General features: G+C 60.6%; 108 protein-coding genes and 2 pseudogenes (2 of these 110 only partly in view). 53 read left to right on the forward strand and 57 right to left on the reverse strand.

All coding sequences use genetic code 11. From position 1 onward, the window contains the following. Nucleotides 1-400 carry the 3' end of an NAD(P)/FAD-dependent oxidoreductase gene (locus tag FA94_RS22580; protein WP_035555368.1) on the forward strand. The gene continues 782 nt to the left of window position 1, outside the view, so 400 of the gene's 1,182 nt are visible here — the last part of the coding sequence; its start codon lies off the left edge, out of view; it ends in the stop codon at nt 398-400. Beyond that, complete coding sequence (locus FA94_RS22585) at nt 397-777, forward strand: helix-turn-helix domain-containing protein (RefSeq protein WP_035555372.1); 381 nt, start codon at nt 397-399, stop codon at nt 775-777. The genes FA94_RS22580 and FA94_RS22585 overlap by 4 nt, the downstream gene beginning before the upstream one ends. On the opposite strand, the gene prpR is transcribed toward FA94_RS22585, so the two are convergent. Next, on the reverse strand, nt 734-2,716 hold the full coding sequence (gene prpR / locus FA94_RS22590; RefSeq protein WP_035562711.1) for a propionate catabolism operon regulatory protein PrpR: 1,983 nt from the start codon (nt 2,714-2,716) through the stop codon (nt 734-736). The two genes, FA94_RS22585 and prpR, sit on opposite strands and share 44 nt — an antisense overlap. A 222-nt stretch (nt 2,717-2,938) precedes the next feature. On the opposite strand from prpR, the gene prpC reads away from it, so the two are divergent. The 4 genes from prpC to FA94_RS22610 all read left to right on the forward strand — a co-directional run bounded on the left by prpC (nt 2,939) and on the right by FA94_RS22610 (nt 9,363). Next, a complete protein-coding gene (gene prpC, locus FA94_RS22595) occupies nt 2,939-4,108 on the forward strand; it encodes a bifunctional 2-methylcitrate synthase/citrate synthase (RefSeq protein ID WP_035555375.1) in 1,170 nt (389 codons plus the stop codon). Between the two features lie 271 nt (nt 4,109-4,379). Further along, on the forward strand, nt 4,380-6,977 hold the full coding sequence (acnD, locus tag FA94_RS22600) for a Fe/S-dependent 2-methylisocitrate dehydratase AcnD (RefSeq protein ID WP_035555379.1): 2,598 nt from the start codon (nt 4,380-4,382) through the stop codon (nt 6,975-6,977). Between the two features lie 161 nt (nt 6,978-7,138). Next, nucleotides 7,139-8,329, forward strand: coding sequence for a 2-methylaconitate cis-trans isomerase PrpF (gene prpF, locus FA94_RS22605; RefSeq protein WP_035555382.1), 1,191 nt, complete (start codon nt 7,139-7,141; stop codon nt 8,327-8,329). A 14-nt stretch (nt 8,330-8,343) separates the two neighbouring features. Next, entirely contained in the window at nt 8,344-9,363 is a 1,020-nt protein-coding gene (locus FA94_RS22610) for a questin oxidase family protein (RefSeq protein WP_035562714.1), read from the forward strand. Nucleotides 9,364-9,435: 72 nt separating this feature from the next. On the opposite strand, the gene FA94_RS22615 is transcribed toward FA94_RS22610, so the two are convergent. The 3 genes from FA94_RS22615 to FA94_RS22630 form a co-directional block, all read right to left on the reverse strand. Continuing rightward, a complete protein-coding gene (locus FA94_RS22615) occupies nt 9,436-11,100 on the reverse strand; it encodes an ABC-F family ATP-binding cassette domain-containing protein (protein WP_035555385.1) in 1,665 nt (554 codons plus the stop codon). 292 nt (nt 11,101-11,392) lie between these two features. Continuing rightward, nucleotides 11,393-11,833 (reverse strand): tautomerase family protein, encoded by a 441-nt coding sequence (locus FA94_RS22620; protein WP_035555388.1) that lies wholly within the window; start codon nt 11,831-11,833, stop codon nt 11,393-11,395. A 324-nt stretch (nt 11,834-12,157) separates the two neighbouring features. Beyond that, nucleotides 12,158-12,967 carry an SDR family NAD(P)-dependent oxidoreductase gene (locus FA94_RS22630; protein ID WP_035555394.1) on the reverse strand — a complete coding sequence of 270 codons (810 nt, stop codon included), beginning with the start codon at nt 12,965-12,967 and terminating at the stop codon, nt 12,158-12,160. Between the two features lie 178 nt (nt 12,968-13,145). On the opposite strand from FA94_RS22630, the gene FA94_RS22635 reads away from it, so the two are divergent. Further along, nucleotides 13,146-14,093 (forward strand): GlxA family transcriptional regulator, encoded by a 948-nt coding sequence (locus tag FA94_RS22635; protein ID WP_035555397.1) that lies wholly within the window; start codon nt 13,146-13,148, stop codon nt 14,091-14,093. A gap of 93 nt (nt 14,094-14,186) precedes the next feature. Here FA94_RS22635 and FA94_RS22640 read toward each other — a convergent pair whose 3' ends face one another. Further along, complete coding sequence (locus tag FA94_RS22640; RefSeq protein ID WP_035555400.1) at nt 14,187-14,807, reverse strand: trimeric intracellular cation channel family protein; 621 nt, start codon at nt 14,805-14,807, stop codon at nt 14,187-14,189. 452 nt (nt 14,808-15,259) lie between these two features. Next, on the reverse strand, nt 15,260-15,655 hold the full coding sequence (locus tag FA94_RS38140) for an ArsR/SmtB family transcription factor (RefSeq protein WP_081936040.1): 396 nt from the start codon (nt 15,653-15,655) through the stop codon (nt 15,260-15,262). A 66-nt stretch (nt 15,656-15,721) separates the two neighbouring features. Between FA94_RS38140 and istA the strand changes: the two genes are divergently transcribed. Together istA and istB are read left to right on the forward strand one after the other, a co-directional pair. Then, nucleotides 15,722-17,239 (forward strand): IS21 family transposase, encoded by a 1,518-nt coding sequence (gene istA, locus FA94_RS22645; protein ID WP_156126484.1) that lies wholly within the window; start codon nt 15,722-15,724, stop codon nt 17,237-17,239. Beyond that, nucleotides 17,229-18,005 (forward strand): IS21-like element helper ATPase IstB, encoded by a 777-nt coding sequence (gene istB / locus FA94_RS22650; protein ID WP_035546074.1) that lies wholly within the window; start codon nt 17,229-17,231, stop codon nt 18,003-18,005. Before istA ends, istB begins: the two co-directional genes overlap by 11 nt. A 448-nt stretch (nt 18,006-18,453) precedes the next feature. Here istB and FA94_RS22655 read toward each other — a convergent pair whose 3' ends face one another. The 3 genes from FA94_RS22655 to FA94_RS22670 form a co-directional block, all read right to left on the reverse strand. Further along, the gene (locus tag FA94_RS22655; RefSeq protein WP_231585006.1) at nt 18,454-19,878 is read right to left on the reverse strand and encodes a phospholipase D-like domain-containing protein; all 1,425 of its coding nucleotides are present in this window, start codon (nt 19,876-19,878) and stop codon (nt 18,454-18,456) included. A 359-nt stretch (nt 19,879-20,237) separates the two neighbouring features. Then, nucleotides 20,238-21,212 carry a bifunctional GNAT family N-acetyltransferase/NUDIX hydrolase gene (locus FA94_RS38145; protein ID WP_081936042.1) on the reverse strand — a complete coding sequence of 325 codons (975 nt, stop codon included), beginning with the start codon at nt 21,210-21,212 and terminating at the stop codon, nt 20,238-20,240. A gap of 87 nt (nt 21,213-21,299) precedes the next feature. Then, nucleotides 21,300-21,812: a GNAT family N-acetyltransferase gene (locus FA94_RS22670; protein WP_063771794.1), complete on the reverse strand. Its 513-nt coding sequence runs from the start codon at nt 21,810-21,812 to the stop codon at nt 21,300-21,302. A 538-nt stretch (nt 21,813-22,350) separates the two neighbouring features. Here FA94_RS22670 and FA94_RS22675 point away from each other — a divergent pair. Beyond that, nucleotides 22,351-22,992, forward strand: coding sequence for a dihydrofolate reductase family protein (locus FA94_RS22675; protein ID WP_035555406.1), 642 nt, complete (start codon nt 22,351-22,353; stop codon nt 22,990-22,992). Between the two features lie 95 nt (nt 22,993-23,087). Here the strand turns inward: FA94_RS22675 and FA94_RS22680 are convergent, their stop codons facing one another. From FA94_RS22680 to FA94_RS22710, 7 genes are all read right to left on the reverse strand, one after another. Further along, entirely contained in the window at nt 23,088-24,215 is a 1,128-nt protein-coding gene (locus FA94_RS22680) for an aminotransferase class V-fold PLP-dependent enzyme (protein ID WP_035555408.1), read from the reverse strand. Between the two features lie 126 nt (nt 24,216-24,341). Next, nucleotides 24,342-24,851: a 2-thiouracil desulfurase family protein gene (locus FA94_RS39535; RefSeq protein WP_035555411.1), complete on the reverse strand. Its 510-nt coding sequence runs from the start codon at nt 24,849-24,851 to the stop codon at nt 24,342-24,344. A gap of 9 nt (nt 24,852-24,860) precedes the next feature. Next, nucleotides 24,861-25,934: a MerR family transcriptional regulator gene (locus FA94_RS22690; RefSeq protein WP_051980663.1), complete on the reverse strand. Its 1,074-nt coding sequence runs from the start codon at nt 25,932-25,934 to the stop codon at nt 24,861-24,863. A gap of 119 nt (nt 25,935-26,053) precedes the next feature. After that, nucleotides 26,054-26,794 carry a CPBP family intramembrane glutamic endopeptidase gene (locus tag FA94_RS38150; RefSeq protein ID WP_081936044.1) on the reverse strand — a complete coding sequence of 247 codons (741 nt, stop codon included), beginning with the start codon at nt 26,792-26,794 and terminating at the stop codon, nt 26,054-26,056. Nucleotides 26,795-26,829: 35 nt separating this feature from the next. Then, nucleotides 26,830-27,381, reverse strand: a complete 552-nt coding sequence (locus FA94_RS22700) for a TetR/AcrR family transcriptional regulator (RefSeq protein ID WP_035555415.1) — start codon at nt 27,379-27,381, stop codon at nt 26,830-26,832. A gap of 184 nt (nt 27,382-27,565) precedes the next feature. Continuing rightward, on the reverse strand, nt 27,566-27,985 hold the full coding sequence (locus tag FA94_RS22705; RefSeq protein WP_035555419.1) for a hypothetical protein: 420 nt from the start codon (nt 27,983-27,985) through the stop codon (nt 27,566-27,568). 319 nt (nt 27,986-28,304) lie between these two features. Continuing rightward, nucleotides 28,305-29,189: a LysR family transcriptional regulator gene (locus FA94_RS22710; protein ID WP_035555422.1), complete on the reverse strand. Its 885-nt coding sequence runs from the start codon at nt 29,187-29,189 to the stop codon at nt 28,305-28,307. 79 nt (nt 29,190-29,268) lie between these two features. Between FA94_RS22710 and FA94_RS22715 the strand changes: the two genes are divergently transcribed. After that, nucleotides 29,269-30,570, forward strand: a complete 1,302-nt coding sequence (locus FA94_RS22715) for an aspartate aminotransferase family protein (protein ID WP_035555424.1) — start codon at nt 29,269-29,271, stop codon at nt 30,568-30,570. 23 nt (nt 30,571-30,593) lie between these two features. Here FA94_RS22715 and FA94_RS22720 read toward each other — a convergent pair whose 3' ends face one another. Further along, nucleotides 30,594-31,121 (reverse strand): hypothetical protein, encoded by a 528-nt coding sequence (locus tag FA94_RS22720; protein WP_231585007.1) that lies wholly within the window; start codon nt 31,119-31,121, stop codon nt 30,594-30,596. A 32-nt stretch (nt 31,122-31,153) separates the two neighbouring features. Between FA94_RS22720 and FA94_RS38775 the strand changes: the two genes are divergently transcribed. Beyond that, nucleotides 31,154-31,300: a hypothetical protein gene (locus FA94_RS38775; protein WP_156126692.1), complete on the forward strand. Its 147-nt coding sequence runs from the start codon at nt 31,154-31,156 to the stop codon at nt 31,298-31,300. Here FA94_RS38775 and FA94_RS22725 read toward each other — a convergent pair. Beyond that, nucleotides 31,287-31,901: a TetR/AcrR family transcriptional regulator gene (locus FA94_RS22725; protein WP_035555427.1), complete on the reverse strand. Its 615-nt coding sequence runs from the start codon at nt 31,899-31,901 to the stop codon at nt 31,287-31,289. The two genes, FA94_RS38775 and FA94_RS22725, sit on opposite strands and share 14 nt — an antisense overlap. Nucleotides 31,902-32,026: 125 nt before the next feature. Between FA94_RS22725 and FA94_RS22730 the strand changes: the two genes are divergently transcribed. After that, nucleotides 32,027-32,512, forward strand: a complete 486-nt coding sequence (locus FA94_RS22730) for a DinB family protein (protein ID WP_035555431.1) — start codon at nt 32,027-32,029, stop codon at nt 32,510-32,512. A gap of 53 nt (nt 32,513-32,565) precedes the next feature. Continuing rightward, nucleotides 32,566-33,009 (forward strand): cupin domain-containing protein, encoded by a 444-nt coding sequence (locus FA94_RS22735; RefSeq protein WP_051980665.1) that lies wholly within the window; start codon nt 32,566-32,568, stop codon nt 33,007-33,009. A gap of 17 nt (nt 33,010-33,026) precedes the next feature. Here the strand turns inward: FA94_RS22735 and FA94_RS22740 are convergent, their stop codons facing one another. Then, a complete protein-coding gene (locus FA94_RS22740; protein WP_035555434.1) occupies nt 33,027-33,575 on the reverse strand; it encodes a cytochrome b in 549 nt (182 codons plus the stop codon). A 191-nt stretch (nt 33,576-33,766) separates the two neighbouring features. Next, a complete protein-coding gene (locus FA94_RS22745) occupies nt 33,767-34,744 on the reverse strand; it encodes an SDR family NAD(P)-dependent oxidoreductase (RefSeq protein WP_035555437.1) in 978 nt (325 codons plus the stop codon). 122 nt (nt 34,745-34,866) lie between these two features. Between FA94_RS22745 and FA94_RS22750 the strand changes: the two genes are divergently transcribed. Next, a complete protein-coding gene (locus tag FA94_RS22750) occupies nt 34,867-35,445 on the forward strand; it encodes a TetR/AcrR family transcriptional regulator (RefSeq protein ID WP_035555439.1) in 579 nt (192 codons plus the stop codon). 257 nt (nt 35,446-35,702) lie between these two features. Next, a complete protein-coding gene (locus tag FA94_RS22755) occupies nt 35,703-36,815 on the forward strand; it encodes a helix-turn-helix domain-containing protein (protein ID WP_051980666.1) in 1,113 nt (370 codons plus the stop codon). Nucleotides 36,816-36,846: 31 nt separating this feature from the next. Here FA94_RS22755 and FA94_RS22760 read toward each other — a convergent pair whose 3' ends face one another. After that, on the reverse strand, nt 36,847-37,170 hold the full coding sequence (locus FA94_RS22760; RefSeq protein ID WP_051981283.1) for a hypothetical protein: 324 nt from the start codon (nt 37,168-37,170) through the stop codon (nt 36,847-36,849). 214 nt (nt 37,171-37,384) lie between these two features. Between FA94_RS22760 and FA94_RS38155 the strand changes: the two genes are divergently transcribed. Then, on the forward strand, nt 37,385-37,603 hold the full coding sequence (locus tag FA94_RS38155) for a hypothetical protein (RefSeq protein WP_081936046.1): 219 nt from the start codon (nt 37,385-37,387) through the stop codon (nt 37,601-37,603). A gap of 17 nt (nt 37,604-37,620) precedes the next feature. Here FA94_RS38155 and dld read toward each other — a convergent pair whose 3' ends face one another. Continuing rightward, nucleotides 37,621-39,378 (reverse strand): D-lactate dehydrogenase, encoded by a 1,758-nt coding sequence (gene dld / locus FA94_RS22765; RefSeq protein WP_035555441.1) that lies wholly within the window; start codon nt 39,376-39,378, stop codon nt 37,621-37,623. 154 nt (nt 39,379-39,532) lie between these two features. On the opposite strand from dld, the gene FA94_RS22770 reads away from it, so the two are divergent. Together FA94_RS22770 and FA94_RS38160 are read left to right on the forward strand one after the other, a co-directional pair. After that, on the forward strand, nt 39,533-40,432 hold the full coding sequence (locus FA94_RS22770; protein ID WP_035555443.1) for a LysR family transcriptional regulator: 900 nt from the start codon (nt 39,533-39,535) through the stop codon (nt 40,430-40,432). Nucleotides 40,433-40,690: 258 nt separating this feature from the next. Next, the gene (locus tag FA94_RS38160; protein WP_197070232.1) at nt 40,691-41,551 is read left to right on the forward strand and encodes a hypothetical protein; all 861 of its coding nucleotides are present in this window, start codon (nt 40,691-40,693) and stop codon (nt 41,549-41,551) included. Between the two features lie 82 nt (nt 41,552-41,633). Here the strand turns inward: FA94_RS38160 and gstA are convergent, their stop codons facing one another. After that, nucleotides 41,634-42,269 (reverse strand): glutathione transferase GstA, encoded by a 636-nt coding sequence (gene gstA / locus FA94_RS22780; RefSeq protein WP_035555445.1) that lies wholly within the window; start codon nt 42,267-42,269, stop codon nt 41,634-41,636. A gap of 141 nt (nt 42,270-42,410) precedes the next feature. Between gstA and FA94_RS22785 the strand changes: the two genes are divergently transcribed. The 3 genes from FA94_RS22785 (at nt 42,411) to FA94_RS22795 (ending at nt 44,043) form a co-directional block, all read left to right on the forward strand. Next, a complete protein-coding gene (locus tag FA94_RS22785; protein WP_035555447.1) occupies nt 42,411-42,740 on the forward strand; it encodes a winged helix-turn-helix transcriptional regulator in 330 nt (109 codons plus the stop codon). 235 nt (nt 42,741-42,975) lie between these two features. Beyond that, nucleotides 42,976-43,422: a hypothetical protein gene (locus FA94_RS22790; RefSeq protein ID WP_035555449.1), complete on the forward strand. Its 447-nt coding sequence runs from the start codon at nt 42,976-42,978 to the stop codon at nt 43,420-43,422. A gap of 174 nt (nt 43,423-43,596) precedes the next feature. Continuing rightward, a complete protein-coding gene (locus tag FA94_RS22795) occupies nt 43,597-44,043 on the forward strand; it encodes an NlpC/P60 family protein (RefSeq protein ID WP_231585008.1) in 447 nt (148 codons plus the stop codon). Between the two features lie 75 nt (nt 44,044-44,118). On the opposite strand, the gene FA94_RS22800 is transcribed toward FA94_RS22795, so the two are convergent. The 3 genes from FA94_RS22800 to FA94_RS22810 form a co-directional block, all read right to left on the reverse strand. Next, nucleotides 44,119-45,267 (reverse strand): substrate-binding domain-containing protein, encoded by a 1,149-nt coding sequence (locus FA94_RS22800; RefSeq protein WP_035555451.1) that lies wholly within the window; start codon nt 45,265-45,267, stop codon nt 44,119-44,121. Nucleotides 45,268-45,387: 120 nt separating this feature from the next. Beyond that, on the reverse strand, nt 45,388-46,389 hold the full coding sequence (locus tag FA94_RS22805; RefSeq protein ID WP_035555453.1) for an ABC transporter permease: 1,002 nt from the start codon (nt 46,387-46,389) through the stop codon (nt 45,388-45,390). Beyond that, the gene (locus tag FA94_RS22810) at nt 46,386-48,008 is read right to left on the reverse strand and encodes a sugar ABC transporter ATP-binding protein (RefSeq protein ID WP_035555455.1); all 1,623 of its coding nucleotides are present in this window, start codon (nt 48,006-48,008) and stop codon (nt 46,386-46,388) included. The genes FA94_RS22805 and FA94_RS22810 overlap by 4 nt, the downstream gene beginning before the upstream one ends. Nucleotides 48,009-48,260: 252 nt before the next feature. Here FA94_RS22810 and deoC point away from each other — a divergent pair, with 252 nt between their 5' ends. The 7 genes from deoC to FA94_RS22845 all read left to right on the forward strand — a co-directional run bounded on the left by deoC (nt 48,261) and on the right by FA94_RS22845 (nt 57,797). After that, entirely contained in the window at nt 48,261-49,271 is a 1,011-nt protein-coding gene (gene deoC, locus FA94_RS22815; RefSeq protein WP_035555458.1) for a deoxyribose-phosphate aldolase, read from the forward strand. A gap of 16 nt (nt 49,272-49,287) precedes the next feature. Next, a complete protein-coding gene (locus FA94_RS22820; RefSeq protein WP_035555460.1) occupies nt 49,288-51,675 on the forward strand; it encodes an aldehyde dehydrogenase family protein in 2,388 nt (795 codons plus the stop codon). A gap of 176 nt (nt 51,676-51,851) precedes the next feature. Beyond that, nucleotides 51,852-52,820, forward strand: a complete 969-nt coding sequence (gene rbsK / locus FA94_RS22825; RefSeq protein ID WP_035555463.1) for a ribokinase — start codon at nt 51,852-51,854, stop codon at nt 52,818-52,820. A 64-nt stretch (nt 52,821-52,884) separates the two neighbouring features. Then, nucleotides 52,885-53,952, forward strand: coding sequence for an ABC transporter permease (locus FA94_RS22830; RefSeq protein ID WP_035562745.1), 1,068 nt, complete (start codon nt 52,885-52,887; stop codon nt 53,950-53,952). A gap of 106 nt (nt 53,953-54,058) precedes the next feature. Continuing rightward, nucleotides 54,059-55,063 carry an autoinducer 2 ABC transporter substrate-binding protein gene (locus tag FA94_RS22835; RefSeq protein ID WP_035555464.1) on the forward strand — a complete coding sequence of 335 codons (1,005 nt, stop codon included), beginning with the start codon at nt 54,059-54,061 and terminating at the stop codon, nt 55,061-55,063. A gap of 93 nt (nt 55,064-55,156) precedes the next feature. Next, entirely contained in the window at nt 55,157-56,707 is a 1,551-nt protein-coding gene (locus tag FA94_RS22840) for a sugar ABC transporter ATP-binding protein (protein WP_035555466.1), read from the forward strand. 31 nt (nt 56,708-56,738) lie between these two features. Then, nucleotides 56,739-57,797, forward strand: coding sequence for an ABC transporter permease (locus FA94_RS22845; RefSeq protein ID WP_035555468.1), 1,059 nt, complete (start codon nt 56,739-56,741; stop codon nt 57,795-57,797). Between the two features lie 87 nt (nt 57,798-57,884). On the opposite strand, the gene FA94_RS22850 is transcribed toward FA94_RS22845, so the two are convergent. The 4 genes from FA94_RS22850 to FA94_RS22865 form a co-directional block, all read right to left on the reverse strand. After that, nucleotides 57,885-58,610, reverse strand: a complete 726-nt coding sequence (locus FA94_RS22850; protein ID WP_035555470.1) for a DeoR/GlpR family DNA-binding transcription regulator — start codon at nt 58,608-58,610, stop codon at nt 57,885-57,887. A 205-nt stretch (nt 58,611-58,815) separates the two neighbouring features. Next, the gene (locus FA94_RS22855; RefSeq protein WP_035555472.1) at nt 58,816-59,292 is read right to left on the reverse strand and encodes a VOC family protein; all 477 of its coding nucleotides are present in this window, start codon (nt 59,290-59,292) and stop codon (nt 58,816-58,818) included. A 118-nt stretch (nt 59,293-59,410) separates the two neighbouring features. Further along, nucleotides 59,411-59,827: a RidA family protein gene (locus tag FA94_RS22860; RefSeq protein ID WP_035555475.1), complete on the reverse strand. Its 417-nt coding sequence runs from the start codon at nt 59,825-59,827 to the stop codon at nt 59,411-59,413. A 57-nt stretch (nt 59,828-59,884) separates the two neighbouring features. Continuing rightward, complete coding sequence (locus FA94_RS22865) at nt 59,885-60,397, reverse strand: GNAT family N-acetyltransferase (protein WP_051980667.1); 513 nt, start codon at nt 60,395-60,397, stop codon at nt 59,885-59,887. 221 nt (nt 60,398-60,618) lie between these two features. On the opposite strand from FA94_RS22865, the gene FA94_RS22870 reads away from it, so the two are divergent. Next, nucleotides 60,619-63,036: an arylsulfatase gene (locus FA94_RS22870; protein WP_063771795.1), complete on the forward strand. Its 2,418-nt coding sequence runs from the start codon at nt 60,619-60,621 to the stop codon at nt 63,034-63,036. A gap of 8 nt (nt 63,037-63,044) precedes the next feature. Beyond that, nucleotides 63,045-64,373, forward strand: a complete 1,329-nt coding sequence (locus tag FA94_RS22875) for an anaerobic sulfatase maturase (RefSeq protein WP_051980668.1) — start codon at nt 63,045-63,047, stop codon at nt 64,371-64,373. 43 nt (nt 64,374-64,416) lie between these two features. On the opposite strand, the gene gcvA is transcribed toward FA94_RS22875, so the two are convergent. Next, a complete protein-coding gene (gene gcvA, locus FA94_RS22880; protein WP_035555479.1) occupies nt 64,417-65,319 on the reverse strand; it encodes a transcriptional regulator GcvA in 903 nt (300 codons plus the stop codon). 116 nt (nt 65,320-65,435) lie between these two features. Here gcvA and FA94_RS22885 point away from each other — a divergent pair, with 116 nt between their 5' ends. The 3 genes from FA94_RS22885 (at nt 65,436) to FA94_RS22895 (ending at nt 68,124) form a co-directional block, all read left to right on the forward strand. After that, nucleotides 65,436-66,281 (forward strand): EamA family transporter, encoded by an 846-nt coding sequence (locus FA94_RS22885; RefSeq protein ID WP_035555482.1) that lies wholly within the window; start codon nt 65,436-65,438, stop codon nt 66,279-66,281. Nucleotides 66,282-66,404: 123 nt separating this feature from the next. Next, entirely contained in the window at nt 66,405-67,298 is an 894-nt protein-coding gene (locus tag FA94_RS22890; protein WP_035555484.1) for an alpha/beta fold hydrolase, read from the forward strand. 64 nt (nt 67,299-67,362) lie between these two features. Beyond that, entirely contained in the window at nt 67,363-68,124 is a 762-nt protein-coding gene (locus tag FA94_RS22895; RefSeq protein WP_035555486.1) for an SDR family oxidoreductase, read from the forward strand. 76 nt (nt 68,125-68,200) lie between these two features. Here the strand turns inward: FA94_RS22895 and FA94_RS22900 are convergent, their stop codons facing one another. Both FA94_RS22900 and FA94_RS22905 read right to left on the reverse strand, forming a co-directional pair. Then, on the reverse strand, nt 68,201-69,157 hold the full coding sequence (locus FA94_RS22900; protein WP_035555489.1) for a phosphotransferase family protein: 957 nt from the start codon (nt 69,155-69,157) through the stop codon (nt 68,201-68,203). 345 nt (nt 69,158-69,502) lie between these two features. Next, nucleotides 69,503-70,138 carry a hypothetical protein gene (locus tag FA94_RS22905; protein ID WP_035555493.1) on the reverse strand — a complete coding sequence of 212 codons (636 nt, stop codon included), beginning with the start codon at nt 70,136-70,138 and terminating at the stop codon, nt 69,503-69,505. Between the two features lie 401 nt (nt 70,139-70,539). On the opposite strand from FA94_RS22905, the gene hpnH reads away from it, so the two are divergent. Continuing rightward, on the forward strand, nt 70,540-72,096 hold the full coding sequence (hpnH, locus tag FA94_RS22910) for an adenosyl-hopene transferase HpnH (protein ID WP_197070233.1): 1,557 nt from the start codon (nt 70,540-70,542) through the stop codon (nt 72,094-72,096). A 137-nt stretch (nt 72,097-72,233) separates the two neighbouring features. On the opposite strand, the gene FA94_RS22915 is transcribed toward hpnH, so the two are convergent. Together FA94_RS22915 and FA94_RS22920 are read right to left on the reverse strand one after the other, a co-directional pair. Further along, a complete protein-coding gene (locus tag FA94_RS22915; RefSeq protein WP_035555495.1) occupies nt 72,234-72,578 on the reverse strand; it encodes a DoxX family protein in 345 nt (114 codons plus the stop codon). A 2-nt stretch (nt 72,579-72,580) separates the two neighbouring features. Beyond that, complete coding sequence (locus FA94_RS22920; protein WP_035555497.1) at nt 72,581-73,504, reverse strand: NAD-dependent epimerase/dehydratase family protein; 924 nt, start codon at nt 73,502-73,504, stop codon at nt 72,581-72,583. Between the two features lie 131 nt (nt 73,505-73,635). Between FA94_RS22920 and FA94_RS22925 the strand changes: the two genes are divergently transcribed. Then, a complete protein-coding gene (locus FA94_RS22925) occupies nt 73,636-74,241 on the forward strand; it encodes a TetR/AcrR family transcriptional regulator (RefSeq protein WP_035555499.1) in 606 nt (201 codons plus the stop codon). Between the two features lie 41 nt (nt 74,242-74,282). Here the strand turns inward: FA94_RS22925 and FA94_RS22930 are convergent, their stop codons facing one another. Together FA94_RS22930 and FA94_RS22935 are read right to left on the reverse strand one after the other, a co-directional pair. Then, nucleotides 74,283-74,636: a BON domain-containing protein gene (locus FA94_RS22930; RefSeq protein ID WP_035555501.1), complete on the reverse strand. Its 354-nt coding sequence runs from the start codon at nt 74,634-74,636 to the stop codon at nt 74,283-74,285. 172 nt (nt 74,637-74,808) lie between these two features. Further along, entirely contained in the window at nt 74,809-75,789 is a 981-nt protein-coding gene (locus FA94_RS22935) for a LysR substrate-binding domain-containing protein (RefSeq protein WP_035555503.1), read from the reverse strand. A gap of 66 nt (nt 75,790-75,855) precedes the next feature. On the opposite strand from FA94_RS22935, the gene FA94_RS22940 reads away from it, so the two are divergent. Further along, nucleotides 75,856-76,347, forward strand: coding sequence for a GNAT family N-acetyltransferase (locus tag FA94_RS22940; RefSeq protein WP_035555506.1), 492 nt, complete (start codon nt 75,856-75,858; stop codon nt 76,345-76,347). 138 nt (nt 76,348-76,485) lie between these two features. On the opposite strand, the gene FA94_RS22945 is transcribed toward FA94_RS22940, so the two are convergent. From FA94_RS22945 to FA94_RS38165, 3 genes are all read right to left on the reverse strand, one after another. Then, nucleotides 76,486-76,977 (reverse strand): GNAT family N-acetyltransferase, encoded by a 492-nt coding sequence (locus tag FA94_RS22945; RefSeq protein ID WP_035555512.1) that lies wholly within the window; start codon nt 76,975-76,977, stop codon nt 76,486-76,488. 65 nt (nt 76,978-77,042) lie between these two features. Next, nucleotides 77,043-77,684 (reverse strand): glutathione S-transferase family protein, encoded by a 642-nt coding sequence (locus FA94_RS22950; RefSeq protein WP_035555516.1) that lies wholly within the window; start codon nt 77,682-77,684, stop codon nt 77,043-77,045. Between the two features lie 106 nt (nt 77,685-77,790). Continuing rightward, nucleotides 77,791-78,351: a cupin domain-containing protein gene (locus FA94_RS38165; protein ID WP_197070234.1), complete on the reverse strand. Its 561-nt coding sequence runs from the start codon at nt 78,349-78,351 to the stop codon at nt 77,791-77,793. A 378-nt stretch (nt 78,352-78,729) separates the two neighbouring features. Between FA94_RS38165 and FA94_RS22960 the strand changes: the two genes are divergently transcribed. Then, nucleotides 78,730-79,968 (forward strand): ammonium transporter, encoded by a 1,239-nt coding sequence (locus FA94_RS22960; RefSeq protein ID WP_197070235.1) that lies wholly within the window; start codon nt 78,730-78,732, stop codon nt 79,966-79,968. A gap of 45 nt (nt 79,969-80,013) precedes the next feature. On the opposite strand, the gene FA94_RS22965 is transcribed toward FA94_RS22960, so the two are convergent. Together FA94_RS22965 and FA94_RS22970 are read right to left on the reverse strand one after the other, a co-directional pair. Then, entirely contained in the window at nt 80,014-81,831 is a 1,818-nt protein-coding gene (locus tag FA94_RS22965) for a DUF4153 domain-containing protein (protein WP_051980671.1), read from the reverse strand. 178 nt (nt 81,832-82,009) lie between these two features. Beyond that, a complete protein-coding gene (locus FA94_RS22970) occupies nt 82,010-82,774 on the reverse strand; it encodes an SDR family oxidoreductase (RefSeq protein ID WP_035555522.1) in 765 nt (254 codons plus the stop codon). A gap of 136 nt (nt 82,775-82,910) precedes the next feature. On the opposite strand from FA94_RS22970, the gene FA94_RS22975 reads away from it, so the two are divergent. From FA94_RS22975 to FA94_RS22995, 5 genes are all read left to right on the forward strand, one after another. Beyond that, on the forward strand, nt 82,911-83,822 hold the full coding sequence (locus FA94_RS22975; protein WP_035555525.1) for a LysR family transcriptional regulator: 912 nt from the start codon (nt 82,911-82,913) through the stop codon (nt 83,820-83,822). A 214-nt stretch (nt 83,823-84,036) separates the two neighbouring features. Continuing rightward, entirely contained in the window at nt 84,037-84,969 is a 933-nt protein-coding gene (locus tag FA94_RS22980) for a YncE family protein (protein WP_035555528.1), read from the forward strand. A gap of 98 nt (nt 84,970-85,067) precedes the next feature. After that, complete coding sequence (locus FA94_RS22985; RefSeq protein ID WP_035555531.1) at nt 85,068-86,609, forward strand: FAD-dependent monooxygenase; 1,542 nt, start codon at nt 85,068-85,070, stop codon at nt 86,607-86,609. 137 nt (nt 86,610-86,746) lie between these two features. Further along, nucleotides 86,747-87,463 carry an O-methyltransferase gene (locus FA94_RS22990; RefSeq protein ID WP_035555534.1) on the forward strand — a complete coding sequence of 239 codons (717 nt, stop codon included), beginning with the start codon at nt 86,747-86,749 and terminating at the stop codon, nt 87,461-87,463. 28 nt (nt 87,464-87,491) lie between these two features. Continuing rightward, on the forward strand, nt 87,492-89,168 hold the full coding sequence (locus FA94_RS22995; protein WP_231585009.1) for a class I SAM-dependent methyltransferase: 1,677 nt from the start codon (nt 87,492-87,494) through the stop codon (nt 89,166-89,168). Between the two features lie 22 nt (nt 89,169-89,190). Here FA94_RS22995 and FA94_RS23000 read toward each other — a convergent pair whose 3' ends face one another. Then, nucleotides 89,191-89,964 carry a YkgJ family cysteine cluster protein gene (locus FA94_RS23000; RefSeq protein WP_035555540.1) on the reverse strand — a complete coding sequence of 258 codons (774 nt, stop codon included), beginning with the start codon at nt 89,962-89,964 and terminating at the stop codon, nt 89,191-89,193. Nucleotides 89,965-90,235: 271 nt separating this feature from the next. Between FA94_RS23000 and FA94_RS23005 the strand changes: the two genes are divergently transcribed. Next, the gene (locus tag FA94_RS23005) at nt 90,236-90,910 is read left to right on the forward strand and encodes a peroxiredoxin-like family protein (protein ID WP_035555542.1); all 675 of its coding nucleotides are present in this window, start codon (nt 90,236-90,238) and stop codon (nt 90,908-90,910) included. Nucleotides 90,911-90,950: 40 nt separating this feature from the next. On the opposite strand, the pseudogene FA94_RS23010 reads toward FA94_RS23005, so the two are convergent. After that, nucleotides 90,951-91,850, reverse strand: a pseudogene (locus tag FA94_RS23010) (LysR family transcriptional regulator). A gap of 46 nt (nt 91,851-91,896) precedes the next feature. Between FA94_RS23010 and FA94_RS23015 the strand changes: the two are divergent. Continuing rightward, the gene (locus tag FA94_RS23015; RefSeq protein ID WP_035555545.1) at nt 91,897-92,577 is read left to right on the forward strand and encodes a peroxiredoxin-like family protein; all 681 of its coding nucleotides are present in this window, start codon (nt 91,897-91,899) and stop codon (nt 92,575-92,577) included. Nucleotides 92,578-92,595: 18 nt separating this feature from the next. Here FA94_RS23015 and FA94_RS23020 read toward each other — a convergent pair whose 3' ends face one another. After that, the gene (locus tag FA94_RS23020) at nt 92,596-94,059 is read right to left on the reverse strand and encodes an amidase (RefSeq protein WP_353611443.1); all 1,464 of its coding nucleotides are present in this window, start codon (nt 94,057-94,059) and stop codon (nt 92,596-92,598) included. A 118-nt stretch (nt 94,060-94,177) separates the two neighbouring features. Between FA94_RS23020 and FA94_RS23025 the strand changes: the two genes are divergently transcribed. Continuing rightward, nucleotides 94,178-94,930, forward strand: coding sequence for a TetR/AcrR family transcriptional regulator (locus FA94_RS23025; protein WP_081936053.1), 753 nt, complete (start codon nt 94,178-94,180; stop codon nt 94,928-94,930). A 34-nt stretch (nt 94,931-94,964) separates the two neighbouring features. On the opposite strand, the gene FA94_RS23030 is transcribed toward FA94_RS23025, so the two are convergent. Further along, nucleotides 94,965-95,258 carry a DUF1330 domain-containing protein gene (locus tag FA94_RS23030; RefSeq protein WP_035555548.1) on the reverse strand — a complete coding sequence of 98 codons (294 nt, stop codon included), beginning with the start codon at nt 95,256-95,258 and terminating at the stop codon, nt 94,965-94,967. Nucleotides 95,259-95,321: 63 nt separating this feature from the next. Here FA94_RS23030 and FA94_RS23035 point away from each other — a divergent pair, with 63 nt between their 5' ends. Then, a complete protein-coding gene (locus tag FA94_RS23035) occupies nt 95,322-95,780 on the forward strand; it encodes a MarR family winged helix-turn-helix transcriptional regulator (RefSeq protein ID WP_035555551.1) in 459 nt (152 codons plus the stop codon). An 83-nt stretch (nt 95,781-95,863) separates the two neighbouring features. On the opposite strand, the gene FA94_RS23040 is transcribed toward FA94_RS23035, so the two are convergent. The 6 genes and pseudogenes from FA94_RS23040 to FA94_RS23055 all read right to left on the reverse strand — a co-directional run bounded on the left by FA94_RS23040 (nt 95,864) and on the right by FA94_RS23055 (nt 102,567). Beyond that, entirely contained in the window at nt 95,864-96,289 is a 426-nt protein-coding gene (locus tag FA94_RS23040; RefSeq protein WP_035555552.1) for a GNAT family N-acetyltransferase, read from the reverse strand. Between the two features lie 879 nt (nt 96,290-97,168). Beyond that, a complete protein-coding gene (locus FA94_RS23045) occupies nt 97,169-98,587 on the reverse strand; it encodes an inorganic phosphate transporter (RefSeq protein WP_051980363.1) in 1,419 nt (472 codons plus the stop codon). Between the two features lie 514 nt (nt 98,588-99,101). Continuing rightward, a complete protein-coding gene (locus FA94_RS38170; RefSeq protein WP_156126693.1) occupies nt 99,102-99,626 on the reverse strand; it encodes a DUF4087 domain-containing protein in 525 nt (174 codons plus the stop codon). Nucleotides 99,627-99,707: 81 nt separating this feature from the next. Beyond that, nucleotides 99,708-100,586 carry a PhzF family phenazine biosynthesis protein gene (locus tag FA94_RS23050; protein ID WP_035555555.1) on the reverse strand — a complete coding sequence of 293 codons (879 nt, stop codon included), beginning with the start codon at nt 100,584-100,586 and terminating at the stop codon, nt 99,708-99,710. Between the two features lie 68 nt (nt 100,587-100,654). Beyond that, a pseudogene (locus tag FA94_RS38175) lies at nt 100,655-101,515 on the reverse strand (PhzF family phenazine biosynthesis protein). A gap of 323 nt (nt 101,516-101,838) precedes the next feature. Beyond that, a complete protein-coding gene (locus tag FA94_RS23055) occupies nt 101,839-102,567 on the reverse strand; it encodes a Type 1 glutamine amidotransferase-like domain-containing protein (RefSeq protein WP_035555558.1) in 729 nt (242 codons plus the stop codon). 614 nt (nt 102,568-103,181) lie between these two features. Between FA94_RS23055 and FA94_RS23065 the strand changes: the two genes are divergently transcribed. Then, the gene (locus FA94_RS23065; RefSeq protein WP_156126694.1) at nt 103,182-103,595 is read left to right on the forward strand and encodes a hypothetical protein; all 414 of its coding nucleotides are present in this window, start codon (nt 103,182-103,184) and stop codon (nt 103,593-103,595) included. A gap of 22 nt (nt 103,596-103,617) precedes the next feature. Here FA94_RS23065 and FA94_RS23070 read toward each other — a convergent pair whose 3' ends face one another. Next, nucleotides 103,618-104,064, reverse strand: coding sequence for a hypothetical protein (locus tag FA94_RS23070; RefSeq protein WP_035555566.1), 447 nt, complete (start codon nt 104,062-104,064; stop codon nt 103,618-103,620). A 276-nt stretch (nt 104,065-104,340) separates the two neighbouring features. On the opposite strand from FA94_RS23070, the gene FA94_RS23075 reads away from it, so the two are divergent. Next, a complete protein-coding gene (locus tag FA94_RS23075) occupies nt 104,341-104,910 on the forward strand; it encodes a nucleotidyltransferase family protein (RefSeq protein ID WP_035555569.1) in 570 nt (189 codons plus the stop codon). Between the two features lie 40 nt (nt 104,911-104,950). Here the strand turns inward: FA94_RS23075 and FA94_RS23080 are convergent, their stop codons facing one another. Both FA94_RS23080 and FA94_RS23085 read right to left on the reverse strand, forming a co-directional pair. Continuing rightward, nucleotides 104,951-105,319: a VOC family protein gene (locus tag FA94_RS23080; RefSeq protein WP_035555571.1), complete on the reverse strand. Its 369-nt coding sequence runs from the start codon at nt 105,317-105,319 to the stop codon at nt 104,951-104,953. Nucleotides 105,320-105,351: 32 nt separating this feature from the next. Then, nucleotides 105,352-106,074: a helix-turn-helix transcriptional regulator gene (locus FA94_RS23085; protein ID WP_035555573.1), complete on the reverse strand. Its 723-nt coding sequence runs from the start codon at nt 106,072-106,074 to the stop codon at nt 105,352-105,354. A 307-nt stretch (nt 106,075-106,381) separates the two neighbouring features. Between FA94_RS23085 and FA94_RS23090 the strand changes: the two genes are divergently transcribed. Continuing rightward, on the forward strand, nt 106,382-108,049 hold the full coding sequence (locus FA94_RS23090; RefSeq protein WP_035555576.1) for an ankyrin repeat domain-containing protein: 1,668 nt from the start codon (nt 106,382-106,384) through the stop codon (nt 108,047-108,049). A gap of 138 nt (nt 108,050-108,187) precedes the next feature. On the opposite strand, the gene FA94_RS23095 is transcribed toward FA94_RS23090, so the two are convergent. Continuing rightward, a complete protein-coding gene (locus tag FA94_RS23095; protein WP_035555579.1) occupies nt 108,188-108,532 on the reverse strand; it encodes a fucose-binding lectin II in 345 nt (114 codons plus the stop codon). A gap of 261 nt (nt 108,533-108,793) precedes the next feature. Beyond that, nucleotides 108,794-109,189, reverse strand: coding sequence for a response regulator (locus FA94_RS23100; RefSeq protein ID WP_035555582.1), 396 nt, complete (start codon nt 109,187-109,189; stop codon nt 108,794-108,796). A 261-nt stretch (nt 109,190-109,450) separates the two neighbouring features. Between FA94_RS23100 and FA94_RS23105 the strand changes: the two genes are divergently transcribed. From FA94_RS23105 to FA94_RS23115, 3 genes are all read left to right on the forward strand, one after another. After that, nucleotides 109,451-110,710, forward strand: coding sequence for an MFS transporter (locus FA94_RS23105; protein WP_035555585.1), 1,260 nt, complete (start codon nt 109,451-109,453; stop codon nt 110,708-110,710). A gap of 62 nt (nt 110,711-110,772) precedes the next feature. Next, the gene (locus tag FA94_RS23110; RefSeq protein ID WP_035555588.1) at nt 110,773-111,516 is read left to right on the forward strand and encodes an SDR family NAD(P)-dependent oxidoreductase; all 744 of its coding nucleotides are present in this window, start codon (nt 110,773-110,775) and stop codon (nt 111,514-111,516) included. Between the two features lie 214 nt (nt 111,517-111,730). Then, nucleotides 111,731-113,131, forward strand: partial view of a methyl-accepting chemotaxis protein gene (locus tag FA94_RS23115; protein ID WP_035555592.1) — the 5' portion only. 159 nt of this gene lie beyond the right edge of the window; 1,401 of the gene's 1,560 nt are visible here — the first part of the coding sequence; the start codon lies at nt 111,731-111,733; its stop codon lies beyond the right edge, outside the window.

The raw sequence follows: 113,131 nt of genomic DNA on the forward strand, positions 1-113,131 counted from the left end.
GATTCCGCGCGGCAACATCATCGTGGGCGGCGGGCCGCCTGGGCCTGCGGATGCCGTGACTTGCCGCGCTTCGGTGCTACCGGCCAATACGGTGGGTCAACTGAAGCAGATGCGCCGGATCGTGCCCGCACTCGCGCCGCTGCATATCATCCGCGTGTGGAGCGGCGTGGAAAGTTATCTGCCCGACAGCGAGCCGGTGATCGGTCCGAGCAGCAAGGTCGATGGCCTGTTTTACGCGTTCGGTTTTTGTGGTTCGGGTTTCCAGATTGGCCCGGGCGTGGGCGAGACGATGGCGGAACTCGTCGGCACGGGCAGCACGGCGATTCCGCTCGACACGTTTTCCATTCGGCGATTCGCCACCCGACAGGCGGCGGTCCGTTCGAGCACGGTGATGTCATGACACAGTCGCTTGGGCTTAATGCCGCGCGGGCGTTCATCGAAGCGCACTTCGACGAACCGGTGACGCTCGCGCAACTCGCGGCGCTGTCCGCGTTGAGCGTGTCGCGCTTCGCGACGGTGTTCCGGCAGGAATACGGTTCGTCGCCGTACCGGTATCTGTGCGGGTTGCGGATCCAGCGTGCGCAGACGCTGTTGCTCGAAGGCGTGCCGGGTTCGGTGGTGGCGACCGAGGTCGGCTTCTTCGATCAGAGCCATTTCGGACGGCATTTCAAGCGATGCTGCGGGATGACGCCGAGTATGTTTATCGAGCGTGCTGGCGGCCGTGCTGTGAGCGTTACTGCGCCGCGTTCAGCTTCCGCCATAACGTCGTCTTGCTGATGCCGAGCGCGGCGCACACCGCGTCGCGGTCGCCGCCGTGCGCGACCAGCGCCGCGCGGATTTCGTCGGCTTCCACGTGGCGGCTGCGTTCGCGTAGCGTGAGCGCTGATTTTTTCGCGCGCGGTTGAAGGTCGAGTGTGATTTCAGGCGCGACGGTGCGCAGTATTTCGCGCGTTAGGGCGGCGCCGCTTGTGCCGCCTTGAAGCGCGTCGGTGTCGGTCTCCGTGTCGGCATCGGCGAGTTCCACCGCGAGCCGTTCGATCACGTTCTGCAATTCACGCACATTGCCCGGCCACGGATAGTGCCGCAAGGCGTCGCCGAGACCTTCCAGAACCCGTTCCGCCGCCGCGGCATCCGGCAGACGTGCCGCGAGCCTTGGCTCACGCGCGGCGGCCTGCAATAGCAGTTCGACGGCGAGCGGCAGCAGGTCGGTGGGGCGCTCGCGTAGCGGTGGCAGCGCGATGCTCAAAATGTTCAGCCGGTAGTACAGGTCCGCACGGAACCGCCCCGCTGCGATGCCCTCCGTCAACGCACGATGCGTGGCCGCAACGACGCGGATATCGACCCGCGTCGGCTCCGTCGAACCCAACCGAACCACCTCGCGTTCCTGCAGCACGCGCAACAACCGGCTCTGCAACGACAACGGCATTTCGCCGATCTCGTCGAGAAACAGCGTGCCACGATGCGCCACTTCGATCAGCCCCGCCTTGCCGCCTTTGCGCGCCCCAGTGAACGCGCCTTCCTCATAGCCGAACAATTCGCTTTCCAGCAACGCCTCGGGAAACGCGCCGCAATTGATCGCGACGAACGCGAAATCGCGCCGCGCGCTCAACTGATGCATGCTCTGCGCGACCATTTCCTTACCCGTGCCGCTTTCGCCGAGAATCAGAACGGTGGCGTCGGAGCGCGCGTAACGCCGGACCAGCGTGCGTACCCGTTCGATCGAATCGGACGCGCCGACGATATCGTCGAGCCGGTAACGTGCGCTGAACTGCTGCACGCGCTGCCGCGAGCGCAACGTGCGGTCGAGCCGTTCGACTGCGCGCGATTCCTGAAACGTCAGCACCGTGCCGGCCGCCGCGCCGCTGCTCGCCAGCGGCCCGCGATGCACGACGTAACTCGCGCCGCGCACCGTGCAGAAAGCGTCGCCGTCCGCTTCCGGCAGACTGCCGGCGAGATCCGGCGCGAGTTCGAGCAATACGCGGCCTACCGCGCGCGCGGCGTCGACGCCGAGCAGGCTGGCGAGGCGCTGGTTCATCGCTTCGACTCGTCCTTGCGCGTCGAGCGCCACCACGCCATCGCGCAGATGTTGCAGCAGATTGTCGAGCCGTTGACGACGCACCGTTTCGCGGCGGGTGGCTTGCGCGACTTCGAGCGCGGTGTCGAAGGCGGCGCGTATCGACGCGCGCGAATAGAGAAACACTGCGCCCATGCCGGCGTTTGCCGCGAGGTCGGTGGCGAGGCCGGGACCGACCAGCATGTCGATGCCGCGATCGCGCAGATCGAGCACGACGCTTTCCGCGTCCTGCGCGGATTGATACGACGCTAACGTGACGTCGAGTGCGAAGGCGGCGACGAAGCGCCGTACTTCGTCCGGCGTATTGCCGTGCGTGACGAGGGCGACGTTCGTGCCATCGCGCCGCGCGCGGGCGAGCGCATGCATCACGTCGAAACCGGTCGGGCTGATCTGCACGACCGGAACCGACACGCGGGTTTTCAGATACGCGCCGTTGGAGCCGCCCGCGATCACGACATCGGGACGACCCGCGCCTGCCGCTTCGATCTCGCGCACCGCGTCTTCGAAACCGTGCGACACGATGCGCAAATCCGCGCGCTCCACGTATTCACCGGCGATGTCGAAAAACAGATCGCGCAGGCGACTAATGCTGAGCGCCCAGATACGAGGGCGCTGGCCGGGTTCGAAAAGCGGTGTGCTCAAGATGGCGTGCTCGCGGCGGGCGTAGGAGGTCCGGCTATTATGCGCCTGTCGATTTCCAATTTGAAATTTCAATTTCAATTATGAAATCGTTCGTGGATGATGCCAGACAGAGGTTTTTTGTTAAATCAGTCACTTAGCTCCGTCTGCCGCGCCTGGCCCGTTCTTTGCATTTCAGGCTGCAGTCAAAGTCAAAGCACCCCCAATGCATCTGGAGACATACCCATGAGCGAAGCAGACAACAGCACGCCGGCCGCAGGCGCATTCAAACCGAAGAAATCCGTCGCGCTGTCGGGCGTGACGGCAGGCAACACGGCGCTGTGCACGGTCGGCAAGACCGGCAACGACCTGCATTACCGTGGCTACGACATTCTCGACATTGCCGGCGCGTGCGAATTCGAAGAGATCGCTTATCTGCTGGTCCACGAAAAGCTGCCGACCCAAGCCGAACTAACGGCCTACAAGACCAAACTCAAAGGCATGCGCGGCCTGCCCGCGAACGTGAAAGCCGCGCTCGAATGGATTCCGGCCGCCGCCCACCCGATGGACGTGATGCGCACCGGCGTCTCGGTGCTCGGCACCGTGCTGCCGGAGAAGGACGATCACAGCCTGCCGGGCGCACGCGACATCGCCGATAAGCTGATGGCCTCGCTCGGTTCGATGCTGCTCTACTGGTATCACTACTCGCACAACGGCAAGCGCATCGAAGTGGAAACCGACGACGATTCGATCGGCGGCCATTTCCTGCACCTGCTGCATGGCGTGGAGCCGTCGAAGTCGTGGGTCGACGCGATGCATGTGTCGCTGAACCTGTACGCCGAGCACGAATTCAACGCGTCGACCTTTACCGGCCGCGTGATCGCGGGCACGGGTTCGGACATCTATTCGGCGATCACCGGCGCGATCGGCGCGCTGCGCGGCCCGAAACACGGTGGCGCCAACGAAGTCGCGTTCGAAATCCAGTCGCGCTATCAGACGCCGGACGAAGCCGAAGCGGACATCCGCCGTCGCGTGGAAAACAAGGAAGTGGTGATCGGTTTCGGTCACCCGGTGTACACGATTTCGGACCCGCGCAACAAGGTCATCAAGGAAATCGCGAAAAAGCTCTCGAAAGAAGCGGGCAACAACAAGCTGTTCAGCATCGCCGAGCGGCTCGAATCGGTCATGTGGGAAGCGAAGAAGATGTTCCCGAATCTCGACTGGTTCAGCGCGGTGTCGTATCACATGATGGGCGTGCCGACGGCGATGTTCACGCCGCTGTTCGTGATCGCCCGTACGGCCGGCTGGAGCGCGCACATCATCGAGCAGCGGATCGATAACAAGATCATCCGCCCGAGCGCGAATTACACCGGTCCGGACGATCTGCCGTTCGTGCCGCTCGCGAAGCGCGTGTAACACCGTTTGTGTTTTCTCCTCCATTGCGTCTCTAGAGCGCGATGCAATGAAGTTAGGCCTTGGCTCGCTGAAACCCCGAGCCAAGGTCGTTTTTTGCAGCGGCATGCCACGGCGCGTTTACCCGGCCAGCAGCAAACCAGCGCGCGACAGCGAGCTAAACTACTCACACTGTCCGACTGATCCGCCGGCCGAGCGCCGCTAACAAAGGATCAGCGGATGGCGACCGGCACCAGCCGTCGTCCCCGGATCATTACTGTTCGTCCCCTACGCCATGAATACTGCCAACCGCAAACGCCTTCCCGGCACCCAACTGGACTTCTTCGACACGCGCGCCGCGGTCGACGCGATCCAGCCCGGCGCTTACGACACCTTGCCGTACACCTCGCGCGTGCTGGCCGAAAACCTCGTGCGGCGCTGCGATCCGGTGACGCTGGTCGCGTCGCTGAAACAGATTATCGAACGCAAACGCGAGCTGGATTTCCCGTGGTTTCCGGCGCGCGTGGTGTGTCACGACATTCTCGGCCAGACCGCGCTGGTCGACCTCGCCGGCCTGCGCGATGCGATCGCCGCGCAAGGCGGCGATCCCGCCATGGTCAACCCGGTGGTGCCGACGCAACTCGTGGTGGACCATTCGCTGGCCGTCGAATGCGGCGGCTTCGATCCGGACGCGTTCGCCAAGAACCGCGCGATCGAAGATCGTCGTAATGAAGATCGCTTCGATTTCATCAACTGGACCAAGCGCGCGTTCAAGAACGTCGACGTGATTCCGCCGGGCAACGGCATCCTGCACCAGATCAATCTCGAACGGATGAGCCCGGTGGTGCAGGTGAAAGACGGCGTGGCGTTTCCCGATACGCTGGTCGGCACGGATTCCCATACACCGATGGTGGACGCGCTCGGCGTGATCGCGATCGGCGTGGGCGGACTCGAAGCGGAAAGCGTGATGCTGGGCCGCGCTTCGTATATGCGCTTGCCGGATATGGTCGGTGTGGAACTGACGGGCAAGCCGGCCGAAGGCATCACGGCAACCGATGTAGTGCTCTCGTTGACCGAATTCCTGCGCAAGGAAAAAGTGGTCGGCGCGTACCTCGAATTTTATGGCGCGGGTACGGCGAGTTTGACGCTCGGCGACCGCGCGACGATCGCCAACATGGCGCCGGAATTCGGCGCGACCGCGGCGATGTTTTATATCGATGAGCAGACCATCAAGTATCTGAAGCTCACCGGCCGCGATGACGAACTCGTCAAGCTGGTGGAGACGTATGCGAAGGAAACTGGCTTGTGGGCCGATAGCCTGAAGCACGCCGAGTACGAGCGCGTGCTCACGTTCGATCTGTCGACGGTGGTGCGCACGTTGGCGGGGCCGTCGAATCCGCATCGCCGTTTGCCGGTGTCGGAACTGGCGGCGCGCGGCATTAGCGGCAAGGTGGAGAACGAGCCGGGTTTGATGCCGGACGGTGCGGTGATTATCGCCGCGATCACCAGCTGCACGAACACCAACAATCCGCGCAACATGATCGCCGCCGGTCTGCTCGCGCGTAATGCGAACCGGCGCGGCCTGACCCGCAAGCCGTGGGCGAAGACGTCGCTCGCGCCGGGCTCGAAGGCCGTCACGTTGTATCTGGAAGAGGCCGGCTTGCTGCCGGAACTGGAGCAACTCGGCTTCGGCGTGGTCGCGTATGCGTGTACGTCGTGCAACGGGATGTCCGGTGCACTGGATCCGGTGATTCAGAAGGAAGTGGTCGAGCGCGATCTGTATGCGACCGCTGTGCTGTCGGGTAACCGGAATTTCGATGGCCGGATTCATCCGTACGCGAAGCAGGCGTTTCTCGCTTCGCCGCCGTTGGTGGTGGCGTATGCGATTGCGGGCACGATCCGTTTCGACATCGAGAAAGATGTACTCGGTGTCGACGCCGACGGTCACGCTGTCACGCTGAAGGACATCTGGCCGACCGATGCGGAGATCGATGCGATCGTGGCTTCTAGCGTGAAGCCGGAGCAATTCCGCAAGGTGTACGAGCCGATGTTCGCGGTTTCAGTGGACACGGGCGCGCCGGCGAATCCGTTGTATGACTGGCGTGAGATGAGTACTTACATTCGACGTCCGCCGTATTGGGAAGGCGCGCTTGCAGGTGAGCGCACGCTCGCAGGCATGCGTCCGCTGGCCGTGCTGGGCGACAACATCACGACGGATCACCTGTCGCCTTCCAACGCGATTCTGCTGGATAGTGCGTCGGGCGAATACCTCGCGAAAATGGGCCTGCCGGAAGAGGATTTCAATTCGTATGCGACGCATCGCGGCGATCACCTGACCGCGCAGCGCGCCACCTTTGCGAATCCGACGCTGAAGAACGAGATGGTGGTCGAGGACGGCGAGGTGAAGGCCGGTTCGCTGGCACGTATCGAGCCTGATGGCAAGGTTACCCGCATGTGGGAAGCCATCGAAACGTATATGGAGCGCAAGCAGCCGTTGATCGTGATTGCCGGGGCTGATTATGGCCAGGGCTCGTCGCGCGATTGGGCGGCCAAGGGCGTGCGGCTTGCCGGTGCGGAAGCGATTGTGGCAGAGGGCTTCGAACGGATTCACCGGACGAATCTCGTCGGCATGGGCGTGTTGCCGCTGGAGTTCAAACCTGGGGTGAACCGGCTTACGCTGGCTATCGACGGTACTGAAACGTTCGACGTGATCGGTGAACGCAAACCGCGTGCAGATTTGACGCTGGTGATTCATCGCAGGAACGGGGAGCGTGTCGACGTGCCGGTGACATGCCGGCTCGATACCGCGGAAGAGGTTTCCATTTACGAAGCCGGCGGCGTGTTGCAACGCTTCGCGCAGGATTTTCTGGAATCGTCGAAGGCGGCGGCTTAAGGCTGCTTTTCTAGCCTTTCTGTTGGATTGGTTGGCTTGGTTGCGTCGCTGGGATTGCATTGAAGAGGTTTTATCGCTTCATGCGGCTCCCGGCGGCGAACGTAACGCAGGGTGCGAGCGGCAGAGTTTATTAGAGCCGCTCGCCATATCAGGACACTTTCATGGCCCACTCACCCCAGATCAAGATTCCGGCTACCTATATGCGTGGCGGCACCAGCAAAGGTGTGTTCTTTCGCCTGCAGGATTTGCCCGAGTCGGCGCAAGTACCCGGCGCCGCGCGCGACGCGTTGCTGATGCGCGTGATCGGCAGCCCCGATCCTTATGGCAAGCAGACCGACGGTATGGGCGGCGCGACGTCGAGCACCAGCAAGACGGTGATCATCGCCAAAAGCAGCAAGCCCGATCACGATGTGGATTACCTGTTCGGGCAGGTATCGATCGATCAGGCTTTTGTCGATTGGAGCGGGAATTGCGGCAACCTTTCCGCTGCGGTCGGGCCGTTCGCGATTAGCGCGGGACTCGTCGATCCGAGCCGGATTCCGCGTGACGGCGTCGCTATCGTGCGGATCTGGCAGGCCAATATCGGCAAGACGATCATCGGCCATGTGCCGATGACGGATGGCGCTGTGCAGGAGACCGGCGATTTCGAACTGGACGGCGTGACCTTTCCGGCGGCCGAGGTTCAGCTTGAATTCATGGACCCGGCGGCGGAAGAAGAGGGCGGCGGCGGGTCGATGTTCCCGACCGGCAATCTGGTGGATGAACTTGACGTGCCGGGCGTTGGTACGTTGAAGGCGACCATGATCAACGCGGGTATTCCGACTATTTTTATCGAGGCGGAAGCGATCGGGTACAAGGGCACGGAGTTGCAGGACGCGATCAATAGCGACGAGAAAGCACTCGCGATGTTCGAGACGATCCGTGCGCATGGCGCGTTGCGGATGGGGCTGATCAAGCAGCTCGACGAGATCGCGACGCGGCAGCATACGCCGAAGGTCGCGTTTGTCGCTAAGCCGGCCGAGTATGTGGCTTCTAGTGGCAAGCGCGTTGCGGCGGCGGAGGTTGATGTACTGGTGCGGGCGATGTCGATGGGCAAGCTGCATCACGCAATGATGGGAACGGCTGCGGTGGCGATCGGCACGGCGGCGGCGATCTCGGGGACGTTGGTGAATCTTGCGGCTGGTGGTGGCGAGCGCGAAGCGGTGCGATTCGGGCATCCGTCAGGGACGTTGCGCGTGGGGGCGGAGGCGCGTGAGAGCGGCGGCGAGTGGACCGTGACCAAGGCCATCATGAGTCGTAGTGCGCGCGTGTTGATGGAAGGGTGGGTGCGGGTGCCGCGTGAGGGAGATTGATTGAGGGCGTCGAGATGTCAATAGATCCTGTCAGGCTCAAGCTGGAAGAACTTCTGGATGCAAACGCCCGCTTCGATCTGGCGGCCAGAGGCACAACCAACCATTGTCCGATGGCGCTTGTCGCATTGGCCGAAATGGGGGCGTCCGCAGAGAGACTGCAGGCGTTCTTCGATAGGTGGGAGCGAGAGTACGCGTTGAGCGCGTCTCCGGTCGAAACGCTCATTGCGCGCGGAGAATGGTCCCGGCACCTCGGCAATGCCGCTGCGTTCGGTGCTTTGCGTCTATTGTTTCTGGACTGGATCACGGAAGTCGGATCGGCTCCGGTCATCGTGGCTGTGCTGAACGAAGTGCCGTTTGCACCGGCAAGCGAAGCCTTTCACGCGCTCATCAGGCTGACGTATGGCATTGAGGCGGCGCATTCCGGCGAGATCGCTTCGGGCCTGGCGGCGTTGGTTTCTTCGCATCTGCCTGTCGACGTGCAGTTTGATGAAAGGCGTGCCGCGGAAAGTGTCGAGGCCGCGTTTGAACATGTCGTCGACGCAATGGGCGGTAGCGCTGTCGAAGGGAGTTCGATTACGTCACGCCTGCGCGTTGTTGCAAGCGACGTGCGATTCAGGCAAGCCGTCCTTGCACCTCCAGTCTCGGCATGTTTACTCGATGACGTGGCGCAGGCGACGATTGCCGCTTACTGGCGCTCGCGAAATTTCACGATCCTCCACACGGTGACCGCCTCACACGCGGCGCGAATTCTTTTCGCGCAATTGCCGGAGGCGATGGCGGCGCGATTGTTGCCCGGCTTGTGGGTTGCGTTGTGCGCGGCTTATGTGACGGTGGGCAGGCGGGCGAGCGGGGAAGGGGATGTTCCTGATCTCGCCGTGAGCTGGAGCGACGTGCAGCGATTAGCCGTGGCTTCGAACGACGATCACGTGATCAAGCTGGCGTACACGTGTCTTTGTGAGTACCGTCGGCAGCCATCGGCGGTTTATCTTGCGGCGGCGGCGCGGGTGGTGGGGTTGGATTTGGGGCGGCGGTAGAGGCGTCCCCGCTTCGCCTCCCACGCAACGCCCGTCGCTCTCGCCTGTGAGGGTATCTCCGGCGACGACCCTCTACTCTGCGACAGCCTCTTCGCGCAAACGACGAGCTTCGTCGCGCAGGAACTGCTGGTAATCGTCAAGATCGCCGTCAAAGGGCTCGACGCCGCCCTTCGTGACCAGCCAGAACTCATCGCAGACGGCGCGCAGCAGGGCGCGGTCGTGACTGACCAGCATCACAGTGCCTTCGAATTCGTTGAGCGCCATGGCCAGCGCTTCGCGTGTGGCCAGGTCGAGGTGGTTGGTCGGCTCATCGAGCAGCAGCAGATTCGGGCGCTGCCACACGATCATGCACAACACGAGCCGCGCCTTTTCGCCGCCGCTCATCGTGTGAACCGCCTGATGAACCATGTCGCCACTGAAGTTGAAGGTGCCGAGGAACGTGCGAAGCGATTGTTCGGTGCTGCTCTGGCCAGGGGCGCGCATTTGCGGCGGCGTGTCCTTGGCGAGACGGATCATGTGTTCCATCGGCGTATCGAACGGGCGCAACACGTCGAGTTCCTGCTGGGCGAAGTAGCCGATGTTCAGGCCCTTACCTTCGCTGATTTCGCCGGCGATCGGCGCCAGCGAATGCGCCACCGTCTTCACTAGTGTGGACTTGCCCTGGCCGTTGGCACCGAGAATGCCGATGCGCTGCCCGGCCAGCACGGAACGGTTGATGCCCCGCACGATGACCGTGGGCGGCGTGTCCGGCGGCGCGTCGGCCGGCGCGGGGTAGCCGAAGCTCGCGTCCAGCATCGACAGCAGCGGGTTCGGGACGTTGAGGGGCTCCTTGAACTCGAAGGTGAACTCCGCATCGGCAAGCACCGGTGCGATCTTCTCCATGCGTTCGAGCGCCTTGACCCGGCTCTGCGCCTGTTTCGCCTTCGAGGCCGTGGCCTTGAAACGGTCGATGAATTTCTGCAGGTGGGCGATCTTGTCCGCCTGCTTGGCCACCGAGGCCTGCTGCAACACGAGTTGCTCAGCGCGCATCTCTTCGAACTTGCTGTAGTTGCCGCCATAACGCACGAGTTTGGCGTTGTCGACGTGCACCGTCACCTGCGTCACCCCGTCGAGGAATTCGCGGTCGTGGCTGATCACGACGAGGGTTCCTTGATAGCGTTTGAGCCACGCTTCCAGCCAGACCAGCGCGTCGAGATCCAGGTGATTGGTCGGTTCGTCGAGCAGCAGCAGGTCGGACGGACACATGAGCGCGCGCGCCAGTTGCAGTCGCATGCGCCAGCCGCCGGAGAAACTGTTGACCGGCTGGCTAAGCTGTTCAGCGGTGAAGCCAAGACCCTGGATCAGCGCCTGGGCACGCGCGGGGGCGTCGTGGGCACCGGCGTCGTGCAGTTCCATGTAGGCGTGCGCCATGCGCATGCCGTCGTCGCTGGCCTCGGCGGCGGCGACTTCGGCCTGCGCGGCCAGCAGCACGGTGTCGCCCTCGACGACGAAGTCGGTCGCGTTCTGGTCGGTTTCCGGCATGTCCTGCGCGACCTGGCCCATCCGGTATGCGGCGGGAATCGAGAATTCACCGCTATCTTCGTGCAACGTGCCGTTAAGCAGGCCGAAGAAGGACGACTTGCCGGCGCCATTGCGGCCGACAAGACCGATCTTTTCGCCGGGGGTGAAGGTGGCGGACGCGTTGTCGAGTACGACGTTAACGCCGCGGCGCAGGGTGAGATTACGGACGGAAATCATAAGGAGCTACTTCGGAGAGGAGTCGCATGATAGCCGACTGGACGGGTGGGGCTGGTTATTGTCTGAGTGGGCTGGCGGTTTGGGGCGGTTGTTGGAGGCAAAGCGAGGCGGGGACTGGCGCAGCGGGGGACGGTTGCGGGCCAGTGAATAGGGCGATGAATGATGGCGCCTGGCCGCACTTTTTGCGCGATGACGATCGGCTGGGCGCTCTTCGCCGAACCCCTTCGGAATCTCCGCCTCCTGGGCCCGCTTGCAGCAACCTGCGAGACGGATAGTCCTGAAGTAAAGACAACTATTTCCCAATACCGAGAAGGAATTCGCGATCGGACTCGGGCATTGAATTGAGCCATTCCGATTCGGCTCCAGGTGCGGGCAACACCTTACCGTACTCAACCATCTGGGACGGCGATAACTCCGAGAGATACACCCAAACGGAGCGCTTTTCGGCCCCCGTCGCGTTTGCGACAAGCGTGACGAGAGCTTCGAGCAAACCTTTCTTCTGATCCGCGCTTCTGCCCGCACGGATCTGTCCCTGGACGAATAACAGATCCGACACGAGCGGTGCTCCGCCGAGGAAGTGATCGCCAGCCGGAATGGCCTGAAAAATCACCTGCGCGAAAAAACCTTGCGCGCCGGTCGCCTCACTGTGTACGCGTGTAATGTCTCGCGCGATCTCCCGCTTCTGCGGATCGGTAAGCCGCCCAGCGGCCGCAATGACGGTATAAGTTGGCATGCTGCTCTCCTGTTGCGATTGCACGTTACGATTAATACGCCTTGCTATCGACAGATTGTGACCCATTCAGCGTTACCGATCCATCGATCGAGACGCGTTGATCCCGCTCTCCGTAGAGCGCCGCGTGCATCATCGACCGATTGAGTTCCCCCTCCCACGCCGATACTACGCCAACCGCTACTGCATTACCCATGACGTTCACCAACGGCGTGACTGTGCCGACACGGCCACCGGCAATGCAAAGGCAGTGGCCATCGCGAGCGCAGCGGCGCAGAACTTAAGGAGGTTCATGATTACTCTTTTTCGCAAGATGGGTTGGCGGACTTACTGGGCGGTCGTGGCGCTCGGCGTGTAGCGCGGCGCGGCCTTGGCGTTCGCGAACCGGGGAGCCAGCGCGCGACGGTCGGCTTCCCACTTCGTCCAGTCGTCACCATCGTGCAGCGTCGGGATGGTCACGAGTTCGCCCTGATCGAGGCCCGCGAGCGCGGCATCCACCAGATCGTCGGCTGTCATCGTGCTCGCGGCTTCCTTTTGCTTCGAATAGCCGGCGACGTCCCAGAACTCGGTTGCCGTCGCTGCCGGCAGCACGGTCTGCACACGCACGCCCTTGCCTGCGAGGTCACGCTGAAGCGCATGACCGAAGCTCAGCACGTACGATTTCGAGGCGCTGTACACACCGTTCAACAGCTCGACTGCAATGCCGACCACCGAACTGATGTTGATGATCGTGCCCGAGCCCCTGGCGACGAACGCAGGCGCAACCGCGTAGGTGAGACGCGTCAGCGCCGTGATGTTCAGGTTGATCATCGACTCCATGGCGTCGACGTGGCCGTCGAGAACCGATGCAACCGAGCCGATGCCCGCGTTGTTCACCAGCATCGTGATACGCGGGTCTTCGCGAAGCAGGGTCTCGATTTTCGCGAGCGCAGCCTTGTCGTTGAGATCCGCGGCAATCGTTTCGATCGAGCGACCCGTCTCTTTCGTGAGGCGCTCTGCGAGAGCGTTCAGGCGCCTCTGGTTGCGTGCCACCAGAATAAGGTCGAAGCCGCGCTTGGCGAGTCGGTCGGCGTAGATGGCGCCAATGCCAGCCGACGCACCGGTGATCAGCGCGAAACCGTTTGTAGAGGAAGTCATTTTTAGTCCTTGAGTGAATTGTTGAACCAACAAGGCGTTGGTTCATGGAGCGAATTCTGAACTCGGCCGTCCACGACCTCAATGCCATATATGCAATGATTCCGGACACTCCCTCCTCCACATTGATGTCCGTTATGTGCTACCTTCAACGAATCAAGCCATGACTCGCGAGGCATCAATGCATTCCGTCGGACTTGTCGTCTATCCCAACTTCCAGTCGCTCGCGCTTGCAGTGGCGAGCGTCTTCGAATATGCCAATCTGCTGCGCGGTGAAGCAGCTTACGAATTCAGCATCGTGTCCGAGCACGGTGGACCTATCGCTTCGTCCCAGGGTTTTTCGGTTCATAGCGAACCACTTGCCGAAGAGGGCTACGACACCCTCATCGTGGCAGGCGACAACGAATGCCGCCTTCCTTCGGCTGCGCTCGTGGATTACCTTCGAAAAGCGCCGCGCCAATCGCGACGAATTGCGTCGATCTGTACCGGTGCATTTGTTCTGGCTGCTGCAGGTCTGCTGGAAGGAAAGCGCGCAACGACACACTGGTTCCACGCGCGCGACTTCGAGAAGCAGTATCCGAACGTACAACTCGAAGAAGACCGCATCTTCGTCGTGGATGGACAGGTCTGGACGTCGGCCGGCATGAGCGCCGGCGTGGATCTCGCGCTTGCGATCGTCGAAAACGACTTCGGGCTGGACACCTCGCGCATGGTTGCGCGCAAGCTGGTGCTTTATCAGCGTCGCGGTGGCGGTCAGTCGCAGTTTTCGGCGCTGCTGGAGATGGGCGCGCGCTCAGACCGCGTTCAGATGGCACTCGCTTACGCGAGCGAAAACCTGGCGAGCGATTTGTCGGTCGAGCGGCTGGCCGAAGCGGCACGGCTCAGTCCGCGTCAGTTCAGCCGCGTGTTTCGTGAGGAAACGGGTCAATCGCCCGCGAAGGCAATCGAGCGGCTTCGCGTTGAAGCCGCTCGACTGATGATGGAGACGACTCGTCACCCGATCGAGATCGTTGCGAGAGAGACAGGCTTTGGTGACCGGGAGCGGATGCGTCAAGCGTTCCTGCGTGCATTCGGTCAGCCACCGCAAACCATACAGCGGGCGTCGGGTGTCACACCCCTTGCGCTTTAAGCGTAGTTCGCCTTACTGCCCGCCCGGCGTCCACTCCGGGCTATAACGCGGTTGACGGCGCGCGCGAAATTGGCCGTGCGACGGTTGGTCTGTCTACATCGCAGCCTTCGGCAGTTGCCAGCCGTGTGTGACGGCAAGCATCCGCAGCACGAAGCAGACCGCGCCGCTGAGCAGCGCAGTTGCGACCGGTGGCACCTCGAAGCGTCGCGCGGCGACGAGCGCAACACCGCCGACGAATGCCGCACTCGCATAGATATCGGTGACCAGAACGCTCGGCACGCGCGCGAGCAGCAGGTCGCGGATCACCCCACCGCCCACGCCAGTCACAGTGCCCATGAGCGTCGCGATGAACGGTCCGATTCCGAAGTTGAGCGCCTTCTGGGCGCCCGCCACCGCGAACAGCGCGAGCCCTGCCGCATCGAGCGTTGTGACGAGCAGCGGAGGAAGTTCGCGCGCGGCGCCGTGAAAGACGAAGGTCAGCAGTCCCGTCGCGAACGCGAGCACGGGATAACGCCAGTCGCGTACCGCATTCGGCGGCGTCGCGCCAATCAGCAGATCGCGTATCACGCCGCCACCCAGCGCGACTACGAACGACAGCACCATCACGCCGAGCAGATCGAGGCCGCCGTGCATCGCGGCTAACGCACCTTCGAACGCGAATACAGCGGTGCCGGCAAGGTCGGCAGCAAGCACGACCGATTCGATTCTTTTCATAGAAGTCGGGAGCGGATTAAAGAGGAGGACTGGCGGAATGCCGCCCGGTAACTGACCGCGATGATAACCGCGACTGGGCCTTTCATTACCTGCACCCGTTAGCGAACCCGGGCCAAATGAGCAAGCAATGCCATGATGTTCGCATTCGGGGAGCGCACCCACAAAGGCACATACTCAGAAGAAGTGGCGCCCGAAAGCGCCTCGTCGCGGTCATGCCGTCGATTTGGCAGGCCGACGGCTGTGGGTCGAACTCGGTCCGTCGCCGAGCTCAACGTTCCCACCGACGAGAGACGACATTTCATCTTATTAAATTCGATCCTCCTTCGCGCGCAATAGTTCACCCGACCGATACACCGAAACGTTAGCGTCACGCATCGACGCACTGTCGAACGTCCGAAAGTGGCCGAACCAAGACCGCTGGTGAGTGCCTCAATTCGACCCGTTGCCGCCGTCTAACGGGACGCCGCTTTTGTGACCGCTCCCGCAGGAGAAACGGTTGTCCGCATCGCGGAACTCGTCTCTTCGCAATCTGGGGGAGGAATTCTGGTCGGGCACGTAAGGCAATTCTCAGTTAAAAAGTCGATGACTCCGTGGATGGTATCCAGGGCCGCGGCATAGTAAATGAAGGTCCCCTCTCGGCGGCCCGATACAAGATTCGCTCGCGACATGTCCTTGAGATGGAAAGACAGGCTGGACCGAACGATTCCCAGTCGCACGGAAATTTCGCCTGCGGGCAAACCGCGCGGCCCCACGCCAACGAGGATCCGGAAGATGGCCAATCGCGACCGGTGTGCTATTGCGTGTTGATTTGCACTGAATTCTGACCCACCTGACACGGTGATTTGCATCGAATATTGACCCACGTGGAACACACTGGCCCGCTGTGCAGCTAGCGGGAGAACGGAGTGATCGACATGGCAATATTGAGCATCATCCGACGCTGGCATTATCGCGATCATGTCTCGCTACGCGAGATCGCCAAACGGCTTGGCGTTTCAAGAAACACCGTCAGGCGCTATATACGTGCCGGCACCGTAGTGCCCACCTATCCGGAACGGCAGAGCCCGAGCAAGCTCGACGGATTTGCGGCCAAGCTCGCCGGCTGGTTAAAGACGGAAGCAAACCGGCCGCGCAAACAGCGCAGAACCCTCAAGCAGATTTACGCTGACCTCACCGTGTTGGGATTCACAGGGTCCTACGACCGGGTCGCCGCCTTTGCGCGCCGCTGGCGACAGGAGCAGCAGGAGCAGGCAAGGAGCGCAGCACGTGGCACCTTTGTGCCGCTGACCTTTGCACCCGGAGAAGCATTCCAGTTCGACTGGAGCGAGGACTGGGCCGTGATCAACGGCGAGCGCACCAAGTTGCAGGTTGCGCAGTTCAAGCTCAGTCACAGCCGGGCGTTCTTCCTGAGGGCCTATCTGCTGCAAACCCACGAGATGCTGTTCGACGCTCACTACCACGCGTTCGTGGCGTGGGGCGGCATTCCGCGCCGTGGCATATATGACAACATGAAGACCGCTGTCGACAAGGTTCGTCGTGGCAAGCTGCGGGACGTCAACGCGCGCTTCAGCGCCATGGTCAGTCACTATCTGTTTGACGCCGAATTCTGCAATCCGGCCTCAGGCTGGGAGAAGGGGCAGATCGAGAAGAACGTTCAGGACAGCCGTCACCGGCTGTGGCAACGCGTGCCGGCGTTCGGTTCGCTCTCTGCATTAAACGACTGGCTGGCCGACCAGTGTGTCCTGCTCTGGCAGCAGACGCAGCACCCTGAGCAGGACACAACGATCTGGGACGCGTGGTCGGTCGAGCGACCCCATCTGATGCCGGTCGGCCAGGCATTCGACGGCTTTGTCGAGCACACCAAACTCGTCTCGCCCACGTGTCTGGTGAGTTTCGACCGCAACCGGTATAGCGTGCCGGCGGCATTTGCGAACCGGCCCATCAGCCTGCACGTCTACGCGGCCCAGCTCGTCTTCGTCGCCGAAGGGCAGGTCATCGCGGAGCACGTCCGGCGTATCAACCGCAGCCATGATCGCGGAGAAACCATCTACGACTGGCGTCATTACCTCGCAGTCCTGCAGCGCAAGCCTGGAGCATTGCGCAACGGCGCGCCGTTCGCAGAGTTTCCTGCCGCCTTCAAGCGGCTGCAGACAATCCTGCTGAAGCACGCCGGTGGCGACCGGGAGATGGTCGAGATACTGGCGCTGGTGCTGCTGCACGACGAACAGGCCGTACTCACCGCCGTCGAGCTGGCACTTGAGGCCGGTGCGCCCTCAAAGCAAACGGTGATGAACGTCCTGAGCCGGCTGCTTGACGGGGCTCCCGTGCCTCCGCTGCAGACGCCCCAGGCCTTCGCCCTGCGCGTCGAGCCGCAAGCCAACGTCGGCCGTTATGACGACCTGAGAGGCCGGGAGGATCATCATGCAGCCTGACGCCATGATGGAAATGCTCAAGTCACTGAAGCTGCACGGCATGGCCCAGGCGCTTGGCGAGCTGGCCGCGCAGGATTCCCCCGCGTACAAGTCGGCATCGCTAGTTCTGGCAGGTCTGCTCAAGGCGGAGATGGCGGCCCGTGAGGTACGTTCACTGGCCTATCAGATGAAGGTCGCCCGCTTCCCGGCGTATCGGGATCTCAACGGCTTTGACTTCGGTTGCAGCGATGTCAACGAAGCAACCGTGCGTCAGTTGCATCGGTGTGAGTTCATGACATCGGCACACAACGTCGTGCTGGTCGGCGGACCGGGCACGGGCAAAACGCATCTGGCGACGGCGATTGGCGTGCAGGCGATCGAACATGATCGAAGCCGCGTGCGTTTCTTCTCCACCATTGAACTCGTCAATGCGCTTGAGCAGGAGAAGCTGACTGGAAAGCCTGGGCAACTGGCTGTGCGTCTAATGTACGCCGACCTCGTCATCCTCGACGAACTGGGTTATCTGCCGTTCAGCCAGACCGGGGGCGCCTTGCTCTTCCATCTACTGAGCAAACTCTACGAGCGCACGAGCGTCGTCATCACAACCAATCTGAGCTTCTCTGAGTGGGCCAACGTCTTCGGCGACGCGAAGATGACCACGGCGCTGCTCGACCGGCTCACACACCACTGCCACATTGTAGAAACCGGCAACGATAGCTATCGTTTCAGGAACAGCACGACACAGCCTGAAAAGGAGAGAAAACGAACCCCGAAACACCCAACCTGAACCCCAAAACTGGATCAAAGGGTGGGTCAGTATTCGATGCAAATCCTGGGTCCGGATTCAGTGCAAATCAACACAGTTTCCACACAGCCTCGATCGCTAAGATAAAACAAAGGCCAATGTTGGGGCTGTGCATACCAATGTTGAGGCCGCGCAATCCAAGGATGCGACTGCGCAAACGATAGCGTTGCCGCGAAAATGTATGCAGCGAAGGCACATGTTTTGTTCATCAAGGCATTTCCAGAGTGTTGATATAAGCCAGCCACCGTGTTTGCAAACTCATATTCGTCCCGTCATCCGTTGCAATTCTTTTACTGTCGCCTTGAACCCACACATTGTCGACGATCTCCGCAGCGATATCGAATGACCGAACATGGCCGACTACTGCGCGACACGGCGCGGAACGGCGACCCGAATTGGCCACGTAGCTTAGCGATAGGCCACGCCGCGCTCAGAGGAAGTTCCTGATCAGCATCGTCACCCACCGCCAGGCACCGCCGCAGCCGGCGGCCCGGCAGCGCGCATTGGGATCCGCCAGAAGGCGGCCATTGACGTCGCTCACCGAACTTGAGTTGCGCAGGAAGTACGCCACGCTGTCGTGCAAAGGATCGAGCCCGTCCTCAGGGATATCTATCCACAGACCGTTTTCGGTATTCAAGTGGGCCGACAGCGAATCAAAATTGAAACTGCCGAGATAATATCGATGGCCGTCGATGAGGACCAGCTTGGCGTGCATCATGCGGTTCTCCCGGTCGGAATATTCACGCACCTCGATCCCGGCATTCACCAAACCGGGCAGATCGTCGGCATAGGCGCGTCCGACTGCGGGGAATTCCTGCGTGATGCTCGCCAGCGAGGCGCTCACCAGGATCACGTGGACACCTTCGCGCCGCTTGCGCTCAAGAACCTCGCGCAGTTCCGGCACCAGGATCAGGTAGGGGTTGATGATCAGGATCTCGTGCTGCGCCGTATCGAACGCTTGCAGCATGTCCTGCAACGTGCCTGGCGAGCGCTTGTCGGGCCAGTCGTAGGCATAGCGCAGGCGATCGCAGGCGATCGGCATCCAGGCAGGATCAAAATCCGCCCCGGAAGCGGGCGGAGCGGCGGGATCATTGGGCGTATCGGAGGCCGTTGGTGTATCGGTAACGGCCAGGTCCGTCGCCCGGGTTGCAGCGTCGATCGGAGCCAGCAGCCATTCGCGCCAATAATGGATACGCGCCGGGTCCAGCGTCGCATAACCCTGCGAGATGCGATAAGGCGTTGCGACTTGAAGGAATTTTTCCGGCTCGGGGCGAACCACTTCCGGGCTATCCCAGAACAAGGCGAAATGCTGGTACATGGCGTGCAGGGAGGACGCATCCTGGCCGGGGTCGCCCGACACCATCAGATCGCGCTCGCTGAGCCAGTTGAGGAAGCTCGCATCCCAGATCGAGGTACTGCCAATCACGGCCGTGTCGCCAACCAGGAACAGCTTGTCGTGCATGCGATGCGAAATCTCGATGAGATCTGATCGTGGATGGAAGATTCGCAGTTCGATGCCGGGAGCCACCTCGTGCAGGGCGACGATGAACTCGTCCTCGAACGGGAAGTGCGGCTCGGGGCCGATGCCGTCGATCAACAGCTTGACCGGCACACCTCGGCTTGCGGCCTCGACCAGATGACGCAACAGCAGGCCGCCGGTCTGATCGATTTCGAAGATGTAGGCGAGGATGCGGATCTGCTCGCCAGGCGTGGCACGGTCGACCAGCGCAATCCGCGACTGCATCAACTGACCATCGTCAAGACTGGCGACCAGGTCGACACATTGCGCGTGGGCGTGCTGAGAAGAGGCAAACACGCATGCCAGAATGAGCGCCAGGCTTCTCGTTGTGGTCATGATGTGGCGTTCGATGTGTCTCGGGCCCTACGTCCTTGAAGGCCTGGAAGGTTTCGACGCGGTAGCACGGTCAATTAGCTCGCTGTTACTTCGAGAAGGTGAACAGAACGGCGAGCGCGAGATAGTTACCGTGGACAAGAGCGGCGCAAATCCGGCTGCACTTTAAGCACTCAGTGGACAGGACATCAGCGCAGTTGAAAGAATGGCTTTCCAGAATGTCCGATTGTCGCCGATTTATGAGCACTGTTCCAGCAACCGTTCCTGGCCGAGCCGTGCCCGATGCAGACCGCGATTCGCCGCTGCTTGTCGTCGGTATGCGAACGGCATAGAGCGGACCCATTCCGGCCGTCTGGTTTGCCTCATAGCGGACGTTCAGCGCCGAAAACTCCGGCGTTATCGAGCATCTGAATTAGCTCTTCAGGGTAGACAGTCTCGGTGGTGCTGGACAGTTCGTCCCGGCTCCACCATTGATGATCCACCATCACTTCCTTCTCTTCGGCGGTCCAACTGTCGCGTGAAATGGATTCCGTGTCGGTATCGACGGCGAAATACTGCTCGACGGCGAACACGTGCTCGCCGTCCGGCAACTGCAAGAGCAGTTCGCGTCGTCCCACTGGCTGTGATATCCGCGCCTTGTGAATGCCTGTTTCTTCGCGGAGCTCGCGTATCGCCGCGTCTGCAAACGTCTCGCCATGCTCGACACCGCCGCCCGGCGTTGCCCAATAGGCCGTCCCAGCGAGGGCGCCAGATTTGTGGGCGAAACGGAATAACAACACGCGCCGCTTTGGAGTGGTTATTAAAAGCCTGGCCGATGGCCGCTTGCGCAACGGATTCGCCGCTTTCTCGTAGAGTGACCATACATAGCCACCGGTCTCTGGCTCGACGTATTGCCCTACGCGGATGAATCCAAACGACTCGTAATAGGCACACAGCTTTGCGTTGTGGACGGCGCAGTCGAGTCGAATAAAACACCGATCCAAGGCGCTAATCTTGTCACCGCACCAATCAAGCACAAAGCTGCCAAGTCCACGTCCGTTAAAGTCCTTCCGCACAGAAAGACCATGGACATAACCGGCGATCGGTTCTTGAGGCCCCCAATGCTTGTCCTCATCCAGAACGAGCGAAAACGTTGCGACGGGGGTGCCTTCCAGTTCAACTACATACACTTCCTTTTGAGAGACATTGTTTCGTACCCAGTTTTCCGAAAACCCGTCCCCGTCCTTCCCCCATGCATAGTCGCGGTAGGCGACCTTCTTCGCATGCGCATCGTTTCGAATCTGTGTAAGTATGGGTACATCATCTGCCGTTGCCCGGCGGATGCTTTTCAAGGCCATCGCTCATATCTCCGTTGAGGAGTCTCCGTAATGAAAAAACACTAAGGTGAACTGCACTCGAACCTACGACGCGAGATTTTCAACGATTTACATGCTGTCGTCGACCATCCGTTTCTGGCCGGCGAGCGACAGGAGATCGCAAGCCGTTTCAGCAAACTGGCTGCGGTACTTGACGAAACCTCGCTTTCGGTCACCAAGGAAGCCAAACTGCTCGAAGAATCGGTGCGCGTCGATGCGAGCCGCCGAACTAAGAAGCATTATCTTCGAACAGTCTCGCGATCGACAGAATTGCTCGACCTCACGTAGCAGTGCCCGCCCGATTCCATTCCCACGGCATTCCTGATCAACGACGAGATTTTCAACTACGGCGAAAGGCTGTCCGGCGTACATGGCATCCGCACAGAGGCAAACCAATACGGTACCTCGAATACGACCATCAATCTCGCAGACTAGCAAGCGAGTGCGAGCGTCGTCCTCAAGAATCTGGATTTGGCGCGCCGTTGCCTTGACGTTCTCGTCGTCGATCAACTGACGATACAGCGACTGAAGGATGTCAGCATCAGCGCCTCGCGCGGTTCGAATAGTCAGATGGAAATTCACTGCGTTCAGTGGTAGTTGGAGTCGAGCTTGATTTTAGACGAGCCGCGGCATCGTCTGTCGGCGCGTTAGCGCCTCAGAGTGCCCGTTCGTTGACGATCTGAATGCCTATGTTGACCGACCGGTTTTGGCCGAGGCTGTGTGAAGACGCAAAACTACTCGGTTTTCGGGTCCCGAGGTGTCCGCAAACCGATATGGCGCGATCTGAAGGGTCAATTTTTTAGAACACCGCGTTCAGCATGCGTTTTCACACAGCCTCGGCCGCAAACGCTCATTCGCTCGCCGAGCGCCGCTATCATTTCATCGTCGTTTTGTTGACGTTGGAGTGAGGCGAGTACGGGCATACGCCTTTTTTCTGGCACAAAAAAAACAGTGAACACGATCCAGTTTGGCCGGAACACGACAGCGCAGATTCCACATCCGGGTTTTCACCAGGTCGAATCATTGTCGATTTGCCATCACATCGCGCGTCGTGTGAATGAAAGCCAAACTATCATCTGGCTTCGAAGCTCCATCACTTAGCGTGCCAACGGAGAAGTGAATGACTAAAGTAAAAGTTGCCGGGTTCAGTGTCTCGCTTGATGGCTTTGGTGCGGGAACCGCTCAAAGCCTAGATCAACCGCTTGGCGTGCGAGGCGAGGAAATCTTTCAATGGTTTTTCCCGACGCGGACTTTTCTGCAGATGCTGGGCAAAGAAGGTGGTGACACCGGCCTCGATGACAAATTCGCGCAACGGGCCATGGAAGGTTTCGGTGCCTTCATCCTCGGTCGAAACATGTTCGGCCCGATTCGTGGGGATTGGCCGGACGATCAATGGAAGGGCTGGTGGGGTGACAATCCGCCGTACCATTCGCCAACCTTCGTACTCACGCATCATCCGCGACCGTCCATTGAGATGCTAGGCGGAACGACATTTCATTTTGTTTCGGGCGGCATTGAAGACGCGCTAGAAAAAGCGCGCGAAGCGGCGGGCGGAAAGGACATCAAGATTGGCGGCGGAGTCGAGACCGTGAGGCAATACGTTCAGGCTGGCTACGTGGATGAGATTCATCTCGCCTTTGTTCCAGTTGCGCTCGGTCAGGGCGAATCGCTCTTTAGCGGCCTGGATCTCCGCGCCTTGGGATATCGCACAGTCGAGCATGTAGCGACGGAGCGAGCCACGCACATTGTTCTCGCGAAGTAGGAAAGTGCGCATAGCCTGTCCGCAAGGTTTCGGGCTCCTCCTGCCCAGCCGCTTGCGATGACAGGCAATACGCACATCCTCAGCAAAAAACCGCTCTAAACAAAACTGTGCAGCGCCTTCGCAAACCTGGCCACCGCACCTTCAACGTCATGCAGTTTGTCCAACCCAAATAACCCGATGCGGAAGGTTTTAAAATCCTCAGGCTCGTCGCATTGAAGCGGAACGCCTGGCGCGATCTGCAAGCCGGCATCGGCGAACTTCTTGCCGGATCGTATTCCGTCATCGTCCGTGTAGCTGACGACCACGCCCGGCGCCTCGAAACTTTCGGCCGCCACGCTTTTGAAACCGTTTTCCGCGAGGAGTGAGCGAACGCGTTTGCCGAGTTCAAGCTGCTCCGCTCGCACTTTTTCGAAGCCGTATGCCTCGGTCTCCTTCATGACGTCACGCAACGTCGCGAGTCCGTCGGTGGGCATCGTGGCGTGGTACGCGAACCCGCCGTTCTCGTAGGCTTCCATGATCTGCAGCCATTTGCGAAGGTCGCAAGCAAAACTGGTGCTGGTTGTTGCGTCGATTCTTTCGCGGGCAAGCGGGCTGAGCATGACCAGCCCGCAGCACGGCGACGCGCTCCATCCCTTTTGCGGGGCGCTGATCAGAACGTCGACGCCGCTCGCTTGCATGTCGACCCAGACCGTGCCGGAAGCAATGCAATCCAGTACAAACATGCCGCCGACGTCATGCACAGCATCGGCCACCGCACGCAAATAGGCGTCCGGCAGCATGATCCCGGATGCGGTTTCGACATGCGGCGCAAACACCAGATCCGGCTTGTTTTCGCGGATCGCAGCGACCACGTCTTCGATCGGGGGCGGCGCGTAAGCAGCCTGTCTCCCTTGTTCGACCGGACGCGCCTTCACCACGATCGACTCAGACGGAATGCTGCCCATGTCGAAAATCTGCGACCAGCGAAAACTGAACCAGCCATTGCGGATGACCAGGCACTTTCTGTTCGTCGCGAATTGCCGGGCAACAGCTTCCATGCCGAAAGTCCCGCTACCCGGGACAACAATGGCCGACTTCGCGTTGTAGACCTTTTTTAGCGAAGCGGAAATGTCGCGCATGACTCCCTGGAAGAGTTGCGACATGTGATTGATTGATCGGTCGGTGTAAACGACTGAATATTCGAGGAGCCCCTCGCGGTCGACATCGGGAAGTAAGCCTGGCACGTTTGTCTCCGTTTATAGACGAATAGTTGGATCGAAAACTGATTCTAGCTAAACCACCTGTGGCTGAGGCAAAAAGCATTCTCGCAGGGTTGGAGCCGTCCTCGCACTATGCTCCGAACGCGCCTTTCACAAGACCCCCTGTTCCCCATCGTTTCCGGCGATCTCCGCCGCCAACTCATCGATTTGCGACTCCGCGAACACGCGGATGCCGTGCTCTCGCAGCAACGCGACAGTCACTCCGACGCCAGGATGCGTTTCCCCACTGAATGCGCCGTCGTAAATGAAGCTGCTACCACAAGAGGGACTGCCGTCCGCTAGCAGCGCATAGCGGCAGTTTTCAGCCTTGGCGCGGTTGAGCGCATGACGGGCGCCTGCGATGAAGAGCGCGGTCACGTCCGCGCCGGTGTTGTCCTCAATCGTCGCATTGCTCGCCAGAACATCCACGCCTGTGCGGCGCAGTTGTATTTCCGCCGGTGGGCGCGGAGTCGGGAAGCCGGCTGCCACTTCGGGGCAGACGGTGACGAGGCGACCTTCGTCGCGCCAGCGGGACAACCACGCGTCGTGCGTAAGTTTGGCTTTGCCGTTGTAGCGAACGGGGTGGCCGACGAGGCAGGCGCTGACCAGGATCTTCAACATGAGCGGTGACTATGGGTCCCGTGGGGCGTGGGTTTGAGGTTTGTAGATTGTAGCCTCGCCAGCAGAGGTTTCAGGCCGACGCGCGATCCGCGCCCGCACCTCAGGCGTCGCCAGACAGGTAGCAACCGCTTCATAACCCGGCGCGCCGGGGTACGGTGCCACACGAACCGGCGCACTATGATTCGCGGGACAAAGAATAATCGCCTCATAGGGTCCGACCGCCGCCAAATCCAGAATCGCCGAAGAGCGAGTCATCAGGAAAAGAGATCGCATACTGGCACTCGCACGAAGGCGAAGAAACGTGATCAACGCTTCCTGAGTGAGCCCATCGAGATCCTGTTCGACCATATCGACAACCAGTGCGGCGGGGCCATCTGTTTCCAACCCCACCAGCAGGATTGTCAATGCTTCAGATTCAGTTGCGCCCTCATCGATAAGCCACTCGACGGCCCGACCGACGCGCGACTTTAAAGCCGTATCGGCCTTCAGCAGATCGAGCGCCGCCGCGCCTTTATCCTGCAACCGGTCCAATCCGAGGAATACCGCGTCAGGCAAAGTCTCCGCGAGACGAAGCGCCAGCCTGGTCTTACCGCTGCCCAGAGAACCGATGATGTAGTTAAGCGGACGAATGTCGCGAAGTTCGAAACGTTCTCCGCCCCAAGGCCAAGGCAGCGCAAATGCCACGCTAATCCCCGGTCGGTCGATAAGCTGGGTCAGCTCTCCATCAACCGGCATCTGGCCACGCGCGAGATCAGAGCGAACGCGCCGGATTCTGTCCAGCTTCTGAACAAGATCCTGCAGTTCCTCATTCAATGCGGTTGCATGCGTCGCCAAAGCAATGGCCAGGCTTTGTGGATCGCCATCCAGCACGCGCGCGACCTGGGCAAGACTGAGGCCGAGAGCACGCAGAGCCACAATCTCGCCGGCGCGATCCATCTCCTTCGGACCATACACGCGATATCCGGCCGCCGTTCGGCCCGGAGTGACCAGTCCCTGCTGCTCATATAACCGCAATGCCTTGATCGACACGCCGAGCTGACTGGCCGCTTCTGATGCGTTCAAACACGGGGCGGAAGAGCTCATTCAGTCACCTCTTTCTGTTGACCAGTTGCGGTAAGCATGAGGGCGGCCCCTGGGGCCGGGTCAACGAAATTTTAGAGTATCGACGTGGCTTACGCGGACAGCGAGTTCGCACTCTGTCGTTATGACACGATCCCAAACCCCGCCAGAACATCCCACGCCACGTGCATCAGAATCCCCGCGCGAATATTGCCGCGCCAGGCCGCAAGTGCTCCCAACACAAGCCCATTGAGCACGATGCTGAGAACCGAAACGATGCCTTCATAGCCGTGTCCGATCCCGAACAGAATCGCCTGGGCCAGGATTGCGATGCCTACTCTACCGGTGATGACGGTAAGTTGGCGTTGCAGATATCCGCGAAACACGATTTCCTCGCACACACCGGCGCTTAGCGAGAGGCATACCCACAACGTGACGGCGAGCAGGCCAACCGGCAATGCGGGCAGTACCGGGTTGGCCGGTTGCGCGCCATGTTGCAGCAGGCCGACCAGGCCCGCGTTACAAAAATAGTCGACGCCGAAAGCCAGTGTCGCGTAGACGATGTCTTTTCCGAATTCTTTGAGCGTCAACCGATGGCGACCGAAGAACTCGACAATAGACCGTTGGTACTCGCGCATGCCTTTGTAAACGAAGCGGACCCACATCCATTCCATGCCAATCACGAACGCATAAAACAGGTTCAACTGCTTCGGCGTAGCGGGCGAGTCCGCTGTTGAGTTGTGCATGCCGTTAATGGCGCTGACTACGGTCAGGGCCAGGCAGACAGCCATGAAATGAAGCGTGTGTCTTGGTGATGCCAATAGAGCGCGTGGTGCGCCCGCCTGATTCGAAGCTGCCAGATCCGGACTCGCAAGATTCTTCATGGGTCACTCTCTTCGTAGCGTTAAGGTCGGGCAAGTCAGGTTCGCGATTTGCCAGGAGCATTACCGGACATCGAAATGAACACCTCCAGCGCCGCACTGGTTCGGGCCAGGTCGCCGGTGCTCAGAAATTCCAGCATCAAGCCGTCGATCACGGCGACATACAGCGTGGCCGTGGCGCGGCGCTGCGGCGAAGGCGGAAGCGTGCTTTCGACAAAGCTCAACCAGTTCGAACTGTTGTCGTCCATGAAAGGCGCGTAGACGGCGGGGTTCTGCATGGCCAGAACCTGCACTTCGTACAGCAGGCGCACGTAAGGAACGTTGTTCGCATGCGTGGACCACTGCCAGAAAATCATCATGCCGCCTTGCCCGCCTGATTCGCGCATCAAGGCGGTGAAGGACTGTTGCGCGCGCTGCCGCACCTCGCCCATGACTTCGGCGATGAGCCCGTCTTTGGAACCAAAGTGAAAGATCAACAACCGTGCGCTGGTTCCGATCTGCTCGGCCAGCGGCCGTAACGAAAGATCGGCGATGCCGTGTTCAAGGAAGTAGGCCAGCGCCTGGTCGCGAAGCGTGTCTTTTCTGTTCATGAAGCGAACGTTACATGAAACACTCGTTACACTCAAGGGGGGAATTCACGAAGTTCACCGGCATCGCTTCGGCGGGCTGGGTGCTGACGCTGAGTTTGTCCGGCACACGTTCGCGCAGCGCACGGTGACCTTTAACGGCAGTGGGACGTGGGTAGCGGCACACTTACCGCGGATGGAATGCTTTTTATTGCGGCGCTTTTCCATCTGGGCTCAACGGCTCGACGTTAGTGGTGCCGTCCGCTGCCACCGTCGCATTGAGCCGGCGCTTGCCCGCGTTGTCCACCAATACGACGCCGGACCCGCCCGCGTTATTGAGGAACAGATAATTCGACGCGCCACCTGGCCGGTCGAACTTCACATGCGCGCCCTTGTCGTCGACTGCAAGCGCGGCCGTCGGCCACGCCGGATTCGGATTGGCAAGCGTGACGGACGGCCTGCCCGCGGCATCGAGTGCGACAGTCGCACCGACCGTGCCGGATTCGCTGAGTAGCACCAAGGTCGGTACACCGTTGCTCGCCGACAGCACGATGCGGGGACGGCCTTGTTGATCGACGATGCGTACTTCCTGAGTGACGACGGGTTCGGGTGGCAACGAAACAGGCATGGTCTCTTCCCTTGATTGATGGTTTGCAGCGGCAGTAACGGTAATGATCAGGCCATCGTCCGCAGCAGGTATTTATGCTGCCCGGACAACACCAGTTCGCCCCGCTGATTGTGAACGGTGCGCGCGGGGACGATCTGCCAGTCGGTCGGGTCAAAGCTGAAAGCCATACGTTTTCTCCTTAAGTATTACGATCAGTGGAGTGAGCGTATCGGCCTGAAGCTTGAAAATCTTTGTAGTTTTCTTAATTGACCTTAACCGGCCAAGGTGCCGGCAAAGCTTTGACGATCAAGGTACTCCGTTGTCTCACGCGATTGCCGGATCAAAGCAACGGCAACGTCACGCGAATATGCTCCGCAAACGCGGTGGTCAAATGCGAAGGCCGATCCCGTTCGAACTTCAGCGTGATGCCGATAGCCGGCAAAGCAGGCAACTGCGGATCGTCGCTGATGACGCAGAGATCCGAAGCAACCGCCGTTTGCGTGATCACCGCGAAAGCCTGCCCTGAGCGCACCAATGCCGTGAGCCCGGCAAGACTGCTACTCGCATAGGCAATACGATAACGCCGCCCCACACGCTGCAGCGCCTCGCATGCCGCCACGTGATCGAGCGTATCCGGATCCGAAAGCGCCAGCGGCAGCGGATCGAAGTGCGCGGAATCCATTCCCGCACAGCCCACCCAAACCAGCGGCTCGCGGCGAATGATGTGCGCATCGGCCGCGTCTTCCGGCAGTGAGATCATCGCCAGATCCAGCGCATGCATGTCCAGTTGTTCGCGCAAGCGCGGGGTAGGGGCGCACATAACCTCCACCAAAGCCTGCGGATGCTGACTGGAAAATTGCCGCAATAAATGCGGCAGAAAGACGGCTGCGTAGTCGTCCGGACACCCGAAGCGGATCGTCCCCGACAAACCTTTTCCAGAAAGATCCGCCATCGCTTCATCGTGCAGCCGCAGAATGCGCTGGGCGTGGACCAGCAACCGTTCACCGGGATTCGTCAGCACCACCCCGCGACCCGTGCGCTGGAACAGCGGCTGATCGACGATTTCTTCAAGGCGTTTCATTTGCTGACTCAGCGCCGACTGGGTTCGCCCGATCCGATTGGCCGCACGACTCAGCGCCCGGACTTCGGCAATCACGACAAACGAACGCAGCAGATCGATTTCGAGTGAGAGGCTCAAGATATTAGACTCGCTTCTAGCTTCCATTAGAACTATTCGTTTCTATGAAACCAGAGAGCCATCTAGACTGCAAGCTATTCCCGCTACCCGGTCAAGGAGAAGCACAGTGTCCCGCAACGACGACGCAACGTTCTGGCGCAACGCCAGGCAGCACCTGATCCGCTACGGCGGCACCTTCGAGCCGTTGATTATCGAGCGCGCTCAGGGCAGCTTTGTTTATGACGCGGACGGCCGTGCGATTCTCGACTTCACCTCGGGGCAAATGAGCGCGGTGCTGGGGCACAGTCATCCGGACATCGTGTCGGTCATCAACGAATACGCCGGCAAGCTCGACCATCTGTTCAGCGGCATGCTGTCGCGACCGGTGGTCGACCTCGCAACACGCCTCGCCGACATCACGCCCGACGGACTCGACCGTGCGCTGTTGCTCAGCACCGGCGCGGAGTCGAACGAGGCCGCTATTCGCATGGCGAAGCTGGTCACCGGCAAATATGAAATTGTCGGTTTTGCGCAGTCGTGGCATGGCATGACGGGGAACGCCGCGTCTGCAACCTATAGCGCGGGTCGTAAGGGCGTCGGTCCCGCGGCGGTCGGCTCTTACGCGATTCCCGCGCCGTTTCCGTACCGGCCGCGTTTCGAGCGTCACGGTGAATACGATTACCTGGCGGAACTGGACTACGCGTTCGATCTAATCGACCGTCAATCCAGCGGCAATCTGGCTGCCTTTATTGCAGAGCCGATTCTTAGCTCCGGCGGGATCATCGAATTGCCGGAAGGTTACATGGCCGCGTTGAAGCGCAAATGCGAGGAACGCGGCATGCTGCTGATCCTCGACGAAGCGCAAACCGGAGTGGGGCGTACGGGCACGATGTTCGCCTGTCAGCGCGACGGCGTCACGCCCGACATTCTCACGCTATCGAAAACACTGGGCGCCGGTCTGCCGCTCGCGGCGGTCGTGACCTCCGCGCAGATCGAAGAGCGGGCCCACGAATTGGGTTACCTGTTCTATACGACTCACGTGTCCGATCCACTGCCCGCCGCCGTCGGTTTGCGCGTATTGGATGTGGTCGAGCGCGACGGGCTGGTCGAGCGTGCGAACGTGATGGGGGCGCGACTCAAACGCGGTTTGCTGGATCTGATGGAAAGCTTCGAATGCATCGGCGACATTCGCGGACGCGGCCTGCTGCTGGGCATGGAGATCGTCAAAGACCGTCGCACGAAAGAACCGGCGGATGGACTCGGTGCAAAGATTACCCGCGAGTGCATGAACCTGGGGCTCAGCATGAACATCGTGCAGTTGCCGGGTATGGGCGGTGTGTTCCGAATCGCGCCGCCGTTGACCGTCCGCGAAGAAGAGATCGATCTGGGTCTGGCACTGCTGCGGCAGGCGATTGAGCGCTCTCTCTGACCTGCCGCTTATTTGGCCTGGTTCTAGTTATGCGGCCACAGGTAACAGTATTGCTGACTGTCTTCGAAACTGGGGCCGACGGTGCCGTCGGTCGCGATCTCTTTCAGCCATCCATTCGGATCTTGCGAGGTGGGTGCGTCGCCGCAATTGGTGTGAACCCAATGAATGCCGCCTTGAAAAGGAAGGCCGCATAGTTCGAGTCGGTCGCCAACCGCAATGCTGTTCAACGGCGGCGGCACAACGGCTGCATCCTGCTGATAACCCGATGCGAAGACGTTGTCGATGGCGACGTCGTAATCGGCACCGTCCGCGTCGCCCTTCAGCGTTAAATGCGTATGCGACAGCTCGACGCCTTTGCGGAACATGCCGTGTTTGAAGGTGGGTGCAGACACAACCTGACCGACGAGCAGCGTTCCAGCATTCGCGGCGCATTGCTGTGCGTCGTCGGCAAATGCACTAGTGGATAGCAAAGCAAGCACGAAACATAAACTGGCCGACGACCGGACGCGTTGCCGGATGCTGCGGCCTTCGTGAAAGTTTAAAGACGACATGGCAGAAGCTTCCTCAGTGTTTGGATTTGATCATGCAGCCCGCGCAGCAGAACAATCCATGCGAATGGAATTGCCTTCACGCCGACTCGCTTAATACGCCTATCTTCGTCACCGAAACGCTGCGGCAGTTTATCAGCCTGGTGCGTGCAAATTATGCGCAAGCGTTCATTTTCCGGTGAACAGATAAAGCGTGATCAGTCGGGTCGCTTCTTTCGCTAACGAGTCATTCTGAGTTTGCGCCGGATCGGTCATTACCGCGCGATGAGCGAGTGCTTCCATGGTGGTTTCGATCATCGTCGCGGCCACGGTCAAATCGATTTCCGGCGCGATTTCATCGGCATGTCTTCTGAGTGTGGATTCGAGTACTTTTACCGCTGTTTTTCTGACGACTTCTGTACGGTCCGCCACGCCGAGTCGTGGCGCCAGCTCGAGTACACATCGATGACGTTCGGGCGTCACGTGATGTGAGACGAACGCGAAGTCGACGAGCGCGCGAATGCAATCGTCCAGCGTCGTGCAGCGACGTTCGTCGAGCGCGTTTTCGAAAGCGATCAGAAATTCTTCGCAGCAGCGGTCGACCACGGCCACGGCCAGCGCCGCCTTGTTCGGGTAGTACTGATACAAGGTGCCGACGCTAACGCCGGCGCGTTCGGCCACGCGTGCTGTCGTAAAGCTTTCGTAGCCTTCGTCCAGCAAAACCTGAATAGTGCCTTCGATAATTGCGTCGACGGTCGCTTTGGCGCGCGCCTGACGCGGCGATTTCCTTGGTTTTACGTCCATTGGGCGGCCCTATAAGCGTGCTCGGGAAATGCGAATAGTCAATTCCAGTGATTTGTCCGATATTCGATGGACGCAATCACGGGGCGCTGCAGCGGCGCCATTCACTCCCATCACGCTAACACGTCATGAACACCAATTCCTATTCGCAGCTCGTGCGCTATCAGCAATGGGCGAGTCGTGGCCTCTATGAGGTGCTTGGTCATCACATCGATCGACTGAACGCCGAGGATGCCGCGAACCTCATGCGTATTCTCGATCATATCTTTGTGGTCGAGCGGATCTTCCAGCATCATCTTCAGGGGCGGCCGCACGGGTTCCGTGCGGCGCGTTCGGATGCCATGCCCGACATGGATCGACTCGCTAAAGACGCGATGGAGGTCGACGACTGGTACGTTTCCTACGTCGAGAATCTATCCACGCAGGCAGTGGAGCAAGCCGTGGATTTTGCTTATATCAACGGCACGCCGGCTCGCATGACGCGCGGCGAGATCCTTCTGCATGTCTGCCTGCACGGTACCTATCATCGCGGCAACGCCGGGGTGATTCTGTTGAAGAACAACGTCATGCCGAATCAGGACCGCATGACAGACTTCCTTGAAACCGTCGCCTGAATGCCGTTGAGTCGATTGTCAAAACGGCTCATCCAATACGAGGAACGAGAAGAATGAATCCGCAACCACTTCATGATGGTCCGACGGCGCTTCACCTGAACGACACCTGTATCTTTCTGGCGCGAGACGGAACCGTGCGCTCCTATGCGAAAACCGCCGAGACCCTGAGGAAATCGGGCAGCGATCCCGAGTTGACAGACGGCCGCATGCTCGCGATGTTTCACGTGAGCAGCCCGCGTGACGTGCACTATCCGACCTGGGAAATGCACCCTGACGGAGATGAACTCCTCATTCTTGCTTCAGGTTCGCTCTCAGTGGAAGTGCGCGATGGAAAGACGATATGCTCGGCGCGCTTGCCTTCGCAAGCGGCCTTCGTTGTGCCGGCTGCGCAATGGCATCGGCTGATCGTGCATGAACCGTCGGTCTTGATCGCCATCACGCCACGCCGCAATACCGTTCATCAGAACTGGGAGGACGATGTGCGGGCGGCGGATTGAAGCAAGGCCGTGCGGACTCACCTGTGGCGGGAAAGCCGGGTCATACGCGTGAGCGTCGCGTCCTGAAACACGAAGTGATGGGCGAGCGCCGCGAACGTGTGTAATCCGATCAGCCAATAGGCGGCGTTACCGATCTGAAAGTGCGCGTTGTGAAGGAATTGATGGGCAACGGGATCGGCTCCAAACAGGCGGATGTGCCATTCGATGCCGGCGAGCGTCACGGCGTTCCCACCGGTATTGACCATCGCTATGCCGAGCAGAGGCTGCACGAAGATCAGCAGATAGAGCGCGAGATGCGTGAGCCGCGCCATGAAGAGCTGAACCGGCGAGTGCGTGAGTTCCGCGGGCGAACCGTGCCAGAGCCGCCACAGTAAGCGCAAAATCGACAGGCTGAGAATCAGCGATCCGGCCCAGATATGAACGGCGTTCCAGACGATGCGGCTATCCGATCCTTTCGGACCGCGTATTTCAATGGCAAAGAGCGCAACGACGATCAGTACCGCCGTCGCCCAATGGAAAAACATGGCGGGCTTCGAATAGGAAGGGGCGCGCTCGGACGACTGCATGGATTCACTCCTGGTGTTGAATGGCTGAAAGACCACGTGAGTGAAGCGCAGCAAGCGTAACAAGCGCCCAAAGCACTACCTTCGACACGATCACACCCGTCGTAAACGCCCATGTCGTTCGACTTATTCCAGCGGGATCGCAATCAGAAGGTGGCTTTTTTGTAATGGATTGTGTTGCGCAGGGAAACGCGTCAGAACGACTCGCCGACCATCGCTTCGCTTTTGCGCCAGAGCGCGGCAGCATGATCCGTGTCGAGCGCATAACGCCGAACGCCTTCGCTGATGGGCGTAATGACCACATCGTCCGCAACGATTTCGCTGACGTGGCAGTTTTCGCAGTATTTGCCGCCCACCTCGTCGGCTGCCGCTACCACTGCGGTCCATACCGAGGTTGCCGCGCCTTGCGGAACTGTCTTGAACTGGAACGGCTCCTTGCCCTCCGACGCAAGCTGACTGTTGATGTTTTCCAGCATCGCGGTCAACTGGCCTTCGTCCATGTGGCGCGCCAGTTCCGTCATGATTCCGCCCGGATGAACGGCCGCTGCCCGCACACCGCGCGCCTTGTGACGTTGATCGAAGGCCACCGCAAAGAGGATATTCGCGGTCTTCGCGCGACCGTATGCGACGAACGGATCGTAGGGCGTGTGCTCGAAGCTGGGATCGTCGAGATCCACGTCCGCGAAACGATGCCCTGACGACGCCAGCATGACCACACGACCACCCGGGCGGATCAGCGACGCCACGCGATTCACGAACACGAAATGCCCCAGATGATTCGTGCCGAACTGCGTCTCGAAGCCGTCCGCTGTTTTGCCGAACGGCGTGGCCATCACGCCCGCATTGGCGATGATCACGTCGAGCGGTTGGCCTTGTACGAGTAGCTTGTCGGCGCAAGCGCGAACGCTAGCGAGGCTCGCGAGATCGAGTTCGATCAGCTCGATATTGCCGCCTGCGGCTGTGGCCTCGCGTTGTGCTTCGGCGGTCGCCTGCTGCGCCTTTTTCAGGTCCCGGGCCGCGCCGATCACGTTCGCCCCACGCGCGGCGAGTGCCCGTGCCGTCTCCACGCCCAGCCCCGCGGAGACGCCCGTTACGAGAATTCGCTTGCCGTGAAGGTCGACGCCCGCGAGTACCTCGTCGGTCGTTGTGGTTGCACCCAATTTCTCAGTCATCTTTGCCGCTCCATCACAATAGAGTTGACGTCATTCCCTGCCCGGGATAAAACGGAGTGAGCCTCCGCTTTTAACTATACTAAACGGAGCCAGCCTCCGTTTGCAAGCACTCAAACGTATCGATGAACGAACCGACACCCAAAGAACGAAAACCCAGGGCGGACGCGCTGCGCAATCGCGAGCGCATTCTTGATGTAGCAAAAACGGCATTTACCCATGCGCAAGGCGAGATCAGTCTGGAGGAGGTCGCCCGCCAGGCCGGCGTTGGCGTCGGCACGCTATACCGGCACTTTCCGACGCGCGACGCCCTGCTCGAGAGTGTCTATCGTGCCGAGGTGGAGAAGCTGGCGGAGGAGGCGCGCAAGCTGACCGATTCGCTGCCGCCGCTCGAAGCGCTGCGCGCCTGGATGACGCTTTTCATCGACTACATCGCGACGAAGAAGATCATTGCGCCTGCGTTGAATTCGATGGTCGGCGGGCCGACCAAACTGTTCGAATCGTCGGGGGCGCAGATCATGGGCGCGATCCAGTCGCTGGTCGCGCGCGCCGTCGCGAGTGGTGATATCCGGGCGGATCTCGATCCGCTGGATCTGCTTCGCGCACTCGTGGGCGTTTCAAATGTCGCGTCCGCGCCGGACTGGCAGCAGAGTGCCAAAAGGCTGATCGATATCCTGTTGCTCGGCTCGCGACCGCAGGATTAGTAGGGTTTTTCAAATCGATGCGCGGACAACCAACGCGCGGATAGCGTCATGCCACGCGATGCTTTCACTCTGCGCGTCGCGTGGCTCGCATTGCCCAATAGCGTCGGTAGCCCGGACACGCTATGCTTTCTCGCCACCCTCCACGTGCGCAGAGGTGGCCTTTCGACCCGGCAGGCAAGCGCGCCCGCTCAGGTGGAACGCAACTGGACCCAACCAGCAGTGCGCACCAACGAGTCAGCGATCCGCCGCCCGCCTGTATGCCATTGAGCCACCTGTTGTTAGCGGCCGAGCCGCCCCAGCTTGCACCGGGAATCGTACATAGCAATTTCAGCGTGCAGGGCGACGGCCGTCATAGCTTCCTCGCGTGGCAGGAGCGCATGAGTCCGGTCTACGACATTCAACCTGCCTCAAAGCGCGTCGACGAAACGTTCGACGCAGCGATGTCCCGCTACTCGATCGACGATCTCAGCTTTTTCCATTTCCGCACCGGTCCGAATCTGGCCGTACGCTCACTGGGACGCGTGTCGACGGAGAACATTCGCGATGTTTCTTTTAGCGTGTTTCTGGAAGGCCGGCCGGGTGAATTCGTGAGCGGCAAGCGAGCGCGCGACGCATCGCCCATCGCATCCGTGCCGACCATTCTTGCGCTGGATATGGATCAGCCGTGCGCCGTTCGGAGCTTTCATGGCCGGATATTGTTGTTCTTCGTGCCGCGCGCTCTGGTCGAAAAAACCTTCCCCGACGCCGCGTCGCTCCATGGCCGCCGGGTCGAAGCGACAACGCCATTAACCCGCACGCTGATAGCGCATCTGATCGCGCTCAACCGGCAGATCGTCGGCCTGAGTAAAGACGACGCGCGTCAGTCCTTTCTCACCGCGGTGGAATTACTGGCCGCTGCGTTCAGCCGGCAAGCGGGCCTATCCGGCAATGCGCGCGCGGCGGTGCGCGCCGCGGTGTACGGACAGGTGCGGCGCTATGTCGAGGCGCATCTGCACGACCCGGAGTTGTCGACGGAGCGCGTATTGGCCTCGCTGCATGTGTCGCGTGCCAGCGTGTACCGTCTGTTCGAGCATGAAGGTGGCCTGGCCACGTATATCGCCAGCCGCAGGCTGCGCATGGCCGCCGATGAACTGGTCCGCTTTCCGCATCTCGACGTGCGGGACATCGCGGCGGGACTCGGCTTCAACAGCGCATCGAGTTTCAACCGCGCATTTCGCCGCGCGTTCGATATCGCACCGCGCGATTTGCACGGCTATGCGCCATTACTCCGGCGAGAACGGGAAGGGTTGGCGCGTCATGCGACCTGGCCGACGACGAGCCAGGCGGCACACGCTACACATGTAGCACACGCGGCGAACGTTCACGCGTAAGCTGAACGTTTGACGCTCGCTGCAGCGGTGCTTATATCGTGGTTCGTGAGCTCGATTGCAGCGTCGAACTGCTGTCGCTCCTGCCCTGTACGATGAAATCCGTTGCCTGAAGCGCAACCGTGTCCGAACCGGCCACTGAACGCTTGATGCCGGCTCGCGCCAGAATGCGCTTCAAGAACTTATAGAAGAGTTCGAGTTGTCTTGCGTCCGTGGCTTTCGGCTCGAGATCGAATACATGCTCGAGCACACGGCGTGACACGTAGAAACGTTGCAGTCCGTGGACGATACGAACCTGGAAGACGACGCCGTCGCTGTTGTGCGGCACCGCTGCCCAAATGAGTGAATGACTACTCATGGAGCCCCCGTAGATCACAATCTTAAGTTCTGAAGCTGGTCAATCCATACTCGCACATCCAAATCGGAGAGCAGTATTTTTCAAAATTGTGACACCCCAAGATTTGACATTTTCACCACAGATTTTTATTGCAATGCAGCAAACAGTCTATAGACTCAATGATGAGCGACCGCATGGGTGCGCTCGCAGTTTTGCCACGACGGGAGAATGCGCCATGACGACGCTTCAGTCTTCATCCACTCCGACCGTCCCTGTACTGCACGTCTTCGAACAAGCCGGTGGCTGGCACTGGGGCATTACGATTCCGCGAGGTCTGGGAAGCGGATTCAAAGTGATCGCGTTCAGTGAGAGTACTTTTCCGGTTGAAGACGCTGCACGCACCGACGGGAGTCAGGTACTCGCCAGCCTTGAGGACACGGCGGCTCACAACTGACTCGTTCCGACACCTGTTCACCGGGAAAGCTGGGCCTGGCCCGCGATCTCCCGGTATTGGGAAAATTTCGACGTCTGCCCGATCCCGGGGTTGAAGCAGTTGCACGGATCGAGTTGCTGATAAAACGCCGCAAGCTGCGGTTTCGCGTGGTACAGGTGGCCCACGTTGTGTTCCGCCGGATATTCGGCGCCACGCCGGTCCAGCAGTCTCCACATCTTGTGTTCGACTTCCAGGCAGTCGTTGCCCTTCCTGACGATGTAGTCCTGGTGGAAGACGTGGCACAAGAAGTGCCCGTAATACAGCTTGATGACGATCGTTTCCTCGATCTCGGGCGGCAGCGTCTCGATCCAGTCGCGATCGTTACGGCGTAGCGCAATGTCGAGCGCGACGATGTCCTCGACCTCGCGGGTATGCACGGCACGATAACGGACGGCTGCGCCAGCGGCGGCGAAGCGATGCAGAAATGCTTTCGTGCCTTCTTCGTCGGTGCATTCGAAAAAACCACCGGTCGCTTTTGCAAAAAAATCCGAGAGAAATTCGCGCGTTTCGTCGACGCTGCCGGCCGCGACTTTCAGCATCAGGTGATGCTCGTATCTGTCGCGGTACTGTTTCATCCGTTGCGGCAGATGACTCGGGAACAGCCGGCTCGCGGCCTGCAACACGCGGTCGGTGAGATGCGAAGGCAGAAAGCCGAGACGATCGAATAGCGCGTCGAAGCGGCTTTTGAGTCCGAACAGCGCGGGCAGTCGCGACGTGCCGAGATAGTTGATCGCCAGAAACGTATCTTTGCCGTATTCCTCGGCAATATCGAAGGCGTCCCGATGGAGATATTCGCCCGAGATCGGCACGGCTTTGAAGTCGTGCAACGCGTGACGGCGGATCTCGGTGAGTTCGTCCGGGCGGTTGGTGCCGATATAGAAAACCTTCGCGTTCTGTTCGATCGGGAACGTATCGAGCCGCACGGCAAACACCATCAGCTTGCCGGCCGAGCCTGACGCTTCATGGAGGCGCTGCGGGTCGGCGTTGAAACGCGCGGGTGTGTCGGCGTCGATCTCGCGGACGTGGCTCGCGTAGCCATGGTCGGATCCGGCGCCTGCGTCGTGCCGGACGTCGGCGTCCGAAAACGCGCTGCGCTCCAGACGCCCCAGGATATCCTCGGGCGTGTCGCCGAGTTCGATGCCGAGATGGTTCACGAATTGCAGCTTGCCTGCCGCATCCACCTGCGCGAATGCCGCCATTTCCGTATAGGCGGGCCCCCGCTGCACCAGCGCGCCCCCCGAGTTGTTGCAGACACCACCGAACACCGACGCCCCGATACAGCTCGAGCCAATCACCGAATGCGGTTCGCGGCCGAGGGGCTTCAGCGTCTTTTCCAGTTGATCGAGCGTGGCGCCCGGCAGGCAGACCACCTGCTTGCCGCCGTCGATCACCATCACCTTTTTCATGCGGCTCGTACTGACAATCACGATGTCGCGATCATAGTCGTCGCCGTCGGGCGTCGAGCCGCCGGTGAGTCCGGTGTTCGATGCCTGCGCGATCACGATTACGTTCGCCGCGATGCACGCCTGCAGGACTTTCCATTGCTCGACGATCGTGCCGGGCTGGACCACCGCGAGTGCCTTCCCTGCACCAAAACGGAAGCCCGTGCGAAAGCGCCGGGTCGCGGCGTCGTCGGTCAAGGTGTGCTTTTTGCCGACGATGGCGCGCAGCTCGTTGATCAACGTATGGGCCACGTCGTCCCGTTCGGCGACTAGCGGTGTGTGCGCTGCGGACATCGAATTCTCCTCATAGGCGTTGGGTGTGACGCGTGTCGATTTCGTCCGATGGTTTGGGCTGCGACCTTTGAGCGCATCAGGTTGACACGAAGATTAAAATCAGACCGGTCATTAGTCCAATATCTTGAAATCGCTATTTGGAGACGAAAAACATATGGAATTTCGCCAACTGCGTTATTTCCTCGCCGTCGCCGAGCACCTGCATTTCACCGACGCCGCGACCCATCTGGGGATGGCGCAACCCCCTTTGAGCCAGCAGATCCTGAAGCTCGAACGGGAAATCGGCACGCCGCTGTTTATCCGCCATCCGCGCCGAGTCGAACTGACTGAAGCGGGGCGGCTCTTTCGCGAACGCGCGCGGCGCATCATCGAAGATACGCAAGAGGCCTTCGTCGAAGTGCAGAACGCGGGACGTGGCGAAACGGGGCGGCTCTTGCTCGGCTTCGCGGGGTCGACGGTGTTTCATCCGACCGTTGCAATAACCATGCAGCGCTATCGGCATGCGTACGAACGTGTGTCGATCAGTTGCGAGGAGAGCAACAGTTCGCTGCTGCTGGATAAAGTTGCCGAGCGGCAACTCGACGCCGCGCTCGTGCGCATGCCGCTGAACTGCCGGGATCTGATGGTCGAGCCACTCGTGGACGAAGACATGCTGGCCGTGTTGCCGGCGAACCATCGTTTGAGCCGGCGGCGGCGCATCAATCTCGCGGACCTGGCGACTGATCCGTTCATTCTCTTTCCGCGACCCATCGGCCCGGATCTCTACGATTCCATCATTGCCGCCTGCCAGGAAGCCGGCTTCGCGCCGTCGATCGGCATGGAGTCGCCGCAGATTTCATCGGCGGCGAACCTGGTGGCGGCCGGCTTCGGCGTTGCCGTGGTTCCCGCGTCGATCCGGCAGATTCAGGTGGAAAGCGTGTCATATCACGCGCTGCAGGGTAATCCGCTTTCGACGGGTATTGCGTTGATTCACCGGCCGCGCGAAAAGTCGCCGACCGTGCTGAACTTCGTCAGGATTTTGCGGCAGCAGCGAACCGTGGCGCGGACGCGGTGAGGCACATGTAAGCAGAGAATTTTTGATTTGTAAGCATGCGGCGTTCTGATCGTGCGTTGCCTGGATTAGCCTGGGTTTGCCTGGCGCAGGTTCGGAGTTTCCCTGATGCGTTTTACCCCGTTTTACCCTTTAGGACCTCGCGAAAAGCGTCGATAACGTAGAGACATGCCGGCATCGAAATCCCGTTCATCGATGGACCGGATTCGGTCGTCGTCGATCACACATGTCCGTCGTCGCGTTGCATATCGAGGTGAAACTATGGGAACGAAATGGCTGCTGGGCGTTTCAGTGACGCTGGTGTCTTTTGCCGGGCTGCTGCATCCCGTTTCCGCGCGCGCCGACGGCCCGGCATCGGCTTATGGCAAGGGCGCTGCCGATGCCTCGCTCGATCCGGGCGAAGAGCGCATGACCGCCGACGAAGAGAACAACGCGCGCCTGAAAGATCTGAGCGATGCCTATCACAATGGCTACAACGCGCGGGCCAAGGAAGACGCCGAGACGTACACATCGTTGCGCGAGCAATTGAAGCGTCCGCCGAAGGCCGCCGCGGCGCAGGTCATGCCGCCGCTTCCCGAAGGCATGCCGGGCGATGAGGCGGCGCAGGTGACCTCCGTACAGAAGCCGCAGATAGCGCAGCGCGCGTTGCCGGCGCAACCGCAACCGCAACTGCAGCTAATGCAACCGCAAGCACAACCGCAACCCCAGCCGCAATACCGCCAGGCGTACCAGCAGCCGCAATATGCGCCGCCACGGGCCATGCAGTATCAGCCGGCGCCGGAATACGCGGAAGCGCAGACCTACGCCGAAGCGCCGGCTTACGCTGAAGCCGAGGACGAGTCTCCGCAGTATCAGCAGTATCAACAGCCCGCGTACGTCGCGCAGGCCTACGGTGCGCCGCCTCAGGCGCCGCAGCGCGTCGAGTATGTGGCGATGGTTGGACAGCCCGCATACGTGCCGCAGCCGCCTCCCCAAGTCCTCGTGCAGCCGGTCATGATGGTTCGCCGCCCACAGGCCTACGCGGGATATCGGCGCGCTTATTGGGCGCGTCCTTATCGGCAACCGCGTCCGGTTCGCTACGGCTATTCGGTGCAGGCCGCCGACTATAGCGGATGGCAGTAAGCACCTGCTTCACGTTACACGTCCTGACACAGAGAGGCGACGGGGCGCATGCGGAGCGTCGCTTCGATGGCGACGCCTTCCGTCACTCGCTCGACAAACCTTCGTCACGTAAAACCTGCTGCACAGCGGGCCGGTTCCGCACGCGCTCGTACCACGCTTGCAGATGCACGAGCGGGGTGAAATCGATGTCGGCGTTGTACACCGATTTCATCCACGCGGCCTTGCCCCAACCGGTTAGCGCAAACAGATATGCGTCGGCGATCGTGAAGACCTCGCCCATCAGAAACGGCTTGTCCGATAGTTGTTTATCGAGCCACGCAAACCGGCTTTCGAGCTTCGGTTTCGCGGTGTCGACATACTTGCCCGCCGCAACGGCGTAGAGCAACGGAATAAAGCCTTTGTGGATTTCCGACGTCAGAAAGTTGAGCCACTCCAGAAGCCGGTATCGTTCCATGGTGCCGTGGCTCGGCGTCAAACAGGATGCCGGCCGTTGATCGGCCAGATACTGCGCAATCACCGGCCCTTCACGCAGGTAACTGCCGTCGTCCAGTTGGAGTAGCGGCACATAGCCCAACTCGTTCACGCCGTAATAGTCGGCGCCGCCTTCGATCAGATGCCTGCGCGCATCGACCTTGATCATGTCCGCGTGAAGTCCCGTTTCCTGCAGGACGATATGAATCGCCTGCGAACAACTGCCGGGTGCGTGATAGAGCTTCATCGGATTTTCTCTTCCAGGTAAATAGGATGTTCTTCGCGCTGTTGCGGCAACGCGGCTAATATCCGGCAAGCGGGATAAAAAAGGAAGAAGGCAGAATATTGTGGTGAAGGTACAAAAAATATACTTACCGAGGACGGGCGAATGAAGAGCAGTGCAACCGGATGTTCGGTCGAGGAAGCCATGCGCCTGCTGGGCGGACGGTGGCGTTTGTTGCTGGTTTCCTATCTTCTGGATGGCCCCAAACGCTTCAACGATTTACGCAGGGACGTGCCCGGCATTTCGCAACGCATGCTGACTCTCGACCTGCGCGCGCTTGAAGAAGCCGGCCTCGTACTGCGCACGGTTTTTGCGGAGGTACCGGTTAAGGTCGAGTATCAGCTCACCGAAGACGGCGAACGTCTAAGGCCGGTTGTCGAGGTGATGCGGGACTTCGGCCTTTGGCTCAAAGCGCGGTCTGCGCTACTGGTTTGACGCGTTCGGCGGCTGTTCCGGCGCCGGTTTTGTCGGGCTCTCCCGGCGCGCAATTTAAAACGGACGTTCTTTTGATGAAGCGGAGACGGTGTTGCAAGCGCGTGAGGTCTCGCACCACGCGTGAAAACACGCACCGGCAGAGTGCACCGTGTCGCCGGCATTGATTGCCACCGCACGAACAGCCGGCGCCAACCATGGCACAGTGAGACATGAGCGGACCCGTCGGGGCATTACGATGAAATCGACTGTTTTCAACACGCTGGCGGCCATTGCGTCGCTAGGGGTCACTTTTGTTCCGCTGCCGTGCTACGGCGACGAGCTCGATCGGCAAATGGACTGCACATCGAGCCCGCATGAGTTCATCGGCGCGCTTCTGGACAACCAGTCCATCGACCCGAAACCCATGCGTATCGAAGCCAACTCGGTCAACTCGTTTCGCCCGACGCGCGGGACCAAATTGAGCGCGTTCGGCTTTCACGTCTACGCGGTGTTCGGCTATGAGCAGGACGAGCCGATGTTCAAACGGGGAAGCGGTCAACCCGTCAAACCCTCGACATACGGCGTGGTGGTGACCGCGCCCGCCACGTCGGTCGAAGCGAGCGTGCGCCGTGCGGGAAGCGAGGCAACCGTTCACGAGGTGATTCCGTTTCTTCTCACGGCCGTCTATTGCAACGGGCATTGAGGTATTGACCTTATTGATGGGAAGCCGCGTTCTCCGAGCGGGCTCGCGTTGCTCCATGCACAGGGCCAACCTGGCGCATGTGCGAAGATAGTCATTGGAAACACCGCCTCCGAACGGTTATTTGCGAGGTGTGTTTTTCGCCCGGCGGAAACCGTCAATGACTGAGCATGGCCTATGAACTCCAATACCTCACATCGCGCCGACGGACCCGCGTGGATGCCTGTTGCGATTGCCGAAATTGGCGTCGCGCGTTTCCCGATCGGCGAGACGAATCCGCGCATCGTCGAGTACAACAATCACACCAACCTGGTCGGCTATGACGACAAGGTGTCCTGGTGTTCCTCGTTTATCAACTGGTGTCTGGCAGGCGTGGGCGTCGATGGCACGCGCTCGGCGTTAGCGCGGTCGTGGCTCGATTGGGGCGCGCCGCTTGAAAATCCCGTCTATGGTTGCATCGCCGTATTGACACGGGACGATCCCACCAGCTGGAAAGGACATGTCGGTTTTTACGTTCGACATGACGCCGAGTCGATCTATCTGTTTGGTGGAAACCAACTGGACGAGGTTCGCGAGTTGGCTTATCCGCTAGCGTCGGTGCTCGGTTATCGGTGGCCGGCATAGATCCGACCGGGCCGGGGAGTGGGCGACGCCTTCTCAGAACGCGCGCGTCGCCCACCTCCCCAATTCAAACCCAACTCAACCGCAAGCCGGCTTCGCCTTCTTGCACGCATCCGCAAGCTGCGGCGGCGGATCTTTCTTGAACACCGTCTTATAAGATTCAAGCACGTTCGACTGCACCACCGGCAACGATTGCACGCCGATCCACGCCGGCGGCGTCTGTCCGATCAGCGCTTTCATCATCGCCAATGCTTCCGCGACGCCCTGGTCATAAGGACGTTGCGAGCCCGTCGCCTTGAGCGGTCCGCCCTTGGCGATCTCGATCGCGGATTGCAGACCCAGATCGACCGTCGTCACGGGAATATTCACCCCCTGCGCGCGCATCGACGTCAGCGTGTCGAGCGCCGGCTGATCCCAAACGGCGAACAAACCCTTCACGTCCGGATTGCCCGTCAGAAAGTCGCCCGCGATCTGGCCGACTTTCGACGGATCGGTGAAGTCGACCTGCTTGATCTTCAGGTCCGGACGGTTCTTCTTCATCCAGTCGTTGACCGCCTTGGTGCGTTCTTTCGTGCTGAAGTAATCCACACCGAAATTCACGAGCCCGATAGTCGAGCCTTTCGGCACGCACGAGGCGAGCACTTTGGCCGCGATCTGGCCATTGCCTTCGCTATCGGCCGAAATCATCGACGCATATTGCTCCGGATGCTTCAACCCCGTCGGCACGTTGTCCATGAACACGAGCTTGATACCGGCTTCCGACACCTTCTTGTAGGTGGCGGCCGTCGCGGTGCCGTCCACCGGAATGGAAATGATCCCGTCCGGATGGCGCTGAATTGTGTTCTCGATATCGGCGATCTGCTTGTCGACCTGGTATTCGGCGGATGCCGTGCCGATCACTTCCACGCCGTACTTCTTGAGCGTGTCGGTAATCCCTTGCACCTGCAATTGCGACCAGTCGAGGTTCATGGTCTGCATCGAAATGCCGACCTTGAATTTACCGGCTTTGATCTTGGCGACGTCGGCGGCGCTCAGTTGCACGGCGTCCACTGAAGCGGCTTTCTCGCCATTCGGCCCCTGGCCGACAATCGTCTTCGGACCGATCGAACCGACCGGCAGGCTGGTCACGCATTGCGCGTAAGCCCCCGACGAAACCAGCGTTGCAACGGCGGCCGCTGCGAGGACGCCACCTAATACCCTGTTTGAGCCACGACGATGTTGCTTCATGATTCTCCTCCGTTGGTCTTCACGTTTGTATTACGGCTTAACCTGTCTCCTGCCATTCGCGGACAACACGCGGGCACATCGCGCGGTTTCCGCCCATCACGAGTGGTCGACGTGCCCTCGTCACTTCCTGGTAAACGCCACGGCCGCGACGATGATCGCCCCCTTGATCACCAGTTGCAGCGACGAACTGACGCCAAGCAGCACCAGCCCGTTATTCAGCGTACCGATGATGAGACTCCCCAGCAGCGTGCCGAGCACGAAGCCGCGGCCGCCGAACAGGCTGCAGCCGCCGAGCGTCACCGAGGCGATCACGTCGAGTTCGAGTCCTTGCACCACATCGGGCCGCGCCGCATGCGAGCGCGCGGACAGCACGAGCGCGGCGAGTCCGGCCAGCATGCCGGTGAGAATGAACGCCAGCGTGGTCACGCGGCGCGTGTTGATGCCGGAGTAGAGCGCGGCCGTCGGGTTGCCGCCGGCGGCATAGATCTGCCGCCCGAACACGCTGTAGTGCAGCAGCAGAATGCCGGCGATCACGGCCAGCACCGTCCAGATGATCGGCACCGGTACGCCGAAAAGATCGCCTTCGCCGAAGATCGCGATGAACGAGTCGTTGCTGATGATCACGGGATGGGTGGTCGTCACCATCAGCGCGAGACCGCGTGCGGCGCTCAAGGTGCCGAGCGTGACCAGAAACGAGGGGATGTTCAGCCGCGTGGTCAGCACGCCGTTCAGCGCGCCGACAATCGCACCGGTGCCGATGCCTGCAATCGCGCCGATCATCCAGTTGTCGCCCACATACGCCATGGCGAGCGCCGCCGACATGCCCGACAACGCGAGCGTGGAGCCCACCGACAAATCGATCTGCCGCGCAATGATCACAAAGGTCATGCCGATCGCGATGATCGACACGAGCGCGGTCTGCCGGCCGATATTGAGGAAATTGTCGATGGAGAGAAACCACGGCGACGCGAAACTGAAGACGACCAGCAGAATCGCGAACGCACCATACAGCGCGTACGGGCGGTCGCCTTGCAGGAGAAGTTGCGCGATGCGCCGTGCGCGGCTTTTTTGCGGCAGTGAGGCTTGCCGTTCGGCCGTCAGCGGCGAGACAGATTCATTCATGTTGCGTGCGCTCCGGCGGAAGTCCCCGCGTGGGACTCGAAAGAAGAACGGGAAAGTTGGATCAGGTGATGCAACGCTTCGGCGTTGGCGAGTTCAGCGCGTGCAACGGTCTTGACGATGCGGCCGTCCGCGACGATCGAAATCCGGTCGCACAGGCGCAATAACTCGTCGAGATCGGACGACACGACGAGCACGCCGGTGCCCGCTTGCGCGGCGTCGTGGACCACGCCATAGATTTCCTCGCGCGCGCCAACGTCTACGCCGACAGTCGGTTCGTCGAGCAGCAGCAACTTCGGGCGCGGATGATTCCACTTCGCGAAGACCACTTTCTGCTGATTGCCGCCGGACAGAAACTTGACAGGCGTCGACGAGCCCGGCGCTTTAACGGCGAGTTCTTTCATCGAGCGTTTCGCCTGCTGCTCGGCTGCTTGACTGCGCAACCATCCCCAGCGGGAAAATTGCGGCAGTCGCGGCAAGGTCAGGTTGCGTTCGATCGAATGCTCCAGCACGAGCCCTTCGAGGTGACGATCCTCCGGCACTAGCGCCACGCCGAGCTGGATCGCGTCGGCGGGTGAGACGCGCGAGCGTGCAAGACCGTCGATCTCGACTGTCCCTGCCTCCACGCTTCTCAGTCCAAAGATGGTTTGCAGAATCTCGGTGCGGCCACTGCCGATCAATCCCGCGAGCCCATGAATCTCGCCGCGTTCAACGACGAGGTCGACAGCGCGGAGCCGGTCGTTGCTCACGCTGGAGAGCTTGAGCACTGCGGAGGCCGTAGCGTTAGAAGCCGTAGCAGGCGCGGCCATAGAAGAAGCCTCATCGCCAGCAACCTCTGCCTTTGCCTGCATGGCAGCGTGCTTCGGACCGACAATCGCCGCGACCAGTTGCTTCATATCGGTCTGCGCGGTCGAGAACATGCCGGCATTCGCCCCATCGCGAAAGACCGTGACGCGCTGCGAAATCCGGAACACCTCATTCAACCGATGCGTCACATAGATCACCCCCACGCCGCGATTCGTTACCGCGCGAATCGCGTTGAACAGAATCTGTTCTTCGCCCCCCGTGAGCGCCGACGTGGGTTCATCGAGAATCAGCACCCGCACGTGACCCATCAATGCCTTGCAGATTTCGGTCATTTGCCGGTACGCGAACGGCAATGCGCCGACCGGTGTTTTCGGATCGAGCGGAATACCATGCGAGCGGAGAAATTCGCCGACCTCGGCCATCAACTGGCGGTTCTTCACAAAGCCGAGCCGCGTGCGAGGCTCGCGCCCCAGCATCAGATTGGCGCCGACCGATAACGACTCGACCAGACTCAGGTCCTGATAAACCACGGCAACCCCCGCCTCGCGCGATCGCGCCGGCGAGTCGAATGCCACCTTCTGCCCATCGATTTCGATGACGCCTTCGTCATAAGCGTGCACGCCGCTGAGGATCTTGATCAGCGTGGATTTGCCCGCGCCGTTCTCGCCGAGCAACGCATGGACCTCGCCGGGCAGCACGTCGAGGTTGACGCCGCGCAGCGCTTGCACGCCGCCAAATCGTTTGGTGACGCCCGCTACACGGATCAATGGAACCTGAGGCGATGACGCGGCCGCGACCGCAACCGGTTCACTCATCTGGCATGTCTCCTTCGTCAATGTCGACGATTTTCTTTTCTTTGTGTCGTGCGCTCGGAAAACTCCGAGTTGTGATGCTCGCACCATGATTTTGGTGCGTCAATAACATTCGTCGCAAGAAAACGGGCCTTCTGACCCGCTCATGTGAAGATTTGCTCGTAATGCTTGTTATGATTCTATCAATCGTTGTAGCATAAGTGCGAACAAATTGTCAGCGGCCGTTGTGCGCTGCGCCAAATTTCCGGATGTCTTATGCCTGAAGCTCCTTCGTTGTCTTCATCGGTCGTCGCGCTGCGCGGCGGGCCGCTCGTTCATCCCGTGCGCAATCCCGGCACGCCGTTCGACGCGTCGTGGCTGGACGGCTTGCGCGTCAATCAGTCCGCCGTCGAGCGGCGCACGGCGACGCTGGCCACGCGTCGCACGGTCAAGAAAGACGCGCAGGCGGCGTGGTTGTTAAAGGCCGTCACCTGCATCGACCTGACCACGCTCAATGGCGACGACACCGAGGGCCGCGTGCGGCGTCTCTGTGCGAAAGCGCGCCAGCCCGTGCGCGCTGATCTTCTGGAAGCGCTCGGTATCGCGCCGCAGGGCATCACGACCGGTGCGGTCTGCGTGTATCACCGCTTTGTCGCGGCTGCCGTGGACGCGTTGCAAGGTAGCGGCATTCCGGTCGCGGCAGTGTCGACCGGTTTTCCGGCGGGCCTGATTCCTCATCCGCTGAAGCTGAAGGAGATCGAGGCGTCGGTCGCGGACGGTGCGATGGAAATCGACATCGTGGTCACGCGCGAATACGTGCTCACCGGCAACTGGCAGGCGCTGTACGACGAGGTGCGCGACTTCCGCGCCGCTTGTGGTCCCGCGCATCTGAAGACGATCCTCGCGACCGGCGACATTAAAACGCTCTCCAACGTGGCGCGCGCGTCGATGGTCTGCATGATGGCCGGCGCCGATTTCATCAAGACGTCGACGGGTAAGGAGGGGGTCAACGCGACGCTCGACGTGTCGCTCGTCATGGTGCGGATGATCCGCGAATACCAGGAGCGCACCGGCGTGCCGATCGGCTTCAAACCGGCGGGCGGCGTGTCGAACGCCAAGACCGTGCTGGCGTATCAGATCCTGATGAAGGAAGAGTTGGGCCGCGCCTGGCTCGAGCCGGCGCTGTTCCGTATCGGTGCATCGAGCTTGCTCGCCGATATCGAACGCCAACTCGAACATCACGTGAGCGGCCGTTATTCCGCTTTCAACCGTCACCCCGTAGCCTGAACAGAAGACCGATCCCATGAGCGTAGCCGAGTATTTTTCATCGATGGAGTACGGTCCCGCACCCGAGGACGATCAAGCCGCGCGCGCCTGGCTCGCGCGCCATGAGGCGGGCTTCGGGCACTTCATCAACGGCGCGTGGCATGCGCCCGCGGCCGGCGAACGTTTCGTTTCGCATGCGCCCGCCAGCGGTGAAATGCTGGCCGAAGTCGCTCAAGGCGACGCCGCCGACATCGACGCGGCCGTCGCCGCCGCGCGCGCCGCGCAGCCGGGCTGGCTCGCGTTGGGCGGCGCGGGGCGCGCACGGCATCTGTATGCGCTGTCGCGCATGGTGCAACGTCATAGCCGCCTGTTCGCGGTGCTCGAAGCGCTCGACAACGGCAAGCCGATCCGCGAAACGCGCGATATCGATGTGCCGCTGGTGGCGCGGCACTTCCTGCATCACGCGGGTTGGGCGCAACTGCAGGACAGCGAGTTCGCCGACTATGCGCCGCTGGGCGTGGTCGGTCAGATCGTGCCGTGGAATTTTCCATTGTTGATGCTCGCATGGAAGATCGCGCCGGCGATTGCAACAGGCAACTGCGTCGTGTTGAAACCCGCTGAATACACGCCGCTAACAGCGCTCCTGTTCGCCGAACTCGCGCATCAGGCCGGCTTGCCGGCGGGCGTGCTGAACGTCGTCACGGGTGACGGCAGCACCGGCGCGGCGCTGGTCGAGCATCCGCAAGTCGACAAGATCGCGTTCACCGGGTCGACGGAAGTGGGTCGTCTGATCCGTGCCGCCACGGCGGGCACGGGCAAATCGCTGACGCTGGAACTGGGCGGCAAGTCGCCCTTCATCGTATTCGACGATGCGGATCTGGACGGCGCGGTGGAGGGTGTCGTCGACGCGATCTGGTTCAACCAGGGCCAGGTGTGTTGCGCGGGCTCGCGGCTGCTCGTGCAGGAAGGCATCGAAGCGCGCTTCATCGCGAAGCTGAAGCGGCGCATGGAGACGTTGCGCGTCGGCACGTCGCTCGACAAGAGCATCGATATCGGCGCGATCGTCGATCCGGTGCAACTTGAACGGATTCAGTCGCTGGTGGAAGCCGGGCGGCGCGAAGGCTGTGCAATCTGGCAAGCGGCCGATACGACGATGCCCGCCAGCGGCTGCTTCTATCCGCCGACGCTGGTCACCGGTGTTGCACCGGCCTCGACGCTCGCGCAGGAAGAGATCTTCGGGCCGGTGCTGGTGACAATGAGCTTTCGCACGCCCGACGAAGCCGTTGCACTCGCCAACAACTCACGCTACGGATTGGCCGCGAGCGTGTGGAGCGAAACGATTGGACGTGCGCTCGATATCGCGCCGCGTCTTGCTTGCGGGGTGGTATGGATCAATGCGACGAACCTGTTCGACGCGGCGGTCGGCTTCGGCGGTTATCGCGAGTCGGGTTACGGGCGGGAAGGCGGCCGTGAGGGCATCTACGAATATCTGAAACTGCGTGACTGGCTCAACCTTGGCAAGCGTCAACCGCTTGTTCGCGAAGCCGGCGCAGGCCGCTTCGAGCCGAGTTCGAACGTCGCATTGATCGACCGTACCGCGAAGCTCTTTATCGGCGGCAAGCAGGTGCGTCCGGACAGCGGCTATTCGCTGCCGGTCCGCGCCCCGGACGGAACGCCGGTCGGCGAAGTGGGCGAGGGCAATCGCAAAGACATTCGCAACGCGGTCGAAGCAGCGCGAGCCGCGCAGAAGTGGTCGCAGGCGAGCGCGCATAACCGCGCCCAGGTGCTGTTCTATCTGGCGGAGAACCTCGCGGTTCGCGCGGACGAGTTCGTGCGGCAGCTCATGGTGCGCAGTGGCGCGACGGAAAACGCGGCGCGTGCCGAAGTCGACGCGTCGGTCACGCGCCTCTTCACCTACGCGGCGTGGGCCGACAAGTTCGACGGCGCGGTGCACACGCCGCCGTTGCGCGGCGTCGCGCTGGCAATGCATGAACCGCTCGGCGTGATCGGCATTGCGTGTCCGGACGAAGCGCCGTTGCTCGGTTTCGTTTCGCTGATGGCGCCCGCGCTGGCCATGGGTAATCGCGTGGTGGTGTTGCCGAGCGCGGCCTGTCCGCTGACGGTGACCGACTTCTATCAGGTGGCCGAGACCTCGGACGTACCAGGCGGTGTGCTGAACATCGTGACGGGCGAACGCGCCGCGCTGTTGCCCGCGCTTGCCCGCCATGACGACATCGACGCGGTCTGGTGCTTCGGCAGCGCGGAAGACTCGACGCTGGTCGAACGTGAATCGGTCGGCAATCTGAAACGGACCTTCGTCGATCATGGCCGCCAGTTCGACTGGTACGACCATTCGAGCGAAGGCCGGCCGTTTCTGCGTCAGGCCGTGCAGGTGAAGAACATCTGGATACCTTATGGCGATTGACGGACAGCCTCATTAATTAGCGTCCGCGAGGCGACCGACTGACCTGCACGCCAACCAGAAAATGGAGGAGACAACGTGCTGAAGAATCTGCAACTGCTACTCGATGCCGACGTGCCGTGCGCACGTCAGGTATCCGCCTTCGTGTCCCCGAGCCGAACCATGCAAGGGGAACGCGCATGAGTGTGAACAACTCGATCGAACGGCGCGGTCGCGTCGTGATTCTGGGCATTTACGTGACCGACCTGACGTTTCGCGCCGAGCGTATGCCGTTGATCGGCGAGACGATCGCCGGCTCCGCGTTCGCGATGGGGCCGGGCGGCAAGGGCTCGAATCAGGCGGTGGCCGCCGCGCGCGCCGGCGCCGACGTGGTGTTCTGCACACGTCTCGGCAACGACGCGTTCGGTGAAATCGCCCGCGCGACGTGGGCCAGGGAAGGCATTACGGCGCGGGCGTCGGTGATCGACGGCGTCTCGACCGGCGCAGCGCATATCTTCGTCGAGGACACGAGCGGCATGAACGCGATCATCGTCGCGTCCGGCGCGGCCGGCACGATGAATGCGGCCGACGTCGACGCGATTGAAGCGGACATTGCCGGTGCGCGAGTTTTCGTTACGCAACTGGAACAGCCGCTGCCGGCCGCGCGTCGCGGACTCGAAGTGGCGCGGCGGCACGGCGTCATTACCGTATTCAATCCCGCGCCCGCGTTACCGCTCGACGACGACATCTTTCCGTTGTGCGACTACATCACCCCGAACGAAACCGAAGCCACTGCGCTGACCGGCGTGCCGATCGCGAACGCCGACGACGCTCGCCGTGCCGCCGACGTCCTGCTCGCCAAAGGCGTCGGCACGGTGATCGTGACGCTCGGCGAAGCCGGCGCGCTGCTGCATTCGGCGACGCAATCCGTCTTCGTGCCGGCTTATCACTGTGGCCGCGTGGTGGAAACAGCGGGCGCGGGCGACGGCTTCACCGGCGGTTTTGCCGCGGCGCTCGCGCGTGGCGACGATCCGATCGCGGCACTGCGGTTCGGTTGCGCGTTGGCCGGTATTTCCGTTACGCGTCCGGGCACAGCGCCTTCCATGCCGACGCTGGATGAAGTGAATCGTGTATTGAATCAGTCGGCCAGCGACTCGCAGGCATCCTGACCGGCCCGTTGTGAACTTCGGCCAGCGCGTGAAGTTCATGAAGCATGAGGAGAGTGTTGTCACCATGAAGTCCTCGTTCACCGCAGCAAAACTGTTCGGCGACCGGCAACTGAATTTTCTGCTGATCGTCAACGTGCTCGTCGTGCTGATCGCGACGTGGCTCTCGCATGGTCAGTTCGTCGATATCGACAATCTGCAGTCGATGGGTGGGCAACTCCCCGAACTCGGTCTGCTCGCGCTCGGCATCATGCTCTCGATGGTCTCGGGCAACGGCGGTATCGATCTGTCCGGCGTCGGCCTGGCGAACCTGTCCGGCATGGTCGCGGCGCTGATCGTGCCGCATTTTGTTAATGGCGACAATTCGCCCGCGCTCTATACGTCGCTGTTCTGCGTGATCGTGGTGGTGATGGGATTGCTTGGCGGGCTGTTGAACGGCGTGGTGATCGCGCGGCTCAGGCTCACGCCGATTCTCTGCACGCTCGGCACGCAATTACTGTTCACGGGTTTCGCGGTGGTGCTTAGTAATGGCGCCTCGGTCCATGTGGACTATGTCGATCCGCTGTCGGATATCGGTAACGGTACGGTGTTTCAGGTGCCGATCGCGTTCTGCATCTTTATCGCCGCGGTGATCGTGCTCGGCTGGTTGCTAAGGCGCAGCCCGTTCGGCTTGCGTCTCTATCTGATGGGCACCAATCCCAAAGCGGCTTTCTACGCCGGCATTCCGCGTGCGCGCATGCTGATCACCACGTATGCCATGTGCGGCGTGCTCGCGTCGCTGGCCGGACTGATTAGCGCGACGCATACGTCCAGCGCGAAATGGGACTACGGCAACTCCTATCTGCTGATTGCGATTCTGATCGCGGTGATGGGCGGCGTGAATCCCGCCGGCGGTCATGGCCGCATCATCTGCGTGTTTTTTGCCGCGACGGTGCTGCAGTTTCTGTCCAGCCTGTTCAATCTGATGGGCGTCTCGCAGTTCTTCGGCGATTGCGCCTGGGGCTTTCTGTTGCTGCTGTCGCTCGCGTTTGCGGGTGGCGAGCGGGTGCGGACCATTTTCGGATTCGGCGGCGGCGGGACGGGCGCAACGGGGTCAGGCCCAAGTCCAGGCCCCGACGCCGCGCAGAAACGTTAGCGAGCGCCAGCGCGCTCGATCAGGGATTCAGTACACAGCGGACAACGAGCCCTGGCTGTCCGTCACGATTAAGTGGGCGACATCGAACGAATAAAGGAGACTTGGCATGAAACTGACTCGACTGAGCGCCGCGTTGACAGCCGGCGCGCTTGCGGTAGGCGTGATCGCGGCGGCGCATGCGGCGACCAATGAGACGATCGTGACCGTCGTCAAGGTGACCGGCATCAACTGGTTCAACCGGATGGACGACGGCGTCAAGCAATTCGCGAAAGACAATCCGGGCGTGACCGCCTATCAGACCGGTCCGGGCCGCGCGGATGCAGCACAGCAACTCAAGATCATCGAAGACCTGATCGCGAAGAAGGTCACGGCCATCGCCGTGGTGCCCTACGATCCGCCCACACTCGAACCCGCGCTGAAGAAAGCGATGGATCGCGGCATCAAGGTGGTGACGCATGAGGCCGACAACGAAAAGAACACGATGGTCGACATCGAAGCGTTCGACAACACCGCGTACGGCGCGGGCCTGAACGAACGGCTCGCTTCCTGCATGCACGACGACGGCAAGTGGGCCGTGCTGGTCGGCTCGCTCGGCAGCCGTTCGCAGGTGCAGTGGGCCGACGGCGGGATCGGCAACGCGAAGGCCAAGTATCCGAAGATGGATCTGGTCGAGCCGAAGCTCGAAACCAATAACGACGGCGAGCGCGCGTACGAAGTCGCGAAAGAAGTGCTGCGCAAGCACCCGGACCTGAAGGGGTTCCAGGGTTCGTCGTCGCTCGACGTGATCGGCATTGGCCGCGCGGTCGAAGAGGCCGGCATGCAGGGCAAGATCTGCGTGTACGGTACGGGCCTGCCGACAGAAGCGGGCAAGTTCCTCGAAAGCGGCGCGATCAACGGCATTGCGTTCTGGGACCCGAAACTCGCGGGCATTGCAATGAACAAGATCGCGCAGATGCTGATCGACGGCAAGACGGTCGAGAACGGCGCCGACCTCGGCATTCCGGGTTACACGAAGGTCACCGTTGCGAAAGGGCCGGGTAAGGGCATTATCGTGCGCGGTCAGGGCTGGGTGAACGTCGACAAGTCGAACTACAAGCAGTATCCGTTCTGAGCGCGTTGCGCAGTTTGCCTTGTCGGTCACGGCGTCCTCAACGGACTTCCTGCGGGGACGCCGCAACAGTTTCACGTCACGATGAATCGCACCATGAATCAAGACGTATCTTCAGCTAGTTCCGACGCAGCGCAGCCGTTTTTGCAAGTGGTCGGCGTCCACAAGCGCTTCACTGGCGTGCATGCTTTGCGTGGCGTGAGTCTGTCGTTCGAGCGTGGCCAGATCTATCACCTGCTCGGTGAAAACGGCTGCGGCAAGAGCACGCTCATCAAGATCATCTCCGGCGCGCAGCCGCCTGACGAAGGCGAACTCGTGATCGAAGGCGTGCGTCATGCGCGGCTCTCGGCGCTCGAATCGCTCGCGGCCGGCATCGAAACCGTCTATCAGGATCTTTCGCTACTGCCCAATATGAGCGTGGCGGAAAATGTCGCGCTGACCGCCGAACTGGCCGGGCATGCGGGCAAGCTCGCCCGCACGTTCGACCGCCGCGCGCTGGCGCGCACGGCGGCGCGCGCGCTCGAATCGGTCGGCCTGCCCGGCGACGCCGGGTTTCAGGCGACGCTCATCGAACAATTGCCGCTCGCCACGCGGCAACTCGTGGCGATCGCTCGCGCGATTGCCAGCGAGGCGAAGTTCGTCATCATGGACGAGCCGACTACGTCGCTGACGCAAAAGGAAGTCGACAACCTGATCGCGGTGCTCGCCAATCTGCGCGCGCAGGACGTGACGGTGCTGTTCGTGAGCCACAAGCTCGACGAGTGCTACGCGATCGGCGGCGAAGTGATCGTGCTGCGCGACGGACAAACCATGGCACAAGGACCGATCGCGGATTTCACCAAGGCGCAGATCAGCGAACTGATGACGGGCCGCCATTTGTCCACCGAACGTTATCGCGAAGGTGCGGTAGGGCAGGACGTCGTGCTGGAAGTACGTGGCCTTACGCGTAGCGGCCAGTTCAACGATGTCTCGTTCGCGCTGCATGCAGGTGAAATTCTCGGCGTGACCGGTCTGCTCGATTCCGGGCGCAACGAACTCGCGCGCGCGCTCGCGGGCGTGGCGCCGGCGCAAACCGGGCAAGTCGTGCTCGACGGAAAGAGCATCAGGTTGCGCACGCCGTCGGACGCGAAAGATCATCGCATTGGCTATGTGCCGGAAGATCGCCTGAATGAAGGGCTATTTCTCGACAAGACGATCCGCGACAACGTGATCACCGCGATGATCTCCAGCTTGCGCGACCGCTTTGGTCAAATCGACCGGACACGCGCGACGGCGCTCGCGGAACAGACGGTGAAGGATTTGCAGATCGCTACGCCCGGTGTCGATAAACCCGTGCAGTCGCTGTCGGGCGGCAACCAGCAGCGCGTGCTGATCGGCCGCTGGCTCGCCATCGATCCGCGCGTGCTGATCCTGCATGGGCCGACGGTCGGTGTCGACGTCGGCTCGAAAGACATCATCTATCGCATCATGCAGCGTTTGTCGCAACGCGGGATTGGCATTATTCTGATCAGCGACGACTTGCCCGAACTGCTGCAGAACTGCGACCGCATCCTGATGATGAAGAAGGGCCGCGTGGCGAACGAATATCAGGCCGATACGTTGAGCGAAGCCGACCTGTACCACGCGCTGCTGTCGGAAGCGGCATAAGCGCACAAGCTGCAGAAAGGACGTCCTACTCATGAACTCGCGCATCCATTCGCGCATGAACCAGACCATGACCACACCGACCGTCGTCGAAGTCGCCCCGGAGGTCAAGCCGCCGAGCTTGCGAGCCAGACTCGCGCGTAATCCCGAGTGGTTCACCGTCGGGCTGATCGTGGTGACGTGCGTGATCGTCGGCGCGATCAACCCGCGCTTCTTTCAACTGGCCACGCTGTTCGATCTGCTGCATTCGGCCACCACGACATCGCTGTTTGCGCTGGGCACGCTGGTCGTGCTCGCGTCCGGCGGGATCGACGTGTCGTTCACCGCCATCGCCGCGCTGACCATGTACGGCATCACGAAAGCGGTGTTCGCGTGGTGGCCCGATGCGCCGTTTGCGCTGATCCTGATGACCGGCGGGATTGGCGGTGTGATGCTGGGCGTGATCAACGGCTTGCTGGTGCATCGGTTGAAAGCGCCTTCGCTGATCGTCACGATCGGCACGCAGTACCTGTATCGCGGGCTGTTGCTGACGTTCATCGGCACGTCGTTCTTCATGAACATTCCGCACAGCATGGATCGCTTCGGCCGCATTCCGCTGGTGTCTTTTCAAACGGCGGATGGTTTGCGCGCCGTGTTGCCTGTTTCCGTCGTGGCGCTGGTGGCGGCCGCACTCGTGACGTGGTGGCTGTTGAACCGGACGATGATGGGGCGCGGTGTCTACGCAATGGGCGGCAGCCTCGCGATTGCCGAGCGACTCGGCTACAACCTGCGCGCGATCCATCTCTTCGTGTTCGGCTATACCGGCATGCTGGCCGGCATTGCGGGCATTCTGCATGTATCGAACAACCGGCTCGCGAATCCATTCGATCTGGTGGGCTCGGAACTCGATGTGATTGCCGCGGTGATTCTGGGCGGCGCGCGCATTACCGGCGGCACGGGGACGGTGGCGGGCACGCTGCTCGGCGTGGTGCTCGTGACGTTGATCAACAACGTGCTGATTCTGGTGGGCGTGCCGAGTACCTGGCAGAAGGTGATTATCGGCGCGTTCATTCTGATTGCCGGCACGCTGTTCGCGTTTCAGCGGAAGAATTGAATGCGGTGGTGTTGAACGCGGTTTGCCGCGCTTGCCGCTTGCCGCTTGCGACGCGACGCGTTATGACGCGCGCCGCGGCAAGCCGGCTTATTTACGCTTGCGCGGCGTTTGACCGGCTTCGGTGATGATCGAATCGAAGTCGTCGACCTGCGAGAAACGCACGGCCTTGACGACGCCGAACTTGCTCTTGTCCACCACCAGATGACGCTCCACGGCACTTGCCATGGCCGCCTGTTTGAGCGCGACTTCATGGAAATTCCAGCAGGTGACGCCGCGCGCGGTGTCCACGCCGCCCGCCGAGATAAACGCCTTGTTGATGCCCATGCGGCGCAGCATTTCCAGGCTTTCTTCCCCTGCGAATGAATCCGAAGAAGGAATGTAGACGCCGCCTAGCAGAATCATTCGCACATTCGGCTTGCGCCGCAAAATCTCCGCGACGTTCAGCGAATAACACACCACGGTCACGTGACGTTCAATGGGAATCAGCCGCGCCAACGTGGTGAGCGTCGTACCGCAATCGATAAACAGCGTTTCGTTATCGCCAATGAGACCCGCCGCCACGGCGGACGCTTCCGCTTTGGCCTGCGCGAAATGGTCTTTCTCTTCTTCGAGTGAGTAGCCGGCGTTATTCGGCACGTCCGTCGCGCTGACGATGTAGCCACCGAGATAGGTGAATCGTTCGGGACTGCCGGCGATGTCGCGGCGGACAGTCATCTCCGAAACGTTCAGCAGGCTCGCGGCGTCGCGCAAGCGCATCACGTTCTGCTTGGCCAGCGCTTCGGCGAGGGCGCGGAGGCGATCGGGTTTCAGCATGGAGTTCCTGTCGCGCGATGTGGGAGGTCGTTATGTTTTGTACGGTTTGATGGGAGAATTATAACAAGGTGTGTGGGTCGCGGCGAGGGCGATTATCAGATTGCCGACTGTTAAATGCGGGGCGATTTTGAATGAATAAACCGTCAACGCCGAACGGCCGGAATGGGCCGATTGGCGATGACGGTTCGGTAAAACGACGTGACGTTTATTTTGCTGCGGCTGCGCGTTCTATTGCGGCGATGTCGATTTTTTTCATGGTCATCATGGCTTCCATCGCACGTTTTCCGGCTTCGCGATCGGACCCGGTGACGAGTTCGAGCAAGCGCCGGGGCGTGATCTGCCACGAAAAGCCCCAACGGTCTTTGCACCATCCGCAAGGCGCTTCCGCTCCGCCGTTGCCCACAACGGCGTTCCAGTAGCGGTCGGTTTCTTCCTGGGTATCCGTCTCAACCATGAAACTGATCGCCTCGTTCGGCTTGTAGTTGGGGCCGCCGTTCAGCCCCACGAAGCGCCGCCCGAGCACGGTGAACTCGACTGTCAGATCCGGGCCCTGGCCCACACCCGGCATAGGGGAAGGATGACCTGCGGTGACATGACTATCGGGGAAGGTCGCGGCGTAAAACTCCGCCGCCTCACGTGCTCTGCCTTGATCGAACCACAGGCATGTTACTAGCTCGGCCATTGCACTCTCCTTGTAGAAACTCGCACTATCGACTGGTTTCGAAGCAAGCGCCAAAGGTCCATATCGTCGAGACGGTTGGCACTCTTGCTGACACGATCCCGGTTGTCGAGTTCCTGATTTACGGAAAGTCGAGTCCCACCGGGTCCCGCTTGATCGCGACGCACTTTATCTCGACCAGCAAGCACGCAACGGCGAGTTCGGATACGCCGATGGCGGTCCATGCGTATGTGCCTCGTGGGAACACGCGATTCTTGACCTCGCGGAATACCGGCATATGCGTGCTCATTTGCACGTGGTACGTCGTCATGTCGACAACGTCCTCGAACGTACAACCGGCCGCTTGCAGTACTACGCGCAGGTTCTCCCAGCAGGCCAGAAATTGCGCCTCGGGATCGGCAATGACGTCGAGATCCGCTGTACGGCCGACCTGGCCGGCGCAGAAAACGGTGGCGCCGACTTTCACGGCGGGGACATAGCCTGCACGCTCGACAATGGGTTGCATCGTCGGCGGGATGATCAATTCGCGGTCTGTCATGGGTTTTTCCGTTGCCGGGTTGAGGCGGTGACTTGAGGTGTTTCGGATTGCGGTTCGTTAGTCTCTGGCGATCATCACTTTGTTCTCGTGTTTGACGCCGCCAAGCTCGAAGTACGTTACGCCGTCCTGCAGCATGCCGCGGGAGTGGTAAAAGGAAATGGCTTTCTCATTGTGTGAGTTGACCATCAGCCAGATTGCCCGATTGCCGGTTCTCTCCAGTGCAATGCTTCTGGCTTGTGTCAGTAATGCAGACCCGATACCGCAGCCGGCGAAAGAGGCCTGAATGTAGAGCGTTTCGATCTCGGTGGGCACATCGGCATGGTGCGAATCTAAGCGCATGACGAGATAGCCGGCGAGATTGCCTTCTGCTTCGGCAATCAATAGAACGACTTGTGGGTCGCTCAATAGCGTGAGAACTTTTTCTGGCGTGAATGTCGTCAGCACATAGTGCGCGATGATCTCGGATACGCCACCTGCTGCGTAGGTATGTACCCACACCTGTGCGCCCAGTACCGCGATGCGTGCTGTGTCGGCCGGCTCGGCCGTTCTGATTGAATGCGTCGGTATCATCTTTGTTCTTTTGGGGTAACGCCGTACAGGCGGTTCGTCTGAGCGCTTGCTGACATTTCGTAATGTTGGAGTCTATAAATGGGTGACTGTCAAGCCGATTATTTTCCCCGCCAGTGAGACAGATCGACACAGAACACGTATTAATGACGTCGGCACGACAGTAGCGAAATCGGCTTGCGGGCATGAGCCGCCAGTTGAGACATGCAACTCGAGAGGAAACCATGAAAGTGGTTTTGAGTATAGCGGTCCGCACTTTTGTCACGACCAGCCTGGCTGGTGGTGCATCGGTCATCCAGGCGCAAAGCGTCCTGCCACCGCCGGCTCAGCCCTTCAAGGGCAAAATCGAGTTGCGCGCCAAAGACTCCAAAGTTGACTTTCCGCGCCAGACCACCGCGCCGGCCGGTGCCCCGAATATCCTGCTGGTTCTGCTCGACGACGTGGGCTTCGGCGCGGCCAGTACGTTCGGCGGTCCGGTCGATACGCCCACGCTCGAGCAGCTCGCGCAGCATGGTTTGCGCTACAACGAATTCCACACCACGGCCATGTGCTCGCCGACACGCGCCGCGCTGCTATCCGGGCGCAACCATCATTCGGTCCACACCGGCCAGATCATGGAAATGGCGACGGGCTACCCTGGTTACGACTCGCTGGTAGGCCGCGATACGGCAGGGATCGGCGAAATCCTCCGGCAGAACGGCTGGAATACGGCCTGGTTCGGCAAGGATCACAACGTGCCCGACTGGGAAACGAGCCAGGCGGGGCCTTTCGACCGTTGGCCTACGGGCCTCGGTTTCGAGAAGTTCTACGGCTTCATTGGCGGCGACATGAACCAGTGGCGCCCGCTCCTCTTCGACAACACCACACCGATCGAACCGTATGTCGGCAAACCCGACTACAACCTCGACTACGACCTCGCCGATCAGGCGATCAAGTACGTCCAGACCCAGCATTCGATGGCGCCCGACAAACCGTTCTTCATCTACTACGCGCCGGGCGCCACGCATGCGCCGCATCATCCGCGCAAGGAGTGGGTGGACATGTACCGCGGCAAATTCGATCAGGGCTGGGACGTGTTACGTGAGCAGACGCTCGCACGTCAGAAGCAACTCGGTATCGTGCCGCAAGATACGGATCTGACGAAGCGCTCGCCCGGCATTCCGGCATGGAACAGTTTGTCCGCGGACGACCGGAAGCTCTATGCCCGCATGATGGAAATCTATGCCGGCTATCTGGAACAGACGGACTACAACGTGGGCCGCGTGATCAAGGCGATCGACGACATGGGGCTGTCGGACAATACGCTGGTGATTTATATCGTGGGTGACAACGGGGCGAGTGGGGAAGGCGGCGTGGGTGGTTCGACCAACCTCGAAGGTGCGATGAATGGTGTCGTGCCGACCACCGCGCAAATGCTGCCTAAGATCGACGATCTCGGCACCTGGAAGACCTATAACCATTTCCCGGTTGGCTGGGCGCACGCGCTCGACACGCCGTTCCAATGGACCAAGCAGATTGCGAGTCACTTCGGCGGGACGCGTAACGGCATGGTTATTTCGTGGCCCGCGCATATCAAGGAAGATGGACAGATTCGCTCGCAATGGCATCACGTGATCGATATTCTGCCCACCGTGCTGGATGTTTCTCACGTGCCGCAACCGGTCGAAGTCAATGGCGTCAAGCAGCGGCCGATCGAAGGCGTCAGCATGGCCTATACGTTCGATCAGCCGAACACGCCTTCAACGCGGCGCACGCAATATTTCGAGCTGTTCGGCAATCGCGCGATCTATCACGACGGCTGGATCGCCGCGACGACGCCGATCGCGCCGCCGTGGGCGACCGAGGTGCCGAATGTCGACGTGATCGACGGTTATAAATGGGAACTGTACGACGTCGACAAGGACTTCAGCGAAGCGCACGATCTCGCGGCGAGCGATCCCGCGAAACTGAAACAGATGCAGAAGCTCTTCTACAGCGAAGCGCGCAAATACAACGTGCTGCCGCTCGATAACGACCGCGTGATGCGCCTCAATCCGTCGAACCGTCCGAGTCTGATGGCGGGCCGCACGTCTTACACCTACTACGCCGGCACCAAGCGCATTCCCGAAGGGGTTGCGCCGGACATGAAGAACCGCTCGTGGAGCATCACGGCCAAAGTGGAGATTCCGAAGGAGGGCGCGCAAGGCATGATCGCGACGCTTGGTGGCCTGTTCGACGGCTGGGCGCTGTATCTCGACGAAGGCAAACCGGTCTTCCACTACAACTTTGCCAACGCGGCGCATTACAACATCGAGGGCGATGAGGCACTGACGCCGGGGCTGCATACGATCGTTTTCGATTTTAAGTATGACGGCGGCGGGATCGGTAAAGGCGGCCTGGGAACCTTGATGGTGGACGGCAAACAGGTCGCGCAAGGACGGATCGAGCACACCGTGGCGGTGCGTTTCACCATGAGCGTGGAGACGCTCGATATCGGCGAAGACACCGGCACGCCGGTGAATCTCAGCTACGACGTGCCATTTACCTTTACCGGCAAGATCGACACCGTCACGATCGATCTCAAGCCGCACGACGCGGCGTCGGCTTCGATGCAGAAGGAAGTCGAGCGCAAGGCGGCCGAAGCGGCCCTGTCGCGCGAATAGAACCCGCCATGATCGACTCGCACGCGGCAGACCCACACGCATCGTCCGCCTTTTCCGACGCCGCGAAGCAGAGCTTTCACGCCATGTCGAAGCCGAGCGGCTCGGACTGCAATCTCGATTGCGAGTACTGCTTCTACCTCGAGAAAGAGGCGCTTTATCCGAGCGAGCGCAAACGGCGCATGAGTGACGATGTGCTCAGCGACTACGTGCGCAACTACATCGCGTCGCAGCCGGCCGGCCATGAGGTTGCGTTCACGTGGCAAGGCGGCGAGCCCACCTTGCTCGGGATCGACTTCTACAAACGCGCGATAGCGCTGCAAAAGCACTTTGGCGCGGGCCGCACCATCACCAATAGTTTTCAGACCAACGGACTGCTGCTGGACGATACGTGGTGTCAGTTCTTCGCCGATGAAGACTTTCTGATCGGGCTATCGATCGACGGTCCCGCAGACATTCACGACGAGTACCGGATCACGAAGGGCGGCAAGCCGAGTCACGCGCTGGTGGTGAGTGCGCTGGAGCGGCTCAGGAAACATGGCGTTCGCTTCAACGTGCTGGCCTGCGTCAATCGACGCAGTTCGCGTGAACCGCTTAGGGTCTACGAATTCCTGCGCTCGCTGGGCGTGGAGTATGTGCAGTTCATTCCGGTGGTCGAACGGCGCGCGGATCCGGCCAGCGAAGCGATTGGACTCACGCTGCAGGGTCCCGGCGGGAAGGTGTTGCTGAAGGCACAACCGCATACGGCTGAGCGCCTGACGGACTGGTCCGTCTTGCCTGAGGACTACGGCAACTTTCTGAATGCGATTTTCGACGTATGGGTGCGTCGCGACGTCGGCCAATGCTATGTGATGAACTTCGAATGGGCGCTGGCCAATTACATGGGCGTACCCGGCGCCGCGTGCCACCATCAGCCGACCTGCGGCAACGCGGTCGTGGTCGAACACAATGGCGACGTCTATGCTTGCGATCATTTCGTTTATCTGGAATATCGCCTGGGCAATCTCTCCGAGGCGTCGCTGTCCAGCATGCTGGATTCACCGCAGCAAACCCAATTCGGCGAAGACAAACTCACGACGTTGCCGCAGCAATGCCGACAATGCAGCATGTTGCGCGGCTGCTGGGGCGGCTGTCCGAAGCATCGTTTTGCCGTGACGCGCGACGGCGAAGCGGGACTGAATTTTCTCTGCGCGGGGTACTACAGTTTTTTCTCGCACGTCGCGCCTTATTTGCGTGTGCTGGCGGAGTTGATTCGCAGCGGCCGGCCTGCGAGTGACATCGTGAAGGCGACGCTGATGGTGGTGGGCGATTCTGCTGCGGCGAAGACCTCCCGCGTTTAGCGTGGCGATCTGGACGGCCGGTTAGGCCGGCGAATCCGCCGGCCTATTGTCGCAAGACCGCACGTTCACCTTCGCATTCGAGCCATGAGCGAAACAGCGCGACCAGTTCATCGGCCGACTTCTCATCCGGCACATACGTGCAATAGCTCCGCGACGCCAGTCGAGGACCGGCGAATGGTGTGACAAGCCGGCCGGCCGCGAGATCGTCGGCGATCAGCGCGGTCGGTCCCATCGCGATACCGATTCCATCGACGGCGGCTTGCAACGTTAGATAGAAGTGGTCGAAGGTTAGCGCCGCAGCCGGGGCGAGTGCGGCAATTTCTGCTCTCGCCAGCCAGTCCGGCCAAAGCCGCGGCAGGCTCGACGTATGCAGCAACGTGTGCTGCCGGATGTCTTCGGGTGTTTGCAGCGGCAGTCGCTGCAGCAGCGCGGGACTGCAGACGGGGATCCGCTCTTCGGCCAGGAATGGCCGCATCGAATAGCCGTAGAAAGTATCCGGGCCGCCGCGGATGATGACCTCATAACTCCCCGGCAGACTTTCCACCGGCTCGTTCGACGTCTCTACGTTGACGTCCACGCCGGGATGCGCAGCGCGGAATGTGGCCAGTCGCGGCACCAGCCACCGCAACGTGAATGTGGCGGGTGCGTTCACGGAGAGTGTTCGCGAGACCGGTTGAGGCAGACCGTATTTCGCGGTTGCTTGCGAGATGTGCTCGAACAGCGGACCGATTTCCGCCAGGTAGGCTCTGGCCGCCGGTGTCAGCGCCACGCGCCGGTTGTGACGCTCAAACAGCAATGCGCCGAGCCATTCCTCGAGCAGGCGCACCTGCTGACTCACCGCGCCGTGCGTGACGTGCAATTCGGCGGCGGCGTCCTTGAAGCTGCCGAGCCGGCCCGCGGCTTCGAAAGCGCGCAGGGCATTGAGCGGAGGCAATAGCCGTTTCATTCGGGGTAGTTTATCTAACGCGAAATGCGAATTTATCTCAGTTGTTCGCGGGTCACAAGATAGATATTCTGTTTACTCGATTGAATCTATCCCTTCTTTTGTGGCCCGGAATTCGCATGCTGAGTTATACCGGCGGCTTCGTCCTCTTTGCCGCCTTGCTCCACGCGAGCTGGAACGCGATGTTGCACAGCAATCGCGACCGCTTCCTTTCCATGACGTGGATGAGTATCGCCATCGCAACGATCGCCACGCTCGCGGTGGTGTTCGTCACGCCGCGGCCGGCCGCCGCGGCCTGGCCATATATCGTCGCGTCGGGGTTCGTGCATACCTTTTACAACGTGACCCTCGTGCGCTCGTATCGCAGCAACGATCTCGCGCGGGCCTATCCGATTGCACGCGGTTCGTCGCCGCTGCTCGTCACGCTCGGCGCGGCGCTGTTCGCGCATGAAGCGATCGGCCTCTTGCATGTGCTGGGGATTGTGATGATATCGGGCGGCATCGTCGCGATTGCGCTGGACGGGAGTCGTGTTTCGCGCGCCGGTGTGCTGGCCGCATTGACGACCGGCGCGACAATTGCTGTCTATACCGTGATCGACGGTATTGGCGTGCGCCTGTCCGACGGCCAGGCACTCGCCTATACCGCGTGGATGTTTCTGTTCTATTGGCTGATGCCGGTACTGTTCGTCGCGATGCGAGGACTCGCGGCGTTGTGGGCGCCGGTGAGGGCGGAGCCTTGGGCGGTGAGCTCGTCGCTGGTCGGCGGCCTCGTGTCGATCGCGGCGTACGGCATCGTGATTTGGGCGCTGCAGTCGGGTGCGATGGGCGCGGTATCGGCATTGCGCGAAACCAGCGTGGTGTTCGCGGTGCTGATCGGTCGACTGTTTTTGCGGGAGACGGTCAGCGCAAAGCGCTGGCTCGCGTGCGTGGTCGTCGCGGCGGGGGCGGTGTGTCTGGGGCTTTGACATTGTCTGAAGCGCATGATGGGGTGCTCTTGCGTCAGCGTTTCGCTGAATGCTCGCAAACTCATGTCCCCTGGCGGCCATTCGAGGCGACAGGCCGGACCACTTCACAAGAAGGATGGCTTCATGCTCAAGAACATTGCAACCGGCCTGCTTGACGTTGTCTATGACGAACAGGGCGACCCCGGCGGATGGCCGATCGTGCTGCTGCACGGTTTCCCCTACGACATCCACGCGTACGACGATGTGTCGCCGCGCCTCACGTCACAAGGCGCTCGCGTCATCACGCCGTATCTTCGCGGATATGGGCCAACGCGTTTCCTCGCACCGGCAACCCCTCGTTCGGGTCAGCAGGCGGCGCTCGGGGCCGACCTGTTAGCGCTGCTCGACGCGCTTCAGATCGAACGGGCCGTCCTGGGTGGCTACGACTGGGGCGGCCGGGCAGCGTGCATCGTGGCGGCGCTGTACCCGTCACGAGCGCGAGGGTTGGTGTCGGTTAACGGCTACAACATCCAGAACATCGCCAAGGCCGTGCGGCCGGCCAGCCCTGAGAAAGAACATCGGCTCTGGTATCAATACTATCTGCATGGTGAACGCGGCCGGGCTGGGTTGACTGAGAACCGTCGCGCGTTCTGCCGGCTCTTATGGTCGTTGTGGTCGCCGACCTGGCGCTTTGACGATGCCACCTACGCGAGCTCGGCAGAGGCGTTCGACAATCCGGATTTCGTCGACGTGGTGGTGCATTCCTACCGGCACCGTTTCGGACTGGTCGAGGGCGATCCTCAGTTCGACGACATGGAGCGACGCCTCGCGGCCATGCCGTCGATCACCGTGCCCACGATCACACTCGAAGGAGACGCCGATGGCGTCTCGTCGCTGTCGGAAACCAAGTCGGATTCAAACCGTTTCACCGGACGCCATGAGAACCGCGTCGTGCCGAATGTCGGTCACAACCTGCCGCAGGAGGCGCCAGAAGCGTTCGCTAGCGCGGTGCTCGATATCAACGCCTGGGCCGATTGAGCCGCCGCCCTTCGCTCAGTCTCAGCCTGAATCACTATTTCATCGTCACGTGGAGGTTCGTTCAATGAATGCTGTTTCGCAGACCCCGTTGATTCTGATAACCGGTGGCGCTCGTGGCGTAGGCGCGGCGACTGCGCGGCTTGCTGCCGCGCGGGGCTACGACGTGGCGATAAGCTTCGTCTCCAACGAATCCGCCGCCCTTGCTGTGGCGGCCGATGTGGAAGCCGCCGGTCGACGCGCTTTAGCGATGCGCGCGGACAGCGCAGATCCTGAGCAGGTCGCTCAGCTATTCGCCGCGATCGACCGGAAGTTCGGCCGTATCGACGTGCTGGTGAATAACGCCGCGATCATTGCACAGCAGTCGCGGCTGGAGGATCTCGAATTCGCGCGGATGCAGCGCATTTTCGCGGTCAATTCGATCGGCCCGATCCTTTGTGCACAGCAGGCGGTGAAGCGGATGTCGCGTCGTCACAATGGTCGAGGCGGCGTCGTGATTAACGTCTCGTCGGCATCGGCCCGGCTCGGTAGTCCAAACGAGTATGTCGACTATGCTGCGTCGAAGGGTGCGCTTGAGACGTTCACCATCGGCTTCGCCAAAGAAGTCGCGCGGGATGGGATACGCGTCAACTGTATTCGCCCTGGACACATTTATACCGAGATGCATGCGAGCGGCGGAGAGCCGGGGCGGGTGGATCGCGTCAAAGACTCGATCCCCATGGGACGAGGCGGTCAACCCGAAGAGGTTGCGCAGGCGATTCTGTGGCTGGCGAGCGCCGAGGCTTCGTTCGTCACCGGCACGTTCCTCGATGTCACCGGCGGCAAGTGAGGTGAACGACAACGTGCGGCGTGCGACGTGCAGGGCTTTCATTGACGCAAGGTGTCAGGCATCTAAGCCCGGGTGCTCACGCGCGTTCCGCCACCCTCAGCAGTTGATCGAGAACCGGCGTGAGAAAGTGCACGCTCACGGCGTTGCCCTGTTCGATCGCGGCTGATAAAAGGCCGATGACCCAGAGCGACGCGTAGAAGCCCGTCGCGCGCCTGCGCTCGCCTTGCGGCGCCCAACAGCGTAGCAGCGCTTCGGCGTAGCGGCGGCCACGTTCCCCGACCAGCGTGTCGATGTGCGCGAGCGTCGTGCCCAGCACGAGCAGTGGATCGCCGTAGCACACCGAGTCGAAGTCGATCAGTCCGCTCAGTTCGTTGTCGTCCACCAGGACGTTCTTGATGGTCAGATCGTGGAGAAAGCAGACCGGGCGCAGTGTGTCGAAGTAGTCTTCGAGCGACGCGCGTACGAGGCCCAGTCGCGCGCGAAAGCGGTCGATCGGCGTGGCATCCGCACGCGCGAGTGTCGCGACGTGAGACGCAATCGGGGTAGGCTCGTCGAAGATCTCCGTCCAGCGTGCACGAGGCGCACGGGCGCCGATCGCGGTCCAGCCGAAACCACCCTGCGCGGGGGCGGGCAGTTGTTGCGCCACCCGGCACTGGAAGGTGATCACGGCTTCGGCAATCCGTTCGGCCTGCCGGGCATCGAGCGAGTCGAAGACGTAGAAGAGATCGCGGCCGGGCAGCCAGTCGAGCACCACGAAATCGCCACCCGTGGGCGTGGTGCCTTGGGCCAGCACGGTCTGCACCGGCAGGCCGAGGCCATGCAGCGCCGCGAGATTCGCGCCGGTGTGCAAGAACGTTTGAGCTTTGGGGCTGACGCGTACCGCCAGTGAACGGCCGCCGGCCATGTGGGCGCGGTACACCGTGTTGCTGCTGTGAGCGAACGCCTGGCGCTCGAGTCGCAGCGGCCGTTCGCCGTGTACGTCTGCGATGCATTGGGCGATTGCTGCATCGTCGTTGCCTGGCTGATCGCCCATCTTGCCGCCCGGTGTGCCTTGGTAGCGGCGTATTACAGCAGGCGGGGGCAGGGCTCGGCAATTGACCGATTATTGGAGAATGTTTCGGGCGTAACGGGAGAGGTAAGGTAGGTGGGCGTGTGCTGTTGGTGTTGTCATGCCGCGTAACCCGTCGAAATATTCTGGCTGAGTTTGTGGGGGCGTTGGTGAGGTTAGGCGGGGGGCGCTGATTCAACCGGTTTTTTTCAAGGGTTCCGACTTCACCCAAAGCAGACCGCCGCGACTTCTGACAGCGACGATTCAAAAATATTCGTAGCCGGCGAGGAGAGCGGAGCGCTCCTCCACGAGCCCCGAATAGGTTGCTGCCTATGAAGATGGATGATCGATGAATTGGTATTGGATTATCGCGTCGCGATATCCCAGGATGGTGCCGATAATAATCGCCAGAAACACAACGCCCAGAATGATTGGTTTTTTTGAGCGATGACGGATTCCGGCATCGAAGTAAAATAGGCTAAACGTTGTGACCAACCCCTGGCATGCCAGCGTCGCGAGATATCTCTTCAGGCTTATGCCGTGTTGATACGGCATCCAGTTTTCCCCCTCATTTATTCCAAGATTGAAATCAGTGGGTGTCAAATAATCATAGCAATACCAGGTCGCAATCGAGATCAACGGGACCATCAGACCGATAAAAATGTACGCGTATCGACCAACACGAGGATGAAGAACGCGCGTCATGAACGACTGGGCGATCTGGGATAGTGAAAATACAATAAATATTCCAATCGCCGCTACAAGGCTAAACAACGGCGGAGTTAAAATCATCATCAACACGGCGTTGCTTTTGGATCTGTTCGGATTTCCGTGGATAAAATCGATCAACACCAGGGAGGTGACAATAGATATGGACAAAATCAAGGCAGCGAAAAAGGCGATCCAAAGTAGGCTTTTTGTAAATAAATATCGCGTATCAGTTCCCTTCTCGCTTCTTGTATTCATATTTTGATCGAAAGAGTCGAACGTTATTTATCGTGACAATTATTGTTCCAGAAAAACAGAAAGTCGACATCTCGATCACATGTCGCCGTCTGGCCGCCCTCGGAATCCGACGACGGCCCGCGTGCGACCCATCAAGGGCGGCTTGACCGTCAAAAACGGCCATTTATAGCCCAAGTCCCTGCCCGCTGGCATTCCGGCCAGGCAGGCGATGCAGGGCGATCCAATATGCGCCGGCCGACCTCGCCGCCCAGATTGTGCGATCATTGCGCCCAAAGTCGACAATTGACGCGACGGAAGAGTCTTTGGCCCATGATCGAACCCCCAATCGGGCGCCCGGTATTGGATAGACCACCGTTGCACGTTGCCTGTCGAGTCACCGGTTAACGAGGAGTATTTGCAACATGGCAGTCCCAATTTCGCAGGCCTGGACGGTCGCTACCTACGTCCTGAAACAGAAGCTGATGCGGCGTCGTCGCTATCCGCTCGTCCTCATGCTCGAGCCGCTGATGCGCTGCAATCTCGCGTGTGCGGGATGCGGGAAGATTCAATACCCGGCGCACGTCCTGAAATCTGAGCTGACGCCGGAGCAATGCTTCAAGGCTGTCGAGGAATGCGGCACGCCGATGGTCGCGATTCCGGGCGGCGAACCGCTTCTGCATCCGCAGATGCCCGAGATCGTCGCGGGCCTCGTCGCGCGTAAAAAGTACGTCTATATGTGTACGAACGCGCTGCTCCTCGCGAAGAACCTGCACCTGTTCAAGCCGAGCAAGTACCTGTCGTTCTCGGTTCACGTCGACGGCCAGCGCGAGCATCACGACTTTGCGGTGTGCCGCGAAGGCGGCTACGACATCGCGATGGAAGGCGTGCGTGCGGCCGTGGCGGCGGGTTTCCGCGTCACGACCAATACCACCCTGTTCGACGGCGCCGATCCGAACAGCGTGCGCCTGCACTTTGACGAAATGATGGAAGCGGGCGTCGAAAGCATGATGGTGTCGCCCGGCTACACGTACGACAAGGCACCGGACCAGAAGCACTTCCTCGGCCGCGCACGTTCGAAAAAGCTGTTCCGCTCGATCCTGTCGAACCGGAAGAAAAGCTGGCGCTTCAACGCTTCGCCGATGTTCATGGAATTCTTGATGGGCAAGAAGGAGCTGACCTGCACGCCGTGGGGTATGCCGACGTACAGCATCTTCGGTTGGCAAAAGCCGTGTTACCTGCTTCAGGACGGCTACGCCGACACCTTCGACGAACTGATGGAAAGCGTGAAGTGGTCCGAATACGGCACCGAAAGCGGCAATCCGAAGTGCGCGAACTGCATGGTGCACTCGGGTTACGAGGCGAGCGGCGTGAACTACACGTTCGGTTCGTTCAAGGGCATGTTCCAGACGGTCAAGGCCATGCTGTTCGATCGCTACGAAGACCGTGAGGCGACCGAGATTCTCGCCGGCTGGAAGAAAACCACGCACGAAGTGCCGATTACGTTTATCCCGAAGGCGCAGCGCGCCGACGCCGCGAAGACTGAAGAAGTCCAGGCCGTCGCGCAACCGGTCAAGGCAGTCGCGCCGGATGAGATGGAGAACGCTCCTGGCACGGCACACGAGAAACTCGAAGGCTGGGCGCCCGAACTGACGACCGAAGCGGAAGTGCGCGAGGCGATGGAAAAGGCCTTCGACTACCGTGGCGACGTCACGATCACCCGCAAGGACGGCTCGGCTGTCGCGGGCTATCTGTACGACCGCCAGTACGGCGCGGCCTTCAAGGACTGCTTCGTGCGGATCATTCCGACCGGCAAGAAGGACAAGGAAACCATTCCGTACGCGCAGATCGGTTCCATTGCGTTCACCGGCAAGGACACCGCCGCCGGCAAGACCTTCGAGAATTGGGTCAAGCGATACTGGGAGAAGAAAGCTGCCGGTGAGCAGAACATCCAGATCGAGCCGGAATATCTCGGCGACTAATCGTTAAAGACGGCCGGCCGGCATTCAGACGAATGCCCGGCTGGCGTCTTGCGAACTTCAATCCTGTCGAAGCCAGGTGGGCAATGTGGATGCCATGCACAGCGCCCCGGGCTCACTCGCATAGTGGCAACGGTACTTCAACCGCGGACCGCCACAGTAACCACCACAAGAGCCGAGAAGAGCAGCGCCGGGGCGAGATGCCGGAACGGTTCCCGATTGCGCACCAACGTGAAAAGCGCGCCGATCATGATCGCGCCGGCCAACGCCAGGCCTAACACTCTCGTTTGTTGTCCAGCGAGAAGCGCCGCACTCAACAGCTCAAGCGCGCCACAAAGCAAATGAAACCAGGCTGGGTAACCCCAGCGTGCGAAGTCACGCTTCACCGCGCCGCGTCCCACGAGATTGACCACGCCAGCCACCGCGAACAGCACCGCGACGATCATCGCGAGAATCGATTCTAAAGATGCGGTGTCGAGCGCCATCGTCATGCTCCGTTGCCTTGCTGAAAGTGCGTCTGCACGGAGAGGTCCGCGATCAGTCGTGGGCCGTGGGGTTCCCAGGCAAGGACCCGCCGGGCGTGCTGGCCGCTGACTGTCTGGTCGAGCGCTAGTGCATCAGCAAATGGCCCAAGCGCTTGGCGAGCATCGTCGAGCGGCCAGAATTCGACGCGATCGGCGCCGACCGAGGCCCGGATCGCTTCGCCCATTTCGGCGACGGCAACGGCGTCTTCCGCGACTACGTTGAGGATTTGTCCCGTAACTGGAGCGTCTCCGCTTGCCGCCCGCTCCACCGCGCTCAGATATGCCGTGGCGAGATCGTCGACGTGCACGGCAGGCCAGTGGTTGCGACCATCGCCGACGACTCTCACACTGCCGGTCTGACGGACCATACCGGCGAGCATGCCGAAGACACCGCCACCGTAGCCGTGCACCATCGCCGGTCTGAGGATCACGGCGCCAATCGAGCGGCGTGCTGCCAGCGCCAGCACGTGTTGCTCCACAGCCGGCCGCCACGCGACGAGTGGTGTCGGGTTCAGCGCCGTTGCTTCCGTCGCGCATTCGCCCTCCGTATTCCCGTAGACCCAGGTGCCCGACGTATAGACAAACGCCGCGCCCGGACGCAAATGCGACAGCATTGCCTCAACGGCGGCCTTGTCGGCAGCAGCGGCGGAAGCGTCGTTGGTCGACGCGGCGTGCACCACGCCATCAGCGGCGCCGGCAGCCGCCGCGAAAGACTGCGGCTCACGCAGGTCGCCGGCATGCAGTTTCACGCCGAGACGTGCCAGCGCGCGGGCGGCCGCCGAGCCGTCCTGGCGCACCAGCGCCGTCACTTGATGGCCGAGGCCGATTGCCTTGCGCGCGACCGCTTGCCCGATGTAGCCCGTGCCACCAGTAATGAACAGTTCCATAGCGTTTCCCTCGATGAATGTCTGCGAAGTCGATAAATCACTCGAACGAGACTCATGAGTCTCGTTTCCGCAAATCTAAACGAGACTGACCAGTCTTGTCAACGGTCCGGCGATCTGTTATTTATCGGGGGATGAACACGCCCTCTCTCCCCGATCTGAGCCCGCTGCAACTCCGTAAGCGATCCGCCATCCTCGACGGTGCGAAAACCGTTTTTTTACGCCAGGGTTTCGGCCTGGCAACGATGGACGATGTCGCCGCGGCTGCTGGCGTCGGCAAGCAGACGGTCTACCGCCACTTCAAGTCGAAGGAGGCGCTCTTCGTTGGCTTGGTGAGTTCGATGTGCGCTCAGGTGGGCGGCGCTCTGGTCAGCGCTCAGGACGGGCAATCCGATGGCTCACCCGAAGTCGAGTTGCGCCAATTGGGATGGGTGATGGCACAAAGCCTTATCGAGCCCGATTATTTGCGGCTTTACCGGGCCATCGTTGCCGAGGCCGAGCGTCTTCCGGAACTCGGTCAGGTGTTTCACGAAAATGGCGCAAAGGTCGTGCGCGCCTTCGCCGCTAAAATTCTGCGAAAGAGATTTGATGAATCGACTGCCGCATTGCGGGCAGCGACCTTCGTTCAGTTGGTGCTCGGTGACGCGTATCTGGAACTGTCGATTGGCTTCACGGTGCCCGATGTTGAAGCGCGTTTCGCGCTGCAGATTGACGAGGCGGTGGCGGCTGCGCTTCGCTAGGGAGCGTCGCATCAGGTGTCGAGCCGCCGCATGTGGGGCGCTTAGCCATTCCCGCCGTGCCACAACGTCAGCTTGTTCGACACGACCAGTACGCCGGGGACGGTCCGCGCGATTTGCTCGGCCTGGCGGATCTGATCGGCGCTATGCACCGTTCCGGTCAGGAATACCGCGCCGTCACGAGCACGGACGAACACGCCTGCCACATTGAAACCAGGCGCCCGCGCCAGCGCTTGCCGGACTGCCTTCGACAGATCGCTGTCGGACTGTGCTTCGTTGTCGCCACCGATCATCCGCTGCGGCGCCGGCACGGAGTACGTTGGACCCGTCTGCACGCAAGCCGACAAAGCCGCCGCTGCAACAGCCGCCCACAGGGTCCGTACGGGTTTGCGGATCATGACTTTCGTCCAGTGTGCGGGTTGTCGTTCCCCACGGTCTGAATTATGGAGTGCGAGAAGGCGTGCCGGCACCGATTTTTCTCGTCTGCGGAATCAGCCGCATTCATCACAGCCTGGGCACACGCTCGCTAGAAAGAAATCCACGATCAGGTTGGCGTTCTTTGCCTTACGGTCAGCTTGTTCTCGCCGCGTTCGGTAACGCGTTCAATGCAGACACCATCTGTTCACGCATCCAGCGGTGCGCTGGCGAACCGGCGTGTCGCTTATGAAAAAATACCTTGAGTACGTAGCGCGGAATATCGAACGGCGCAGGGTAAATCGTTAGCGGGATCGCGTTCGCCAGTTGTCGCGCTACCCGTCGAGGCAACGTGATCAGAAACTGCGAATTGGCGACGATGAATGGGGCGACCATCACGCTAGGCAATTGCACGGCGACGTCGCGAACGAATCCCGACTTCAGCAGCGTCCCGTCGACAACACTGCCTTCGGCGTTCCATGGGGTAACGACGACGTGCCGTTCTGCCAGGTACTGCGCCAGCGACAGCTTTTTCCTGATTCGCGGATGCCCCTTGCGGACCGCGACCACGTAATCGTCCGCCGGGCAATCGAGCGATTCGAGTCCGGATTCCGCATTTTCGTCTTCCTCCGAAAACCCGAGGGCGAACTGAACCCGCCCAGAGGCGAGGTCATCCAACGATTCGCGATGGGTCGAATAGATCACGCGGACGCGGAGTTGAGGGGCGTCGCATTCCAGCGCCGCGATCAACGGAGGTAGCAACGCGAACGCGGTGAAGTCGGTCGCGGCGAACACGAAGGTCTGACTGCTCTCTGACGGAACAAACGGGCCAAAATCCGCCAGACTGCCCGTCAGGTTTCGCAATGCTTCGCTGACGCCCGATGCAATCTGTTCAGCTCTCGCCGTCGGCTGCATACCGTTTCCGTAGCGGACAAAAAGCTCATCTCCCAAAGCGCTGCGCAGACGCGAGAGCGCGTGACTGCATGCCGACGAGCTTAGGCAAAGCTCCTCGGCCGCCGAGATTACGCTCCGATGTCGGAATAGCGCGTCGAAGACCAGCAAAAGGTTTAGATCGATACGGCGAAGGCTGTCATGCATGATGTGCAATGTTGGATGAATGAAATGCAGCATGTGCATATTGCATCTCTTTTATCATCGTGTCTTTCCTACCTTCAGCGACCGGTCTCCGGTCGAACCTTGCAGATGACAACGCCGAGCTTCCGACAAGCGATTCCGTCCGACACCGACCACTGCTTTGAGATCGAAACCTCGGCCTATGAGGGCGACGAGGCTGCCACACGGAATAAGATCGCCACTCGAATTCTCGAATACCCGCAAGGGTTCCTGGTGATGGAACTCGACGGGAAGGTGATCGGCTTTATCAACAGCGGCTGTGCGTTCGACGTGGTCATGTCCGACGAAGCGTTCAAGGAGCTTGTCGGGCACGACCCTGCCGCGCCGAATGTCGTGGTGATGTCGGTGGTGATCGATCCGGCGCAGCAGGGGAAAGGCTACGCGTCGCTGATGATGCAAACCTTCGTCTCGCGGATGGTTGAGATGGGCAAGGAAACCATTCATCTCATGTGCAGGGAGCGTCATGTCGCACTGTATGAACGCCTTGGTTATCGCTATGTCAGGCCGTCCGGTTCCGATCATGGCGGCATGTCGTGGCACGAGATGATGATGGCGATTTGAGTCGCGAATCGATTCACCGCCGGATGGCGCAGAGGCGCCAGGGTCCGGGAGAGCGCTCCATCCCGCAGACGTCCATTTCCCGCTTGCAATCGGCTATTCGATGATCGTTATCCTGACGCGCGACCACGAAAGAATTTGTCAAAGTGCGCGCTGCATCCAGATCGAACTCACGTAGCTACCGTGCTTGACGGCGTACTCAGAAAACGTCCCAACCTCAGTGAACCCCGCCTTCCGATGCATAGCGATTGATGCGTCATTCGGCAAGGCAATGCCAACGACCGCACGGTGTAAGTCGGCACCCGACAGTTCCGTGAATAGTCTTTCATACAATGCCGATCCGATGCCGCGACCTACTGCTCCTGGCGCGACATAAATACTCGTTTCAATCGTTTTGCGGAAGGCTGGATGATTGCGATAGGGTTGGCTCCCAGCGAAGCCGAGCAATCGCTCTGCGTCGGTCGCCACATACAGTCGGTGCGGGCCAGCGTGGCTAAATGAATCCATCCACGTAGTCACTGCCTCCTTGGACATCGGCTCCTCATCGAAGGTCGCATACGAATGAGAGATGTAGTGGTTGCGAAGACCGTGTAGGGAATCGAGGTCGGTAGCGTCGGCAGGCCGAATAATCATGGGTGTTCTTGAGGTCGATTGCATTGATTTTTTTGCCGCATCTGGGCCGCTTCACACCCATCGGGTCATGCCTGTGTTCGGTACATGCTGTCGCGGATGGCGAATCGTTGCCACCAGCGGTTCAGTTTTTCGCATCCTTCCATTAACGAAACAGCTTCAGACGCCTGGGTGAAGCAGGCGAAGATTGGCGCGGCGTACAGATCGGCCACGGTTACGCTGTCGCCGATCAGGAATTCACCGTCATCGGACAGCCGGGTCAATTCCGACAAACATATGGCGGCACGCGGCAGCGCCGCGGCGATCTTATGTTCATCCGCGAGTCGGCCTTCACGAATCGAAACAACGCGTTCCACGTATATTTCCCAAACAAGCGTTCGATACGCATAGGCGTCCAGTATCCCAACGATCTGGTTTGCCCTCGCGCGCGCTTTCGGATCTGCCGGCAGAAGTGCGCATCCGGGGAAAGCCTCGTCGACGTAATGAACGATCGCCGCCGTCTCATAGAGGCTGAAATCGCCATGCTCGAAAGCCGGAATGCGGCCAAACGGGTGACGCTTCAAATGCTCTTGCGGAACACGGGTCTCGGCGAATACATCGATCTCTATCAAGCCGTAATTGACTCGTTTCTCTTCCAGGGCAAGCCGGGCAATCCGCGTATAGACGCTCCACGCGGCTCCGTATAGTTTCACTTCTTCGGTTGTCGGCACAGGATTGCCCCCGTCACGAATGAAACGCGAGGATACGACAGTTCGCAGTCAGGCAATCGTCCCACGAGCGTTCGTCATTGCCTGACTGCGATTCTATAAACTTCCACTAACCCCCTCCGTCTCCGCTCTTTCCCGTCCCCGCAACGACCGATTGCGCCAGATCCAGTACTTTCGGCCTGTCCGGTTCCCCGTCCATATACGGCGCCTCCGCCAACCGGCCGACGGCCTTCAGGCTGCGGATCATCACCTTGCCGCTGTCCGGATAGGTGCAGACCTCGTGCGGATCATTCAAACCGACCGCGAAGTAGACAAGATCCTCGTCGAATGGATTCGCCAATTGGTGAGCGACGCCGGTGCCCGCCGGGCACGAGATGCAGTCGCCCGTCCGGATTTCCTGCACGGTATTGCCATGACGGAACACGCCGCGGCCGGACAGCACGAAGAACACCTCGTCCTCTCGTGCATGCGTGTGAAAAGGGCAGGCCGTTCTGCCCGGAGGCACGCGTGACAGATTGGCGCCGAGACGCCCAGGGCTCGCGGCGAGAGCCGGCGTTAGGGGCTTCCATGCGCCTCCCCAATGATCGCCTTCCATTTGCTCGATTTCCTTAACGTCGGCGACGTTGACGACAAGCGGTGGTGTCACCGGACGCCCAGACTCTTCTTCCATTTTCATCTCCGTCATTGATATCAGGTTCGGACACGACAACACGACAGACAGGACAGGCGTCGCGATCCATTCTCATGCCTTACACGTTCTCACATAAAGCCTTTCAACGCGCTTTACTCAAAGTAATCCCCAGCTCGTCGTTTACCCGCCCGCCTATCGCTCGACGTCTTGCCTGGCGGTCGCCATAACGATCACGCGAATCCCACTATATCGCCCACGCGTATTGCGCCTCGACTCGTGCGGGAATATTTTTCGGCAGCCGCTAGAACCCGATGGCGAACGATCGGCGTCGCGGCGAAAAAGTGCGGTGACTACCCACGATCCGGTCCAACGCGATTGTCCGGTCCGCCATCGCAACGACAATCAAGGAGACGATCAGTGGTTACCGGAACGATGCCGATCAACGTCGGCAATACTGCATTCATGTTGCTCTGTGCGAGCCTGGTCATGTTGATGACGCCAGGGCTCGCGTTCTTCTACGGCGGCCTGGTTGAACGCAAGAACGTGCTGTCGATCATGATGCAGAGCTTCATCTCGCTCGCATGGACCACCGTGCTCTGGTTTGCGTTCGGGTACTCCATGTGCTTCGGTCCGAGCTGGCACGGCATCATCGGCGACCCGACTCACTACGCCTTCCTGCGCGGCATTACCTTGCAGACGATGTACACGGGCAACGACGCCGGTATTCCGCTCGTGGTTCACGTCGCGTATCAGATGATGTTCGCCATCATCACACCCGCGTTGATCACCGGCGCATTTACCAACCGTGTGACTTTCAAAGCCTATTTCCTGTTTCTCACCGGCTGGCTCGTGCTGGTGTATTTTCCGTTCGTGCACATGGTCTGGAGCCCGGATGGCCTGTTCGCGAAGTGGGGCGTTCTCGACTATGCGGGCGGTATCGTGGTGCACAACACCGCCGGATTCGCCGCGCTGGCTTCGGTGCTCTACGTGGGCCGCCGTCACGTGATGACGCACAAACCCCATAACGTGCCGCTCATTGCATTGGGCACGGGCCTCCTGTGGTTCGGCTGGTACGGATTCAACGCCGGCTCCGAACTTCGCGTTGACGCCATTACGGCCTCGTCGTTTCTCAACACCGACGTCGCCGCGTCGTTTGCCGCCGTCACCTGGCTGGTGATCGAATGGCTGAACGCGCGGCAACCGAAGTTCATCGGCTTGCTGACCGGTTCGGTGGCGGGTCTTGCGACGATCACGCCCGCGGCCGGCTATGTGTCGCTCGGCACAGCGTCGATCATCGGGATTATCGCGGGACTGGTCTGCTATTACGCGGTCGCCCTGAAAAACCGGCTCGGCCTCGACGATGCGCTCGACGTGTGGGGCGTACACGGCGTCGGTGGCTTGATCGGTACGATCATGCTCGGGGTATTCGCATCGAAGGCGTGGAATCCGAACGGCGCCGACGGACTCCTGCTCGGCGGTGTCGATTTCTTCTTCAAACAGTGCGTGGCGGTAGTCGTGTCCGGTGTCTGGGCGTTTGTGTTTACCTGGGCCATGTTGTGGCTGATCGATCGCGCAACGCCGGTCAAGGTCCATGCCTCAGCCGAGGAGCGCGGACTCGATACCGAATTGCACGGCGAGGCGGCCTATCTCGACTAAGGTTCAGCCGAAACGAAGAGACGACTGCCGCTTGCTCGAAACCTGCTATTTCGAGCAGGCTGCACCCAGCGTTGGCGTCGTCTCTATTTCGACGCGTTGACCATTGACCTGAACGTCTCGCAGTCGCGGTTCAATGAGCTGAAACGTCCCCTTCGCCAACGCATCGCGAAACGCGGCGCAGTCTGGAGCAATCGAGAACTTGCCCAGCAACTCCCAACCGCCGCCGCTGGCCTGGTCGAAAACGAATCCAATATTTCCGCCGTTCTGGAAGAGCACGACGTTGGTTTTATGATCGCCGGTCAGGTCGACGAGGTAAGCGTCACACTTCATGGCGTCAAAGTTCAGGCAGGTTGGGAGCATCCTGTCTCGCGAGACTCGCCCCCAGTCCGTCGACAGAAATGACGCGGGAACCGGCTGCCCCGGCGTACGTGACACGATGGTGAGAGCGAGCGCCGCGGCATCCGGTTGGGCTGTGCCCAACGTGCCTCTAGCAGACTGATGTGCGGCCTGAGCGCTCAGTTCACGAATGGTCGCGGCATTCGCTGTCTTTGTCTCGCCTTGCAGGCGCGCGAGCGCCTGCACGCCGTATCTCGCCGATCGATATCGCAAGAATTCGTAATCGAACTTCTCGGGCTCGACTTTGTTCGAGAGGAGACGGTCGACCTGGCTGTCGACTGACAGACGTGCCGGGTCCGCCAACGGCGTGAATACAGCAACGAGCACAGCGACCGATACCCACGCCGTGATCACATTCACGGGCGCGATTCCCGCGAGTGTGTCGTTGCGAGAAAGCGCCGCCCATGCATAGCCGATCGCATAGAAGTAAGCCACGAACGTTGCTGCACAGGCCAGAATGCGCGGTGGCGTGAGGCCGTACTGCTCGATACGCAGCGCGAGTGCGTAAGTCGCGAGTATCACCAGCACGGGAAGCATCAGACACGCAATTCTCATGCAGACGCGCAGCACGCGCGGTGCGGGATTGGAACCTGGGCCACCTTTGAAAACCACGTTGACGAGGACGATTTTCAACGCCGCGACGCCGAGCAGGATCCAGGTAGCGGATCGCGTGGCCCACAGCAGTCCAAGTCCGGTGAACGGCAGGGACGCGAGAAATCCGCCGACGATGACCACAAGGACCAGCAGCAGCCAGGAGAGCAGCGACAGAACGAGCGTACGCGAGCCGCGAATGATGTCCGGCCGCACATCGGTAATGTGCAGGGCCGACGCAAACGCCATCGCGCTGACGGGAATGCTGAACCACGATTCGCGTAGCAGTCGTTCGAGAAAATGCAGCTTTAGCAACAGGAAGAGCGCGGCCCCCAACCAGAGCACGAGAAAGAGCGCACAGACGAACAACCCGGAAAGGCAAACCTGAAGCCCGAGTTTCCAACTGAATTCGAAGTACGACTCGTAGGGCGCAAACCACGACCTTGCAGTCTCGCCCGTGAGCACGAGGCAATAAGCAATGAATACAATCACACCGCTATGGAAGGTCACCGCCATTGACGGCAGCGGGCCTCCGGTGCGGCCGTACGGCCGCATGCCGACCAGGTCGACGCCTGCCGATCGCCACGCATCGTGATAACCAAGGATCGCGACAACCGCGGCGAGCACGGCGAGCCACATCGCGAGTCGAACGCTCCGTATTTGTTGCAGACCGAGGATAAACGCCGGCGGAGTGAAGAGCGTAACGAGAAGGAGCGGAAAGAACAGAAGCGGGATCGTTGCGATGCCGCTGCGATTGTGCGCAGCGTTCATGAGCAGATACAGCACCAATCCCTGGAAAATGCCGATCACGAGTCGTGGCACGAAAAGCGCTCGACCTGGCGCAGCCTGCAGTGTCCCCTGCGGGTTATCTTGCATCTCCACCCCTCATTCCCGAGTTTGTTTTCTTTTACGGTTGCGCCGGTCTGATGACCTTGTGCGCGAACGCCTTATTCGAGTGCAAGGTCATTATAGGTATTGATCGGGGACACATGGGGAGAAGCCGGCTTGATGCCGGCTTGGGTCTGGCCATCGCTCTTTATTACGCCCAGCAGGCTCAAGTCCGGGTAATCGATGCACCCCCATCGACGAGTGACGCCGTACCGGTCACGAAGGACGAGTCGTCCGACGCGAGATACAGGACCGAGCGTGCCAGTTCTTCCGGCTTTGCAACCCGCTTGAGCGCATGCAGTCCGGTCACGAAGGCCTGCGATTCGTGGGTATCGTTCATGCCGCGATACATCTCCGTGTCCACGGCGCCCGGCAATACCGCGTTGACGCGCACGCCTTGCGCGCCGTACTCGGCGGCGAGCGCCTGGGTCAAGCCGATCAATCCGGCCTTGCTCGCCGCGTAGGCCGCGGTGCCGGGAAACGCGAACGAGTAACCGACGAACGTCGACGTGAAGATGATCGAGCCGCCGCCTTGCTTCAGCATTTCGGGAATCTGATGCTTCGCGCCCAGGAAGGCACTGGTCAGATTGGTGGCCAGCGCGGCGTTCCAGCCGGCTTCGGAAATGCCGGTGGTGGGGCCCATTTCGCCAAGCGTGCCGGCGTTGTTGTAGGCGATATCCAGACGGCCGAAACGGCTCACGGTGAACGCGACCAGTGCCTTCGCGAAGTCTTCCGACTGCACGTCGCCCGCCAGATACGCGGCTTCGCCGCCTTCGCTGACGATCTCCGCGACGAGCGCTTCGAGTTCCGTCGCACGGCGCGCCGCGATGACTACCTTGGCGCCTTCCTTGGCGAACAGCTTTGCCGTAGCACGGCCAATTCCTGCACTGGCGCCCGTCACGATGGCGACTTTTCCTGTCAAGCGTTGCATGTTCAATCTCCGGTGTCTTTAGTTGGTCAGTGCCCTATGCGTTGACCGTGAAAGGAATATAGGCTTCAGTCCTGATTGCCGAAAGGCCTAAAACATGGTCCTATCGTTCAGCTTTTGTGAATGATAGGAGAGAGGTATGGACCGCCTGCGCGCTTTTGAAGTTTTCGTGACCGTGGTGAGCCGTGGTGGTTTTGCGCGCGCCGCGGACGCGCTCGGCACGTCGCCCGCCAACGTCACCCGTTATGTGAATGAACTGGAGGCGCACCTGGGCACGCGCTTGCTGAATCGCACGTCACGTACGCTTTCTCTCACCGACGGCGGCGAGACGCTTTACGCCCGCTGCAAGTCCATCCTCGACGATGTCGCGGACACGGAGGGGCTGGTGTCGTCCGCGTCGGTCGAACCGCGTGGACGGCTGCGCATCAATGCGCCGGTGAGCTTTGGCATTCAGTACCTCGCGCCGCTCTGGCCGGAGTTCATGCGCAGACACCCGGGAATCGAACTCGACGTGGGGTTGATCGACCGCGTCGTCGATATCGTCGACGAAGGCTACGATCTCGCCATTCGCATCTCACGCGCCGGTTCGACCAGCCACGCTGCGCGCAAGCTGGCGACCTCGCAAAACATTCTGTGCGCGTCGCCGGACTATCTGGCTCGCGTCGGCAATCCGGCCTCGCCCGCGGATCTGATCGGGCATCGCTGCATCGGCTACACCTATGCGGCCACCGGCGATGAGTGGCAACTGATCGACGGTCACGGCAAGACTCACGCGGTGAAGGTCGACTGTCACATGCATACCAACAACGGCGATACGGCGCGCGCTGCCGCGCTTGCCGGACACGGCGTGATCTGGCAGCCCACGTTTCTGATCGGCAACGATCTGCGTGCCGGCAAACTCGTTCACGTGTTGCCTGAGTATCGCTTGCCGGAGATCGACATACTCGCTATGTATCCTAGCCGTCGGCACCTGAGCGCCAGAGTGCGCGTCATGATCGATTTTCTGGTTGAAGCGTTCGGCGGCGTGCCTCCCTGGGATCGGGATGATTGAGATTAAGTGGTGTCTCCTCCATTAACTTATTCACCGTGCAGTACTCGGCGTGCAGGTTGCCGAACGACACGACGTGCCCGGCAATAAGCCGCAGTTCAGCGCAGAAGCCCGCAACCTAAGGTAGTCTTTCGCAAGCGGTCCAGCAGCAGCGACCTTACGGATCGATTCCCGCTGTATGACAACGTTTTCAGTGACCAGATGGAGGGTACTTACTGTGGCTACGAAGAATGGCGGTACGCTGTATGTCCTGCAGGCACGTCCGCCTGCGATCATCGCTCTGTCGCCGGACGGTTCGCATGAAGTCGTTCTCGCGAATCTGACGCGCACGCCCGACGGCATCAAGGTCGATCCTGAAGACCAGGTGGTCTACTGGACCAACATGGGAACCGGCATCCATCTGATCGATGGCGACCCGGCTTCCGGCGCGGTTCCGCCGAACGACGGCACGATCGAAAGCGCGAAGCTCGACGGCAGCGAGCATCGCGTGCTGGTGCCGTCCGGTCAGGCCGGCACACCGAAAGAACTCGTGCTCGACAAGGAAAGCAGCCACCTGTACTGGTGCGATCGCGAAGGCATGCGCGTCATGCGCGCGCGGCTGGATGGGACGGAGGTGACGGAACTCGTTCGCACGGGGAATTTCCCCGACGACACGGCCGACGCGACCCGCCATTGTGTCGGCATCGTTCTGGATAAGGCTAACGGGCATGTCTACTGGACGCAGAAGGGACCGCCGGATGCCGGCGAGGGCCGCATCTTCAGAGCGGGCATCGATCTGCCGGCCGGTGCGCGACCCGACCAGCGCCCGGATGTGGAATGTCTGCTCGCCGATTTGCCCGAGCCGATCGATCTCGATCTCGATCACCACGAAGGCGTGCTGTATTGGACCGACCGTGGCGACGATGCACATGATGGCAATACGCTCAATCGCGCGAGAATCACGGCTTCGGGATTGATCGATCGCGAAGTCCTGGCCCGTGAATTGAAAGAAGGCATTGGCGTGTCGCTGGACCCACAGGGGCGGCGCGCATTCGTGACCGATCTGGGCGGTAATGTGCGCGAGTTGGACATCGATACGAAGCATGCGTCGCACTTCACCACGGTGGCTCATCTCGGGCCGCTGACGGGTATCGATTACGCTGAAATCTAGGTTGAATCCGTCAAGACTGCCCGGCACATTGCCGGGCAGTTTTTTGATGTCGATGCGATGGTCACGGTGGCGGCCGGCGCGCTTGAGGAGTTTTTACGTTGATCCATGATGTCGTGATTGCCGGAGCCGGCCCCGTCGGCTGTTTTCTTGCCTGTGAGTTGCGCCTTGCGGGTCTCTCGGTGTTAGTGCTGGAGCAAGCCGACAACCCGAGCTCGCCGTTGAAGCGGTTGCCGTTCGGATTGCGCGGTCTGTCCGCGCCCACGCTTGAAGCCTTCTATCGTCGCGGCTTATTGAGCGAGATCGAAGCGCCGCAACGCGCGAAAGAGAGCTCGGGCAGCAGCGCGCCGAATGCCGCGCATTGGATGCAACAGGCGCGTCGACCGGGCGGCCATTTCGCCGGCATTCAGTTCTTTCACGACAACATCGACACGTCGACATGGCAGTATCGTCTGCCGACGCCGGCCGGCACGAGCACGGCGGTGGAGATGGAGTACCTCGAATCCGTATTGGCCGCTCGCGCGATTGCGTTGGGAGCGGAAATCAGACGCGGCCTCGGCGTCGACGGCGTCGACCAGTCGGAAGAGGGCGTAACCGTTCGCGCGGGCAATGAAGTTTTTCGCGGACGATGGCTCGTGGGTTGTGACGGTGGCCGCAGCACGGTGCGCAAGGTGGGCGGCTTTGAGTTCGTCGGCACCGATCCCGAGTTCACCGGTTATTCCGTTCAGATCGAGATGGCCGATCCGGATCAGCTCAAGGCAGGGCGTCATTACACGCCGACCGGCATGTACACCTACCAGAAGCCCGGCACCATCGCGATGGTCGATTTCGACGGCGGCGCTTTCCATCGAACCGATCTGATCACGCTCGATCATGTGCAGGCGGTGTTGCGCCGTGTCTCTAACACGGATGTCACCGTGACGGCGCTCCAACTCGCCACGACCTGGACGGACCGCGCCTATCACGCGACGACTTACCGCAAAGGGCGCGTGCTACTCGCGGGCGACGCCGCGCATATCCATTCGCCGTTAGGTGGGCAGGGCCTCAACCTCGGCCTCGGCGATGCAATGAATCTTGCGTGGAAGCTTGCCGCTACGCTTCGTGGCGACGCGCCGGCGGATCTGCTCGACAGCTACACGAGCGAGAGGCATCCGGTGGGCGCGCAGGTTCTCGACTGGTCACGCGCCCAGGTTGCGCTCATGCGGCCGAGCCGCAGTTCGCGCGCGCTCGAAGCCATCATTCGCGATCTCATCGACACGCGCGATGGCGCTACCTACTTCGCCGAGCGCGTTTGGGGCACGGCGCTGCGCTACGACCTTGGCGGTAGTCATCCGCTCGTGGGCCGCAGCGCGCCCGATTTCGAGTTGATCGACGGGACGAAGCTCGGCCAGCTTCTTTTGAATGGAGGCGGCGTGTTGCTGGACTTTGATTCGCGTCCTTCGCTTCAGGCATTGGCGAGCCGCTGGAATGACCGGATCGCCTACGTCGGCAGTGACGTTAAGGAGCGGCTCGGCTTGAGCGCGGTGCTCGTGCGTCCCGATGGTTTTGTCGCCTGGGTCGCTGAGACGTCTGCTGATCATGACGAGGCCGCTCAGGCTACGTCACGATGGTTCGGTGAACCAGCGAGCGGTGAGTCCGCCTGAGGACGCCTGAGTCCGCCTGATGGCGTGCATCGCGCTGAAGTAAAAGATTTTCGAAGTCAGCCAAAATATTTGTTCTCCTGAAACGTCTCTCCATGTTCCGGATATTTAATCCGCCAGGTTGAGCCCAAGGAGACCCTATGACGTCGACAACCACGGCACTTCTGCAACGACTTCACGAACAGAGCCTGACGGAAGTCATGGCCCGCGCGCGGGCCCAGTTCCATGGATCGAGCGAGGAGTTCATGACACTCGCTGACGAATACGACATGCTCGCGCCTCGTCTGCGTGGACGATTTCTGGAATCGCATGGTCTGACTACTGAAGATTTCGAATCCTCGCAAGGCACTGCGCTGTCGTTAGCCGTCACGCCGGAAATGGGCGCGTTCTTACGCAACATGGTGCTGGCACACAGGCCGGCCCGGATTCTTGAACTCGGCAGTTCCTGCGGCGTGTCTACGCTGTATTTCGCCGACGCTCTGCGCACGATAGGCCGCGGTATCGTTGTAGCGACCGAGCTTAACCCCGGGAAGTGCGCACAGCTTCGAGACCATGTGAGCGCGGCGGGCGTGGATGCTTACGTCGATCTGAGAGAAGGCGACGTGTTCCAGACCGTTGCCGAACTGGACGGTACTTTCGACATGGTGTTCATGGACGTATGGGCCGATGCGTATCTGGATCTGTTCCGGGATATCGAGCGTCTGCTACGTCCGGGCGCGATCGTTCTTGCCGATAACATGTACACCGCCGAGGACGCCGTCTGGTACTACAAGCAGTACCTTGAAGGCAACCCGCGCTTTTCGACCACGACACTGGGCTTTGAGTCAGGGGTTGAATTTACCGTCGTTGCGGCCTAGTTCGAGGTTCAATCCCTGCCGGGAAATTTTGCTTTCCAGACCGCTCGCCGGTATTGTGTCGGTCATTGCCGGACAGCCGGCTCGACAATCTACGGGAGCCAATAATGGCACCCGTGCAACGAACGAGCACCAAGACGTGAGTGAGCGGGAAGCGAGTGCCATCGATGCGATTAATTACACATTCGGCTATTGCGACGAGCTGAATCCGCTACGCCTGCAACTTCCTTTGCTCCAGGCAGGGTTTGCGGTGCCGAGCGTGCATACCGCTTGCGAACTGGGTTTTGGCCACGGTGTAAGTGTGAATATTCACGCGGCAGGGTCGGCTTCGCGATGGTATGGCACCGACTTCAATCCGTCTCACGCAAACTTCGCACGGCAACTCGCGGGCAGCGCCGAATCGCCTGCGCACTTGTTCGGCGAGTCTTTTTCGGCATTCTGCCGGCGCGACGATTTGCCGGACTTCGATTTCATCGGGTTGCACGGCATCTGGAGTTGGGTCGCCGCGGAGAATCGCGCGCTGATTGTCGAGTTCATTCGCCGCAAGCTTAAACCCGGCGGCGTGCTGTATTTGAGCTACAACACCCAGCCTGGGTGGACTGCGATGCTGCCCGTGCGCGAATTGATGCAGCGCCATTTTCAGGTCGATCCCGCATCCGAGCCGGGCAATCGCGCGGACGCCGAAGCGCCCGTGCAGGCGCGCATTAGCGCCGCCGTCGAGTTTGCGCGGGCTGTATTTGCGACGCAGCCGGGTTATGCGTTGGTCAACCCACTGCTTGCCGAGCGCGTCGACGCGTTGTCCCAGGCGAACCCAAATTATCTCGCGCACGAGTATTTCGCTCGCGACTGGCACCCCATGTCTTTCCTGCAAGTGGCCTCGTCGCTCGAGGCGGCGGGTTTGACTTACGCGGGATCGGCTGACTATCGCGATCATATTGATGAGATCAATCTCACGCCGGCGCAACGCGATCTGCTAGCGAATATTGCAGATATGGGCTTGCGAGAAACCGCTCGCGACTTCTGCGTTAACCGGTCATTGCGGCGCGATTACTGGGTTAAGGAACCACAGACACTCACTGACGATGAGCGTGATGCGGCATTGCGCGCACATCGTGTGATCCTGGCGCTGCCGAGAGATGCCGTGGCGCTGAAGGTGCGCGGCGCGCTTGGTGAAACGACGCTGCCGGAAGCGTTATACAGCCCTATTCTCGACGCGCTGTCCAGCCATCGTCCTACGACGCTCTCCGAGATCGAACACAGCGTCCGCGCGCGGGGCGTCGCATTTGCGCAGCTCGTCAAGGCTGTGACGCTGCTGGTCAGCATGGGCGCGTTGCTGAATGTCCAGGACGACGCGCGTATCAGTGCCGCGCGGCCGTTGTCGGCGAGGCTGAATGCGGCGATTTGCGAGCAGGCACGCCATGGTGAGGACGTTCAGTTTCTGGTGAGTCCGGTTTCCGGTTCGGGCGTCTTTATGCCGCGTGTTGCTCAACTCTTTTTATTGGCGAGACTGCACCATCTGCAGCAACCGGAGCAATGGGCCGAATTCGCCGAGGCTGTGCTACGTGCGGATCGTGCGGATACCCAGGCTGGCGGGGAACCGACGGCACTGCAGTCTGCCGCGGTTCCATCTGCCGCCGACATGGTCGCGAAAGCGAACCGCTTTGCTCAGGTTCATCTACCGATATTGCAGGCGCTGGGTATCGTTTGACACGAGATTGCGGCGTAGTCCTTTACTCAGAAGCCGCCGAAAAACCCAGATATTCGAAGTTCACGGGGCTGTTTGCCTCGACGAGAGAACCGAGCGCGCCCACCGACACGAGCGCGTCGACAGTCGTTTGACGATTGGACACGAAACGCCACGTCGGCGGCTGCGTCGACGCCGCGCGTTCGTCGCTGGCCAGAAGCAACGCTGCGAGCAGATCGATGGGATCAGGCGAATGCGCAACAAAGCCCTCATTCGACACCGCAGCCTGATCAATACCCAGCAACGCACACACCTGCTGCTTGATAGCAAGGTCGCTCTCATCGGACTCGCGTGACTGCTGGATCAACGCGAACGTGTCCGCGTCGACCAGCTTGCCTGCGCGTATCAGCGGCGGTAATCCAGGCGTCCAAGCTTCGGGCGGACAGGCCTTGTGCGTTGGCGTCAGTTCGATGAAAGGATTGATCTCCGCCGGGTAGATGCGGCACACCAACGGCCTTTGTTCATAGATACCGCAACGCATATCGGGCTGGAGATTGGGGCATGGGCCCGCATGCGTGGCCGCCAGAATGGCCACGACCCGCGTCGGCAGCGAGCCGCTCATCGCAGCAAACGAACGACGACGTTTGTGCGCCGCCTGAAGATTGTCCGCAGGCGGCTCCTCAAGCCATGGCAACGCCTCGCACATTATCTGCACGCTGTCGCCGCGCTCCAGCCAGGCGAAAGCTTCCTTGACCGTCAACGGCAAACGTAGATCGTGACAGCATTTGCCGCACATCGTGCACTCGAAATCGATATCCATACCCTTATTGCCCTTGCGTCGCGCGACGCGGTCCGGTTGTCCAGCAGTCGGGATTAGTCGCGCGACGGCGGCGGATCTGACAGGCGGCTCGTGATTTTTTTTGCCAACGTCGGCCGGATTCCGCGGGATCGGTTCCTCACATGGCTATGCCCTGCGGGAATAGCTGTTATGTGTCGCCGGGGACTACTGCGTGGAAGGCGATTGCCTGACGATGGTTCCTCGACGTGCCACCCGGCACTCAACCACATCGCTTACGCAAGGAGCAGTCAACATGTCACTGCAAGACAAACTCGACGCCTTCAAGGCAGACTTCAAGGCGGGCAAGGCGCCGTATTTCGCACCGGCCGAGATCCATCGGGTGATGGAGCGCGCCACGGCCGAACTGATCGCCTCAGGGCAGGCCGAACGCGCATTGAAAGCCGGCGACAAGGCACCGGCTTTCACGCTAACCGATCCGGACGGCACGCTAGTTTCCTCGACCGAGCTGCTGGAGAAAGGCCCGCTCGTGATCAGCTTCTATCGCGGCGTCTGGTGCCCGTACTGCAACATGGAATTGCAGGCGCTTGAGGAAGCGTTGCCGGCATTCCAGGCGGCGGGCGCAAACCTGGTCGCGATCTCACCGCAAACGCCGGTGAATAGCCGCAAGTCGGTCCGTCAGAACAAACTCAGCTTTGCCATTCTGAGCGACGCCCACAACGACGTCGCCGCCGCGTTTGGCCTGCGCTTCGCATTGCCGGATTATCTGGTCGAGTTATACAAGATGCTGAAGAACGACCTGCCGGCCGTCAACGGTGACCCGAGCTGGACGCTGCCGATGCCCGCGCGCTACGTGGTCGGCCAGGACGGCACGATCCTGTATTCGGAAGTGAATCCCGACTACACGCGTCGGCCGGAACCCGCCGATATGCTGTCGGCTTTAGGCCGGTCTGGTGTGAATGCATCCTGAGATGGTGAGGCGGACTTCACCGGCAAGCCGCGCGGCCGCACTAGGCGGTTGGGGCGCTCAATCCCAGGGTCGCCTCAACGAAGGCGACGAACGCGCGCGCCTTCGCACTGGCCATACGACCGGTCGGAAAGACGGCCCACAGATCGACCGGCGGCAAGGTCCAGTCGGTGACCACCGCCTTGACAGCACCGCTCGCGAGCTCTGGAGCAAACATCCATTCGGATGCAATCGCCACGCCCATGTCCGCGAGCACAGCCGCACGGACGCCTTCGGCAGCGGTGACGCGCATCCGGCCGGATACCGCCACCGCCGTCTACGAACTGCCCCGTTTGAACGACCACGTCGCGCCGCCGCCGCGCTGCTCGTAGATGATCGCCTCGTGCGTAATCAGGTCGGCCGGAACGTTCGGCGTTCCGGCCAATTCAAAGTAAGCGGGCGTGCCGACGACGATCCGCCGACTCTGCCCGATCTTGCGCGCGGTCATGCTCGAGTCGCCGAGTACGCCCATACGCAGTGCGACGTCGATGCCCTCTTCGAGCAAATCGATATGGCGGTCGTCGAGCACGACTTCAAGTGTCAGATCCGGGTGGGCGGCCAGAAATGCCTTCATCGACGGAACAATGCGCAGGCGTGCAAACGTCACCGGCGCGCACACTCGCAGTCTTCCCGACAGACTTGCGCCCGAGATACGCACGGCGAGTTCGGCCTCGTCAGCTTCCTCAATGACGCGCTTGGCCCGTTCGTAAAACTTCTGGCCGGCATCCGTGGGCGTGAGGCCGCGTGTCGAGCGCAGCAGCAAGCGCACCCCGAGCCTTTCCTCCAGTTGCGCAATCGACTTCGATACCGCCGGTTGACCCACGTTCAGGCGGCGCGCAGCAGCGGAAAACGACCCGGCCTCGATCACGCCGATGAAGGTCTCCATCGCAATCAATCTATCCATTTCGTCATTCCTCCAGGGAATGAATGATATTCAAGGAGTAACAAAGATGGAACTCAAGCAGGAGCTAGTGGCGTTTCGCGCCGACTACGAGCGTACGGCACCGGCCGAGCGGATTGCGCTCTATAACGCCAAGGTGGAAGAACTGAGAGCGAGCTTCCCGATGGACCGGGTCCTCGCCGTGGGACAGGACGCACCTTATTTTGAGCTGCCCGGCGCGTCGGGGAGGGCGGTTTCGTTCGCGGAAGTTCTTCAGAAGGGCCCCGCCGTTCTGGTGTTCTATCGTGGTGGGTGGTGCCCCTACTGCAACATTCAGCTCAGAGCGTACCAACAGGCGCTGCCGGAAATAGTGCAACTCGGCGCCACCCTGGTTGCCATTTCGCCCCAGTTGCCGGATGGGTCACTCTCCACCGCCGAGCGCAATGCGCTCGACTTCGCGGTTCTGAGCGACGCCGGCAATGGCGTCGCCCAGTCGTTCGGTCTTGTGTATTCGCTTCCGGAGGAACTACGCCAGGCCTTGCGTTCGGTCGACAAAGCGCTGCCGGACATCAACGGTGACGAAAGCTGGGAACTGCCGGTTCCCGCGACCTTTGTGATCGCTAGCAATGGACGTGTCGCTTTGTCCCATGTCGACATTGACTACCGAGGGCGCTGCGAACCCGATGTCGTACTCTCAGCGCTTCGCTCGCTGCAATCGACGGCGTCGAACGTGCGCTCACCTGCCGCTTGAATTACCCAAGCCGCTCGGCTAATCGTTCGTCGAGCCCGCCCAGGTGCCTGGCGTGCGGCCCGCCCACGGCAAACTCGCTTCGAGTTGACCTGCAATACGGAAGAGCCGATCTTCCCGACCTGCTGACGCGACGAACTGCATGCCGATCGGCAGAGCGCTCGCTTCGTCGTTAAAGAGCGGCATCGACATGGCAGGCAATCCGGCTGCGTTGAATACCGGCGTGAATGGCGAGCTGCCGAATACGCGGTCGGTCCATTCGTGCCCGCTCATCGTCTCCGCGCCGAGTGCATACGTGCCGATTCGCGGCGCAAGATCAGGCAAGGTCGGCGTCAGCAACACATCGTAGCGGGAGAAAAACGCTGCCACGCTTCGGGTGACGGCATTACGTAAATCAAGCGCGCGGATGATGTCGATGCCGCCGATTCCGCGTCCCGTTCGATACACCGCGAGGGTCTGCGGTTCGAGTGTGGTCGCGTCGATTTTGCGGCCGGTCACCGCGGCCATGTCGTCGATCCATGCCGCGATGTTGACTGCCCACAGTACCGAGCTTGCGTGAACGAACGCTTCCCAGCTCACGCCTAGCGGCATTTCCGCGTCCTCGACCTCGTGATCCAGCGACGCGCAAAGTTGTGCCGTTGCAGCAAGACGTTCGAGGACCACGGGCTGAGTACGCTGGCCGCCCCAGGCCTGCGACAGCATGCCGATTCGCAAGCTGCCCGGCGGCGTGCTCACCTGGTCGAGATACCGCGATGTGGGCGGTGCGATCGTGAAGGCTTCTCCACCTGTTGCTCCCTGCACGGCGTCGAGCAACGCCGCGCTGTCACGCACCGAGCGACTGACGCCGAGCTGTACCGCAAGGCCGTTGATGGCTTCGTCCAGCGCGGGACCGTTCGAGACGCGGCCACGCGTCGGCTTCAGACCGAACACGCCGGAACTGGCCGATGGAATGCGAATCGACCCGGCTGCATCGGTTGCGTGGGCGAACGGCACGATGCCCGCCGCGACCGCTGCCGCCGCGCCGCCGCTGGAGCCCCCCGCGCCGTGCTCGAGATTCCACGGGTTGCGCGTGGCGCCGCACAGCGCGGATTCCGTCGTGCCGCTCCACGCGAACTCGGGAATTGCCGTGCGTCCGAGCGTGACGAGGCCGGCGCTGCGAAAACGTTGCATCAGAATCGAATCCTCGGTGGGCGTGAAACCTGAGGACAGACGGCTGCCGAATTCGAGTTTCCTGCCCGCCATGGTCACGCCGACGTCCTTGATCAGGAACGGCACGCCCGCGAGCGGCGACCGACGCGCTAGCGCCGGCGCGACATCCGCAATTTCCGGCTGCCATGTTTCGATCACCGCGTTGATCTGCGGGTTCACCGATTCGCAAGCGCGAAGGGCCGTTTCGGCAAGCTCTTGCGGACTGAGTTCGCCGCGACTGACAAGATGGCCCAGACCGACAGCGTCGTAGCTGATGTACTCCGACAGTTTCATCATGGAATGCTCCCAGGCGATGACAAACACGGCGGGGCCGTAGTGCCATCATGTTGAGATACCGGTCGGTATCTTTGTGGGCTGGTATACTGATACCGACTGGTATCACTGTCAAGGCGATATGAAGAAAATCCACAGTAGTGAAAAGCGCGTGAGCGGCTCGGTGAAGTCGGCAACTAGAGCGACGGGGAAGGTGGCCGCCACGGCTCCCGTCAAGCTCGCGGTCAAGCGTGGTGCGAAGGCGAAGGCGTCAGGCGCGGTAAAGCAGGATCCACCGCGCGAGCGTGTACTCGCCGCCGCCACGGAGCTCTTTTATAACGAGGGAATTCGCGCTACTGGCGTCGAAGCGATCGCGGCGCATGCGAGCACCACGAAGATGGCGCTCTATCGTCACTTTCAGTCGAAGGACGCGCTGATCGTCGAATGGTTGCGCCAGGTCACCGCCCACTATTGGGCGGCGTTCGATCGCATCGAAGCGGCTCATGCCGACGATCCGCGCGCGCAGATTCTCGGCTGGGCCACCTTTGCCGCCGACGAAGTGGCGGCGTGGTCGCATCGCGGTTGCCCGTTCATCAATTCGATTGCGGAGTTGCCGGACCGAGATCATCCGGCACGGCAACTGATCGAGGAACATAAGGCGCGGCAGTGGACGCGACTCGCCGGACTGTGCGAAGCGGCGGGTCTCGCTTCGCCGGACGATACCGCGGCCGAGATCATGATGGTTCTCGAGGGCGCGCAGGTTGCGGCGCAGAACAAGTCGGTCGCCGAGATCGGCACCCGGCTACTGCGTATTGTTGAGGCGATTGTGACGCGACAAGCGGCTTGGGCGAATGAAGCGAAGCGGAAGCCGAAGAAAAAATTAACTAGAAGTTAATCCGTGCCGGGCGTGGGTTTCCGAAAGCGGTCACTCACGAGTGTGTTTCGACTATGAACATTCGGGCTTGCTGGGCTTCCTGACGTTCGGCCTTGATCGGCGCATACCTCTCGGAATGGTAGAAGGCTTGCGCCTGGGCGAGAGTCGGAAACTCAAACACGCCAGCCATCGGCAACGGCACCTCGTCCCCCTCCAGAATCTGCGCAACAGGACCGAAATGTAGAATCCGCCCGCCTGCCTCTTCCAGCGCGGCCTGAAAGCGCGGCGCGAGCGCGGCCTGCCTGGCGGAGTCGATGACGCGCAGATTGACGTGTACGTAGGCTGGCATTGTGCCTCCACTAATAATGCATATACATTATTATAGGAAGATGAGGTTGTCAACGAGGTCGATATGAAGGGTTTAGATCGCGAATCTTTGATGGGCGTCGAAGCGGAGTGTCCGGGCTTCCAGGCTCGTGTAACGGCGCGTGCACTCACGCGGTACTACAACGCGTGCCTCAAGCCGCTTGGGCTGACGGCCGAGCAATTCAGCCTTCTGGTTGGGATCGGCGCAGCCGAGGGCACGACGCTCGTCGACCTCGCGGATAAAGCCGGGGTCGATCCAACGACCCTCAGCCGAAATGTTCAGAATCTGGAAAGCCGAGATCTGGTCCGCGCTACAGGCGGACGTGGCCGTGCCGGAAAGCGGCTAGCGTTGACGGCATCCGGGCGTCGACTCATGGCCGATGCGTTCCCGGTGTGGAAGATGGCCAAGGCGGAACTCGCCGGTCGCATGGGCGATGAAAAACTTCGTTCGGCAAGGCAGGCGATGGCTGAGCTAGCCCAGGCCGCGGAATCCTCGTGTGCGTAGCATGGCTTTGGTGGGGCGAGGTTCGAGGTCAGTGTCGGTGACTTCGAGCCGAATGCAATAGGCGTCGTTCAGGTCGGTTTCGATCAATCCCGGAGAGTCTTCCGCAAGAAGATCCTCGAATGACCGAGCGGATAATCGGGCAATTCACCAAACGGAACGTAACCAAGGCGCTCGTAAAACGGCTTCGCCTGAAAGTCGTGCGTATCGAGCCATGCACTATGGCAGTCTCGTGATAGCGCTTCCTCTTCGGCCAACTGCATGAGGTGCTTTCCTACGCCCGCGCCTCGGGCCTTTTCAGGGACGACGAGGAGGTCGATGTGAAGCCATCCATAAGCTGTTGCGCCCCATAGCCCGCCGACAACCTCATCTGTATCGTCGGTCAGCGTGATTACAAGAAGGCGAAAGTTGTTCGGACCAGCTTGGCTCTCGTTGAATCGCCCAAGCGGGGCGGCGATTCGCGCGCGGACCGTGGTGTCTGCAGCGTCAGTCAGGGCGTATCTGAACGTCATTGAATGTTTCCCGTTGTTATCGATTGTCAAAAAACGGATTGTTGTTGGTTCAGCGGTGGTGGTTACGCGTCAGAATACTTTAAGCGAACAGCAGTCGGCTGCGTTGTTTCCGAAAAACGGACCAACGCTATTAGGTTGTTGGATTCGTCAAAGTACATCTGCAGGTTGAATTCGACCATGACCGCCTATAGCTCAATATCCTTGGTCGCAAGTGCGGCGCGTCGGACAACGATTTCGAAACCCCGCGGTACTTTTATCCGCATTTGGCTAGAGCAAATGGCTAACGGGTGTCGACGATCTTCAGTGTGGTGTCGAACGGCCGTTTCTGGCAGCCGAACACGGGTTTCTGGTCGGCGCAGGCGATCGTCGCTCGCACCGTGTGGTGGACTTCCGTAGTCGACCCACAAGGAACAGTTAACTTTCTCAACAACGGACGTTACACACCGCAAGTCTTAGGCTTCCGAGGCGTTTTCCATTCCGAAGCGTCACTATGCGATTACGCGTGGCGTCACGGGCCTGTCGAGCCGCAGCGATCTGTCGACTTACGCCCGCCAATTGCGTGTGGTCGCAGTCGGCGACAATGTGAACGCCGCCGATGCAATGGCGGCCTATCTTCAACGGAAAAGACTGATTGCCGTGTCGCCTACAGCGGTGTCGAAGCCATCGCCGGCGGCCGATAAGCACGCCTCATGCTTCCTCGATCCGCGCACCCCACTACACGAACGCAGAAGTCCTCGCGATTTCTTGCCTTTTTCCAGTCAATGGCGAGCAGCACGAGCGTCGGCGAAAGATAACTGCGACGAACACATTCTTCGAAGCACTCCGCGGTTCGGGCGGAGGAACGGTGTGGAGTGCAAGCGGTGGCGGATTCGTGTCGGATCAAAAGCGCGGATTTGCGAGCACGTAGAACAGCCCGGCCGACATGGCCATCGTCACCGGCAGCGTCACAAGCCAAGTCAGCGCGATGCGCAGGAGCATGCCACCTTGCACGCCCTGACCGCCTGCGGCCATCGTGCCGGCGATGCCGGACGTAACGATATGCGTCGTGCTCACCGGCAAACCCGTGAAGCCGGCCGTGCCGATCAGAATCGAGCCGACCAGTTCCGCGCTCGCGCCTTGGCCTGGCGTCATATGCTGCTTGCCGAGCCGTTCGCCGAGCGTGCGTACGACTCGCTTGTAGCCGACCATCGTCCCGATACCGAGACACAACGCGCTCAGCATACGAACCCAGAGCGGCGCGTATTCGACAGGCTCGCTCATGTCCTTCATCAGATCGGCCGCCTGCTTCTTTTCCTGCTCGCTGGCGCTTTTGGCTTCGCTGACGTGCTTGAGTTGCGACACCACTTCGTAGATGTCGCCACGCAATTGCGAGCGCGTGGCGCGTTCGCCGTCCTGTCCGGACGCGCCCGATTTGAGTTCCGACGCCTGCGTTTCCAGTTCGGACTGCGCTTTCTGCAAGGCGGTGGCCGCCTTGAGTGCGTGATCCTTGACGTCGTCGCCATATTTCTGGATGAGTGGTAACGCGGCCGACGCGCGCTGTCCGAGTTGTGTCAACTGATTCGTTGCTTCCGGGTTTAGTGCATAGCTAGCGGGCAACAGTCCGATGATCGTCAGCATGATCAGGCCGATGCTTTTTTGACCGTCGTTCGTGCCGTGCGAAAAGCTGACCGACGTACACGTGAGAATGAGCAGTCCGCGCAGCCACCACACAGGCGGCTGACCTTCTTTGGGCGGCTCGAACAGATGCCCGCGCCGCACGACGAGGCGAAGCAAGCCATACAGGCCGCCCGCGAGCACGAAGCCGAGCACCGGCGAAACAGCGAGCGCTTCCAGCACCTTGATGATCTGCTGCCAGTCGACGCCCTGGCGGAGATCGCGCGACTTCAGCACCGCGTCCGCCGACGCTACGCCAATCAGCGCACCGATGATGCAATGCGAACTGCTATTCGGGATCGCGAACGCCCAGGTCAAGACGTTCCACAGCAACGCCGACAGAAAGATCGACACAAGCATGGGCACGGCTGGCGAGCCATTGGGCGGCGTGAGGACATCGGGCGGAAGAATCTCGACTAGCGCGTAGGCCACGGCAATGCCGCCGACCAGCACGCCGACGAAGTTCATCAAACCGGACCAAACGACGGCCTGCACGGGCTTGAGCGACTGCGTGTAAATCACGGTCGCGACGGCGTTGGACGAATCGTGGAAACCGTTGGTGGCTTCGAATGCCAGCACCATCACGAAGCAAACAACCAGCATGACGATGACGACGCTGGACGACGGCATGAAATGAACGAGCATTCGCACTCCCGCAAAGAGTTGGGGGACAAACTCGCGGATGTCGGCCTGTTGCTCCGTGAAGGCGAACGGTTGATCGTAGACGGCGATGATGAACGTTTTAAGTCGGTAAAGGAGCCCGTCAGCCCGCGACGTGTCGGACTTACCGCAACCATTACATTCGCATTGCAGCGTTAGGCGCAAATTCAGGGACAGCCATTCATGTTAATAGCGGTCGATTAATTCTTATGATCTTTTCAAAATCGGCTAGAGCGACAAGGTTTTACTCAACACTCGGCGGCGCTGAAAAGCAGACCTGTTGTGCATTTTTTGCACAAGACAACTCGCCGCTATCGGTGGCACTGTTGAGCGTGCCTCCGTACCCATCAAACCTCATAGAGGTTCCCCGTCAAGGACTGACTGTGGGTGCGCCGGCATGCGATTGTTATCAATCTACGCGACAGCAACGAGTGGCCGAAAATGGCCGCTCGGCGACCACCATTATCCGGGGGCAGACGCTCACACCTTCACAGTGTCTTCACGGCGGTGGCAGCGAGCGATCGGTCTTGCAACGCTTGAGCGGAAGCAGCTTTGCGGAGTAAAGCCGTAAGGCTTTACCGGTGCCTTTGTCGACATCCATATCAATGCAGGCGCATCCGTAGCCATGCCCGCCCGCATTGGTGACGACCCAATCACCAGACGTCATGTCAGGAAGATCGTCGAACCCCGGAACCGGGCTGTCTCCCATAACAGAAAGAGTCCAGCTTCCATCCTTGTCGTCGAGCCACCAGTTGGCGGGCGTCGGGTTCTGCAACCAACCACAGCGACTTCCCCGGGTACCCGCAACCGCATGGGTGCCGAACGATGCAATCAAGATGTAAACGAAAGACGCGCGTACTACGTGACGAAAACACATGACAGAGAAAATCCCGACTGATGGTATGTTGGATGCGTTGACCACACTGACCGGACACTCGATTTTTTGACGCCACCCGTGCAGATATGCCGACGGTTCATTGCAGCTCGGATAAGCCTGACATATGTTGATTTTTGCGCTGGCCAACCTGTGCCTCGTGCGATTGGCCCAAGCCGACCCTGTAAACGGCCGTTCGGCCGTCCACTTAGCGGACGTTCAATGCCGTCATCAGATCTCGACAGTAATCGGCCGCATGGCCACCCCCGCACCTCCAGCCATCAATCGCGAAATTCTGCTGCTGTCGACGTCAAGAACGACTTGGATGACGCTCGGCGACGGCGGCTGCATCAAGCGGCCCTGTTCAATGGCTATTTCCGTGTCGCTCACACCCATACGCTCGTATAGAAAGCACGCCAGAGGCCCAGCTGCCGTTCCCGTCGCCGACTCTTCGGCAATTCCGAAACGTGGCGCGAACATGCGGGCTCCAGCGTGGCGACCCGGTACTTTCGTCGTGGTCGAGAATACGTAATAACCAACCAAGTCGAGGTCGTCGCTGATCGATTCGACAGATCGCTGGTCCGGACGGATCGCGGCCACGGACCGCTCATCCGGTAATGCAACCATCAGAAAGCTGTTGCCCGTGTTGACTACTGTCGGGCTCGCCGTGCTGTAGATTTGGCCCGTCGATACGCCCATCGACTGTGCGATTTTTTCGGCGAGTTGGGACCCCCATTCGATTGTGCGATAGGTCGGGGAACGCTGTTCCATCAGAACGGTATTGCCATCAATTGCGATGTCCCTACATCCGTCGATCGTCTCCTTTGACGACCTGCCATCACTAACTCTGCCGAGTTGTCTCAAGAGTGAAAACGTGGCAATAGTGGCATGGCCGCAATGAGCAATCTGCCGCGTTGGTGTGAAAAATTCCAACTTGATCGTCGCGACATTCGATTTCGACACGAATGCAGTTTCCGATAGTGCGGCCTGCTGGGCGACATGCAACTTCTGCTTCACGGTGAGTTCATCCGCATCGATCACCACGCCGGCGGGATTTCCCCCGGTTTTTCCGTCTGTCAAAGCATTGACGATTTGTACTTCAACCCGCATTAGTCCTCCCGATAGACGAAACTTAGATAAAGAAGGGCGAGGCCACGCGCCTCGCGTGCATGCCGACGCTATAGGGTGATTGCACCCCGGCCAAGCTCAATGACACGTCCACCGACACGGATTTCGCCGCTCTCAGTCACTAAAAGCCGCAGCACACTGGGGCGACCTACCGCTTCGCCCTGTTCAATCTCAAATGCCGCCGGCAATTTGCCCTCATTGGCGAGCAGCCAACCGCCCAGGTTTGCGCAAGCTGAACCCGTGCCAGGGTCCTCCGAAATGCCTCCGCTTTGCTTTGCAAAGAAATAACGCGAGAGCACTCTTCCCGGCCGGGCAGAATCGAATGCGAACACGTAGGCAGTTTTTCTGCCGAGACTGCTTTGCGGCCAAATATCCAAACGTGCGCTGTCGGGCCGTGCACGGCGAACCGCGTCCGTACTGTTCAGAGCGAGCAGTAACTGCTCTGAACCTGTATTGACCCATACGGGCGACGTGAGAAAATCGTTTTCGTTCACGCCGAGCAGCGATGCAATTTCTCCGTCGGTCAAGGTACTGGCTGCTGTTCTCGGCTTGCCTGCATGCGGCGCTGCGAAGGTCCACACGTCCTAGTGTGCGCTTACCGGTATAACCCCCGCCTTGAACTCGAGAGTGAGGCTGTCACCGGTCTGGAGGACGTCTCGCACTACTTGCACAGTGCCGAGCGCCGGATGTCCGGCAAATGGCATTTCATAGCCTGGCGTGAAAACACGAACCTGCGCGCTTGCACGATCTGAAGGTAAAACAAACGTTGTTTCGGAAAGGTTGAAATGGGCGGCAAGAGCAAGCATTGTCAAATCGTCTAAGCCCCGTGCATCTTCGAACACGCACAACGGATTACCGCCAAAAGTAGACTCGGCAAACACATTTAGTAGGCGGAATGCGTAGGGCTTCATTCAATGGTTACCTTGGTGACAGATCGGCAATCGGCTATTGCGACATACTACCGGAGCAACCACTGTGGGATGTCGGACATCGCGCAGTTATCGACGATCAAATCACACCGATATCGACTCGCATCCAGACGCGGACGCCGATACCCCGAATATATGTGCCGCAGCATTGTTGACGATCTTGGTCATCGCGCCAAGTGACCGCTTCTGGCCGCTGTCTGCCTGACGGGATCGGCGCCATGTCACCCCTGAACGGCGGTTCACGCCATCCGGCGCCAGACCTCTAGTTCGCGGGTTTGGCACACTGCGCCGATGCATCATGGGCCTCAGATGGCCCGTAATTGAACAGCGGCTAATGGCGTCTCAAGAATTTCATCATCAATCTTTTCGACTCGATAAGCGGTCGAACCGGCCGCCCAAGAGACCGTCCTCTCGACCTCTCGATCCGCAAACAGCACAGCAGCGCGATCGTCGATAGCCAGGGTCGGTGGCATCCTTCCAAGACGCATTTCCGATAGAAAATTAATGCGTCGCTCTGGAATATTTATGTTGCTGTAATGGGCTGCGCAAGCTCCTTGAATCAGGCCTAGGCCCCGCTGCAAGCCGTAATTCCCCTGTTCGAACGGCCCACCTAAGCCCGTCTCAAACCAACACATAGCGCCTGCGCTCATACCGGCGAGGAGAATGCCCTGGTCCCACGCTTCCGAAAGAGTGCCATCCAAACTCCACTCGCGCCAAACCGCCAGCGCCGACCGGAGATGTCCACCACCAACGAATATTGCGTCTTGACTCAGAAGCCGTTGCTTATAGTCGGTGTACGGAATTACGTTGGAACCCCATCCGTTGAAGAACGAGAGATTTGACGTTTCGAAGCCTAGAGCTCCATAGGCGGCATGGAACTTGTCGATCTGCCCGGCGTTATCTCCGCTCGGAGTTGGAATAAAACAGATTCGCGGGCGAGACTTTCCCAACAACTCGTATATGTAGGCGTCGATGGGCGACGGCTCCTTTTCGGTCGTAAATCCGCCGCCACCAATTGCAAGAATCCGCCGCATTTATCCTCGCTTCCTATGGAAAGGTGCTCGCATCGTTGACGATCTACGAGCCAAAGTCGATTGGCCGCTCTTGCCCGCCTTCGGAAGCTCCTCGTCGGGGCGCGCGTCAAAATACTTCGAACGAACACCAGTCGGGCACAAACCCCTCGAAGATAAAAAAATCGTCGATGTATGTCAGACCAAGATTTTCCAATGACCTCATGCACTCGTCGGCTGCATCGCCTCCGAAAAACGGACCAAGCGATATCAGACTATTGGATTCGTCAAAGTACGTCCCAAAATTGAATTCGGCCATAACCGTCGATAGGTCTACATTCTTGGCCGCGAGCGCAGCCCGTTGGACAACGATTCCGAAATCTCTCGATACTTTCATCGTTATTTAGCCAGGGCAGACGGGTCCCCGCGATTGTCGACGATTTTGCGGCCCAGGTCGATTGTCCCTTCCTGGCCGACCCCGGTCCGACACAGACCTCGATGGAGCACCAATCGTCACAAATATGCGATCGGCATAAATCGACCCTGAAGGGACTTTCGATTCGCCCGATAGCGGCCGTTAAAAAGCTGTCGTATGGTCGCTTATACTTTGTCGTCCACTACAAACAAAAGCCGCCCGCATGAACCCGGTTCCACAAGATTTGCGAGCAGACTTCATAAGGCGCTTGCAGTCTCGCTACGACCAGACAGGTCCAGCGTCGTTGCTTTCGGTACACGACCTCGAACATTGGACCGAGATTGTTGGATCGACGAGGCGTGAAGCATACAACGCGTTAGCTCGGCAGCTGGCAGTTGGGTTTCACGAGGGCCGACTTCCCTTCTGGTTTTGTGACGCGGTAGCGATCGCTGTTGTCGGCTTCGTGTATGACGATTTTGCCTCGCACGGAGAAGACGCTTGGCCCAGGTTCTTTAACGAAGTCTATTTAGCCTTCGACGCCGGCGAAGTTGGTCGAACCGGAGAGGACCCGGTCGAGAAATACACGCGGCCGATGATAGCGAAAATTGTCCACGAATTAGAAAACGGCGCCGGATGACTGTTCCTGGCCGAAGTGGGATCTACAGGCCGAGAATCGTGATGCACTTATAGTCGTACTGACTGTCAGTGGTCCACGTCTCAATTTGCGATATCAGCGCACCGAGCGCGACACAATTCTCGTTCAGATTCTCAGCAAATCTATTTTTTGAATCGGTGAAGAGGAAGCCGATACGCTCGAGCATGGCCGGTCGGAGGGTCTCGACTTCCAGCCCACTTCGGATGTCCGTGAGGGCATTGATTATCTTCTCCCAGTCAGGCATCCAAATCTGAGTGAAAGCATAGTGATCGTAAGTCGGTGTGTATTTTTCGATCGTCGGTTCGATATACCCAAACACCTCTTCCTCGAAGAACAGCGAGCCATCATTCCAGCATCGATTTGAGTAGGCGCCTGCCATCACTTCGACATAGGCAGTACCTTCCAGCGATGCGCGGTCAGTGATTGCCCGGAACGGGCTAGCCGTACTCATTGATTGGCTCCTCCAGAATGTACGGAATCTGGATTGTGAGCGATCCGGCCAACGATGTCGACCGGCCGCTCTTGGCCGAACGGAGACGAATGACGACCGGCCTGGGCGACGAACCCAGTCGTCACGGCATTCAGGCCGAGCCGGTACATGTCGCAGAGAAACTGAGAAAGAGAAGCGTACCGAGAAGAAAACCTGCCAGTCCGATCGCACTAACGCCTTTGACGACACGCGAGCAGCGTGGCGTAGCGAGGTGTAAGCCCAGAAACCCACCACCAAATGAGCCAAACCTTGGAGCACGATCTTGTACAACTCGCACAACGGAATCAATGGAACAAGCTGATTCTGGATCGAGCATCACAGCTTGGTTTTTCGGATTGGTGGTTAACCGCCGGTTGCATCGCACAGTCGATATGGAATCTGGCTTCCGGTCGTGACGTTCACGCGGGCATCCGGGACTACGATCTTTTCTACTACGACCCAGATACGTCATGGGAGGCGGAAGACGCCGTGATTGAAAAAGCCCGGCGCCTGTTTGCGGATATCCCCGTCGAAGTACAAGTTCGCAACCAGGCCCGCGTACCGGTCTGGTACCAGACCAAATTTGGCGTTCCGTTTGGTGCCGTAAGCCGTGCGTCGGATGGGATCGATCGATTTCCCTGTGCGACGGTTGCAGTGGGTATCCGACGCCGCGAAGAGGGCCACGAGATTTACTCGCCCTTTGGTTTGCGAGACCTTTTTGAAGGACGCTTGAAGCCGAACAGGCTACTGCCCATACCTGATGTGTACGCCGAGAAAACCGAGCGTTGGCTGCGCGAGTGGCCGCATCTGTTGCGAGACTCCTGGTAGGTATCAGCTAAAATCACCGCAGTCGAGGCGGCCCCAACACTTAAGGCCGGGAAAACACATTGACGAGATTCCCATCCGGGTCACGCAATAGAAGCGAGCGATTTCCCCACGGCATCATCGTCGTCGGCATCACGACGGGTGTCCCCAACGCATTCATCCGTTCGAACACCGCGTCGACGTCCGCCACTTCGAACTCCAGAATCGCCGACTGATTCGCAGCCGCAATGGCCGCACCGGCATTAAAGCGCTGGATCAGAAGCTCGGACGAAATCGCAAGCACCGCGCCGTCGAATCGCATTTCGGCAAATCCATCGGCCGGCCGTGCGGCTTCGATACCGGAAAGCATTTGATAAAACTCGATTAGCCCATCGAGATTCTGGGTGACGACACGAACAGAGGCGAACTTCATGGTGAGCTCCTGGCTAAGAAAGGAGCCTCAGCTTAAAGGCCGACACTGTCAGATTCTGGCAGTATGGTGCGGCTTGCTACATCGTTGGCCTTTCGCCACTCGCGCAGCAGCGTCGATCGTCTTTTCGGGTAACGCTCTTCGATTTGCTCAACGGCCGAGATCCGGTCCGAGCGGAAATTCCGAAAGTCTGCCCGAAGCTCGCACCAGCACATTAGCACGCGGGCCTGGTCGAAATAGACCAGTGCAAAGGGCCAAACTACACGCTGCGAGTGAGTGTCGCTGCCATCCACGTAAGTGATATTGAGCTTTTGCTCTGCGCGGACTGCGGCACGTAGAAGATCCGTGGAAACGTTGTGGGCAGGTCTTTTCAACGGCGCGCCCACTAGCAGCGATGACTCTTCCAACTCGCGACGCAGTTCCATGGGCAGTACGGCAGCAACCTTCGCCAGTGTGCTCAGCGCGCCGGCCGACAACGTCTTGTCGCCGCGATCCGCGACCCAGCGCATGCCAAGAACCAGCGCGTCGAGTTCCTCTGAACTGAACATCATGGGCGGCAGCATGAAACTTGGTTTCATCACATAGCCCACGCCCGGTTCCCCTTCGATCATCGCGCCTTGCGCTTGCAAACTGGCGATGTCCCGATACAGCGTGCGGATGCTCACACCGAGTTCATCGGCCAATACCTGGGCGCTCACGGGGCGTCGATAGCGCCGCAACACTTGCAAGAGGTGAAGGAGACGTTCGGAGCGGGTCATACGTTGATCCTGATATCGACACACAAGCAGATCGACGCCAGCAGTCGGTTACTGCGAACCGAATGCAATAGGCGTTGTTCAGCGGATATCGGATTGTTGACGATCTATGCGGCGCTGTCGAGCTCACCTAATCCCTCCTGGTTGACGCCGTCACACCCCATCGCATAGCATCGCGGTTAGCGGTGCAGGCCGCTTCCGGGTCCGCGGAAAGGGTTGAACCCACCTGTAGGAGCGCTTCAACTATCTCACCATCCTTTGTGCTGGCGGTATTGCGGACCTTCGGCCATCAAATGCACGAGGATCCGTCATGAACAAGTTGCCTCCCAAGGCCAATCTCGACCATTTGAAGAAGCAGGCGAAAGAGCTGTTGCGCCTCTACCGCAACGGCAACGCCACCGCAGTCGAACGCTTCGTCCTTCATCTTCCCGCCGCCGCGCGCCGCACTGAGAAAGAAGTGCTGGCGCTTCAACTTCGCCTGCACGATGCGCAGTCCTGCATCGCGCGCGAGTACGGTTTTTCTTCCTGGGCGGATCTCGCCGCGTATGTCGAGGCCAGCGCTTTCGCGCATCACGAACAGGCCATGCTGAACCGCCGCTGGCTGAGGCTGACCTATGGCGGCGACGTAACCGGCAGCTACGACGCGGCACGGCCACGCGTTGCCGCCCAACTCTTACGGGACCACGCCGACCTTCTCACCAGCGACCCCTACGCGGCCTGCGCAATGGGACGTCTCGACGTGATCTCGCGGACGATAACCGCCGATCCCGATTGGATCAACCGCGCGGGCGGCGCGCTCAACCTTCCGCCGCTCGTCGCGGTGACCCACTCATGCCTGGGACGGCTGCCGGAATTCGCCGCAGCACTACGCGAATGTGCACTTTATTTCTTGCGCACTGGGGCTAATCCAAACCAGCGTATCGGCAATCGCTTGCCACCGGCTTCCCTCGCAACGCCTGACGACACGGAACCTTTATCCGCCCTCTACGGCGCGGCCGGCGTGCTCCGCGATCCGGTTCTCACCGAGATGCTTCTCACGGCCGGCGCCGATCCCAATGATGGTGAATCGCTCTATCACTCGCTTGAAAATCCCGACTGCACGCGTCTGCTGCTGCAGCATGGCGCGCGTGTCGCCGGCACGAATGCCGTGTGGCGCGCGCTCGACATGCCGGAACCGGCCGCGCTCGAACTGCTGCTGGCTCACGGCGGCGACGCCAACGAGCCGGCCGGACCGGGCGTGACGCACACCTGGCGAACTCCGCTGCTGCGTGCGATCGCGGTGCGCCGATCACGCGGACATATTGCCGCGTTGCTGACGGCGGGCGCCGATGCGACGGCGCGAACGGGCGCCGGCATCAGTGCTTACCGACTGGCGACGCAAGTGGGTCTACCGGAGGTCACCGAGTTGCTGCGCGCCCATGGCGTGCAGGAAGACCTCACCGCGGATGACGACTTCATCGCCGCCTGTGGCCGCGCCGACGCGACCGAGGCGCGACGGATTCAGGCTCACTATCCGGGGTTGCCGGGCTCGCTGTCGGACGACCAGCTCCGGTTAATGCCCGACGCCGCGGCATGGGGATCGAGCGCCGCGGTCAAGGTCATGGTCGAACTCGGTTGGCCGATTGCCGCGCGTGGAGGAGACTGGGACGCAACGGCGCTCAACCACGCCGTCTTTCATGGCGACGCGGAGCTGACTGCCTTTCTGCTCGCGCACGGCGCGAACTGGCGTGAGCGCCACGGCTATGGCGACGACGTGCTCGGCACGCTGTCCTGGGCTTCGCTCGGCGAGCCGGGCGGCTCGGACAATCCGGATTGGATCGGCTGTGCTCGCGCGCTGAAGGTTCATGGCCTTCCACCTGTGGAGCAGGATCCGGCGGATCCGGAGCGGCTCATCATTGAAGGTCGGGTGAGGCGGTTTTCCGAAGCGGTGACGGAAGTCTTGCTGGGCGACAGCGGCGCGACTTCCGAAGCGAGCTGAATCGAGCTGAATCGAACTGACGCGACTCGCTCTTTGCCAACCACGCCGTAGCAATCGCCATCGTTTAGCACGACGGCGGCGCTGGCCATGCCGCAAAGCATCGGCCAGCGCCGCGTGTCGTCACTACCGCTGCGCAGCTTAGCCGATCGGCCAGTTGAGCACGGCGATGCCGTCGTTGTAGTCGCCGTCGCTACCATCTTCCGAGCCGACCAGCGCGAAATTCAACTTGTTCGTGAGCGTTGTCTGAACCGACACGAGGTCCGACTGCCGGCCGTTGACCGACACCTTGATCTGCACGGCGCCGTGGCCCGAATTGAGCACTTGCGTGCCGATGACCTTGTTGTCGGTGCTTTGACCGTTGAACGTAGCGCGGACCTCGTTGTCAACGAAGACCTGGATCGTTTGAACATTGGACGAATTAGCGAAACCCGTCACACCAAAACGGATGTTTGCAGGGAGGTTGAATACGCCTTGCTGAGCCATGTGTTTCTCCAGGAAAGGGAGCGTTTCCCACATTACGCGAGCCGACATCGGAAGCGTCATTCAGGCTCGAACGGGCGCGCGGATCGAAGACCGTCACAGCGTGGAGATCGCGGAATCACGCTGTCGCCGACGTAATGTAGACACGTTGCCTGGGTCACGTAGCTATCAAGGTGAGCAGGTCCGCGGCACTGTCACATTGCCGGGATTCCTGTCGATGCAGCCGAAGCGGGCATTGAAGATGCTTGTGAAGCCGCCTGCATTTCAGGTCGGCTTGTCTCTGCCGGATGGCGACTGTCGATGAGACGCGTGGTCGGCGATCAGCCGTCGCATGGTGGCGAGCAGCAGGGGACCCTCCACTGGCTTACGCAGGAAACCGTCATAGCTGACGAAGGCGGGCGGACTCGGCTCGCCGGAAACGAGGATGAATGCGACGTCGGGTATGTCCGGCAGCGTGCGCAACTGGTGACACAGTTCGCTGCCCGACATGACCGGCATGCGCCAGTCCGCCACCACGATATCGACAGGGAAATCGATGAACTGGGCCAACGCCAACTGGCCGTTGCTTGCCATCGTGACTTCATATCCGTCGGCGGCGCAGCAGGCGCTCCATGCGGCCAACGCTTCCAGATCGTCATCTACCAGCAGAACACTTGCCATACCGAACTCTTCTCCATCTCTGACCTCCTAATTGGTCAGTTTTAAGCGCCGGAAGTTCGGCGCCTGCGCCGATCGACGTTGCCGATTTTTATGCCGCAGCGCGGCCATCAAAATATCCTAAAAAAGGATCATTTCGATCAGATTAATTCATTTTTTTAGATGGGTAGTCGTGCGTATGCTTCAGGCATTGGGAACACCGCAGGCGGCCGGCTTCGACCGACACACCGCTCGCGCATCCCGGCAAATTCGAGGAAATACGTCATGTCCATTCCTGCCAACGCCCTCAACGCAGCGTCGCTGCATTCGGATCCGCATAGTTACGCGGCGCGCAACGGCGCCTACTGGCAACGTAACCTGGCGGTCTGCGTGTTTGGGTCGTTCACGACGCTGGTGAGCCTGAGCATGCTGCTGCCGTTTCTGCCGTTGTACGTGGAGCAGCTCGGCATCCATTCGCCGGGCGCGATCGTACAGTGGTCGGGCGTGGCATTCGGCGCGACGTTTTTCGGCACGGCCGTCACCGCGCCGCTTTGGGGGCGTCTCGCCGGTCGCTATGGCCGCAAGCCGATGCTCGTGCGTGCGGCGATCGGCATGGCGGTCGTGATGTCGTTGATCGGCCTCGCTCACAACGTGACCGAGCTCGTCGTGTTGCGTCTCGCGGCCGGGTTGATCGGCGGCTACGCGTCGGCATCGATCGTCATGATCGGAACCCAGGTGCCGCGCGAGCGTGCCGGCTGGGCGCTCGGCGTGCTGTCGACCGGTGCGTTGGCCGGCAATCTGATCGGGCCGCTGGTGGGCGGCTTTCTGCCGACGTGGGTGGGAATTCGCGGCACGTTCTTCGTCGGCGGCGCGATGATCGCCGTGGCGGCCGTCGCGACGATCTTGCTGGTGCGCGAAAATTTCAACAGCGCCGTCGACGCAAAAGCAAAGCCGGTCGCGAAAGAACAGTCTGGTGTGAAGCCGAATCGCGCGGTGATTCCCGCGCTGCTCGTTACGGCGATGATGGTGCTGCTTGCCAATATGTCCATCGAACCGATCATCACGGTGTATATCGGCGGCTTGGGCGTGCCGCATGCGGATCTCGCGCGCGTGGCCGGCATCGTGATGGCGTGCTCGGCGTTCGGCAGCATGCTGACCGCTTCGCGGCTTGGGGCGCTCGCGGACCGGGTTGGTAGCTGGAACGTGATTATTGGCTGCCTGATCGCCACGGCGCTGGTGATGTTGCCGCAAGCGTTCGTTACGCACTGGTGGCAATTGGCCGCGCTGCGCGGAATCATGGGCATGACGATCGCCGGCCTGTTGCCTTCCATCGCGAAACTGGTGCGCCATTCGGTCGACGAACAAAGCTCCGGCACGACCTTGGGCTATCTGCAGTCGGCGCAATTCACCGGGCAAGTTGTTGGGCCGTTGATCGGCGGAAGTATTGGCGCGCACATTGGCCTGCAACCGGTATTTTTCGTGACCGCTTCGCTGCTCGTGTTGTGTGCGGGCCTCAATCAGTGGATGCGCAGCCGGGCTGCGTGATGTGAGAGGATAGCCAGCTTGTCGACGCATGCGAAAAGCTTTACACCAACTACCGGATTCCTATGAAAACGCCACGCCCCGTTGCGCTTGTCACCGGCTCGACCTCCGGTATCGGCGCCGCCATTGCCCGACGGCTTTCGCAAGACGGTTTCTCCGTGGTCGTGCATTCGCGCAGTTCGGCGGAAGCGGGGCAGGCTCTCGCGAACGAACTCGAATCCGCCCTCTACGTCCAGGCTGATCTTGCCGACGACGCCGACAGGGTGAGGCTCGTTCGCGAAGCCATCGACGCCTGGGGACAGCTCGACGTCCTGGTGAACAACGCGGGGATTAGCCGCGTGATTCCGCACGCGGACCTGGCCGCCGCGACGCCCGCCATCTGGCAGGAACTGCACGAAGTCAACGTTGTGGCGCCGTTCCGGCTGGTAGCCGAGGCGGAGTCGGCACTGCGCGCGGCGGCTCAGCGCGGCCGCGCCGGCAGCGTGGTGAACGTGAGTTCCCATGCCGGCGTGCGTCCCAAGGGCGCCTCGATTCCGTATGCCGCGAGCAAGGCCGCGTTGAACCACATGACCCGCCTGCTCGCGCTGTCGCTGGGACCGGAGATTCGCGTGAACGCGGTCGCGCCGGGTCTCGTCGATACGCCGCTGACCGCCGACTGGACACAGGCGCAACAACTCTGGAAGGAACGCTCGCCCATGCGTCGAGCCGCCAGCCCCGACGATATCGCCCAGGCCGTCGCCATGCTGGTGGCCTCGGACTACCTGACGGGCGAGATTCTGCTCTCAGACGGTGGGTTGAATCTCACATAGTGAGTTTGAGGGCGCGTTTTCCGAAAGCTTGCCGATAGCGAGCGATACCGCGAAATAGGCCGTAATTTCAGGCATTTCCTGATTCAGGTTATGCGCGTTGATGCCGTTATACAGCGACAACCCTCTGCCGGTCGACGCATTCCGCGCGATGCCAGCGAGGTTGAGCTTGGCGCGGGGGAATGACCTCGCGCTAGCAGGCGACGGAGAAAACCGCGTGAATCGACTTAGCTTGAATACGAAACTGTGGCTGGCCTTATTGATCACGTGGCTCGGCCTGCTGCTTCTAGGCGGTTGGGCGGCGTGGCAATCGCGCAGCACCATGTTGTCGGATCGCAAGGCGGCGGTGCAGAACGTCGTCGAATCCGCGTACGGCATCGTGGCCGATTACGCCAGGCTGGCCGACCAGCACGAACTCACGCTGGATCAGGCGAAACAGCAGGCCATGGCGCGCCTGTCGGTGATGCGCTATCCGGGCAACGGCTACATGATCATCACGACGGCGACGCCGGTCGTCATCATGCATCCGACGCTCGCGGATCTGCGCAACAAGGACGTGACCCATTACGCGGATACCGACGGCAAGCTGCTGTTCGTCGACATGGTCAAAGTCGCTCAGGCTCAGGGGCAAGGTTTCGTCGACTATATGGCGCGGTTGCCGGGCAAAACGGAGCACGTGCCGAAGATCAGCTTCGTCAAACGCTTCGAGCCGTGGGACTGGTATCTGATTTCAGGCGTCTACGTGGACGACATCAACACGGCGTTTCGCAACGCGCTGCTGGGTTATCTGCTCACCATTCTCGTGACCGGCAGCTTCAGCACGATCGCGCTGGTGCTGATCATTCGCAATGTGAAGCGCAGTCTTGGCGGTGAACCGGCCTACGCGGCGCAGGTGGCGGAAACCATCGCCGACGGCGATCTGTCGCGCACGGTTTCGATCGGCAAGGAAGATCAGCAAAGCATGCTGTTCGCGATGCAGCGCATGCAACATCGTCTCGCCGATACGATCCGGCGTATTCGCGGCGGCACCGAAACGATTACGGTCGCGGCCGAGGAAATCGCCGCGGGCAATCTCGACCTGTCGGCGCGTACGGAACAGCAGGCGTCTTCGTTGGGCGAAACCGCGGCCAGCATGGAGCAACTCACCGCGACCGTGAAGCAGAACGCCGACAACGCCGTGCAGGCCAACCAGATGGCGCGCAACGCGTCGAAGCTGGCCGGCGACGGCGGTCATGTCGTGCAGGAGGTCGTCGCGAACATGCAGAACATCGCGACGAGTTCGGCGCGTGTGGTCGACATCATCGCGGTGATCGAAAGCATCGCGTTTCAGACCAATATTCTCGCGTTGAATGCGGCCGTCGAGGCGGCGCGCGCGGGCGAAGAAGGGCGCGGTTTCGCGGTGGTGGCGGGCGAAGTGCGCAATCTCGCGCGCCGCAGTTCCGACGCGGCGAAAGAGATCAAGAGCCTGATCGAGGACTCGGTGGAACGCGTCAACGACGGCAAGGCGCTCGTCGAGAAAGCGGGCGGCACGATGCATTCGCTGGTCGATGCCGTGAAGCGCGTGACCGATATCATCAGCGAGATTTCGGCGGCGTCCGAAGAGCAGAGCCGCGGCATC

Origin of the sequence: Burkholderia sp. 9120 (assembly GCF_000745015.1) — a bacterium.
GTDB lineage: Bacteria > Pseudomonadota > Gammaproteobacteria > Burkholderiales > Burkholderiaceae > Paraburkholderia.

What these genes read in the sequence shown, in the direction of transcription:
- FA94_RS22585 (WP_035555372.1), top strand. Translation starts at nt 397, where the DNA reads ATGACACAGTCGCTTGGGCTTAATGCCGCGCGGGCGTTCATCGAAGCG.
- prpC (WP_035555375.1), top strand. Translation starts at nt 2,939, where the DNA reads ATGAGCGAAGCAGACAACAGCACGCCGGCCGCAGGCGCATTCAAACCG.
- acnD (WP_035555379.1), top strand. Translation starts at nt 4,380, where the DNA reads ATGAATACTGCCAACCGCAAACGCCTTCCCGGCACCCAACTGGACTTC.
- prpF (WP_035555382.1), top strand. Translation starts at nt 7,139, where the DNA reads ATGGCCCACTCACCCCAGATCAAGATTCCGGCTACCTATATGCGTGGC.
- FA94_RS22610 (WP_035562714.1), top strand. Translation starts at nt 8,344, where the DNA reads ATGTCAATAGATCCTGTCAGGCTCAAGCTGGAAGAACTTCTGGATGCA.
- FA94_RS22615 (WP_035555385.1), bottom strand. Translation starts at nt 11,100, where the DNA reads ATGATTTCCGTCCGTAATCTCACCCTGCGCCGCGGCGTTAACGTCGTA.
- FA94_RS22620 (WP_035555388.1), bottom strand. Translation starts at nt 11,833, where the DNA reads ATGCCAACTTATACCGTCATTGCGGCCGCTGGGCGGCTTACCGATCCG.
- FA94_RS22630 (WP_035555394.1), bottom strand. Translation starts at nt 12,967, where the DNA reads ATGACTTCCTCTACAAACGGTTTCGCGCTGATCACCGGTGCGTCGGCT.
- FA94_RS22635 (WP_035555397.1), top strand. Translation starts at nt 13,146, where the DNA reads ATGCATTCCGTCGGACTTGTCGTCTATCCCAACTTCCAGTCGCTCGCG.
- FA94_RS22640 (WP_035555400.1), bottom strand. Translation starts at nt 14,807, where the DNA reads ATGAAAAGAATCGAATCGGTCGTGCTTGCTGCCGACCTTGCCGGCACC.
- FA94_RS38140 (WP_081936040.1), bottom strand. Translation starts at nt 15,655, where the DNA reads ATGCAAATCACCGTGTCAGGTGGGTCAGAATTCAGTGCAAATCAACAC.
- istA (WP_156126484.1), top strand. Translation starts at nt 15,722, where the DNA reads ATGGCAATATTGAGCATCATCCGACGCTGGCATTATCGCGATCATGTC.
- istB (WP_035546074.1), top strand. Translation starts at nt 17,229, where the DNA reads ATGCAGCCTGACGCCATGATGGAAATGCTCAAGTCACTGAAGCTGCAC.
- FA94_RS22655 (WP_231585006.1), bottom strand. Translation starts at nt 19,878, where the DNA reads ATGACCACAACGAGAAGCCTGGCGCTCATTCTGGCATGCGTGTTTGCC.
- FA94_RS38145 (WP_081936042.1), bottom strand. Translation starts at nt 21,212, where the DNA reads ATGGCCTTGAAAAGCATCCGCCGGGCAACGGCAGATGATGTACCCATA.
- FA94_RS22675 (WP_035555406.1), top strand. Translation starts at nt 22,351, where the DNA reads ATGACTAAAGTAAAAGTTGCCGGGTTCAGTGTCTCGCTTGATGGCTTT.
- FA94_RS39535 (WP_035555411.1), bottom strand. Translation starts at nt 24,851, where the DNA reads ATGTTGAAGATCCTGGTCAGCGCCTGCCTCGTCGGCCACCCCGTTCGC.
- FA94_RS22690 (WP_051980663.1), bottom strand. Translation starts at nt 25,934, where the DNA reads ATGAGCTCTTCCGCCCCGTGTTTGAACGCATCAGAAGCGGCCAGTCAG.
- FA94_RS38150 (WP_081936044.1), bottom strand. Translation starts at nt 26,794, where the DNA reads ATGAAGAATCTTGCGAGTCCGGATCTGGCAGCTTCGAATCAGGCGGGC.
- FA94_RS22700 (WP_035555415.1), bottom strand. Translation starts at nt 27,381, where the DNA reads ATGAACAGAAAAGACACGCTTCGCGACCAGGCGCTGGCCTACTTCCTT.
- FA94_RS22705 (WP_035555419.1), bottom strand. Translation starts at nt 27,985, where the DNA reads ATGCCTGTTTCGTTGCCACCCGAACCCGTCGTCACTCAGGAAGTACGC.
- FA94_RS22710 (WP_035555422.1), bottom strand. Translation starts at nt 29,189, where the DNA reads ATGGAAGCTAGAAGCGAGTCTAATATCTTGAGCCTCTCACTCGAAATC.
- FA94_RS22720 (WP_231585007.1), bottom strand. Translation starts at nt 31,121, where the DNA reads ATGTCGTCTTTAAACTTTCACGAAGGCCGCAGCATCCGGCAACGCGTC.
- FA94_RS38775 (WP_156126692.1), top strand. Translation starts at nt 31,154, where the DNA reads ATGCAGCCCGCGCAGCAGAACAATCCATGCGAATGGAATTGCCTTCAC.
- FA94_RS22725 (WP_035555427.1), bottom strand. Translation starts at nt 31,901, where the DNA reads ATGGACGTAAAACCAAGGAAATCGCCGCGTCAGGCGCGCGCCAAAGCG.
- FA94_RS22730 (WP_035555431.1), top strand. Translation starts at nt 32,027, where the DNA reads ATGAACACCAATTCCTATTCGCAGCTCGTGCGCTATCAGCAATGGGCG.
- FA94_RS22735 (WP_051980665.1), top strand. Translation starts at nt 32,566, where the DNA reads ATGAATCCGCAACCACTTCATGATGGTCCGACGGCGCTTCACCTGAAC.
- FA94_RS22740 (WP_035555434.1), bottom strand. Translation starts at nt 33,575, where the DNA reads ATGCAGTCGTCCGAGCGCGCCCCTTCCTATTCGAAGCCCGCCATGTTT.
- FA94_RS22745 (WP_035555437.1), bottom strand. Translation starts at nt 34,744, where the DNA reads ATGACTGAGAAATTGGGTGCAACCACAACGACCGACGAGGTACTCGCG.
- FA94_RS22750 (WP_035555439.1), top strand. Translation starts at nt 34,867, where the DNA reads ATGAACGAACCGACACCCAAAGAACGAAAACCCAGGGCGGACGCGCTG.
- FA94_RS22755 (WP_051980666.1), top strand. Translation starts at nt 35,703, where the DNA reads ATGCCATTGAGCCACCTGTTGTTAGCGGCCGAGCCGCCCCAGCTTGCA.
- FA94_RS22760 (WP_051981283.1), bottom strand. Translation starts at nt 37,170, where the DNA reads ATGAGTAGTCATTCACTCATTTGGGCAGCGGTGCCGCACAACAGCGAC.
- FA94_RS38155 (WP_081936046.1), top strand. Translation starts at nt 37,385, where the DNA reads ATGACGACGCTTCAGTCTTCATCCACTCCGACCGTCCCTGTACTGCAC.
- dld (WP_035555441.1), bottom strand. Translation starts at nt 39,378, where the DNA reads ATGTCCGCAGCGCACACACCGCTAGTCGCCGAACGGGACGACGTGGCC.
- FA94_RS22770 (WP_035555443.1), top strand. Translation starts at nt 39,533, where the DNA reads ATGGAATTTCGCCAACTGCGTTATTTCCTCGCCGTCGCCGAGCACCTG.
- FA94_RS38160 (WP_197070232.1), top strand. Translation starts at nt 40,691, where the DNA reads ATGGGAACGAAATGGCTGCTGGGCGTTTCAGTGACGCTGGTGTCTTTT.
- gstA (WP_035555445.1), bottom strand. Translation starts at nt 42,269, where the DNA reads ATGAAGCTCTATCACGCACCCGGCAGTTGTTCGCAGGCGATTCATATC.
- FA94_RS22785 (WP_035555447.1), top strand. Translation starts at nt 42,411, where the DNA reads ATGAAGAGCAGTGCAACCGGATGTTCGGTCGAGGAAGCCATGCGCCTG.
- FA94_RS22790 (WP_035555449.1), top strand. Translation starts at nt 42,976, where the DNA reads ATGAAATCGACTGTTTTCAACACGCTGGCGGCCATTGCGTCGCTAGGG.
- FA94_RS22795 (WP_231585008.1), top strand. Translation starts at nt 43,597, where the DNA reads ATGAACTCCAATACCTCACATCGCGCCGACGGACCCGCGTGGATGCCT.
- FA94_RS22800 (WP_035555451.1), bottom strand. Translation starts at nt 45,267, where the DNA reads ATGAAGCAACATCGTCGTGGCTCAAACAGGGTATTAGGTGGCGTCCTC.
- FA94_RS22805 (WP_035555453.1), bottom strand. Translation starts at nt 46,389, where the DNA reads ATGAATGAATCTGTCTCGCCGCTGACGGCCGAACGGCAAGCCTCACTG.
- FA94_RS22810 (WP_035555455.1), bottom strand. Translation starts at nt 48,008, where the DNA reads ATGAGTGAACCGGTTGCGGTCGCGGCCGCGTCATCGCCTCAGGTTCCA.
- deoC (WP_035555458.1), top strand. Translation starts at nt 48,261, where the DNA reads ATGCCTGAAGCTCCTTCGTTGTCTTCATCGGTCGTCGCGCTGCGCGGC.
- FA94_RS22820 (WP_035555460.1), top strand. Translation starts at nt 49,288, where the DNA reads ATGAGCGTAGCCGAGTATTTTTCATCGATGGAGTACGGTCCCGCACCC.
- rbsK (WP_035555463.1), top strand. Translation starts at nt 51,852, where the DNA reads ATGAGTGTGAACAACTCGATCGAACGGCGCGGTCGCGTCGTGATTCTG.
- FA94_RS22830 (WP_035562745.1), top strand. Translation starts at nt 52,885, where the DNA reads ATGAAGTCCTCGTTCACCGCAGCAAAACTGTTCGGCGACCGGCAACTG.
- FA94_RS22835 (WP_035555464.1), top strand. Translation starts at nt 54,059, where the DNA reads ATGAAACTGACTCGACTGAGCGCCGCGTTGACAGCCGGCGCGCTTGCG.
- FA94_RS22840 (WP_035555466.1), top strand. Translation starts at nt 55,157, where the DNA reads ATGAATCAAGACGTATCTTCAGCTAGTTCCGACGCAGCGCAGCCGTTT.
- FA94_RS22845 (WP_035555468.1), top strand. Translation starts at nt 56,739, where the DNA reads ATGAACTCGCGCATCCATTCGCGCATGAACCAGACCATGACCACACCG.
- FA94_RS22850 (WP_035555470.1), bottom strand. Translation starts at nt 58,610, where the DNA reads ATGCTGAAACCCGATCGCCTCCGCGCCCTCGCCGAAGCGCTGGCCAAG.
- FA94_RS22855 (WP_035555472.1), bottom strand. Translation starts at nt 59,292, where the DNA reads ATGGCCGAGCTAGTAACATGCCTGTGGTTCGATCAAGGCAGAGCACGT.
- FA94_RS22860 (WP_035555475.1), bottom strand. Translation starts at nt 59,827, where the DNA reads ATGACAGACCGCGAATTGATCATCCCGCCGACGATGCAACCCATTGTC.
- FA94_RS22865 (WP_051980667.1), bottom strand. Translation starts at nt 60,397, where the DNA reads ATGATACCGACGCATTCAATCAGAACGGCCGAGCCGGCCGACACAGCA.
- FA94_RS22870 (WP_063771795.1), top strand. Translation starts at nt 60,619, where the DNA reads ATGAAAGTGGTTTTGAGTATAGCGGTCCGCACTTTTGTCACGACCAGC.
- FA94_RS22875 (WP_051980668.1), top strand. Translation starts at nt 63,045, where the DNA reads ATGATCGACTCGCACGCGGCAGACCCACACGCATCGTCCGCCTTTTCC.
- gcvA (WP_035555479.1), bottom strand. Translation starts at nt 65,319, where the DNA reads ATGAAACGGCTATTGCCTCCGCTCAATGCCCTGCGCGCTTTCGAAGCC.
- FA94_RS22885 (WP_035555482.1), top strand. Translation starts at nt 65,436, where the DNA reads ATGCTGAGTTATACCGGCGGCTTCGTCCTCTTTGCCGCCTTGCTCCAC.
- FA94_RS22890 (WP_035555484.1), top strand. Translation starts at nt 66,405, where the DNA reads ATGCTCAAGAACATTGCAACCGGCCTGCTTGACGTTGTCTATGACGAA.
- FA94_RS22895 (WP_035555486.1), top strand. Translation starts at nt 67,363, where the DNA reads ATGAATGCTGTTTCGCAGACCCCGTTGATTCTGATAACCGGTGGCGCT.
- FA94_RS22900 (WP_035555489.1), bottom strand. Translation starts at nt 69,157, where the DNA reads ATGGGCGATCAGCCAGGCAACGACGATGCAGCAATCGCCCAATGCATC.
- FA94_RS22905 (WP_035555493.1), bottom strand. Translation starts at nt 70,138, where the DNA reads ATGAATACAAGAAGCGAGAAGGGAACTGATACGCGATATTTATTTACA.
- hpnH (WP_197070233.1), top strand. Translation starts at nt 70,540, where the DNA reads ATGGCAGTCCCAATTTCGCAGGCCTGGACGGTCGCTACCTACGTCCTG.
- FA94_RS22915 (WP_035555495.1), bottom strand. Translation starts at nt 72,578, where the DNA reads ATGGCGCTCGACACCGCATCTTTAGAATCGATTCTCGCGATGATCGTC.
- FA94_RS22920 (WP_035555497.1), bottom strand. Translation starts at nt 73,504, where the DNA reads ATGGAACTGTTCATTACTGGTGGCACGGGCTACATCGGGCAAGCGGTC.
- FA94_RS22925 (WP_035555499.1), top strand. Translation starts at nt 73,636, where the DNA reads ATGAACACGCCCTCTCTCCCCGATCTGAGCCCGCTGCAACTCCGTAAG.
- FA94_RS22930 (WP_035555501.1), bottom strand. Translation starts at nt 74,636, where the DNA reads ATGATCCGCAAACCCGTACGGACCCTGTGGGCGGCTGTTGCAGCGGCG.
- FA94_RS22935 (WP_035555503.1), bottom strand. Translation starts at nt 75,789, where the DNA reads ATGCACATGCTGCATTTCATTCATCCAACATTGCACATCATGCATGAC.
- FA94_RS22940 (WP_035555506.1), top strand. Translation starts at nt 75,856, where the DNA reads ATGACAACGCCGAGCTTCCGACAAGCGATTCCGTCCGACACCGACCAC.
- FA94_RS22945 (WP_035555512.1), bottom strand. Translation starts at nt 76,977, where the DNA reads ATGATTATTCGGCCTGCCGACGCTACCGACCTCGATTCCCTACACGGT.
- FA94_RS38165 (WP_197070234.1), bottom strand. Translation starts at nt 78,351, where the DNA reads ATGGAAGAAGAGTCTGGGCGTCCGGTGACACCACCGCTTGTCGTCAAC.
- FA94_RS22965 (WP_051980671.1), bottom strand. Translation starts at nt 81,831, where the DNA reads ATGCAAGATAACCCGCAGGGGACACTGCAGGCTGCGCCAGGTCGAGCG.
- FA94_RS22970 (WP_035555522.1), bottom strand. Translation starts at nt 82,774, where the DNA reads ATGCAACGCTTGACAGGAAAAGTCGCCATCGTGACGGGCGCCAGTGCA.
- FA94_RS22975 (WP_035555525.1), top strand. Translation starts at nt 82,911, where the DNA reads ATGGACCGCCTGCGCGCTTTTGAAGTTTTCGTGACCGTGGTGAGCCGT.
- FA94_RS22990 (WP_035555534.1), top strand. Translation starts at nt 86,747, where the DNA reads ATGACGTCGACAACCACGGCACTTCTGCAACGACTTCACGAACAGAGC.
- FA94_RS23000 (WP_035555540.1), bottom strand. Translation starts at nt 89,964, where the DNA reads ATGGATATCGATTTCGAGTGCACGATGTGCGGCAAATGCTGTCACGAT.
- FA94_RS23005 (WP_035555542.1), top strand. Translation starts at nt 90,236, where the DNA reads ATGTCACTGCAAGACAAACTCGACGCCTTCAAGGCAGACTTCAAGGCG.
- FA94_RS23015 (WP_035555545.1), top strand. Translation starts at nt 91,897, where the DNA reads ATGGAACTCAAGCAGGAGCTAGTGGCGTTTCGCGCCGACTACGAGCGT.
- FA94_RS23020 (WP_353611443.1), bottom strand. Translation starts at nt 94,059, where the DNA reads ATGATGAAACTGTCGGAGTACATCAGCTACGACGCTGTCGGTCTGGGC.
- FA94_RS23025 (WP_081936053.1), top strand. Translation starts at nt 94,178, where the DNA reads ATGAAGAAAATCCACAGTAGTGAAAAGCGCGTGAGCGGCTCGGTGAAG.
- FA94_RS23030 (WP_035555548.1), bottom strand. Translation starts at nt 95,258, where the DNA reads ATGCCAGCCTACGTACACGTCAATCTGCGCGTCATCGACTCCGCCAGG.
- FA94_RS23035 (WP_035555551.1), top strand. Translation starts at nt 95,322, where the DNA reads ATGAAGGGTTTAGATCGCGAATCTTTGATGGGCGTCGAAGCGGAGTGT.
- FA94_RS23040 (WP_035555552.1), bottom strand. Translation starts at nt 96,289, where the DNA reads ATGACGTTCAGATACGCCCTGACTGACGCTGCAGACACCACGGTCCGC.
- FA94_RS23045 (WP_051980363.1), bottom strand. Translation starts at nt 98,587, where the DNA reads ATGCTCGTTCATTTCATGCCGTCGTCCAGCGTCGTCATCGTCATGCTG.
- FA94_RS23050 (WP_035555555.1), bottom strand. Translation starts at nt 100,586, where the DNA reads ATGCGGGTTGAAGTACAAATCGTCAATGCTTTGACAGACGGAAAAACC.
- FA94_RS23055 (WP_035555558.1), bottom strand. Translation starts at nt 102,567, where the DNA reads ATGCGGCGGATTCTTGCAATTGGTGGCGGCGGATTTACGACCGAAAAG.
- FA94_RS23065 (WP_156126694.1), top strand. Translation starts at nt 103,182, where the DNA reads ATGAACCCGGTTCCACAAGATTTGCGAGCAGACTTCATAAGGCGCTTG.
- FA94_RS23070 (WP_035555566.1), bottom strand. Translation starts at nt 104,064, where the DNA reads ATGAGTACGGCTAGCCCGTTCCGGGCAATCACTGACCGCGCATCGCTG.
- FA94_RS23075 (WP_035555569.1), top strand. Translation starts at nt 104,341, where the DNA reads ATGAGCCAAACCTTGGAGCACGATCTTGTACAACTCGCACAACGGAAT.
- FA94_RS23080 (WP_035555571.1), bottom strand. Translation starts at nt 105,319, where the DNA reads ATGAAGTTCGCCTCTGTTCGTGTCGTCACCCAGAATCTCGATGGGCTA.
- FA94_RS23085 (WP_035555573.1), bottom strand. Translation starts at nt 106,074, where the DNA reads ATGACCCGCTCCGAACGTCTCCTTCACCTCTTGCAAGTGTTGCGGCGC.
- FA94_RS23090 (WP_035555576.1), top strand. Translation starts at nt 106,382, where the DNA reads ATGAACAAGTTGCCTCCCAAGGCCAATCTCGACCATTTGAAGAAGCAG.
- FA94_RS23095 (WP_035555579.1), bottom strand. Translation starts at nt 108,532, where the DNA reads ATGGCTCAGCAAGGCGTATTCAACCTCCCTGCAAACATCCGTTTTGGT.
- FA94_RS23100 (WP_035555582.1), bottom strand. Translation starts at nt 109,189, where the DNA reads ATGGCAAGTGTTCTGCTGGTAGATGACGATCTGGAAGCGTTGGCCGCA.
- FA94_RS23105 (WP_035555585.1), top strand. Translation starts at nt 109,451, where the DNA reads ATGTCCATTCCTGCCAACGCCCTCAACGCAGCGTCGCTGCATTCGGAT.
- FA94_RS23110 (WP_035555588.1), top strand. Translation starts at nt 110,773, where the DNA reads ATGAAAACGCCACGCCCCGTTGCGCTTGTCACCGGCTCGACCTCCGGT.